The following is a 113568-nucleotide window of genomic DNA, read 5'->3' as shown; positions in this document are numbered from 1 at the left end:
GGCGGAAGGTCTTCGCGGCGAAGGTCGGGACCGGGCGCTGCGGCGCGATGCCCGCCGCCGCGCGCGACAGCCGGCCGAACACCGGCGTCTGGGTGGCGAGGTTGGGCGCCCACCACACCGGCGCCAGCAGGCGCGCCCAGCGATGGATCAGCCCCATGCTCCAGGCCGTCCGCGGGCGGGGGCGGTGCTGGTAATGGTGGTGCAGGAACTCCGCCTTGTAGGTCGCCATGTCGACATTGACCGGACAGTCGGCCTTGCAGCCCTTGCAGCCCAGGCACAGGTGCAGTGCGTCGTGGATCGCCTCGTCGCGCCAGCCGTCGCGGATGGGGTCGCCCTGCAGCATCTCCTGCAGCAGACGGGCCCGGCCACGGGTCGAATGCCGCTCTTCCCGCGTGGCGCGGAAGCTGGGGCACATGGTGCCGCCCTCGTGCCGCCGGCATTTGCCGACGCCGACGCAGCGCAGCAGGGCGTGGGTGAGCGAGCCGCCGTCCTCCGGATAGGTGAAGACGCCGTCGAGATGCGGCGGCTTGAAGCGCGGGCCGAGGCGAAGCTGTTGGTCCGCCGCATAGGGATGCACGACCTTGTGCGGGTTCATGCGGTTGTCCGGATCCCAGATCGCCTTGAACTCGGCGAAGGCCTGCACGAGGTCGTCGCCGAACATGATCGGCAGCAGTTCCGCCCGCGCCTGCCCGTCGCCATGCTCGCCGGACAGGGTGCCGCCATGGCGCACCACCAGATGGGCGGCGTCGTTCAGGAAGCGGCGGAAGGTGTCCACCTCCTGTTGGGTGTGCAGGCCGAAGCCGACGCGGCAATGGATCAGCCCGTCGCCGAAATGGCCGTAAAGCGCCGGCTTGTAGCCGTAATCGTCGTAGAGCTTCAGCAGGTCGCGCATGTAGGCGCCGAGATTTTCGGGCGCCACCGCGGAATCCTCCCAGCCCGGCCAGGTATCGTGCTTCTGCCCCGGCACCCAGGCGGTGGCGCCGAGGCCGGATTCACGCACCTTCCACAGCCGTTCCTGCTCGTGATCATCGGTGACGAGGCGCATGTCGTGGACATGCGGCCGGCCACGCAGATGGTCCTCCAGGCGGCGGGCCTTGGCGGCGGCCTCGTCCGGGCTGTCGCCGCCGAACTCGATGAACAGCCAGGACGGTCCGTCGGGCAGAAGCTTGAGGTCGTCCACATGCAGGTGCTTCTTGCGCATGAAATCGGTCAGGCGCTCGTCCACCCCTTCGATGGCGTCGGGGCCGAAGCCGCGGACGTCGCAGACCACGTCGGCGGCGTGGCAGACGCTTTCGAAGCCGACGACCAGAACCACCTTGGCGGGCGGATCGGGGATCAGGTTCAGCGTGGCGCGCAGGATCGTGACGCAGGTGCCCTCGCTGCCGACCAGGGCGCGGGCGAGGTTGAAGCGGCCGTCCTCATCGGGCAGCAGCGAGTCGAGGTTGAAGCCGGAGACGCGGCGCGGGATCTTCGGATAGATGCGGCGGATCTCGCCGGCATAGCAGTCGCGCAGGGCCTTCAGCTTGGCGTGGATTTCGCCCTTGCGGCCACCCTCGGCGATGATGCGGTCCAGCTCCTCCTCGGTTGTCCAGCCGACGGTCAGGCGCAGCCCGTCATAGGTGACGATGTCCATGCTCTCGACATTGTGGCTGGTCACCCCGGCGACGACGGAATGCGGCCCGGCGGAGTTGTTGCCGATCATGCCGCCGATGGAGTTGTGGTCGTGCGTCGACGGGTCGGGCCCGAAGCGCAGCCCATGCGGCCGGCAGCGCTTCTGCATCTCGTCCAGCACGATCCCGGGCTCGACGGTGGCGAGGCGGCGGTCGAGGTCGATGGCGAGGAAGCCGTTGCAGTATTTGGAACTGTCGATGATGACCGTGTAGTTGGTGGTCTGTCCGGCCAGCGCCGTCCCGCCTCCGCGATGGGTGATCGGGGCGCCGAAGTCGTGGCAGACCCGCACCGCCTCGGCCAGAGCCTCCACGTCGAAGGGCACGACGAGGCCGATGGGCACCTCCCGGTAATTGGAGGAGTCGGTGGCGTAGAGCGCGCGGTCGCCGTCGTCGAAACGGATTTCGCCGTTCACGCGGCTTTTCAGGGCGGCGACCAGCGCCGGCACGTCGATGCTGCTCATCTGCGGAACCTCTCGGCGTCGGCCCGTTTCAGCTCGATGCCCAGGCCGGGGCGGCTCCGGTCCGGCGTCAGCATGCCGGCCACCGGGGTGATCGCGCCGTCGAACAGCATGGTTTCGATGCGGGCATGGTCGTGGAAATACTCGATGTTCTTCAGCGGCCGGCAGGCGCAGCCGACCTGGGCGTGCAGCGTTGGGGCGGTATGCGCGGAGAGCGGCACGGTGAAGGACTCGGCCAGCGCGGCGGCGGCGAGGAAGCCGGTGACGCCGCAGCGGGTGGCGTCGGCCTGCAGCACATCCACCGCGCCGGCCTGCAGCATGCGGCGGAAGTAAATCGGGGTGTAGCCGTACTCGCCGGCGGCGATCATCATGCCGGGCGGAGCACGATCGCGCAGCAGGCGCAGGCCCTCCAGATCATCCGACGACACCGGTTCCTCGAACCAGCCGACCCGCTGTTCGGCAAAGCGCCCGGCCTGGGCCAGCGCCAGCTTGCGGTCATAGGCGCCGTTGGCGTCGACATAGAGGTCGGTGGCGGGACCGATGGCGCTGCGCACCAGCGCCACCCGCCGGACATCCAGCGCGGCGTCGCGGCCGACCTTCATCTTGACGGCGGGCAGACCGTCCTGCGCCCAGCCCGCAAGCTGTTCGACCAGCGTGTCGTCGGAATAGGAGGTGAAGCCGCCGCTGCCATAGGCCGGCGTGCCGTCGCGGGCGCGGCCAAGCAGGTCGGCGACCGGCCGGTCCAGCAGCTTGCCCTTGAGGTCCCACAGCGCCGCATCCACCGCGGCGATCGCCATGGCGGCGATGCCGGGCCGACCGAGATTGCGCACCGCATCGGTCATGGCGATCCAAGCGCGGTTGATGTCGACGGCGTCGAGACCCCGCAGCCGCCCGGCCAGCAGGCCGGCGACGAGCTGCGCCGCCGGGCGGTCGGCGTAGCCGTAGCCGATCCCCTGGCGGCCGCCCGCCTGTGCGGTGACCACGACCAGCGTGGTGTGGTCCCAGTCCAGGGTGCCGTCGGCCTCCGGCCGGTCGGTCGGGACCGTGAACGCCTCGACGCCGATTTCGTCTATGGGGGCCTGCGGGCGCATCGTCGACCTCGGGGTGGTGCCGGCGGATCGGGTGCCGGGCTGGCGGGTCAACTCACCGGATGCGATCGGGTTCCCAATCACCCGAACGCAAAGGGGGACCGCCCTGCCGGGAGCCTGCGCTCCCGACCCGACGGTCCCCCGATGCTTGGCAACTGTGACGACGTGGTCTGTTATTCGGCGGCGGTCTTGGCCTGGCCGACGACGCTCAGCGCCGCCGTACGGTCGCCGTCCGCCTCGACATAGGCGCGGCCGTAGTAGCTGTCGATCAGCAGTTGTTTGATCTCGGCAACCAGTGGATAGCGCGGGTTGGCGCCGGTGCACTGGTCATCGAACGCCGCCTCGGCAATCGCATCGACCCGCGCCAGGAACGCCGCCTCCGGCACCCCCGCCGCCTGGATCGAGGCCGGGATCTCCAGCGCCCGCTTCATCTCCTCGACCCAGCCGATCAGCTTCTCCACCCGCTCATGGTCGCGGCTGCCGCCGAGGTCCAGATGCCGGGCGATCTGCGCATAGCGCGCCACGCCCTTGGGACGGTCGTACTGGCTGAAGGCCGTCTGCTTGGTCGGGATGTCCGCCGCATTGTAGCGGATCACGTTGGCGATCAGCAGGGCGTTGGCGATGCCGTGCGGGATGTGGAACTCCGCACCCAGCTTGTGCGCCATCGAATGGCAGACGCCGAGGAAGGCGTTGGCAAAGGCGATGCCAGCCAGCGTCGCCGCGTTGTGGACCAGCTCCCGCGCCTTCGGGTCGTGTGCCCCGTTGCGGTAGGCCGAGGGCAGGTTCTCCTTCAGGAGCTTCAGCGCCTGGAGGGCCTGGCCGTCGGTATACTCGTTCGCCACCACCGAGACGTAGGCCTCCAGCGCGTGGGTCACCGCGTCGATGCCGCCCGCCGCCGTCAGGCCCTTGGGCATGTCCATGACGAGGTTGGCATCGACGATCGCAAGCGTCGGCGTCAGTTCATAGTCGGCGATCGGGTATTTGGTCCCAGTGCGCTCGTCGGTCACCACGGCGAAGGGCGTGACCTCGGACCCCGTGCCGGACGTGGTCGGCACCGCCACCAGCTGCGCCTTCACGCCCAGCTTGGGGAAGGTGTAGATGCGCTTGCGGATGTCCATGAAGCGCAGGGCGAGGTCCTCGAACGCCACCTCGGGCGCCTCGTACATCACCCAGATGATCTTGGCCGCATCCATCGGCGAGCCGCCGCCCAGCGCCAGGATCACATCGGGCTGGAACGCGTTGGCGAGCGCCACGCCCTTGCGCACCACCGCCAGCGTCGGGTCGGCGCTGACCTCGAAGAAGGTCTCGACCTCCAGCCCCAGCGACTTCAGCACGCGGACGCTGTCGTTGACATGGCCGTTCTCGAACAGGAAGCGGTCGGTGACGATCAGGCAACGCTTCTTGCCGCGCAGTTCCTCAAGGGCGAAGGGCAGGCAGCCGCGGCGGAAGTAGATCGACTTGGGCAGCTTGTGCCACAGCATGTTCTCCGCCCTCTTCGCCACCGTCTTCTTGTTGATCAGGTGCTGCGGCCCGACATTCTCCGAAATCGAGTTGCCGCCCCACGACCCGCAGCCCAGCGTCAGCGAGGGCGCGAGGCGGAAGTTGTAGAGGTCGCCGATGCCGCCATGGGACGACGGCGTGTTGATCAGGATGCGGGCGGTCTTCATCTTGTCGCCGAAATGGCGGATGCGCTCGGCCTGCTGGTCCTGGTCGGTGTAGAGGGCGGAGGTGTGGCCGATGCCGCCGAGTGCGACCAGCGCCGCGGCCTTGTCGCAGGCCTCGATGAAGTCCTTGGCGCGGTAGAGCGCCAGGGTGGGGGAGAGCTTCTCGTGGGCGAAGGGTTCGCTGTCGTCGATGTCTGTGACCTCGGCGATCAGCACCTTGGTGGCGTGCGGGACGGTCAGGCCGGCCATGGCGGCGATGGCGTGAGCCGGCTGGCCGACGATGTCGGCGTTGAGGTGGCCGTCGGTCAGCAGCACCTTGCGCACGGCGTCGGCCTCGCGGGCCGACAGGATGTAGCCGCCATGATGGGCGAAGCGGTCGCGCACGGCGTCATAGACGGCATCGACCACCACCGCCGACTGTTCGGACGCGCAGACCACGCCGTTGTCGAAGGTCTTGGACATCAGGATGGAGGCGACGGCGCGCTTGATGTCGGCGAACTCGTCGATGACGGCAGGCGTGTTGCCGGCGCCGACGCCGATGGCGGGCTTGCCCGACGAATAGGCGGCCTTGACCATGCCCGGCCCGCCGGTGGCGAGGATCAGGTTGATGTCCGGGTGGTGCATGACGGCGTTGGAGAGTTCAAGCGAGGGCTCGTCGATCCAGCCGATGATGTCGTCGGGCGCGCCGGCCTCGACCGCGGCGGCGAGCACCAGGCGGGCGGCTTCGCAGGTCGATTTGCGGGCGCGGGGATGGGGGGAGAGGACCAGGCCGTTGCGGGTCTTCAGCGCGATCAGCGCCTTGAAGATGGCGGTGGAGGTCGGGTTGGTGGTGGGGACGATGCCGCAGATCAGGCCGACGGGCTCGGCGATGGTGAGGATGCCGGCGTCGTTGTCTTCCGACAGGACGCCGCAGGTCTTGTCGTCCTTGTACTTGTTGTAGATGTATTCGGCGGCGAAGTGGTTCTTGATGACCTTGTCCTCCATCACGCCCATGCCGGTCTCCGCCACCGCCATCTTGGCGAGCGGGATGCGGGCGTTGGCGGCGGCCAAGGCGGCGCTGCGGAAGATCAGGTCGACCTTCTCCTGCGGGTAGTCGGCGAAGCGCGCCTGCGCCGCCTTCACCCGCGCGATCAGGGCGTTCAGGTCGGAAAGGGTCGTGATGGTCATGGTCATCATCCACTTGCTGTCCAGGCACTTGCTGTCCGGGGGCGCCGTTCGGGCGCGCCGCGGCGCTCCGGCCCCCTCCAGAGATCATCTGAAGCGTCCGGTGCGCGGCCAGGATTTTGAAAAGAAGCAGTTGGGGGTCAGAAGCAGCTGGCGAGGTCGGCCAGGGCGTCGCGGTCCAGCAGTTCCAGCTTGCCGCCGACGAGGATGCGGATCAGGCGGGTCGACTTCAGCTTGGTCAGGGTGCGCGACACGGTTTCGGTGGTCAGGCCCAGATGGTCGGCGATGTCGCTGCGGCCCATCGGCAGGTCGATGATGCGCTCATCTCCTCCGCCAAGGGCCTTGCGGTCGCTGAGGCGCAGCAGGAAGGTGGCGACCTTTTCGCAAGCCGTCTTGCGGCCGAGCAGAACCATCTGGTCCTGCGCCGCCATCAGCTCGGACGTGGTCGCCGACAGCAGCTTGCGGGCGAAGGCCGGCTGGGCATCCATCAGGGCGTCCAGCTCCAGCCGCGGGATGCGCTGGATGGTGGTCGTCGTCACGGTTTCGGCGGTGTAGAGATACTGGGCGGCGAAGGCCAGACCCATCATGTCGCCGGCCTGCAGGAAGCCGATGATCTGGCGCCGGCCGTCGGGCAGCATCTTGTAGAGGCGGACCATGCCGCTCATCACGCGGAACACCGAACCGGCGTCGTCGCCTTCGCTGAACAGCGTGGTTTCGCGCTCGTGGACCTTGGCATGGCCCAGGCCGGCGAGCGGGTCGGCGGGGTTGCGCTGGATGGCCTCCAGGGCGGAGGTCGGGGACATCGCCAGGGCGGAGACCAGGTAACCAGGAACGGCGCGGTTGGCGTGGGCGGCAATGGCGGCGTGCGTGGACATGGTGACCTCGGCCTTGACGGTGCGATGCGGTCCGGTTCGTTCCGGGGTGCATCCGATGACCAGAAGCTAGCCGTCCCCCGCGGTGCTGTTTAGTTCGGTGATGTACCTAAGGATGTTTGCGTACGTAAGTGTACCTACGTAGGGGACCGTACGGGGTCCAGGAAGGATCCCCTCTCCCCCCCGGGGAGAGGGTTAGGGTGAGGGGGGTGCGAGGCGAGGATTCTTGGGATAGCCACGCGGTGCATCCCCCTCACCCCGACCCTCTCCCCGGGGGGGAGAGGGAGATTCTCTCAGGCGGCGGCGGCCGACGGCATCAGGCCGTTCAGCATGTCGATCAGCTGGTCCTCGTCGAACGGCTTCTCCAGCACGGCGACGACGCCGGCCTCCTTGGCGCGGGCGAAGGTCGCGGGATCGCCGCGGCCGGACACCATGATGACCGGCATTCCGTGCAGGTCGCCGCGATGGCGCTCCAGGAACTCCAGCCCGCTCATCACCGGCATGTGCAGGTCGAGAACGACGCAGCCCTGCGGGTTTCCGTCATAGTGGTCGAGGAATTCCCGGCAGGAGGAGAAGTCCCGCACATCGAAGGAGAAGGCTTCCAGCAGGGCCTTCAGGGAGTCGCGGACCGGCTCATCGTCGTCGACGATGTGGACGATCCCGGCCCCGGGGCCCCTGCCCGGCCCGTTGTCCAAATGATCCATGACGGCCTCCGAACTTCCATGCAGATACAACAGCGCCGACGATGCGGCGCGTCATGGAAGATAAAATGTGGCAGGGGGTGCCGATATACGGACCATTGCGTATGCGGCGCGCTTTTGATGCAGATCAGGCTTGACGGAGATCACAGGCCGCCGGGAACCACGCCGGCGGAGATCGCCATGCGCACCAGGGTGGGCAGGCTGTCGGCCTGCATCTTCTCCATCACCCGCGCGCGGTGGATTTCCACGGTGCGCGGGCTGATCGACAGCTCGAAGGCGATGACCTTGTTCGACTTGCCGGCCACCAGCCAGCGCAGAACGTCATGTTCCCGCGGCGTCAGGGCGGACAGGCGGGCCAGCACCTCCGGCGATGCGGAGGCGGCGGGGGGCGGCGCCGGCTGTTCCGGGGCTGCGGCAGGCGGGGCTGCGGCCGGCACCCTGCTTTCCGCCGCACGGGCCAGGGCGGAGCGGACGGCGGCGAGCAGCGACTCCTCCTCGAAGGGCTTTTCGACGAAATCGACCGCCCCGGCCTTCATGGCGCGCACGGCGAGCGGCACGTCGCCATGGCCGGTCATCACCACCACCGGGATGGCGCGGCCGTCGCGGGCCAGCCGTTCCTGAACGTCGAGGCCGCTCATCTGCGGCATGCGGACGTCGACCAGCAGGCAGCCCGGCCGCGACGGGGCGTCGGACTCCAGGAAAGCCAGCGGGGTGGAGAAGCTTTCCGCCTGGAAGCCGGCGCATTCCAGAAGGATCTGGAGGGAATCGCGGATGGCGTCGTCGTCGTCGACGATGAAGACGGTGAGGTCGGCGGACATGTCGGACACGGCATCAGCTGGCATCGTCGGCATCCGACGTTGATAGGGGAACGGTGAACGCGAAGCTGGCGCCGGTCGCCGGCGGTTCGGCCGGCGGCTCCAGCCACAGGCGTCCGCCATGCGCCTCGATGATCGACCGGCAGATCGACAGGCCCAGCCCCATGCCGCTGCTCTTGGTGGTGACGAAGGGCTGGAACAGCTGGGCGCGCACCGTTTCCGGCACGCCGGGACCGGTGTCGAGGACGGCGACGCGGCGGAAGGCGGCATCGTCCGGATCGGGGCCGGTGCGGACGGTCAGCACGCGCTGGTCGATCTGTGCTCCGCCCATGGATTCGATGGCGTTGCGGACGAGGTTGAGGATCACCTGCTGGACCTGCACCTTGTCGATCAGCACCTGCGGGTCGGCGGCGTCGAAGTCGAAGCGCACATGCAGGCCCCGCTCCTTGGCGCCGACCAATGCCAGCGCGCTCGCCTCCTCCACCACCTTGTTGAGGGATTCGACGGAGCGGTGGGTCTGGCCCTTTTCGATGAAGCTGCGCAAATGGCGGATGATCTGGCCGGCGCGGGTGGCCTGGGCGCTGGCCTTGTCGACCATGTCCATCGCCTTGGTCACCGTTTCCGGACGCTCCATCAGCCGCTTGGCGGCCTTGGCATAGTTGATGACGGCGGTCAGCGGCTGGTTCAGCTCATGGGCCAGCGTCGAGGCCATCTGGCCCATGGCGCTGACCCGGCTGACATGCAGAAGCTCCGACTGCAGTTCCTGCAACCGCCGTTCGGTGGCCTGCCGTTCGGTCAGGTCGCGGACGAAGCCGGTGAAGCAGCGCCGTCCGGCAAGCAGCACCTCCCCCACCGCCAGCTCCATCGGGAAAACCGATCCGTCGCGGCGCTGGCCGGAGACGATGCGGCCGATGCCGATGATCCGCCGCTCCCCCGTCCGCTCGTAGCGCTCCAGGTAGCCGTCATGCTGCTCGCGGTAGGGCGAGGGCATCAGCATGTTGATGTTGCGGCCGATCACCTCCGCCGCCGTCCAGCCGAACAGCCGTTCGGCCGCCGGGCTGAAGGATTCGATCAGTCCCTTCTCGTCGATGACGATGATGGCCTCCGGCACCGTCTGGAGGATGGAGGTCAGCCGCGCCTCGCGCTCGCGCAGCGCCGTCTGCGCCTGTTTGGCGGCGGTCAGGTCGCGGATGATGCCGATATAGACGGGGACGCCGTCCTGCGCCGCCTCGCCGATCGACAGGTCCATGGGGAAGCAGGAGCCGTCCTTGCGCTGGCCGGTCACCTCGCGGCCGATGCCGATGATCCGCCGCTCTCCGGTGCGGTGGTAGCGTTCCAGATAGCCGTCATGCTCCTCCCGATAGGGGGAGGGCATCAGCATGTTGACGTTGCGGCCGACCACCTCCGCCGTGGTCCAGCCGAACAGGCGTTCGCAGGCCGGGTTGAAGGACGTGATCCGGCCGCGGGCGTCGATGATGACGACCCCGTCGGGCACGGTGTCCAGCATCGCCTGCAACTGCGACAGGGCACCCCGGTTGTCTTCCCGGTCACCGGGCCGGTTATCGAGCCCGTTATTGTTGCTGGCCACGTCTCACCCTCGACCTCTCATCCCTCTTCAGTCACAGAGTAGTTGAGTGCAACCGTTGGTCAAGACCGCCAATCAGGGGGCTGGCGATCAGGGGAGCCCGCCTGTGGCGGCGACCACGGCGCCGCTGCGCAGGGCGTCCTGCTCCAGGTCGTCGACGGCGAGGTTCTTCGCCTTGGCCTCCACCTCGAAATCGGCCCAGGTGAGGTGGTCGGCCACCAGCCGGTTGACGGCGTGGTTCCACATGCGCTGGGAATGGGCGCGCAGATCCTTGGTCGTCAGCCCGCGCGCCGCCAGCGCGGCATAGTCCGGCAGGCTGTCGGCCGGCCAGTCCGGCAGCAGATCCTCGCGCGACACGCTGATATGGGCGACCGGCCGCACCCCGCGCCAGGAGCCGATCACGGTGGCGATTCGCGGATCGTCGGGGCGCAGATACTCGCCCTGGCTGCGGACCCAATGATGGTGGAGGTCGAGCACGATGGGAACCGCGTCGGCCAGCGGCAGCAGATCGTCCAGGCCGAAGGACATCTCGTCGTTCTCGACGGTCAGCAGGTTGCGGGCATCCTCCGACAGCAGGGCAAGGCCGCGGCGGAAGCCGGCGGTCCCCTCCCCGCGCCCGCCGCCATGGATGTTGACGTGGGAGCCCCGCGGGTGCCAGCCGCCGGCCAGACCCATCATCCGCAGGATGTCGGCATGGTATTCCAGCTCCGCCACCGAATTGGCGAGGGTGGCGGGGTTGGCGCTGTTCAGCACGCAATACTGGTCCGGATGCAGCCCGATGCGGATGTCCGCCTCCATCGCCTTGCGGCCGGCATGCTCCAGCCCGCTCCGCACCAGCGCCTGGACGCCGGGCTGCTGGTAGAGCGGTCGCCCGACCTCATGGGTGTAGGCCGGCAGCAGGCCGCTGTTGACGCGCAGCAGGCGGCGGTAGGCCGGATGGCGGGCGACCTCGTCCAGCTGCAGGTGCAGGGCGTGGAGATTGCGGCGCAGCACCTCCGTCAGCTTTTCCTCAGCGCGGGCGGGGCTCAGCTTGCTCAGCGTCGCGATGGTGACGGTGCCGGGATTCATGCGCTTGGCAAGGGCGGCGTCGCCATCGGGCGGGACAAACTGGCAGCACCAGCCGAAACGGGCGGCGGACGGGGGCGGCAGGGAGGAGCTGTCGGACATCGGACGGCATCAGGAAGCGGACGGGCCGCTTAATATGGACCGCAGATACCGGGCTTCCACTGCGGCTTCCACCGCGAGGCCGGGCGCAGGCGGCATCACCCCATGCGGCGCAGCGCTCCCGTCGCCAATACCCTCGGATCCGGGGTGGCCGCCTCGCGCGGGGCGGCGTCGGCGAGCACTTGCAGCCGGTCGGCCAGGGCGCGTTCCGGGGCGCAGATCTCCTCGCACAGGGCGCGCATCTCGGCGATGGAAGGCCGCCATTTGCGGCTGCGGCGCCAGTTGCGGGCGGCGGCGTCGATCACCCAGGCCGGGTATTCGCCGAGATCGTCGGCCCAGTCGAGCGCCATCATCCGCTCCACCTCCGGAGACAGGCCCTTGGCCGGGAAATGGCTGAGCAGGGTCAGCACGCGGCCGAGCAGATGGTCGCTGTCGGCCGGGGCCAGCACGGTGGCGGACAGTTCCTCCAGCGTCTGGCGGGCGAGCGCCGCCTGGGCGGCGGTGACGCCGGCGGGGGGAGACCACTGCTCGATCATGCCGTCGAAGCCGTCCTCGCCGAAGCGCGGTCGGCGGTCGGTGCGGCCCCGGGCCAGAAGCTCCTGAAGCGGCGGCGGCAGCGCGGCGGTCAGCCGGATCCGGCGCTGCGGAGCGGGCAGAGCCGGGTCGAAGGCGGCGGCCGGCGCGGCGGGGCTGTGTGCGCGTGGCAGGGCGGTGATGGTGGCGCTGCCAGAGGGGGAGTTTCCAGCGCGGGCGCTTGCGGGTCTTGCGGTCATCGGCTTTCCCTTCATGACCAGGAGGGGGTGGAGCGCTGGCGCAGTTCGGCGGCGGCGGCGCTCCAGGCGGTGAGACGCTGTTCGGCGGCGGTGGCGGAGGGACGGCCCGGCGCTGTTATCGGCGAGCGGTCGCGGGACACCGGCGCCTTGCCGACGGCGGCGTCCTGCGACAGCCACGCCCTCCAGGCCGAGGAGATGTCGCGGTAGCGGTAGCCGTGGGCGCGGCAGCGCAGGATGAAGCCCTCGACATGGCGGCCCAGGTCGATGTCGGCATGGCGGGCCTTGGCCCAGGCGAGGTCGGCGGCGGTCGGCATCCAGTCCTCCGGAACCGGCTGGGGCCGTGCTTGCGTGTCCGTGTGCTCGCCCGAAGCGTGCGAGTCCGGAATCTGTTTGGAATGGACCTGTTCCTGACTCGCCGGCGGACAGGGGCTGTTTGTGGCCGAGTCATCCCTATCGTTCATACGGACAGGCCTGTCGGCGGCCGGAACAGGGCGGGCGGCGTCCGGCAATTCCGCATCCGCCGGGGTGAAGCGCAAGCGGTAGAGGCAGGACAGACGGGCGCCGTCACGGCCGCGGCGATGCTCGATGCCGACCAGCCCGAGGTCGCTCAATCCCTGGAGGATGCGGTTGATCGTGGGGCGCGACCGCTTCAGCTTGGCGGCGAGGGTCGATTGCGACGGCCAGCACAGGCCGTCCTCGTCGGCGAAGGTGGCCAGCGCCGCCAGAACGGCGAACCCATCGGCGTCGAGGCCGGGGTGGTCGAGCCACCATGCCGGAATCCGGCCCCATCTGCGATGGTCGAGGGGGTGGCCGTCCGTCGGGTGTGGTGTCGGGTGCGACATGGGAAACTCCGCAAAGCATTGGAACCGGCTGGCGTCCGGATGGAATGGTCCAGCTGGACGGCCGGTGAACTTGCCGGGAGGATTCCGCCGGTCGGCGTGGACGTCGAATCGCGGGCAAATGGGACCGAGTCCGGTGTGTCCCCTTCGCTCGCAGCTGTGTCCCAACAGCCCGCGCCTGTGTCGCCCTTGGTCGCGAAGCGGTCCCATTTGGCCGCGGCAGGCCTGCGAATCGGATTCGATCCCGTTTGCCCGCGTTTTGTGGGGGCGCGTTGTCCTGCTTGCTCGCGGTTGGGCGAGCGGATAATCGCGTGGGCTCGCGGGACGGCGAAGGGATTCGGTCCCATTTGCCCGCGTTTGCGCCGGTGGCCACAGCTTTTGCGGTCAGGCTTGTGTCCCGAATGCTCGCATTTTGGAGTCCGCTGCGGTTCGGGCTGTCCCATTTGCCCGCGTTTCGGCGTGGCGGCGGAGGAATGGGGCCGCCCGAGTCTGTGTCCCATATGCCCGCGCTTTGCCGTTCTGCTGCCGATTCCGGGGAATGGGTGTGGATCCGGGGCTACCGGGTGGCGGCGATCCGGGCAAAGTGCGGGCATTCGGGACACAGACGCGGGCAATTCCTACACAAGCGCGGCCAAACGGGACACAGGGCTTGGCGGTGATTCGGACCCGCCGGTTGCGTCCGTCCGACGCCAGCCCCTATCGTGGCGGTTGGCGAGGAGGGATGAGCCATGAGCAAGGCGAACGCGGTCCAGCTGACTCTGTTCGAGATGGAGGACCGCAGTCAGTCCCATATGATCGCGCTTTACGACACGGCGCCGCGATTCGTGTTCGTGTCGAAGGGCCGCGGGACCGAGCCGGAGCTGCCGGCCGCCAATGCGTTCGTCCAGTCGGTGCACAAGGAGTTCCCCTTCAAGGACGCCCTGTTCTCGCTGACCCTGCAGCCCGCCCGCATCTACCGCCCGGCCAAGCCCGGCCCCGGCGACGATCCGGCCGACAAGCGCATGGTCGAATACGAGGTGTTCCCGTCGGAGCGCGAGCAGATCGTCGAGCAGGTGGTCCGCCGCCTCGCCATGGACCGCTCGCGCCTGTCGCTGATGGGCGACAAGCAGGACCGGGTGCGCGTGCATTTCTCGCTGTACGAGATCCGGCGGGAACTGCGGGCGGTCAACCGCACCATGGACACGGCGGAGATCCGCGAGGCGCTGGAGATCCTGGCCCGTACCCGCATGATCATCAGCAAGGTGCCGGAGAACGGCCGCAAGTCGGCGCGGCCCGTCCTGGAATCCTCGGTCTTCCCCACCCTCTACATCCGTCCGCGCACCGGCGAGGGCGGCGAGGACGACGAGAACGACACCTATCTGGAGTTCAACGCGCTGGTCGCCTCGGCCATCCGCAACCTGGAATTCAAGCCGATCTCCTACCAGTGGATCATGCGGCTGAAGAGCCCGGTGGCGCGCTGGCTCTACAACCGGCTGTCCATCGAGTATGGCGACCTCGACCTGACGCGGATGCCCGACGGCGTGCCGCCGATGATCCTGTCGGCCGACGACATCATCAACAACAGCGGCATGAACGAGTGGAGCCGGCGGCGCGACACGCTGCGCACCGTGACATTGGCCGTGGATTCGCTGGTGGAGGAGGGAATCCTCGACCATGTCGAGAAGACGGTGTCGAAGGATGGCCGGCGCATCAACGACATCGAATACATCATGATGCCGAGCAAGAAGTTCCTGGATCAGGTGCGCCGCGGCAACGACGTGCAGGAGGCGAACGCCGCCACCTACCGCGCCCTGGCCGGCAGCGACGAGCGCCCGCGGGAGTTCCTGCCGATCACCCCCGGCCAGAGCGTCGAGATCCGCCGCCGCCGCGGCAGCCTGCTGGGCGCCCAGGGCGAAGGGTGATCTGTCAAAGCATTCCGGATTGAAGCCGTCCCGCCGGTTCGCGTCAGGACCGCTGAGGCGGATCTGCGCGATGTCGGCACCCCGTTCCGGCAATCGCCCGGCCCGGCCGGCATGGGTGCCGCCCGATCGGTTCCGGATTTGGATCTAAGGAAGTAATCCACCCTTTGCCGTAAAGCGGGAAATGCCCTCTACGGGATGGTTGTTTTTCCCCCGCTACATCTTAAAATAAAACGACCTTAAAGCGGTCGGTAAGATAATAAAGAATTCGAAACAACTGACGGCGTAAAACATCGCCGCATATCTTTCAAAAGTCCCGAAATTCGGTCCGGCTGCAAGGCTGGTCTTGAGGGATTTTGTCTGGGAGGATGCCGCCATGCGCGAGATGCGGTCCGGTTTTCTGCGCCCTTTCCTGCATCGTGCCGATTTGCGGCGCGGTTTTCAGCATGGTGACGCCAGACCGCGGAGTCCGGGCTCCTTACGCCCCTGTCTGGCCGTGCTGACGGTCCTGGCGCTGCCGGTGCAACTGGACGGCGTTTCCTGGCGGTCGGGCGTGCTGCTTGCCGGAATGGCGCAGGGGGAGGATGGCCGGGAGGAGGGCGGCGCGGACAGCACGCTGGATTCCTGGCTCGTCGTGCGCGAAAAGCCGCCGGCCATTGCCCAGCCAGCCACCGCCCCGCCGGCGGATGCCATCGCCACGCGCACGATGGTGATCCCGAAACGGGAAGAGGCCAAAGGAGCCGGGACCAAGGGCGACGGAGCGGAGACCGACTGGCGGCTGATGCCGTTCGTTGCCGCCCAGGCCTCCGCCAGCGGGACGGGGCAGCCGATCCTGCTGTCCATCGCCGTCACCGCCCCCTATGGCCAGCCGAACCCGCAGCATGAAGCGATCACCTATGTGCTGATCGACAATCTGCCGGCGAAGGCCCGTCTTTCGAATGGCGAGAGGGGCGCGGACGGCGCGTGGAAGGTGCAGTTGGAAGGGCTGCCCGACCTGACCTTGACCCTGCCGCCGGAAAGCTCCGATCCGGTGACACTGCGCATCACGGCGGTGACCGACCATGGCGGCGGCGTGGTCGCCAAACAGGCGGTGACCCTGGCGATCCCGGTCTCCCAAGCGGTCGCCGCCGCCGAATCGTCGGTGCCGGACACGCCGCCGGCGCATGGGGGCTCGTCCCCGACCATGGAGCAGGCCATGGCGGCGACCGGTCCGGATACGGGGCCGGTGGGATCGGGAAGCGCCGCGTCACCGTCGCCGCAGGAACCGCCGCCAAGCGAAGCCGTGGCGAGCAAGGCCACCCCTGATCCGGCACCCGTCGAATCGCCGGATCGGGAGATTGACGCCGTCCCCGAAGTGACCGTGCAGGCCGCTGTTCAGGAGGCTGTCGCCGCGCCGCCGGTGCCGGAACCGCCGGTCACCACCGCCGCCCTTCCGGCCGCGCCGGTGGTGACCGCCCCGCCCTCCCCCTCGCCGCAGCAGCGCGAGGTGGCGGTGCAGCGCCCGCCCAAGCTGCCGTCCGGCATTCCCGAAGCGGCGTTGATGAAGCGGGGCGACGACCTGTTCGCCCAGGGCGATCTGGCGGGGGCGCGGCTCTATTACGAGATGCTGGCCGCGACCGGCAATGCGAAGGCCGCCTTCGCGCTCGGCCGCACCCACGATCCGCTGGTCCATGAGCGGCTGCATGTCCGCGGGCTTCCGCCCGATCCGGAGCAGGCGGCCTCCTGGTACCGGCGGGCGGTCGCCGCCGGCAGCGGCGACGCCGAACAGCAATTGAAGAAACTGACCGACTGGCTCGCCGGCAAGTCCAGATAGCCGGGCGCAGGCGGAGCCATCGAGGGGGGAGCATCATGAAGGCATCGGTCGCCCATAGTCTTCTTTTTGGCCGTATTCTTCTTTTGGGCCGCATGCTTGCGTTGGGAGCATGCATCGCCGGAAGCGCGATGGCGGGCGCCGGCACGGCATTGGCCGCCGATGCGCGCGGCGTCAACGCCAACAGCGGTACCGTCGGCATCGTGTCTGGCGGCGTCGAGGGGACCTATGTGCGCATCGCCGCCGATCTGGCATCGGTGCTGGACGACGGCGACACGCTGCGCGTCCTGCCGATGCTGGGCAAGGGGTCGGTCCAGAACCTGAAGGACATCGTGCTGCTGAAGGGGATCGACGTCGGCATCGTGCAGTCGGACGTTCTCGCCTATGCCAAGCGCGAAAGGCTTCTGCCCAATCTCGACCGGCGGATCAAATACATCGCCAAGCTCTATAACGAGGAAATGCACATCCTCGCCGGCCCTGGGGTGACGCGGATCGAGGATCTGGCAGGCCGCAAGGTCAATGTCGACGTGCAGGGAAGCGGGACCAGCATGACGGCTTCGCTGGTCTTCGACATGCTGGGCATCAAGGTGGAACCGCAGGCGGACGACCAAGCCCTGGCCCTGGAAAAGCTGCGCCGGGGCGAGATCGCGGCGATGGCCTATGTCGCCGGCAAGCCGACCCGGCTGTTCCGCGACCTGAAAGGGAATGACGGGCTGCATTTCCTGTCGATCCCGATGAGCGCCGCCCTGCTCGACACCTATCTGCCGTCGCGGCTGACCAGCACCGACTATGAGGGGCTGGTCAAGCCCGGCGAAGAGGTGGACACGGTGGCGGTCGGCGCGGTGATGGCGGTCTATGGCTGGGACCGCGACGTGGACCGCCACCGCAAGGTCGCCCGCTTCGTCGACGCCTTCTTCAGCAAGTTCGACGAGTTCCTGAAGCCGCCGCGCCATCCGAAATGGAAGGAGGTCAATCTGGCAGCGGACGTGCCCGGCTGGACCCGCTTCGAGCCGGCCGAGCAATGGCTGCGTCAGGCGTCGGCAGCGAAGGAGCCGCAGACCGCCGCCGCGAGGAAGGAGGAGTTCCGCAGCTTCGTCGAACAGCGCGGGGTGCCGCCCCAGCAGGCGGAAAAGCTGTTCGAGCAGTTCCTGCTGTGGCAGGCGCGGTCGCCGCAATAGGGGGGAGCCGCGCCGGCGCCCGGGGGTCAGGCCGCCGCCCCCGGTCCGGGCACCGCGCCCGGCGGGCATTTGCCGAGGATGATCATCCCCAGCACCTCGTCCTTGGTCACATCCGACACGCGGGCAGTGCCGACCAGCTTGCCGTTCTTCATCACATGGATGCGGTCGGCCAGATCGAACACGTCGTGGATGTCGTGGGAGATCAGGAAGATGCCGATGCCCTCCTGCTTCAGCTGCTTCACCAGCTCGCCCACCTGCTGGGTTTCGGCGGGACCCAATGCCGCGGTCGGCTCGTCCATGATGAGGACGCGGGCGTCGAAATGGATGGCGCGGGCGATGGCGACCGACTGGCGCTGGCCGCCGGACAGCGCCTTGACCGGTTCCTTGAAGCGGCGGAAGTGCGGGTTCAGGCGGCCCATCACCTTGCGCGCCTCCGCCTCCATCGCGTGGTCGTCCAGCGTGCCCCAGGGGGTCAGCTTCTCGCGGCCGAGGAAGATGTTGGCGGCGGCGTCGACATTGTCGGCCAGCGCCAGCGTCTGGTAGATCGTCTCGATGCCGCAGCGCTTGGCGTCGCGCGGGCTGGAGATCTGGACCGGCTCGCCGTTCACCCGGATCTCGCCATGGTCGGCGGCATAGGCGCCGGACAGGATCTTGATGAGCGTCGATTTGCCGGCGCCGTTGTGGCCGAGCAGCCCGACCACCTCGCCGGGATAGAGGTCGATGCTGACGCCGTCCACCGCCTTGATGCCGCCGAAGGCGATGGAGACATCGCGCATCTCCACCAGCGGGCGTGTCGCGGCCTGGGGTTCCGCCATGGCAAGGCCGATCATTTCATCCCCCTGCGATAGAGCGTGTCGATATAGACCGCGGCGACCAGCACGACGCCGACGACGATGTTCTGCATCGGCGCGTCCACCCCCAGCAGCACCATGCCGGACTGCAGCGACTGCATCACCATGGCGCCGAGCATCGCCCCCAGGATGGTGCCGACGCCGCCGGCCATCGAGGTGCCGCCGATGATCGCCGCGGCGATGACATACAGCTCGTCCAGCGTGCCGTTGGCGTTGGTGGCGGCGTTCAGCCGGGCGGTGGCGATGCAGGCGGACAGGCCGCACAGCGCCCCCATCAGGCCGAACACCATCACCAGAACCCGTTTGGTGTTGATGCCCGACAGCTCCGCCGCCTCCGGATTGCCGCCGAGTGCGAAGACATAGCGGCCGAAGCGGGTGCGCCGCGACAGGAAGGTCACCGCCACGCCGACCGCCAGCGCGATCAGCACCGGGATGGCGAAGCCGTGGGCGACGACCGGCAGGGTGCCGTCGGTGGCGAGACCCTGCGCCTCCATCATCCGGCGCACCACCGGCATCGGCAGGGGATAGGCGTTGACCACCAGCACGGCGCCGGTGATCGCGGCGGCGACCAGCAGGATCACCACCCCCTCCGCCCACAGCGGCCGGACGGGGAAACCGAAGCCGGCCCGGCGACGCCGCGTCATCACGATGGCGGCGACCGACAGCAGGATGGCGGCGATGCCGACCGCCCAACTGGGACCGGCACCGATGGCGCCGTCGAAGCCGCCGCCCAGCCGCTTGAACAGCCCGTCCATCGGCGCCACCGTCTGGCCGGTCGTCACCCACCATGCGGCGCCGCGCCAGACCAGCAGCCCGCCCAGCGTGACGATGAAGGACGACACGCCGAGATAGGCGATGACGGCACCCTGCAGCGCCCCCACCGCCCCGCCGACGGCGATCGCCGCCAGCACCGCCACCACCCAGGTCAGCGGATTGTCGAAGCCCCAGATCTCCGGCAGGACGCGGGCCTGGAGCACGCCGACCACCATGCCGGTGAAGCCCAGGATCGAGCCCACCGACAGGTCGATGTTGCGGGTGACGATGACCAGCACCATGCCCGTCGCCATCACGGCGACGGACGCGGTCTGCACCGACAGGTTCCACAGGTTGCGCGGGGTCAGGAAGGCGCCGCCGGTCAGGATGTCGAAGCCGATCCAGACGACGGCGAGCGCCCCGATCATCCCGACCATGCGGGTGTCCAGCTCCAGCGCGCGCAGGGCGTCGCCGATGCCGGCCCGCCGTCCGGCCGGCGCCTCCGAGGAGGACGACGCCGGGGACAGGGAGGACGGCTCCGCCATCAGTTGCAGGCCTTGACGCTGCCGGGCTTCACGCCCTGGCAGACCACGTCCTTGGTCACCCAGCCGGCGTCGATCACCTGGCCGAGGTTGTCCTTGGTGATGGCGATCGGGGTGAGGAACAGCGAGGTCATCTTCTGCTTCTTCGGACCGCCGTCGAAGCTGGTGGCACCGGCGATGTCGGTCATCTTCTTGCCGCCGGCCAGTTCCATGGCGATTTCGGCGGCGCGGCGGCCGAGTTCGCGGGCGTCCTTCCACACCGAGACCGTCTGGGTGCCGAGCGCGATGCGGTTCAGCGCCGCCTTGTCGCCGTCCTGGCCCGACACCGGCACGGTCCCGGCCAAGCCCTGCGCCGCCAGCGCGGCGACGGCGCCACCCGCCGTGCCGTCGTTGGAAGCGACCACGGCATCGACCTTGTTGCCGGTCTTGGTCAGGATCTGCTCCATGTTCTGCTGGGCGATGGCGGGCAGCCATTTGTCGGTATAGGCCTCGCCGACATTCTTCACGTCGCCGCGGTCGATGGCGGATTTCAGCACCTCCATCTGGCCGGCGAACAGGAAGTCGGCGTTGGGATCGGTGGAGCTGCCCTTGATGAAGGCGTAGTTACCCTTGGGCTTCAGCGCGAAGACGCTGCGGGCCTGGAGGCGGCCGACCTCCTTGTTGTCGAAGGTGATGTAGAAGGCGGACGGGATCTCGATCAGGCGGTCATAGCCGACGACCGGGATGCCTTCGGCGGCGGCCTTCTCCACCGCCGGGCGGATGGCGTCGCTGTCCTGCGCCAGGATGATCAGCGCGTTGGCGCCGCGCGAGATCAGCGATTCGATGTCGGAGAGCTGCTTGGCCGGCGAGGATTGGGCGTCGGCCGACAGGTAGGTGCCGCCGGCCTTCTCGATGACGGCCTTGATCGCGGCCTCGTCGGTCTTCCAGCGCTCTTCCTGGAAGTTGGACCAGGAGACGCCGACGGTGGTGCCGGCGGCGAGCGCGGCGGTGGCGGTCATGGTGGTGGCCAGCGTCAGGAACAGGCCGGCCATGGTGGCGGTGAGGCGGTGCTTCATCGTGTTTCCTCCCTGTGTGGCCGTCCTGGGGCGGCGGCCTTGTTGATGGACGAGAAGTCTGCCAACTCCCCCTCTCCCCCCCGGGGAGAGGGTCGGGGTGAGGGGGATGCATTGGGTGAATTTGGTGGAGAACGGGGACTGCGCGATGCTTGAAAATCCTCGCAGCGCGACCCCCTCACCCTAACCCTCTCCCCGGGGGGGAGAGGGGATACTGTCGCGGGGGGTCAGACGTACCGGTTGACGATGTTCTCCAGATACTCCTGCCGGCCGGAGCGCGGCTGGGGGTTGAGGTTGCCGGACAGCGCCCGGTCGGCGAGCGTGGCGAGGTCGCGCTTGCCGGACAGGATCGCCTGCCCCTCGGCGCCGTCCCAGCCGGCGTAGCGCTCGGCCAGCGGCTTGGTCAGGGCGCCGTCCTCCAGCATTTGCGCGGCTTGCAGCAGGGCGCGGGCGCAGGTGTCGATGCCGCCGATGTGGCCGTGCAGCAGGTCCGCCGGGTCGAGCGACTGGCGGCGGATCTTGGCGTCGAAATTCAGGCCGCCGGTGGTGAAGCCGCCGCCCTTCAGGATGTCGTGCATCACCACCGTCAGCTCGCCGATGTCGTTGGCGAACTGGTCGGTGTCCCAGCCCAGCAGCGCGTCGCCGCGGTTCATGTCGAGCGAGCCGAAGATGCCGAGCGCCAGCGCCAAGGCCACCTCGTGCTGGAAGCTGTGGCCGGCGAGGATGGCGTGGTTCTGTTCGATGTTCACCCGCACGTCGGCCAGCAGGTCGTAGCGCTCCAGGAAGCCGTAGACGGTGGCGACGTCGAAGTCGTACTGGTGCTTGGTCGGCTCGCGCGGCTTCGGTTCGATCAGGATCGGGCCGTCGAAGCCGATCCTGTGCTTGTGCTCCACCACCATCGCCAGGAAGCGGCCCATCTGGTCCAGCTCGCGCTTCAGGTTGGTGTTCAGCAGCGTCTCATAGCCCTCGCGGCCGCCCCACATGACGTAGTTGGCGCCGCCCAGCGCGTGAGTGGCCTCCAGCGCCGCGCGCACCTGCCCGCAGGCGTAGAGGAAGACGTCCGGGTCCGGGTTGGTCGCGGCGCCGGCCATGTAGCGGCGGTGCGAGAACAGGTTGGCGGTGCCCCACAGCAGCCGGACCTTGGCGGTCTCCATCTTTGCCGCGAACAGCTCGGTGATGGCCTTCAGGTTGTCGGTGCTCTCGGCCAGCGTGGCGCCTTCGGGGGCGGCGTCGAGGTCGTGGAAGCAGAAGAAGGGGATGTCGAGCAGGCGGAACATCTCGAAGGCGACGTCGGCCTTGTCGCGCGCCGCCGCCATCGGGTCCTGGCCGGGGCGCATCCACGGGCGCTGGAAGGTCTCGCCGCCGAACGGGTCGCCGCCCGGCCAGCAGAAGCTGTGCCAGTAGCAGGCGGCCAGCCGCAGATGGTCCTCCATCCGCTTGCCCAGCACCACGCGGTCCTTGTCGTACCAGCGGTAGGACAGCGGGTCGCGGCTGTCCGGTCCGCGATAGGCCACCGGGGACAGGTCGCCGAAGAAAGAGGCGGTGCTCAAGACGCGAACTCCTTGGCAAGGGGGTAGAGCCGGCGCCAGCGCAGCCACGCCTGGCTGTACGCTTCGGCGCGGGCCGGATCGGGGGTGAAGGTCTCAAGACGGCGGGGCTTGCGGCAGACGGCGGCGGGGGCCTCTCCGGTCGCCGCCATGCGGCCGAGATGGGCGGCGCCGAGAGCCGCTCCGACCTCGCCGTCCTCGATGCGGTGGATGGTGACGCCGATCGCGTCGGCGCAGATGCGCGCCCACAGCCGCGAGCGGGAGCCGCCGCCGGCGAGGTCGAAGACCGTCGGGGCGCCGGCCCCGAGTGCCACGAGATTGTCGCGGGAGGCGAAGGCGACGCCTTCGAGAACCGCTTGGACCATGGCGTTGCGGTCGGTCTCCGCCGACAGGCCGGCGAACAGGCCGCGCACGGTGGCGTCGTTGTGGGGGGTGCGCTCGCCCGACAGATAAGGCAGGAAGGCGACCGGCGAAGGGCCGTCCACCGCATCGCCGAGCGGAGCCAGCAGCTCCGCCTCCGGCGCGCCGAGGGTGGAGGCGGCCCAGGCGAGCGAGGCGGCCGATGAGAGCATGACGCCCATCTGGTGCCAGACGCCGGGCAGCGCGTGGCAGAAGGCATGAACCGCCATCGCCGGGTTGGGCAGGAAGCGGTCGGTCGTCCGCCACACCACGCCGGATGTGCCGAGGCTGAGGAAGCCGTCGCCGGGCGTGATGGCGCCGAGGCCGACGGCGCTGGCGGCGCAGTCCCCTGCCCCGCCCGCCACCACCGGCGGCGTCGGCATGCCCCAGCGGCGGGCGAGGTCGGGCGACAGCCGGGCGACGGCGTCGGAGCCTTCGGCCAGATCCGGCATGTGGGCGCGGGTCATGCGGGTGGCGGCGAGCAGATCGTCCGACCAGTCGCGGCGGGCCACGTCGAGCCACAGCGTGCCGGAGGCGTCGGACATCTCCTCCACCATCGCGCCGGTGAAGCGCCAGCGCACATAAGCCTTGGGCAGCAGGACCTTGGCGAGGGCGGCGAAGATGTCCGGCTCTTCCTCCGCCACCCACAGCAGCTTGGGGGCGGTGAAGCCGGGCATGGCGATGTTGCCGCTGATGGCGCGGAGCGTCGGGAGGGTTTCCTCCAGAGTCGCGCACTGGCGGTGGGAGCGGCCGTCGTTCCACAGGATGGCCGGGCGCAGCACCCGGTTGTCGGCGCCGAGCAGGACGGCGCCGTGCATCTGGCCGGAGAAGCCGATGCCGGCGACGGCGGCGAGATCCGCCGGCTGGCGCTCGGCCAGCTCGTCCACCGCGGCGATGGCGGCGGCGACCCAGTCCTCCGGCTCCTGCTCCGACCACAGGGGATGCGGGCGGGAGACGGTGCAGGGGCGGGACGCGCTGCCGGCGACGGCCCCGTCGGCGTCGGTCAGCACCGCCTTGACGCTGGACGTGCCGATGTCGATCCCGAGAAACATGACTGTCGACCTTATCTATAGGTGCCCTTCAGGGCAGGTTGTCGCGCAGGATGACCTGGACCCGGATGTGCTCCTGCGCCGCGACGATCTCCTGGCCCGTAACCAGGGCGTGGAGCACCCGCGCCATCGAGCGCGCCTCGTGCCCCGGATCCTGGGCGACCAGGGCGGCGAAGGTGCCGTCCAACAGCATGCGGCGGGTGGCGGGGGTCAGCTCGTGCCCGACGCAGAGGATCTTGCGGGCAAGGCCGGCCTCGGCCAGCGCCTCGCCGATGCCGACCGAGCCTTCGCCGGTGTTGTAGATCGCCACCAGACCGGGCGTGTCGGCCAGCATGCGGCGGACCAGATCGCGGTTGCGCTCGGGATCGTCGCGCCCCTCCACCGGGATCAGGCGGGTGAGGTGGGGATATTCCTCCGCCAGCACCTGCCCGAAGCCGAAGCGGCGTTCGGCATGGTCGCGCAGGCTGCCCGAACCGGTGACGATGCCGACGGAGCCGCCGGGCTCGCCATCGCGCGGCGGGCCGAGGAAACGGCCGACCAGCGACCCGGCGGTGCGGCCGGCGGCGATGTTGTCGATGCCGACATAATGCTGGCGCCGTGACGACGGCGCATCCGACACCAGCGTCACCACCGCCATGCCGCCCTCGACCAGATCGTCGATGGCGGCACGGATGCGCGGATGGTCCAGCGCGACCAGCGCCACCCCGTCGAAGCGGCCCGGCAGGGTGGACAGCTCGGCCGCGAGGGTGTCGGCGTCGAACACGTCGGTCTCGACGATCTCCACCCCGATGCGGCGGGCGCGGAACCAGTCGGCCTGGGCGCGGATGTTGTCGGCGATGTCCATCATGAAGCGGTTGCCGCCGCCGGGCAGGACCACGGCGAAGCGCCAGGACCGCGCCCGCGCCAACTCCGCCGCGGCGGCCAGCGGGCGGAAGCCCAGACGCTGCACCGCCTCCTGCACCTTGGTCGCGGTCTTGGCGCTGACGCCGGGGCGGCCGTTGACCACCCGGTCGGCCGTGGCAAGGCTGACGCCGGCCGCAGCAGCCACGTCACGCAGGGTCAGGGGTGCGTCGTTGACTTGATTGTTCATGCCGCGAACATATGCCGGTGTTTTGAGGTACGCAACTCAAAAACAGAGGTGCCGCTGCCACCCTACCTTTTGGCCGATCCACGCGGGTATTGGGCCTGTTACCATGCAGAGCGTTAAGGTGCGTACGTCAGTATGCTGTAGGTGGTCGTCGTCATAGGGCTTAGGCGGCGCGAATCGCTGCCCCCGACCGGAGACTGCGCTACTCCCGATGGGGTTCGACACCTTCGATTGCACCCATGACCGGGGGACACGCGGGAATTTAGGCTTGCTCCTCCCTCGTGCCACAGCCAGCAGGGTGGAATGCCGCAGCTGAGAACCCATCAGCAACTGGTCAGCGCCATCGCCAACGCCATCGGCCAGCAGCAGACGGAGGTTCGCGACGTTCTGGCGGCGGTGACGCCCGGCGGGGGGAAATCGCTGCTGCCGGTCATCATGGCGGCGGCGCTGCACAAGGCCGGGCGGATCGATCGGGTCTGTTGGATCGTGCCGCGCGACAGCCTGCGCCAGCAGGCGGAGGAGGCCTTCGTCGATCCGCGCTGGCGCGAGCTGTTGGGACACACCATCGCCTTGCGGGCGGCGGAGAACGGGCGCGACCTCTGCCGCGGGTTGGAGGGCTACGTCACGACCTATCAGGCGGTGGCCGCCGCGCCGGACCTGCATCTGCAGGAGTTCCGCCGCCACCGCTACCTGCTGGCGGTGGACGAGCTGCACCATCTGCCGGCGGTGTTCGACACCGACCGCATGGCGGCGGTCGAGGAGGAAACGGCGTGGAGCCGCTCCATCCTGCCGCTGCTGGAAAACGCGTCGGCCCGGCTGCTGATGAGCGGGACGCTGGAGCGCGCCGACGGGCGGCCGATCCTGTGGCTGCCCTACCGCGCGCCGCAGGGGACGCGGAAGGTGCGGGAGATCGACTTCAAGGCGCCGGGCTGGGCGGTGGTCGGCTATTCGCGCCGGCAGGCGCTGGCGGAGAAGGCGATCCTGCCGGTCACCTTTGGGGCGATGGACGGCTCGGCCTCCTGGCTGGATGCGGAGCGGACCAACCGCTGGGTCGATTCCTTGTCCAAGGCGGGGGAGAACACGCGCGACGCCCTGTTCACCGCACTTCGCACTGGCTTCGCCCAGGCGATGCTGCGCGAAGCCTACCGCTCCTGCCGGGAACATCGGGCCAAACGGCGGGCGGAGCTGAAGCTGCCGAAGGGGCGCGACGATCCGGGGCTGGGCAAGCTGCTGGTGATCGCCCCGGACCAGGGGACGGCGCGCTTCTATCTGGAAACCCTGCAGGGCTGGATGCCGAAGGAGCAGGCCGGGCGCATGGCGCGGCTCGCCATTTCCGACTGCCGCGACGCGCAGGAGGTGGTGGCCGCCTTCCGCCTGCGGCCGGAGCCGGCGGTGCTGGTCTCGGTCGCCATGGCCTATGAGGGGCTGGACGCGCCGTCGATCACCCATGTCGCCTGTTTGACGCACATCCGCTCCCGCCCCTGGCTGGAGCAGGCGATCGCGCGGGCGACGCGGGTGGACCCGCATGGCGGACCTTATGACCGGCAGCGGGCGCTGATCTACCACCCGTCGGACGCGCTGTTCGAGCAGTTCCGCACCATGGTGGAGACCCAGCAGGGCACCCGCGCCATGGTGAAGACCCGCCGTCCGCAGCAGGAACTACCCTTCGAGCGCTCGGCGGAGCGGGAGCCGGAGATCATCCCGCTGGAGTCCAACGCCACGGCGCTGAGCTTCGCCGTGGTGGCGCCGGGGCCGGATTTCGGTGCGCAATCGCGCGATCCGGGGGAACTGCCGCTGACGCCGAGCGCGGCGGAACATCACCTGCGCCAGCGCATCGGCCAGCTGGTCGCCGCGCAGGTGATCGAGGACGAGGACAACAACCTCGTCGCCGAGGGGCCGACCGGCTACCACATCTACAACGCCGTGCTGAAGCGGCTGATGAAGAAGGCACGCTCGGAAATGACGCTGTCGGAGCTGGAGGCGACGGTCGGCTGGCTGGAGCGCAACCGGCTGTCGGACCACCGGCATTTGATCGTCGGCGATCCGCAGTACCAGTGGTCGACCCGGCGGCGGGGGTCGCATCGGGCTGGTCGGGCGGGCCTTGGGATGCACGCAGCTCGCGGCGCCGGCGGAGTCCCCTCTCCCCCCCGGGGAGAGGGTTAGGGTGAGGGGGGCGCGTGGCGAGGATTCTCAAGCATCGCGCATTCTACGGTCCCTGATGACTCCACCCTGTGCATCCCCCTCACCCCGACCCTCTCCCCGGGGGGGAGAGGGGGATATCGGGAGTGAGAGGGAGATTGGGCAGGGACACCGCCCCTCCAACAGGTCGCGGTCGCGGGTCAATGCGTCGGCCATGAAGTCGAGGAAGGCGCGGACGCGGCCCATGTGGCGCAGATCCTCGTGCGTCAGCAGCCAGAGCTTGGCGTCGGCCTCCGGCACCGGGTCGCCGATGCGGCGGAAAGCGGGGTCGCGGTCGACCACGCCGCAGGGCAGCAGGCCAAGGCCGATTCCCGCCCGCACCGCCTCCACCGCGCCCGCCACCGAGTTGACGCGGTAGCCGACGGAGGCCTCGGGTACCGTCCGTTTCATCCAGTGGGCGAGGTTGGTGTGGTCGAAGGACTCGTCCAGCCCGACCCAGGGGTGGCGGCCCGGATCGTCGGCGTGGTCCGTCCCGTCTAGATAAGCGGCGGCGCCATAGACGGCGAAGGCGAGGCCCGACACCGCACGGCCGACCAGATTCTCCGGCGGGCTGCTGGTGGCGCGGATCGCCACGTCGGCTTCGCGCCGGGTCAGGCTGAGCGAGGCCTCCGCCGCCACCAGATCGACGCGCAGCTCCGGATGCAGCCGGCGGAAGGCGGCGATGTGGCGCGGCAGGATGTAGAGAGTCAGGATGTCGACGGTGGTCACGCGCAGGCTGCCGCTGATCCGGGTGTCGCGGCCGGACAGCAACCGGTTGGCGGCGGCGAGATCCTCCTCCATCTTCTGCGCCACCCGGTGCATCTCGTCGCCGGCCGCGGTCAGGACATAGCCGCCGGGCATCTTGTCGAACAGCCGGGCGCCCATCGCCTGCTCCAATGCCGTCACCCGGCGCAGAACCGTGCTGTGGTTCACCCCCAGGACACGCGCCGCCGCCGACAAGGACCCATGCCGCGCCACAGCCAGCAGAAAGCGAAGATCATCCCAGTTGCTGCTACTCAGCATTTATTCCCGCTCATTCCTGCAGATGCTTTTTGCAAATCTCCTGAATTCGCGCTTACCAGAGCACAGGTTAGGGTCTCGACCAAGCGCAACCTGCGCCACCCTATCGAGACCCGGCTGTTCCCCCATGTCCGAGCTGCTTCAAGACCCCTTCGTTCAATCCAGCGTGCTGCCCCTGCTGGTCGGGCTGGTCCTGGTCGGCGTCCTGCATCTGCTGCGCCGTTCTCTGGCGGCTGCCGGCATCGCCGCCGGTTTCCTGGTCGTCTTCGCGCTGGTGATCGGCTTGCCGGCCCTGCCGCCGCCGTCCAGCATGGGCAAGCTGTTCTGGGCCTCGGCCGCCGGGCTGCTGCTGGGTGTTGGTGCCGATGCGGCGGGGCTGCGCAGGCGGATCGCTTCGGTGGTGCTGGCGGTCTGGCTGGCCGCTTCGCTGCTGTGGATCGCCCTGCCGGCGCTCGATTCCGTGGCGGCGGTCGTCAGTGTGCTGGTCCTGCTCGGCACCGCGGCGTGGGTCGCTTTTGCCCGCGGTTCGGAGCCCCCTGGTTCGGAGCCCCATGGCTCTGAGACGGTGGAGAGCCCGACGGCGTCGGCGGCCTCGCTGCTGGCGCTGGCGCTGGCCGTCGGCGGCACGGCGCTGATCGGCTCCTCGGCCTCAATCGCCCAGATGGCGCTGGCGCTGGCGGCGTCGGCCGGTGGGTTCCTGCTGTGGAACTGGCCGGTGGAGCGCCATGGCTGGGGCCTGTCGGGCCGCGTGGCGACCGGCATCGCCGTGCTGCTGGCTGGGGTGCTGGCCCTGTACACCCAGACCCAGGCCGCGGTGCTGCTGCTGGCCCTGCCCGCCCTGTTCGCTGGCCATATCCGCCGTTTCCTTCCCCGCGGCGACGGCCTGATCGGCCGCGCCGCTTCGTCGGCGGCCGTCACGGTGGTCGCGGTCCTTCCGGCGCTGGTCGCCATCGGTGCGGCCTATGCGCTGACCGGCGGCGAGGCGTCGCCTTACTGATCCTCCCTTTCCTCCATTCATCCTGTTTTTTCGGAGTTCCGTTCATGAAGAAGACCCTGTTCGCCGCCGCCCTGTTCGCCGCGACCGCCGTCGGTTCGGTTGTTCCCGCCTTCGCCGCCCCGGTCAGCTACAAGATCGACCCGGCGCATACGGCCGTCGTCTTCATCGTCAACCATGTCGGCTTTTCCAACGTCATCGGCCGCTTCGACACGGTTGGCGGCGACGTGACCTTCGACAAGGACGCCGTCGAGAAGAGCGTGGTCAACGTCACCATCGACACCACCAGCGTCGATACCAACCACGCCAAGCGTGACGAGCATCTGCGCTCCCCGGACTTCTTCAATGCGAAGGAGTTCCCGAAGATGACCTTCAAGAGCACGAAGATCGAGAAGACCGGCGACAAGACCGGCAAGCTGCATGGCGACCTGACCATGCTGGGCGTGACCAAGCCGATGGTGCTGGACGTCACCTTCAACAAGGACGGCGTCAGCCCGGCCAGCAAGCTGGAGACCGCCGGCTTCTCCGCCCGCGGCACGGTCAAGCGCACCGAGTTCGGCATGAAGTACGGCGCCCCGGCCATCGGCGACGACATCCAGCTGCTGATCGAGGTCGAAGCGGTCAAGAGCTGATCGTCAGCGGATTTCGGCTGTTGCATATGTCTCCCTCTCCCGTCCCGGGAGAGGGAAAGGGCCCGCCGCGAAGCGGCGGGAAGGGTGAGGGGTGCTCCAAGGAACCATGCGGTTCGGGATTCTCGCCTTACCCCTCACCCTCCCCACTTCGTGGGTCCCCTCCCTCTCCCGGGGCGGGAGAGGGCCATTATCGCTTGTTGTAGGATGAAGGGGCCGGTTCGCCGGCCCCTTCGCATATGGGCCACATCGACAGGAGAGACCGCGATGCCGCAGCTTGTGAACGGCGTTTGGGTGAAGGGCGACATCGCGGCCAGCGAGATCAAGGGCGGCGCCTTCCACCGCGAGCCGACCCGCTTCCGCAGCTGGATCACGCCGGACGGCGCGCCGAACGCTGACGGGCGCCCCACCCTGCCGGCGGTGGCCGGGCGCTATCACCTCTATGTTTCCTACCTGTGTCCCTGGGCCTCGCGCACGCTGATCTTCCGCGTGTTGAAAGGGCTGGAGGGGGTGATCGGCCTGTCCGCCGCCGAGCCGGTGCTGGGCGAGGATGGCTGGGTCTATGCCGAGGAGCAGGACGGCGGACCGCGCATCGACCGCTTCCGCCACCATTACAGCCTCTATACGGCGAGCGACCCGACCTACACCGGCAAGGTCTCGGTCCCGGTTCTGTGGGATCGGCAGGAGGGGCGGATCGTCAACAACGAGTCGGCGGACATCATCCGCATCCTGAACAGCGCCTTCGATCATCTGACCGGCAACCGGTTGGACCTCTATCCGGAGCCGCTGCGGCCGGAGATCGACCGCTGGAACGAGGCGGTCTATGCCAGCGTCAACAACGGCGTCTACCGCTGCGGCTTCGCCAAGTCGCAGGCCAGCTACGACGAGGCGTTCGACGGGCTGTTCGCCACGCTCGACCGGTTGGAGGAGCATCTGTCGGCCAGCCGCTATCTGGCCGGGGAGCATCTGACCGAGGCCGATTGGCGGCTGTTCGTGACTCTGGTGCGCTTCGACGCCGCCTATTTTGGTGCCTTCAAGTGCAACCTGCGGCGGATCGAGGATTACCCGAACCTGTCGGCCTACCTGCGCGAGTTGTACCAGTGGCCGGGCATCCGCGACACGGTGAAGATCGACCACATCAAGGCCGGCTATTACACCAATCCCGCCATCAACCCGACGCTGATCGTGCCGAAGGGGCCGGCGCTGGACTTCGACCGTCCGCATGACCGTGAGCGGCTGCCCGGCAAGGGGATCTGGCAGCGGGGGTGAGGGGTCATCGTCTTGCCCGTCTGGGACGGCTGAGCAGCACGCCCGCCGTTAGAAGCTGGGCCAGCGTCCAGGCGGTCGCCGCGGCGGTCAGCAGGGGCATCGACGGTATCCAGACCGCCGCCACGCGGAGAGCGGCGGCGCTGGCCATCAGCGCGACGGCGACGGTGGCGGCGGGGGGAAAACGATCCGGCTCCGCCTCCCGCTGCAGGGTGGTGCGGATGGTCATGGCGCTGGCGAGGATGCCGAGCGCGCCGATCCCCAGCAGGTGCCAGCCGGCGGCGGGCGGCAGTTCGAACAGCGCCGCGCCAGCCACCAGGAGCCAGCCGGCGCCGAGGCAGAGATAGCCCAGATGCAGGCTGGCGATCTCCGGCTGGCGCAGCAGGCGATGGGGCTTCCAGCGGGCGAGGCGGAGGAGCGCGCTCGTCCCCGCCAGTGCGGCGCCGGCGCCACCCAGCAGCGGCAGCAGGCCGGTGGCGTTCGACAGCAGGCAGAGGGCGGCGCCGGCGATGCCCATCGCCTCCAGCCTCGGTTGGACTCGCTGCGTCAGGGTGATCCCCTGGCGGCGCAGGGCGCCGGCGGTCGCGGCGGGGATGACGCGCCCGCCCATGGTCAGCAGCAGCGTGGCGATCAGCAGCAGGCCGACCGGCTGGCCGACGCCTTGGACGAGGCCCAGTTGCGACGCCCAGAACAGTGCTTCGGCAAGCAGGAAAGCTCCGATCAGCGGGCCGAACACCGCGTTGTGGCCGCTGCGGCTGGTGCGCAGGAACGGCAGGCCGGCGACAATGAACAGCAGAACGGGATAGGCGAAGGCGAGCGGCAGGGCCAGCGCCGCCGGCAGTCCGGCCAGCAGCGCCAGCCGTCCGGCGAGCCAGGACAGGAATGCCGCCGCCAGCATCGGGCGCGACAGCCGGGTCATCAGGAAGCCCCCGACCACCGCCAGCGCATAGCCCAGCGTCATCTCGTGGGCATGGATCGCCGGGGACCAGCCCAGCGGCAGCAGGCCGCCGATCTGCGCCAGCCACAGCGGAACGGCCAGCGCGGCGAAGAGGGACGCGGCCGGATACATCAGCCGGTGGGCGCTGGTGACGGGAGCGGGCATGGTGTGGGGGCTTTCGATGGTGCTGTCAGGCGGTGCTGTCAGGCAGTGGTGTAGCGCGTCATTCTGGCGGCGGCCGGGATTTCGCGCTTTGAGCCGCAACAAAGTCGTGCACGAATGGATACAGATCACGCACAGCGAGCCAGGACGACCGCCATGCCCCCGCCCCCCGATCCCGCCGTTCTGCGCAGCATGCCGCTGTTCGCCGGCCTCGACGCCGGTGCGCTGGCCGACGCGGTAGCGCTGGCGCGGCCCCGGCTACATCCCCGCGGCACCGCCGTCTTCACCCAGGGGGAGCCGGCGGCGGCCGGCCATGCGCTGATCGACGGGCGGGTGAAGATCGTGCAGACCGGCCCCGACGGGCAGCAGGTGGTGATGCGCTTCATCGGCCCCGGCGAGATGTTCGGGACGCTGGCGATCTTCACCGACGGGCTCTATCCGGCCGATGCGGTGGCGGTGGCCGATTGCGTCGAGCTGTCCTGGCCGGCGGCGACGATGACCGAGCTGATGGACCGCCATCCCGCCATCGCCCGCAACGCGCTGTCGATCATCGGCGGCCGGCTGCGTGAGTTGCAGAACCGCCTGCGCGAGGTGGCGACGGAGCGGGTGGAGCGCCGCATCGCCCATGCCCTGCTGCGGCTGGTGCGGCAGGCCGGGCGGCGGGTCGAGGCGGGGGTGGAGATCGACTTTCCGCTGTCGCGCCAGGATGTGGCGGAGATGACGGGGACGACGCTGCACACGGTCAGCCGCACCCTGTCGGCCTGGGAAAGCCAGGGCATCGTCGAGAGCGGCCGGCAGCAGGTGGTGATCCGCAAGCCCCACGCGCTGGTCGTCATCGCCGAGGATCTGCCGCCGGTGAAGCCTCCGGTGCCTGGGCGGGAGTGATCTCCGGCAGGGTTGCTGTGGCGCAAAGATCACTTGCGGTGTGGTGGCTATGGTGGCGGCCTGTCCCCCTGTGCCGGAGCATGCGGAAATGACGGTCGCCGATATGGCGCTTGCCGATATGAAGCTCGCCGATCTGACGATGGCCGAGCTGATGAGCGCGCGGCCGGCGGTGGTGCCGGTGCTGCTTCGCCATGGACTCGCCTGCCCCGGCTGCGCCATGGCGCCCTTCATGACGGTGCGCGAGGCGGCCGAGGCCTATGGGCTGGAGCTTGACGCTTTTCTGGCCGATCTTGCCGCCGCGGACGGGCGGCCCGGCCATTCGATCGAGGCCCATTCTACGGAGACCCGGTGATGCACACCGACAGCCTGACCGGACGCATCCTGCATGACGACCATCACCGCGTGATGGAGCTGCTGGACCGGCTGGAAGCCCTGTTCGGCCGCCATGGCGAGGACAGCCTGCCGGTGCTGACGGCGGAGGAACGCGACACCGTCGCCGCCCTGGCCGCGGAGCTGGACGGCCCGCTGGAGAACCATTTCGCGGCGGAGGAGGCGCTGTTCCCGGCGCTGGCCCTGGCGGGCGGGCATGAGTGGACGGCCGACCTGCTGGACGACCACGAGCACATGCGCCCGATCATCCGGCGGCTGGGCCGCTTCTGCGCGCTGGCTCTGCGGGAGGGGTTCGATTGGGACAGCTGGCCGGTCTTTCGCAGCTTCGGCGAGGAACTCGTCCGCGCCCTGGTCCTGCACATCCAGAAGGAGGAGACGACGCTGGTGCCGGCCACCGACGCCCTGCTGTCGGTCGAGGAGGACCGGGCTTTCGCCTCCGCATTGGCAGGGGCGATGGCCGGCTGAGCGCCCCACCCTCTCCGGCGTTTGTGCTGGAGCAAAGAAGGGGGCGGTGATCCGGAGTACAGGGGGGCATGGCGATCCTGCCGCTCCCCCACAGACCAGACGGACGACGATGCCGACCACCAACTCCCACGCCACCGCCCAGGCCGAACCGGTTCTCGATCTCCGCGCCATCCCGCCCTATCAGCGCCACCAGCTGATCTTCCAGTCGGTACAGGACCTGACGCCCGGCGACGGTTTCTCGCTGGTCAACGACCATGACCCGCGTCCGCTGCACCACCAGCTGCTGAGCCTGTTCGGCGCCGGCTTCGCCTGGGAGTATCTGCAGCAGGGTCCCGAGGTCTGGCAGGTCCGCATCTCCCGGCCCGAAGGCGCGGTGGCGACCAGCCTGCGCGTGTGCATCGACCGCAACGGCGATGTGGCGGTCACGGCGGCGGATGCCCGGCTGGGGCCGGACGGCAGCGGCGCCTCGGTCTGCGAGGTGACGGACATCCCGCCGGGCACGCTGGAGGCCGACGTGCTGTCGCTGCTGCAGGGCGTGATCCCGCCGGCCGGCGTGGTCAGCATCGCGTATGAGCGGCTGCTGGCCCGGCGCAACGGCTCCTGCTGCGGCGGCATGTGCGGCTGAGGACCCCGTTTGGCTGACGGTCAGGGTTGCGGCAACCATTCCTGTTCCGACCGGTTCTGTGTGGGGCGCTTCGCCGCGTCGCACACAGAGTGCCGAATCAGGAGACAGGTATGGACCGCAAGGACGACACCGTCACGCCGCAGGACCCCCGCAGCAAATACCCGCGCCCGCCCTTCAACGGCCAGTCGCAGCCCTGGCCGGGGCTGGCCCGCGACATGGATCCGCCGCCCGACCATGGCGAGACCAGCTACAAGGGCTCCGGCCGGTTGGCCGGGCGCAAGGCGCTGATCACCGGCGGCGATTCCGGCATGGGCCGGGCCGCCGCCATCGCCTATGCCCGCGAGGGCGCCGACGTCGCCATCAACTATTTCCCGACCGAAGAGCCGGACGCCCGTGAGGTCGTCGCGCTGATCGAGAAGGCCGGCCGCAAGGCGGTGGCGATTCCCGGCGACCTGCGCGACGAGGGCTTCTGCCAAAAGCTGGTGGCCGATGCGGTCGCGGGGCTTGGCGGGCTCGACATCGTCGTCTGCAACGCCGCGCGGCAGCAGGCGTTCCCGTCGATCCTCGACGTCAGCAGCGAGGAATTCGACGCGACGATGAAGACCAACATCTACGCCCCCTTCTGGATCATCAAGGCCGCCCTGCCCCACCTGAAGCCGGGGTCGGTCATCATCGGCACCACGTCGGAACAGGCCTATGACCCGACGCCGGATTTGTATGCCTATGCCCAGACCAAGGCGGCGACGATGAATTACGTGAAGTCGCTGGCCAAGCAGCTGGCCGACAAGGGCATCCGCGTCAACGGCGTGGCTCCCGGCCCGATCTGGACCCCCTTGCAGGTCAGCGGCGGCGCCAGCCAGGAGAAGCTGAAGCAGTTCGGCAGCCAGACCCCGTTCGGCCGTCCGGGCCAGCCGGCGGAGCTTGCCAGCATCTATGTCCAGCTTGCGGCGGAGGATGCCAGCTTCACCACCGGCCATGTCTATGGCGCGGCGGGCGGCAGCGGCCAGCCGTAAGTGGATCGGACGGGTCTGCCGGCGGCGGATTGATTGCTGCGGCGGAGCCTATCCCATGATGTCTTCGCCGGACCGCCGGCGGTTGGATGGGGCGGTCCTTGTTCCGGCGATGTCCGATGTCAGTTCGAAGCAGAGATCGCACCCGACCAGCAGACCCAGGCTCAGGATCGACGTGGCGGCGGTGATGCACAGGATGGTCATGGGATCGCTCCGTCCGGCGAGGTTCGGCGCCGTCCATCCGACCGGGGGTGGTTTGCGGCGTTGGAGCGATCCTGGGCGCATCCGTAGTCCGGCGCTGTGAGTGGGGCCACAGTCGGGTTCAGTCCGGATCATTCCTTGAGCAACCGACGCGGTCGCAGTAAAATTCCTCCCTCAATAAGGAATTTCCTTAAAAACGAGGGATTTTTACTGTGGATACCGCACCAGTTCTAAACGGTGTGCTTGAGACCGGCCTTTATGTGGATGACCTTGCGAACGCCCGCGCCTTCTATGAAGACGTCATGGGCCTGCAGGCGATGTTCATGGACAACCGGCTTGCCGCCTATCCGGTGGGGCCGAACAGCGTCTTGCTGTTGTTTCAGAAGGGGTCGACAGACCGGCCCCTCGAAACGCCCGGCGGGACGATTCCTCCCCATGGCGGGGGTGGAAAGATCCATTATGCCTTTGCCATTTCAGCCGATCAGCTGGAGGGCTGGCTGGCGAAACTCGCCGAACACGGCATTGCGGTCGAAAGCACCGTGTCCTGGCGCAAGGGCGCGCGCAGCATTTACTTCCGTGATCCGGACGGTCATCTCGTGGAACTCGTGACGCCGGGCCTGTGGGCCAATTACTGACAGTAGTGCGAATAGGAGTTGTTTGCGGTGGCGCAACGATGCCGCGGCCGCCCGTCGGCATGCTGGCTTCAACGCGGCCCAATCAAGGGCGGCCCCGGTTGGAGACAGCATCATGTCCAAAGTCACCGTCAGCACCGCGCTCTACCGCGATCATCATGCCAATGTCGGCCAGTTGGTCGGGCGCATCGAAGCGCTGCTCGCCTCGCGCACCGTGGAGGCGGATCCGGCGGCGCTGATCGCCGCGGTGCGGGAGCTGTTCGGCACCTTCGCCGTCCATCTGTCGCTGGAGGACAGCGCGCTCTATCCCCGGCTGCTGGCCCATCCGGATGCCGCGCTGCGCAGCACGGCGGCGCGGTTCCAGACCGAAATGGGCGATCTGCGGGGGCGGTTCGACCAGTACCGCACGCGCTGGCCCGGCCCGGTCGCCGTCGCCAAGGACCCGGCCGCCTTCATCCGCGAGACGCGGGAGGTGGTCGCCGCGCTGAAACACCGCATCGGCCGCGAGGACCGCGAGCTGTACGACCTGATCGACCGCGCCGGGCTGGCGAGTGCGGCCTGACGGCGGAACCTTTCAAGCTTGAACTTGACCGAGGTCAATGACGTCAGGCGGTTACCGGCTTTCATGGGCGGCGGAATGACCGATGAGGAGGGAAGCCGCCCATGCGCGATCCCGATGTCGCACCGAATGTTTTCGCCTCCGATGCCCCTGCCTTCCACGAGCGCGCCCGCCGGTTCGAGACCGGGTTGAGCCGGGCCGGGCTGGGGCTGGTGCCCAAGCTGGGGCGGCGGGCCAGCGATGCGCTGCTCGCCCGGCTGCTGCGGCTGCTGGCCGAGCGGCATCCGCGTGCCTTCGAGGCGCTGCGCGAGATGCCGGACGCCCGCGTGCTGATCGAGCCGGTGGACGCGCCGGTCGCCCTGCTGATGCGTGTCGGGCATGATCTGTCGCTGCATGCCCTGCCCCGTGGGGTTGACGGTGTGGACGAGACGGGGGCCGACGCGGTGGTCCGGGGGCCTTATGCCCGGCTGCTCGACCTGCTGGAGGGGCGGATCGACGGCGATGCGCTGTTCTTCCGGCGCGAGCTGAGCATTTCCGGCGACACCGCGCTGATCCTGGCATTGCGCAACACGCTGGATGGCGAGGAGGAGATGGATCTGGTGGCCGACGCCGCCTCCATCGCCGGGCCGCTGGCCCGCGCCCTGCCGGTGCTGCGGCGCAATGCCGGGCCGGTGCTGGACCGGATCGAGGCGGCGCACCGGCTGCTGCCGCCGCCGTTGCGGCGGGGGATCGAGCGGGTGGAGGCGCGCATCACCGGGGTGCTGCCGGGCACGAGGGCCTAAGGAATCATGGACAATTTCGAGCTGATCTGCCCGGCGGGGACGCCGGCCGCGCTGCGCGCCGCCGTCGATGCCGGGGCCGATGCCGTCTATCTCGGCTTCCGGGACGAAACCAACGCCCGCAATTTTCCGGGGCTGAACTTCACCCGGCAGGATGTCGCCGACGCGGTGGATTACGCCCATGCGCGCCGCGTCGAGGTCTATGTCGCCATCAACACCTATCCGCAGGCGGGCAATCTCGGCCCCTGGCAGAAGGCGGTGGACGATGCGGCGCGGTTGAAGGTGGATGCCGTCATCCTGGCCGATCCGGGGCTGCTGGCCTATGCCGCCAAGCGGCATCCCGACCTGCGGCTGCACCTGTCGGTCCAGGCGTCGGCCGCCAATGTCGAGGCGATCCGGCTGTACCGCGATGCCTTCGGCGTGCGGCGCGTCGTGCTGCCGCGCGTGCTGACGGTGCCGGAAATCGCCAAGCTGAACGCCGAGATCGACATCGAGACCGAGGTGTTCGTCTTCGGCGGGCTCTGCCCGATGGCGGAGGGGCGCTGTTCGCTGTCCTCCTACGCCACCGGCCTGTCGCCCAACAAGCAGGGCGTCTGTTCGCCGGCCAACCATGTCCGCTACGAGCAGCGGGGCGGCGCGCTGGCCTCCACGCTGGGCGGCTTCACCATCAACGTGTTCGGCGAGGGCGAGCAGGCCGGCTATCCGACGCTGTGCAAGGGCCGCTTCGTCGCTGGTGACGGCGCCGGGGAGGGGCCGGCCTATCTGTTCGAGGAGCCGACCAGCCTGAACGCGATGGACCTGCTGCCGGAACTGAAGGCGGCCGGCGTGCGGGCGCTGAAGATCGAGGGACGGCAGCGCGGCAAGGCCTATATCGCCGCGGTGGTGCGTGCCTATCGCGAGGCGCTGGAGAGTTTCGCCGCCGGGCGGCCGGTGTCGCACATCGATCTGCAGGCGATGGTCGAGGGCGGGACCCAGACCACCGGTGCCTATACCCGCGGATGGCGGTGAGGAGTTTTACGGAATGACTGCGTCACTCACTTTGGGGCCGGTGCTGTTCAACTGGCCGGTCGACCGCTGGCGCGACTTCTACGCCCGCATCGCCGACGAGGCGCCGGTGGACACGGTGATCGTCGGCGAGATCGTCTGCTTCAAGCGGGCGCCCTTCTTCGCCGAGGCGATGGGGGACGTGATCGAACGGCTGAGCGCCGCCGGCAAGACGGTGTGGCTCGCCAGCCCGATCCTGGTCGGCAGCGAGCGCGAACGGGCGGCGATGCGCGATCTGGTGGAGTCCGATGCCGGGCTGCCCGACGGCGGCCTGATCGAGGCGAACGACATGGGGGCGCTGGCCCTGCTGGCCGGGCGGCCCCATGCGGTCGGGCCGACGATCAACGTCTACAACGAGGCGACACTGGGCTGGATGGCCGAGCGCGGCGCGGTGGCGGTGTCGCTGCCGGCGGAACTGCCGGCGGCCACCGTCGCGGTGCTGGCCAAGGCCGGCCGGGAACTGGGGGTGGAGACCGAGGTGCAGGTCTGGGGACGGGCGCCGCTCGCCATCTCGGCCCGCTGCTATCACGCGCGCGCCCACGGGCTGCACAAGGACGGCTGCCAGTTCGTCTGCGGCAACGACCCGGACGGCATGCCGGTGACGACGATGGACGGCCAGCCCTTCCTGACCGTCAACGGGACGCAGACGATGTCGCACGGCTGTTTGTGCCTGGCGGCGGAGATGAATGAGTTGGTGGAGATGGGGGTTTCGCGCTTCCGCCTGTCGCCGCAGGCGATGGACATGGTGCGCGTCGCCGAGGCGTTCCGGGCGGTGCTGGATGGGCAGCGCGACGGGGCGGAGGTCGCCGCCGAACTGGGCGGGCTGATCGACGCGCCGCTGGTGAACGGGTTCTACCACGACACCGCGGGGGCGCTGCGGGTGGCGTGAGGGGGGTAGATCCTGCGAAGTTATACCCCCACCCTAACCCTCCCCCGCTGGGCGGGGGAGGGGATCAAGTGCTTGTTCGGAAAAGTAACAGCAGTCCCTCCCCCGCCCAGCGGGGGAGGTTAGGTGGGGGCATCGTCAGCCTACCACTCCCCAATCACATGCCATCACGCGATCGGCTTGCGATCCTCGTCCTCGTCCTTCAGGCCGGCCTTGAAGCTCTTGATGCCCTTGGCGAAGTCGCCCATCACGGACGGCAGCTTGCCGGCGCCGAACAGCAGGAGGACGACCAGCAGCACGATGGCCCAGTGGAACAGGCTGAAGCTTCCCATGACGATGATCCGATCTCTTTAAGCCGGCAGCCGCAGGATGCGGCCGTCGGGATGGGTGAAGCGGGCGGTGACGCCGGGATAGGCGGCCAGGATGGCCGGAACCCGATCCGCCGGCACCACCGACAGCGCGGTCGACAGCGCGTCGGCCGTCGTGGCGTCCGGTGCCTGCACGGTAACCGCCAGCCACTGGGCGGCGCAAGTGCCGCTCGCCGGGTCGAACAGGTGGGTGAAACGGCCCGCCGTGTCGAAACGGGTGCCGTAGCCGCCCGAGGTCGCCATCGCGCCGTCGGTCAGTTCGACCATGGCGGTGGTGCGGTCCGGGTTGCCGGGATCGGCCAGACCGACGGTCCAGGGACGGCCGGAGGGGTGATGCCCCAGCGCGCGCAGCTCGCCCATGTCGACCAGCACATGCTCCAGACCTTCCGCCTTCAGCCGTTCGGTGACGCGGTCGGTGATGTAGCCCTGGGCGATGCCGTTCAAGGTCACCGCCATGCCGCCGGCGGCGAAGGCGATGCGGTCGGGCTCCACCCGCAGGGCGCGGACATCGACCAGCGCGCGGGCGGCGCGGACGGCGCCCTCCGGCGGGCCGGCGGGGTCGGCGTCCGGGCGCTCGAAATGGCCGGCATAGAGCTGCCACAGCGGCTGCACCGTGGGATCGAAGGCGCCGCCGGTGTTGCGGGCGGCGGCGGCGGCCTCGGAGAGAAGCCGCACGAGGTCGGCGGGGGGCGAGTCCAGCACGCCGTCGCGGTTGAGGCGGCGCAACGCGGAGTCGGCGCGGTAGAGGCTGAAGACACGCTCCAGACGGGCGACTTCCTCCAGGCTCAGCGCGATCAGGCGGTCGGCTTCGGCCGGGTCGGGATGGGCGATGCTCAGGCTGGCGTCGGCGCCGAGCGCCACGCCGCGCCAGACGCGGACGGGAACTCCTTCAGCGCGCAGCAGGCGGTGCGGCAACAGCGAGAGGCCGGCGGCGACGGCGCCGATGGCGAGGAAGCGGCGTCTGGCCAGGGGACGGGTGAAGACGGTCTGCATCAATGCTCTCCCTCGGCCATGGTGGCGGCGGGCGGGGCGAGGATCTGGTCCTCGGGCACGTCGGCGAAGCGCAGGACCTTGCCGCCGTTGGCCTGGGCGAAGCGCTCGGCCGCCGATTTGTCGGAGAAGGGATAGGGTTCGGCGTCGCCCATGCCACCGCGGAGCTTGCTGCCGAGGACGTACCAGGCTTGGCGCGCTTCGACCCAGGCGGTCATGTCGGGGGCGGCGGGATCGGTCGCCTTGGCCACGTCGGTGACATAGATCGCGCTGATCTCCTTCGGCTCCTCCGGCAGCATGGTGAAGGCGAAGGTGTCGCGGACGGAGGACAGCCAGATCGGCCGCGCTTCTCCCTTCACCAGGATCTGGCCCTTGGGACCGGGATGGTCGGCGAGGTTCATGCCGCAGTAATGGCCGACGGCGTCGGCGGTCAGGGTGACCGGCGGCGGCGGAGCGATCTCCGCCTTCTCCTGCTTGCAGGCGGCGAGCGGCAGCAGCAGGGCGGTGGCGAGGAGGGCGGCCCGGAGGATCGAGAGGGTACGCATCAGATCTGCTTCCTCGAAAAGAGGGCGGCGGCCAGCGCCAGCGGGGCGGCGATCCAGCCGGCCATCACCGCCAGCAGAAGCGGGACCGACAGCTGGACATGGGCGGCGAGGCCGGCAGTGCCGGCGAAGGCGCTGACGCCCTTGAAGCCGGTGAGGTTGAACAGGCGGTAGGCGTCGGCCGGGTTGGCGAGCAGCAGCCAGTTCAGCGCCTCCACCCCCAGGCCGCTGCCGCTGGCGAGGATGCCCAGCAGCGCCATGTCGTAGAGCAGGACGAAGCCGAGCCACACCGCCACGGCGATGCCGGCCGCCGTGCCGCGGTCGCGGACGATGGTGGAGGCGAGATAGCCGAGCGCGGTGAAGGCGGCGCCCAGCATGACGCTGGACCCGATCATCGAGGCGAAGGCGCGCCAGCTTTCCGGACCGATGGCGGTGTTGCCCATGGCGAGCGCCACGCCGGCGGCGCCGTAGCCGACCACGGTCGCCAGCGCGATCACCGCGGCATGGCCGAGAAACTTGCCGAGCAGCAGCTGCCAGCGCGCCACCGGGTAGGACAGCAGCAGGGTCATGGTGCCGCGGTCGATCTCCCCCACCACGGCGTCGAAGGACAGCAGCAGCGCGATCAGCGGCAGGAGGAAGATGGTCAGGCTCGACAGGCTGACGATGGTGACCTCGACCGGGCCGACGCCGACCGTGCCGGTGGGGACGGATCCGAGGAAGCTCAGCGTCAGGGCCAGTGCGGCCATCAGCAGGGTGGTGGCGACGACCCAGCGGTTGCGGGTGGCCTCGCGCAGTTCCTTGCCGGCGATGATGAGCAGCGTGTTCATTCGGCGGCCTCCCGGCGCAGGAAATGGGCGTACATCTCGTCGAGGCTGGGCTGGACGATCTCGATGTCCTCCACAGCAGGGCCTTCGCAGGCGATGCGGCGGACCAGACCGACCTTGTCGTCGTTGGCGCAGGCCAGTTCGACCACGCCGCCGGCCAGACGGGTCAGGGCGGCGCCCTCCCCCACCCTGGCCGCCAGCGCGTCGATGTCGTCGGTCGGCAGGGTCAGGCGGATGCGGACCGGAAGCTGGGCGAGGCTGCGCAGGGTGGCGAGCGAGCCGTCGGCGACCTTGCGGCCGCGGTTCATCACCACGACGCGGTCGGCCTGCCCTTCCAGTTCGGTCAGGGCGTGGCTGCACAGCAGGATGGTGGTGCCCTGGTCGCGCAGCTCCGCCACGATGGCGTAGAAGCTCTGGCGCAGCGCCGGGTCGAGGCCGGTGGTCGGTTCGTCGAGGAACAGCAGCTTCGGGCCGCCGAGCAGGGACTGGGCCAGTGCCAGGCGCTGGCGCATGCCCTTGGAATAGGTCGAGACGCGGCGCTTGATCGCGGCGGGCTCCAGCCCGACCTTTTCGAACAGCGCGTCGTTGTCGCGGCGCGGGGCGCCCTTCAGCCGGGCGTAGAAGTCCAGCGTCTCCCGCCCGGTCATGTTGGGGTGGAAGGCGACGTTTTCCGGCAGGAAGCCGATCTGGCGGCGGATGTGAGAGCAGGAGGCGCTGGCCGGGTCACCGCCCAGCACGCGGATGCGGCCCTCCGTCGGGGTGGTCAGGCCGAGCATCAGCTTGATGAGGGAGCTTTTGCCGGCGCCGTTGTGGCCGACCATCGCCACGCATTCGCCGGGCGCCAGCGTCAGGTCCACGCCGCGCACCGCCTCGGTCTCGCCATAGCGCTTGGTGACGCCCTGCACCTCTGCGGTGAAGTCGGTCATGGCTGTTTCCTTTCGGCGGTTTGTAGCGAGGTGGGCATGGGGGGTGGCGCCATCAGCGGCGCGCTGTCGATCACGCCGCCGGGATGCAGGGCCGGGAACTGCTTCTGCGCCCAGCGGATCACCTGGACGCCGGGGCTGTTCATCAGCAGCTTGGCCGCCGGATACTCCCACATCACCCGGTCGACCACGTCGTTGGGGCGATAGGGCTCGTCGGAGATTCCGTCGCCGTTCAGGTCGAAGGCGGCATTGTCGGACCAGTAGTTGCCGCGCCCATTCTCCGACCAGTCGAGGTAACGGGTGCCGACATACTTGACCTGGGTGCGATTGCCGATGAAGGCGTTGCCGGTCAGGCTGTTGCGCTCCGACCCGGCGGTGAAATGGACGCCGATCTCGCAGCCCTCAAACCGGTTGCCGGTGAAGCGGTTCTTGTTGGCGTTGTAGATGAAGACGCACTTCCAGGTGCCGCTGCGCAACCGGTCGCTCATCGCCTCGCTGTCGCGGGGGATGTCGTTGTCGGGCAGCGCCTCGCCGCTGTCGGAGACCGCCCCGGCGAAGCTGCCTTCGATCACGTTGCCTTCGATGCGCGAGCCGTTGGCGCTGTTCAGCATCAGCCCATGTTCGCGGTCGGCCTTGGAGCGGTTGTTGCGGATCAGCAGGTTGTTGGAGAACATCACCGCATAGCCGACATTGTTCCCGATGGAGACGTTGTCGGTCAGCTCGGAATCGTTCGTGTACATGTAATGGATGGCGAACCGGACACGCTCGAACCGGTTGCCGGAGAAGACGTTCTTGCGGGACGAGGTGGTGAACAGCCCGTCGCGCCCTTCGCGCACGCTGTTGTCGAGCACACGGGTGCCCGGCGCGTTCCACAGTTGGATGCCGTTGCCGCGTTCCGACACGCGCAGGTCGGTGCGGCCGACGATATCGTTGCGGCGGACCAGGCTGTCGGCGGCGCCCCAGATATAGACGCCGATCAGGTTGTCGCGCAGCCGGTTGTGTTCGACCACGGCGCCGCGCGCCTCCTTGCCGAGGAAGATGCCGGAATTCTGGTCGATCAGGCTGAGGCCGGAATTGCGGATCTCGAGGTTCCGCACGGTGACGTCGGGAGCGAGCACGGTGAGCGTGCTGTCCTTGCCGTTGCCGTCGATGACGGCGCCCGGTTCGCCGGTCAAGGTGACCGGGGTGCGGACCGTCAGCGGCCCGGGATGAACGCCGGTGGCCAGCACCAGCGTATCCCCCGGAGCCGCCGAGGCCAGCGCCGCCTGCAAACTGCCCGGTGCCACCGTGACCGTGGCGGCGGCCAGCGGTTCCGTCACCAGGGCAAGTGTGACACCGAGCAGGATGGAGAGGCGGTGACGCATGGGGTGCTCTCGGAACTGTGACGAGTGCCCCGCCCGCCCCCGCCCCTGGAGGGGTGGAGGCGGGTGGAGCGTCGCGGGTCAGGTGGAGGACGGCTCGACGATCATGCGGCCGGCCATTTCCATGTGCAGAGCATGGCAGAACCACTGGCAATAGTACCAGTGCACGCCCGGACGATCGGCGGTGAAGGTGACCGAGGCGGTCGCCTGCGGGCCGACTTCCATGCAGACGCCGTAGTTGGTGATGCTGAAGCCGTGGGTCAGGTCGTCGATGTCATCCATGTTGGTCACATAGACGGTCACCTCGTCACCCTGCTTGACCGTGAACTCCTCCAGCCCGAAGGCCGGGGCACGCTGCCACATGTAGACGCGGACCTTCTTGCCGTCGCGGATGACCTTGGTGTCATCCTCCAGCACCACGCCGTCCTTCTTGGCCTGCTGGCGCGCCTCTTCCCACATCGGGTCGTTGCGGTCATAGACCGAGCGCGGGTTCACCTTGGAGCGGTGGACGATCAGCGTGTCATGCGGCTCGGCGAAGGTGGGGCCGTCATGCACCAGCTTCATCTCGTCGCCGGAGATGTCGATCAGCTGGTCGTTCTCCGGCTTCAGCGGGCCGACGTTGAGGAAGCGGTCCTTGGAGAACTTGTTCAGCGACACCAGCCACTTGCCGTCGGCCTCCTTGGTCTCGCCCATGGAGGTGTGGTTGTGGCCGGGCTGATACTGGACGTCCAGCTTCTGGACGATCGGGTCGACCTTCTCGCCCTTGTAGGCACGCCGCGCCTTGTCGATGTTCCACTTCACCAGCTGGCTGTCGAGGAACAGGGTGGTGTAGGCGTTGCCGCGGCCGTCATAGGCGGTGTGGAGAGGCCCGAGGCCCAGCTGCGGCTCGGCGACGACGACGTCGCGCGGCTTGATCTTGTCGTTGAACAGGTCATCCAGCAGGCGCACGTCGAACACGGTGACGGTCGGCGACAGCTTGCCGTTCACGGTGACGTGGATGCCGTCCGGAGCGGCGTTGATGCCGTGCGGGTTGGCGGGCACCGGGATGTAGCGGGTGAAGGCGCTGCCGTGGCGGCCGTCGACCACCGGCACGCCGTTCACCAACGGGATCTTGCCGGACTTCACCGCCTCGTCGATGCGCTTCAGGTTGAAGACGACGACCCAATCCTGCTCGGCGCTGGTCATCTCCGCCGCGGTGACGCCCTCTTCGGAGTCGTAGCAGGTGGAGAAGGCGTATTTGCCCTGATAGTCGGCGTCGGTGTTGTCGAGGTTGCCGTCGACCCAGACCTGCCACGCGATCTTCATCGTGTCGCCGTCGATGGCGGTGAAGTGCGACTTGTAGGCCTTCGTGTTGGTCAGGTCGCGGCCATCATTCGGGGTCGGCACGCGCTGTTCGCCGTTGGCGAAGACATAGCCGGTGCGCGGGTAGCGCTGCGGACGCAGACCGTGGATCGCGGCGGCGTTCGGGATCTCGATGATGGTGTCGGTCTTCATGATGTCGCAGCGGATGCGCGCGACACGGGTGTTGGCCTTGTCGTTGATGAAGATGTAACGGCCGTCATAGGTGCCGTCGGTGAAGGACATGTGCGGGTGGTGGGCGTCGCCGTTCAGATAGATGCCGCCGCGCGTCTCCAGGAACTTCTTGGTTTCCGGGAGCATGTGCTCGGTCAGGATCTTCCGGCTTTCGTTGGTCATGCCCCAGCCGGTGGCGGAGCAGCGGTTGAACACCGGAATGCGCATCAGTTCGCGCATCGACGGCAGGCCGAGGATGCGGACTTCGCCCGAATGCCCGCCGGAATGGAAGGCGTAATATTCGTCGAGATCGCCCGGCTTCACCTCGGCGTTGAGGTGGCCGGCCTGGGCGTTGGCCGCCAGGGCTTCGGTGGCACCGAACAGGGCGCTGCCCGCGATGCCGCCGGCGGTCGCACCGCCGACCGCGCCGGTCAGCCCGGCAAGCGCCGCGGCCTTCGCCGTTCCGCCCAGTAGAGCACGGCGGTTGACGCCTGCCGTGTTGTTGGTCTCACTCGACATAGTCTGCTCCTTCGCTGACCCCGCTTTTGGGGTTGTCATGAGACCCGTTGCGACCGGGTCCCGTTATGGGGATGAGGGGATGGCGGTCAGGACTGGTGCGGCCGGATCGTCAGCCGGCCGGTGGCCGGATCGGCGGTGGGCACCGTGCTGCGGGAGGTGGCGCCGGCGGGGGCGGGCTGGGCCGCAGCCGCGGCCGCGGCTTCCTTTTCCGCCGCCAGCCGGGCCTCGGCGGCCTGCCACTTCTCGCGCTTCTGCCGCTTCTGGATCATGACCGGACATTTGTGGTCGTGGTGGTAGAGCATCTGGCAGTGCAGGCACTGGATGCATTCGTTGGGGTTGATCGAGCCGTCGGGGTGGATGGCCTGGACCGGGCATTCGTTGCCGCAACGCTGGCAGGGGCTGCCGCATTCCTTGTAGCGGCGCAGCCAGTCGAACATCCGCAGCCGGCCGGGGATCGCCAGCGCCGCGCCCAGCGGGCAGAGATAGCGGCAGAAGAAGCGTTCGATGAACAGGCCGGCCGCCAGCAGCGCCACGGCGAAGGCGACGAACCACCAGTCGCGGACGAAATGCAGGATGATGGCGGTCTTGAACGGCTCGATCTCCGCCGCCTTCTCCGCCGTGCCCAGCGATTGCAGCGACAGGGCGAACAGCATCAGGAAGATGATGTATTTGATCGGCCACAGGCGCTGGTGCAGGCCGAAGGGCACGGTGATCTGGCGGATGCCGATCTTCTTCGCCGCCTTCGACAGCAGTTCCTGCAGCGAGCCGAACGGGCAGAGCCAGCCGCAGAAGGCGCCCCGGCCCCAGAACAGCAGCGACGCCGCCACCGAGAACCACAGGATGAACACCAGCGGGTCCATCATGAAATAGTCCCAGCGGAAATCGGTGCGCAGCGCGTTGGCGAAGGTCAGGACGTTGACAACCGACAGCTGGGCCGTGGCGTACCAGCCGAGCCAGACCAGGGTGAAGACCAGATAGGCCGTCCGCACCCGCTCATACAGCGCCGGACGCTTGGTCAGCTGGTCCTGGAAGAAGAAGATGCCGGTCAGCAGAAGGATGGCGACGGACAGGATGGCGACATCGACCTTCCGGTTCTGCCAGATGCGCTGCCACAGCGGCGTTTCGGCGGCTTCCTCCGCCTCCGCCGCACCGGCGGCCTGGATGGCGGCGCTGTGGCTGGCGGATTGGGCGGACGCCGGTGCGGCGGCCGATGCCGGGGCCGGGGCCGGAGCGGCCGGCTTTTCGGTCTTCAGGAACTTGTCGGGCGGCTGGTAGCCGAGGTCGAAGGTGACGAACACCTTGTCGAGCGCCGCGATGGCGCGCTGGACCAGCAGCTGCAGGCGCCAGGAGTCGGCCGGGTTGAACTCCGCATTCTCCGGCAGGACGAACAGGCCGATTTCCGGGAAATCGGGGGCGCCGGCGGCGGCGACGCTGCCCAGGCGCTTGTGCATCTTGTCGCGGAAGCGGACGGAGCCCTCATGCTGCACCAGTTCGATGCGGTCGAAGATGCCGCCGCGGACATAGCCCGAGCCTTTGAAGGAATAGCGCCCCTGCCCCGCAACCAGGATCGCCTGCTGGCCCGGCTTCAGCTGCTTGGTCAGGGTCTCGTACTCCGCATCGCCCAGCAGCGAGCGGCCGATGGTGGGAATGGTCACCAGCGCGGCATAGAGGTCGATGAAGGTCTCGTCGGGGCTGCCGGCCTCGGCGCGGGCGATGGCCTCCGCCTTGCCGGTCTTCTCGAAGGCGGCATTCACCTCCCCCACCGTCAGGGTCAGCCGGCGCACCGATCCGTCGCCGATCAGGGTCGCCCAGTCCTCGACCCCGGTCTTCGACAGGTCGATGGTCTTGGTCACGACCGGTTCCGCGTCCGTCCCGCCCTGCCCCAGCGACTGCATCACCTTCTTGCCGGAGCGGATGATGGAATCGCCGATGACCATCACGGTCACCGTCGCACCCGACACGATGTCGACCGGCGGGCTGGCGGCGCTCTGGCTGGCGAGCTGCAGCACGTTCTTGCCGACATAGCCGTTGATGAAGCCGTTGATGCGGGCCGGCGGGATGCCGATCAGCACGATGGGCTCGTGATGGTCCATCAGCCGGGCGCCGGTCACCGTGCCGTCCGCCGCCAGCCCGACCACCACGTCGATCGGCCGGCCCGAATAGCCGGTGGTGTTGACATAGTCCGACGTCAGATAGGCGTGGCCCACCACGGCGTCGCCCTTGTAGACGGGGACGGTGGGGGCATTCGGGGTGGGCTTGCCGAAGCGGTCGGCACCGGGGACGAGATCGGAAGGCTGCAGCTTCGCCAGATAAGGCAGCAGCCGGCCGCTCTCGGCCGCCTCGGCCGCGGCAATGCCGGTCAGCAGCAAAAGGACGGCGACAAGTGCCGATCCCACCCAACGTTGCAAACGCGTGAACCTCACGACGGCCATCCTCCGGCTTTCGCCAATTGGCTTCGGTGTTTCCGGCGGATCAAATACCCAGCCAGAGCGTAAGGACTTGACCAAGGTCAAGAGTTCGGCGGATCGCCGTACGAATTGCGCCAGATCAACAGCCCTCGACTGGGGTTGTGATTTGGTGAGGGAAATACCCTCTCTGGCTGTGTGGCTTCCTTTCTCCCCAGAAGTGAAGGGGGGATGGGGAATTACTCGCCTGATGGCATACTCCCTAGGGGCAGTGGGCTGCTGCGAGACGTTTCCAGCAATTTGCGGTTGGAACGGTCAGCCCGAGATAAAGCGGAAGGCCGCATCCCATGAGCGCAGCCCGGCAAGGCAGCCCAGCCCGCAATGTCGATGCCTCCACCTCTGCCGACCCGCGCCCGCCGGTTGACCAGGGCACCCGCCGGCGCGAGATCGCGATGTTCCTGCTGCTGGCGGTGTTCATCTGGCCGGTGCTGTCGATCGCCGTGGTCGGCGGCTATGGCTTCATCGTCTGGATGTCGCAGATGATCCTGGGTCCGCCCGGTCCGCCGCCGGTCTGACGGAGGGACCGTCCTATGGCCGATGATGGCTTAGATGGTCGATCCATAGACCGGGGAAGGCGGGGCCTCCTGCGCGGTCGGCCGGCGGCAGGGCCGGCGCCGATCCATCCCCCCTGGTCCCGTCCCGATTATTTTACCGCACTCTGCACCCGCTGCGGCGCCTGTGCCGCGGCCTGTCCCGAGGCGATCCTGCGGCCCGGCGACGGCGGCTATCCCGAGGTCGATTTCACGCGCGGGGAATGCAGCTTCTGCGGCGCCTGCGCCGATGCCTGCGCCGAGCCGATCTTCGACCGGACGGTGCCGCCCTGGGCGTTGCGGGCGAGCGTCGCGCCATCCTGCCTTGCGGTGCAGAGAGTGGTGTGCCGGAGTTGCCAGGACGCCTGCCCGGAAGGGGCGATCCGTTTCCAGCCGGCGGCCGGCGGGGCCGCCCATGCCTGCATCGACGACGCGGCCTGCACCGGTTGTGGCGCCTGCGTCGCCGCCTGCCCGTCCGGCGCCGTCACCCTCACCCACCAGACCGCCCCTCACAAGACCGGGAGCCCAAGCCATGCCGTTCGATGACATCACGGGATTGGGGACGAGCGCCGAACGGCATCTCGCCTCGCTGCTGCTGCATGTGCGGCCGGACCGGCAGGCGATGGTGCGCGCCGCCATCGCCACCCTGCCCGGCACCGAACTCCACATCGAACAGGCCGGCAAGATGGTGGTCACCGTCGAGGGACCGCATGAGGGCTGGATCGCCGACCGCATGACCGCGCTGCACCTGCTGGACGGCGTGTTCTCCGCCGTCATGGTCTTTCACCACATCGACCGGGGGCACATCGACCGCGCGGAGGTGGAGGCCGCCGAGGGGAGCTAGCCCTGCCCTGCCCTGCCAGCCGGATCCGAACACCAGAAGAAGAAGGGGGATGCCCATGTTGGACCGTCGCGACTTCATCAAGGCCCAGGCGGTGGCCGCCGCTGCCGCCGCCGGGGGCATCAGCCTGCCGGCCGCCGCACAAAGCTCGCTGGTGGCGGGCGAGGACACGGCGCTGAAATGGTCGAAGGCGCCCTGCCGGTTCTGCGGCACCGGATGCGGCGTGATGGTCGCGACCAAGGACAACCGCGTCGTCGCCACCCACGGCGACATGCAGGCGGAGGTGAACCGCGGCCTGAACTGCGTGAAGGGTTATTTCCTGTCGAAGATCATGTATGGCGAGGACCGGCTGACCCAGCCGCTGCTGCGCATGCGCGACGGGCAATATCATAAGGAGGGCGAGTTCCAGCCGGTGTCGTGGGACCGCGCCTTCGACGAGATGGCCCGCCAGTGGAAGCGGGTGCTGAAGGAGAAGGGGCCGGAGGCGGTCGGCATGTTCGGCTCCGGCCAGTGGACGATCTGGGAGGGCTATGCCGCGACGAAGCTGATGCGCGCCGGCTTCCGCACCAACAACCTAGACCCGAACGCCCGCCACTGCATGGCGTCGGCCGCCGTCGCCTTCATCCGCACCTTCGGCATGGACGAGCCGATGGGCTGCTACGACGATTTCGAGAATGCCGACGCCTTCGTCCTCTGGGGCTCCAACATGGCGGAGATGCACCCCATCCTGTGGACCCGCGTCACCGACCGCCGGCTGGCGCACCAGCATGTCAAAGTGGCGGTGCTGTCCACCTTCGAGCATCGGAGCTTCGAGCTGGCCGACATCCCGATGATCTTCACGCCGGGGACCGATCTGGCGATCCTGAACTTCATCGCCAACCACATCATCCAGACCAACCGGGTGAACAGGGAGTTCGTCGAGAAGCATTGCAACTTCCGGCTCGGCCAGAAGGACATCGGCTATGGGCTGCGGCCGGAGAATGTGCTGGAGGTGCGGGCGGCCAACGCCAAGGACCCGACCGATTCCAAGCCCATCGATTTCGACGCCTTCGCCAAGTTCGTCAGCACCTACACGGCGGATTACACGGCTGAGCTGACGGGAGTGCCGAAGGAGCGGCTGCTGGCCCTGGCGGAGCTGTATGCCGATCCGAAGACCAAGGTCATGTCGCTGTGGACCATGGGGTTCAACCAGCATGTCCGCGGCGTCTGGGCCAATCACATGGTCTACAACATCCATCTGCTGACCGGGAAAATCTCCCAGCCGGGGAACGGTCCCTTCTCGCTGACCGGCCAGCCGTCGGCCTGCGGCACCGCGCGCGAGGTCGGGACCTTCGCCCACCGGCTGCCTGCCGACATGCAGGTCACCAACCCGACCCACCGTGCCCATGCGGAGGAGGCGTGGAAGCTGCCGAAGGACCTGCTGCCGGGCAAGATCGGCTATCACGCCGTGCTGATGGACCGGATGCTGAAGGACGGCAAGCTGAACGCCTACTGGATCATGGTGAACAACAACCTGCAGGCGGCACCGAACAGCGCCAACGAGACCTATCCCGGTTACCGCAACCCGGACAATTTCATCGTGGTGTCGGACGCCTACCCCACCGTCACCGCGTCCGCCGCCGACCTGATCCTGCCGGCGGCGATGTGGGTAGAGAAGGAAGGCGCCTACGGCAACGCCGAACGCCGCACCCATTTCTGGCACCAGCTGGTCACCGCGCCGGGAGAGGCGCGGTCGGACCTGTGGCAGTTGATGGAGTTCTCCAAGCGCTTCACCACGGATGAGGTGTGGCCGGCGGCGGTGCTGGACACCAATCCGTCATACCACGGCAAGACGCTGTTCGACGTGCTGTACCGCAACGGCACCGTCGACCGCTTCCCGCTGTCGGACGTCGATCCGGACTATGCCAACGACGAAGCCAAGCATTTCGGCTTCTACGTCCAGAAGGGGCTGTTCGAGGAGTATGCCGATTTCGGGCGCGGGCACGGCCATGATCTGGCGCCCTTCGACACCTATCATCAGGTGCGCGGCCTGCGCTGGCCGGTGGTGGACGGCAAGGAGACGCGCTGGCGCTACCGCGAGGGCTACGACCCCTTCGTCAAGGCGGGCGAGGACGTGCGGTTCTACGGCAACCCGGACGGCAAGGCCAACGTCTTCGCCTTCCCCTACGAGCCGCCGGCGGAGGCACCCGACCATGACTTCGACCTGTGGCTGGTGACGGGGCGCGTGCTGGAGCATTGGCACAGCGGGTCGATGACCATGCGGGTGCCGGAGCTGTACAAGGCGATGCCGATGGCGCTGGTCTTCATGCATCCCGACGATGCCAAGGCGCGGGGCTTGCGCCGCGGATCGGAGGTGAAGGTGGTCTCCCGCCGCGGCGAGATGCTGACGCGGGTGGAGACGCGCGGGCGCAACAAGCCGCCGCGCGGCGTGGTGTTCGTGCCGTGGTTCGACTCCGCCCGGCTCATCAACAAATGCACGCTGGACGCCACCGACCCGATCAGCAAGCAGACCGACTTCAAGAAGTGCGCCGTCAAGATCGTCGCTGCCTGAGGGAGGAGTTGAGCCATGCGACCCCATCACCTTGCCGCGCTGGCGGCCCTGCCCTTCCTCGTGCCGGCGGTTCTGTCGGCGCAAAGTACGCCCGCGCTGCGCCTGGACTCGCCGTTCCGGCCGCCGGTCAATTTCGTCGAGCAGAACCCTGCCCCGCCGATCCCGCCGGACGTCACCGACGACCGCCGCGTCGCCCGCAATTACCCGGAGCAGCCGCCGGTGATCCCGCACAATGTCCGTGATTACCAGATCACGCTGAACAACAACCAGTGCCTGACCTGCCACAGCCGCCGCTTCACCGAGGCGGTGCAGGCGCCGATGGTCAGCATCACCCATTACGTCGACCGTGAGGGCCAGACGCTGGGCGCCGTGTCGCCGCGGCGGTATTTCTGCATGCAGTGCCATGTGCCGCAGACCACGGCCCAGCCCATCGTCCCGAATACCTTCAAGGATCTCGACAGTCTGGTCAGCCGGCCGTCGGACCGGGGGGATCACCGATGAAACCGCGGGTTCCGGTGTCGCTGAAAAAGGCGTGGCAGACCTTCTCCCGTCCCAGCCGGACCTTCAGCCTGGGCTTCCTGACGCTGGGCGGCTTCATCGCCGGCGTGATGTTCTGGGGCGGCTTCAACACCGCGCTGGAGGCCACCAACAAGGAAGCCTTCTGCATCGGCTGTCACGAGATGCAGGCGAACCCTTATGAGGAGATGAAGCAGACCATCCACTTCACCAACAGGTCGGGCGTGCGGGCGACCTGCCCCGACTGCCATGTGCCGCATCAGTGGACCGACAAGATCGCCCGCAAGATGCAGGCGTCGAAGGAGGTCTGGGGCAAGATCTTCGGCACCATCGACACGCGCGACAAGTTTCTGGCGAAGCGCCGCGAACTGGCCGAGCATGAGTGGGCGCGGCTGAAGGCGAACAACTCGCTGGAATGCCGCAACTGCCACAGCGCCGATTCGATGGACATCACCAAGCAGGGGGCGCGGGCGGCACGCATCCATGAACAGTACCTGTTCACCGGGGAGCGCACCTGCATCGACTGCCACAAGGGCATCGCCCACCGCCTGCCCGACATGCAGGGCGTGCCGCCGGGTTGGAGCGAGGCGTCCGACAACCCGCAGAAGCCGATCGGGCATTGGCTGGCGAATGCGGGCGGGGAGGGGAGGTAGCTATCTCTCCCGCCCCGTGACGTCACTGGTCGGAATCCGACCACCCTTCGCGCGGTGGTCGGATTCCGACCAGTCTTACTTTCCGGCTCCGGCCAGGATGGCGTCGATGGCGGTGCGCATGTCGGCCAGCGCCTGCCGGTCGGTGTCGGACAGCGGCTGCGGCTTGGCCTGAAGTTCCTGCAGCACGTCGCGGGCCTGGAAGACCGGCTTGGAGACGCGCTTGGGCAGGGCGCTGGACGCGATGCCGGACGGGACGCTGACCGGTTCGCGCCTGGGCTGGGCGGCGGCCGGGGAGGGCGGGGAACCGGCCTCGGCGCGCTTCAGCTTCTCCCAGGCGCGGAGCTGCTCGTCTTGGTCGTCGATGGCGGCCAGCGCCTCCAGCTTCGCCTTGGTCGGGCGGAGCAGGGGATAGTCCTCGCGGATCGCCGGGGCCAGACGCTGGAAGGACAGCATCATGGTGACGTATGTCTTCTTGCGGCCCAACGCCTCGGCAAGCTGGCGGTGGGAATAGCCGTGCCGTTCGGCCAGCCGGGCCAGTGCGTCGGATTCCTCCAGCGGGTTCAGGTCACTGCGCTGGAGGTTTTCGACGATGGCGATCTCCTCGTCGTCGTCGCCGGTGAACAGGATGCCGAAGATGGTCTCCCGTCCCAAGAGCCGCATCGCCCGCAGCCGCCGCTCGCCATAGACCAGCTGCCAGCTGTCGTCGGCGGTCTGGCGAACGCCGATCGGTTGTTGCAACCCGTGACGCTCGATGGAGGCGGACAGCCCGCGCAGCTCGTCCTCGTCGAACTCGCGGCGCGGCTGGTTCGGGTTGGGGGCGATGCGGTCGACCGGCACCTCGACCAGATGCGGCGCGTGGCGGCTGAGGCCGAACAGCGCGTCCTTCATCCTTGCGGCTGCGGTGGCGCTCTGCGCCGGCTTGGTTGCCTTGCCGAGAAGACTACGCGACACGGTCGACCTCCTTGATGCGGGCGGTGCGTTCCTCGACCAGGGCGGAGGCGACGTCGCGATAGACAGCGGCGCCGGCCACGTCCGGCATCGCTTCCACCGCCGCGCGGCCGACCGAGGTCGCCTGGGCATAGACCGACGCCTTCGGCACCGGATCGAACACCCGCAGATGCGGGCCGTACTGTTCCTGGATCTGCTCCAGAACCTCGCGGTCGTTGCGTTCCCGCTGCTTGAAGATGGTCGGCACGATGCCGAGCACGCCGAGCGCGGTGTTCATCCGCCGGCGGATCTTCGCGACGTTTTCCAGCAGGAAGGCCATGCCGAGCAGGCTGAACTTCTCGGTCTGGCAGGGGATGATCGCGGTGTGGGCGGCGACCATGGCGTTCTTGGTCAGCTCGCCGATGTTGGGCGGCGTGTCGATGACGATGAAGTCGAAGCTGCGCTTCGCCGCGGCGATCTTCTCCTTCATGATGAAGTCGCCGCCGGCTTCCTTGCCCAGTTCCACCTCCGTCTCGGCAAGCCGGATGGAGGAGGGGGCGACGCGCAGGCCGCTTTCCGGCACGGTGACCAGGATGTCGTCCAGTTCCAGGTCGCCATGCATGACGTAGTAGAGGGTCTTGCCCTCCGTCTCCATCGTGTAGGAATCGATGCCGAGGTGCTGGGTGGCGTTGGCCTGCGGATCGCAGTCGATCAGCATGGTCGAATAGCCCTTCAGCGCCAGGGCCGAGGCGATGTTCACCGCCGACACCGTCTTGGCGCAGCCGCCCTTCTGGTTCGCCACGACGACGACCAGGGCAGGGCCGCCCAGCCTTTCCGGCTCCGGCCCGGCGATCTCGCGCGTCATCAGCGCATCGACGGCCGCCGGGATGCGCTCCGCGTCGTTTTCCCAGCGGCTGATCTTCTGCTTGTCATAGCGGCGCTGCAGCCGCCCGTTCAGCCAGACGGCGAATTCGGACTGCGACAGTCCTTTCGCTTCCCGTTGGGTCCGCAACTCCTCGCCCTTCACCGTCCCCTCCCCAGCATGAACAGGGCGGGAGGGTAGGGGTAGATGCTACAATGGTCAAGGAGGCCGTTGGGAGAGCGTGGCGGCAGACCTTCCAGAAGACGTGGTCCGGCCGGCACGGAGCGCCTCCACGGGGCTTATCCCGTCGAACTCGCCGTCCGCGATCTGCAGCCATGCCCTGAGCATCCAGGGTTTTCCACCGGCAGGGTCGCCCACGCAGAATTGTTTGACCAAGATCAAGACTCTCGGACCCGGTTTCTCCGATGCTTCCGACGTCGGGACCCACACGGCTCCCGGTCTCGATTTCGAACAGGGAGACCCTTCATGGCGAAGCTTCTGGACGGCAAGGTCGCCGTCGTCACCGGCGGCAGCAGCGGCATCGGCGCATCCATTGTCGAGCGCTATCTGGCCGAGGGTGCCAAGGTCGCCGTCTTCGCCCGCAGCGCCGGGGCGCTTCAGGACCTCGCCGCACGGAACCCCGATCAGGTGCTGGCCGTGCCCGGCGACGTCACCGTGCGCGCCGACCTCGAGCGACTGGTCGCGGCGACGGTCGAGCGCTTCGGCGGGGTGGACGTGGTGGTGCCGAACGCCGGGGTCGCCAAGGTGGTCTCCTTCGCCGACAGCGACGAACAGGCCATCCAAGAGCAGTTCTCGGTCAATTTCGTCGGGGCGCTGCAGACTGCGCGGCTGTTCCTGCCGCACATGCGCCGGGGCGGCTCGATCGTCTTCGTCACCACATTCCTGGTGCAGGTCGGCTTCCCCGGTCTGGCGATCTACAGCGCCAGCAAGGCGGCGCTGACCTCGGCGACCAAGACACTGGCGGCCGAACTGGCACCGCAGGGCATCCGGGTGAATGCTGTCGCCCCCGGCCCGATCGCCACGCCGATCTGGAGCAAGGTCGGCCTGCCCGAGGACGTGCTGGGCCAGGTCGCCGCCACCGTCACGGCCCGGTTGTTCCCCGGCGCGTTCGGCGCCCCGGAGAGCATCGCCGACGCGGCGCTGTTCCTCGCCTCCGATCAGGCAAAGAACATCTACGGCCAGGAGCTGGTGGTCGACGGCGGCTATACGGTGGGATGAGCAACTGTCTTGTTCATGTGTTGGTGGGAATGGCTGCCAGTGCGTCACGGACCCGAGCGTTGAGAATTGTCAGCATTTTGTGGATGACAGCGACGACGGCGACCTTTCCCGGCTTTCCGGCGGCTCTGAGGCGCTCGGAGAAGGCTTTGAGGGTTGGATCATATCGCATGGCGGTTAGTGCGGCCATGTAGAGTGCGTTGCGCAGTCCAAGGCGCCCACCGCGGATCATGCGCTTGGCGTCGCTCTTGCCGCTTTGGCGGGTGTAAGGGCACACCCCAACCAATGCGGCGATCTTTCGCCGGTCGAGCCTGCCCAGTTCAGGCAACTCGGCCAGCAGGGTGGCGACCGTGACCGGGCCGACTCCCTTGATCGAGTGGATCGGCTTGGTCACGGCGGTCCAGGCCGGATTGGCCTGGATCTGCTTGGCGATCTCGTCGCTGATCCGCTCGATCAGCGTTTCGAGCCGGGTCAGCAGGCCGCGCGTGGCACGGCGCAGGGAGGTGCTGGTCAAGCCACGCAGTTGATTGTCCAGCGCGGTCTTCTGCTCGATCAGCTGGCGGCGCCAGCGCACAGTCTCAGCCAGCCGCTCGGTGGCTTGGTCGAAGACCGCCGGGGTGGTGGTGAAGGTCTGGGCGAAGCGGGCGATGACGCGGGCGTCGATGGCGTCGGTCTTGGCGAACTGACCGGCGGCCTCGGCGAAGCGGCGCACGCGTACCGGATCGAGGATGGAGACGGTATAGCCCGCCTCGGCGAACTTGCGGGCGCAGCCCTTCTCGAAGCCACCGCTGGCCTCCAGGGCGATGGTGATCTGGGCCGGCTCGCCGTGGCGTTCCAGCCACGCCATCAGTTGTTTCCAGCCCTGCTCGGTGTTGTCCACGCGCCAGGAAGCGTTGCCGGGCAGGAGATGGACATCGAGAGCGTCTTTGCTTACATCAATGCCGACAAATATGAGAAGAAGTGCCATTCTTCGGATCCCTTCCTTGCCTGTTCGGCGGTCGTGCCAGGCAACTGTTCGGGCGTGGAAGACGGCGGAGCGGTCCCAAGCTCATCCGCGGCCGGCCAGGGCCAAGGGTTTAGCGGGTGCCGCTCCACCCTGGGGGGGTGGGGCATGCCCCACCCCCCCAGGGCTTCTTCTCTAGCAAAATTCAAAGACACAAGGGTTCCTCGGCCCGCAGCGCCACGCCGGCGGTGCTGACGCCCTTTCGGAGCGAAATGCGGTAGACCGAAACTGGCGCGCACCCCGTCTCGGCGGCGATCGCGGCTTCGGTCTAGCCGCGGTCGTCCCCACGGGGCACCAGCCCGCCGGAGCGCGCGCCGAATGGCCTGCTCCGAGCGCCCCGTCCGGGCCCCGCCTCTCCGTCCCGACCGGTCAGACTTAACAGCGCCGCGCGGTGCCGGACAAGGCCGGCGCCCCGATCGCGACATTCACCGGCCGACGCCGTGCACCAGCATGCGGCGCAGATAGCCATCCCCAGCTTTGGAGATGCCGCCCAGGGACTCCTTGCCACCGCTGGAATTTTGCCGCGGCACCAATCCGAGCCAAGCCGCCAAGTGGCGCGCTGAGGTGAAAGTCTTCGTATCACCGATGGTGGCCACCAGCGTCGTCGCAACGATCGGGCCGATGATCGTGGGCTGCAAGGGAAGGATCTCCGTTTCCAGAGGGTCGATCCCGTCAGCCGGTGTCACTCACCAGAAACGGAGGGCGTCCATCGCATCATAGCCTTTCAGAACAATCGGCCATCCACCGCAATCGCAAATAAATAATTTTGCTGAATATTTTAAATAATCATAAGAACTTTTGTGGCGCTATGAAATATCTTTAAACCATTGATTAAGTTATAATGTGTCAATTTTCTTCAGATGCTCCAGGCCGTGACTCACAGGATGATACGAGTGATGCAGTTCAGTAATGTGAAAATTTTTGCCAAGATCCTCGTCCTGGTGGTTCTGATGTCAGCAGTTACTGCTGTGATCAGCGTGATGGGCGTACGAGCGCTTACGACACTCGATCAGGACGCCGGTGAGATCGAGCAGGCTGGCCGTGAGGCGCTTACTGGCGCGCGAGCCAACCGCAACGTGATTGGTCTCAATCGCGCAGAATACTACATTGCCGCCGATCCCTCTCGCGCCGGGTTAAGTGAGGCGGAGAAGGAGGTCGCCGCTCAGCGGCGCGAACTCGAACAGCGGCTCACCGTTCTGAAGAAGACCGCCGACACGCGCCAAGCGGAGTTGCTCAGCGTCGTCGATGGGGCCTATGCCTCCTATCTGAAGGAACTGGATGATACAATCGTCCAGGCCCGCAATGTCGGGGACCAGATCAGTATGGATGCAGTGCGCAAGACTGTCCTCGACTCTGTCGTGACGTCGCGAACTGCCGCCAACCAACTTCAGGCCGCCATTAACGCTTACAACAAATACACCGACGACAAGACAAGTGCTGTTTCGCAAAACGCCAGCATCAATGCCCGATCTGTCCACAACATGCTGATTGCAGTGGCGGTGCTGGGCATTCTCAGCGGTATCGTCGTCGGTTTGCTAATCGCCCGATACGGCATCAGCCGTCCGATCAGCGCGTCGGTCACCAGTCTGCGCGGCCTCGCCGACGGCAACCTGAACGTCGATATCTATGGCGTTGGGCGCAAGGATGAGATCGGCGATATCGCTGGTACGATGCAGGTCTTCAAGGAGAACCTCCAACGTGCCCGCACCATGGAAGAGGAAGCCAAGCAGGCCGAGCAGCGCGCAATGGCAGAGAAGAAGCGCGCCATGAACGAGCTGGCCGACAGCTTTGAAGCCAGCGTGCAGGGCGTGGTCAGCACCGTATCGTCCTCGGCCACCCAGCTTCAAGGAAATGCCCAGAGCATGTCCTCAATTGCTGAGGAAACGACACGTCAAGCCTCTTCTGTGGCCGCGGCAACCGAACAGGCGTCCAGTAATGTCCAAACCGTCGCGTCGGCGGCCGAGGAGTTGTCCAGTTCGATCGCTGAAATCGCTCGGCAGGTAGAATCTGCCGCACAGATCAGCCGCACTGCGGTGGATGAAGCGCAACGCACCAACGCCACCGTCGAGAGCCTCGCCCAGGCTGCCGAGAAGATCGGTAGCGTGGTGTTGCTCATCCAGCAAATTGCCAGCCAGACCAACCTTCTGGCGCTGAATGCTACGATCGAGGCGGCTCGTGCTGGTGAAGCGGGCAAGGGCTTCGCCGTCGTGGCGTCCGAGGTGAAGAGTCTCGCCAACCAGACCGGGCGTGCCACCGAGGAGATCGCCAGCCAAATACAAGCGATCCAAAAGGAGACGCAGGGTGCTGTCAGCGCAATCCGGGGTATTGCCGACACGGTTCTGCAGGTGAACCAGATCGCCGCGACCATCGCCTCGGCGGTGGAGGAGCAGACCGCCGCCACCGGCGAGATATCACGCAATGTCCAGCAGGCCGCGCAAGGTACCTCTGAGGTTTCCCGCAGTATTGTTGGTGTCAACGAAGCCTCCAATCAAGCCGGTCAATCGGCCTCGGAAGTCTTGCGAGCCGCCAACAACCTGGGACTTCAGGCGCAGACCCTGCAGTCATCCGTAGATGAGTTTGTCAAACGCATCAGAACCGCATGAAGTTTGTCAAAGGGTTAGATACGGTGATCGACCGCCTTCAGGCGGTCGATGCTCTGTAATGTAGGCGAGGCATAAGCTTCCGCGCTGCCGAAGAGTCCGGTTATACTCAGCCCACAGTCACGCCGAGGCGGTGATTCTTCTCTCGTGCTTTACGAAAAATTCAAGAAGGTCTTCTTTACTGAACTGCTTTGCCGCGGCGCTTACGTATAGGATATAGTAGATCTGCCTTTTTTCCATCGATACACGCCCCCTTTCTTACTCATTCACCATCTTCTAGACACTTGGCGACACCGACCCGCAGGGCGTTGAGAGCCTCGTCGAAAGCGAAGTCTTCAATGAGCCGTGCGACGGCGTCGGCATGGTGGCCGAGCACCGAACGCAATTCACCCTCATGTGCGTGAAAGAGGGTACTCGCCGCCATATCATCAGCCGCAAGCAGTGCCTCAAGGTCCTTGATGACCGCACGCATGCGTGATGGGTCGACCGACGACACCATGGCTTTCTGCCCGGACGCCGCCGGCAGGGCCAGCGCGATCGCGGCTTTCAGCGTCTCTACGCTCTGCCCGACGGCTCGAGCGCGCGCCATGAGCCCGTTCAGGGCTTCCGGGCCGGCACCGGGTTTGGGCAAGGCAGCAATGGCCGCTTCCAGCGACGCCGCCTCATCGCGCAGGCGGAGCGCACCAAGGGTTGCGGCGACACCCTTCAGAGTGTGTGCCGCCCGCCGGGCTCCGATGAAATCGCCGATGACGAGAGAGGCAGCAGCCGCATCCGTCTGGTGGTCCTGGACGAAGCGGGACAACAGACGCAGGTAAAGGTCCAGCCGTCCGTTTGCCGCCTTCAGTCCCAACCCGACATCAAGTCCCGGCACCGCTTCCAACTTCCTGCGCACGGCATCCGATACATCTTTGTCAGAAGAATCGACCGTCCGACCCGACGATGGTGAGCTGCCTTTCCCCGTCGTGACAGGCCTTTGCGGCAACCAACGGAGCAGTGCCGCGTACAGCGCCTCGGGATCGACCGGCTTGGCGATGTGGTCGTCCATGCCCGCGTTCAGGCAGGCCTGCCGGTCCTCGTCAAAGGCATTCGCCGTTATCGCCAGGATCGGCGTCCGAGCGTGCAGCGGAAAGCCACGGATGGCGCGGGTCGCGGTCAGACCATCCATTTCCGGCATCTGCATGTCCATCAGGATGAGGTCGTAGGCTGCAGCCTGCGCCATGTCCACGGCATGCCGCCCGTCCCGGGCGACGTCGACCTCAAGGCCAACCTCGTTGAGCAATTCGAGTGCGACCTCCTGGTTGACCGGGTTATCCTCGGCCAGAAGCACACGGCTGCCCGGTCGCTGGCGCAAACGCGCTTCAGCTTCGCCGGGCGCCAGCTCATGGACGGGGACCCTCGCTCCCGACAGCAGTTCCTCAAGCGCGTCGGTCAAGCGCGAGGGGGAAAGCGGCTTGATGAGCACGCTCGCATAGCCGGTGCGGACCAGTTCGTCCCTGGACACGCCGTCGCCATACGCGCTGACCAGCAGGCATGAGGGCGGCCGTGCCAGCGGCATGGCCATGAGGCGGCGGCCGACCTCCAGCCCGTCCATCCCCGGCATCTGCCAGTCCACCAGCATAAGGTCGAACGGCCTGCCGGCTGCCTCCGCGGCGGCCACACAAGCAAGCGCGTCCTGGCCGCTCGACACCGCCGTGACCAGGATGCCGATTTGGTCAAGCATGTCGGAGAGCGACTCCCGCGCTTCCTGCAGATCGTCGACCACCAGCACCTGCCGCCCCTTCAGGTCGACCGCGGGCGTCCGCTCCGGCGGGACGCTCCTCACAATGCCCAGAGGCAATTCGATCCAGAAGGTACTGCCCACGCCCAAGCTGCTCTCGACGCCGATGCGCCCGCCCATCAGCTCTGTGAGGTGGCGGCTGATCGCCAGTCCCAGACCCGTTCCACCGTACCGCCGCGTGGTCGAGGTGTCGGCCTGCTGAAAGGGCTGGAACAGGCGATCCTTCTGCTCGGGGGTCAACCCGATGCCGGTGTCGGTGACCTCGAAGCGGACGACAACGCCTTGTGCGGTGGTCGCGACGGCCCGGCCACGCAGACTGACACTGCCGGCATCCGTGAACTTGACGGCATTGCTCATGAAGTTGAGCAGGATCTGCCCAAGGCGCAGTTCGTCCCCGCGCAACATGTGGGGGACATCCCGCAGATCGAGGACGATTTCCAGACCCTTCGCCGCCGCCTTGTCGCGAATCAGCGCGCAGACCCGCTCGACAACCCGCTCGACGTCGAGGTCGGCCAGTTCGAGTTCCAGCTTTCCGGCGTCGATCTTCGAGAGATCAAGAATGTCGTTGATGAGAGAGAGAAGGTGGTGTGCGGCATCGGATATGGTGTCGAGCTTCTTGGCCTGATCCGGGTCGGCGCTTTTGCGGCGCAAGAGATGAGTGGTGCCGACGATGGCGTTCATCGGCGTCCGGATCTCGTGGCTCATGTTGGCGAGGAAATCCGACTTCGCGCGGGCCGCATCTTCGGCCAGCGCACGGGCGCGGGCCATTTCCTCGATGGCTTTGCGTTCCGCCGTGATGTCGTCGATGACCCACACCGATCCCCGTTCGTGATCGTTGGGATCGACCGCCCTGGCGTTCATCCGTGCCCAGAACAGACTGCCGTCGCGACGCGACAGCTGCTGCTCCCGCCGGTGGGCTTCACCGCGCCAGATCTGGTCATAGCACTCGTTGCCCAGGTTCCAGGCATCCTCGTCCGCGTACCAGATGCGCGTCGGCTTGCCGATCATTTCGCCCGGCGGCCAGCCGAACATCTCATGCAGCCTCATGTTGCCCTGCTGCAGGATGCGGTCCTTGATCAGCACGATGCCCGAGGTGGCGGACTCGAAGATGGCCTGCTGTTCCGCCGCTGAAATGCGCAAGGCCTCGGCGGCTTCACGTTCGGCCGTGATGTCCTCGAGGATGGCGACCAGCCCCCGGTCGAGGTCGGCCGGATCGATCGCGCGGGCATAGATGCGCGCCCAGAACCGGCTGCCGTCGTGCCGCACATATCGTTGCGCACGCACATGGGTCTGGCCAAGCCGGAGTTGCGTATAGATGTCGTCGCCCGCCGCCATCCAGGCCGCTTCGTCTTCGTACCATTGGCGGGTGGACGTCCCGATCATGGCGCCGGCCGGGCAGGCGAAGAGTTCTTCCATGCGGTGGTTGCAGTGGTGGACGTAACGGTCGCGGATCAGGGCGATACCGACACTCGCGGCGTCGAAGATGGCTTCCTGCTGCTGGTTGGCGGCAAGAAGCTCGGCCGTTCGTTCGGCAACCAGCTGCTCCAGCTGATGGCGATGCCGCTCGAGTTCCTCGGCCATCCGCTTCTTCTCGGTGATGTCCTCCTTGATGGCGAGATAATGGCTCACACTTCCGTCGGGCTGCCGCACCGGAGCGATATGGGCCAGTTCGATGTACTCGCTGCCGTCCTTGCGCCGGTTGACCAGTTCGCCGTGCCAGATGTTGCCGGTGGTCAGCGCGTCCCACATCGCGCGGTAGGCGGCCGGGTCGGTCCGGCCCGACTGCAGAACGCGCGGATTCCGACCGATCACCTCGTCGCGGTCGTAGCCGGTGTTGCGGCAGAATGCGTCGTTCACATACTCGATACAGGCGTTGAGGTCGGTGATGACGATGCTTTCGGGGCTCTGGTTCACCGCCAGGAACAGCTTGCGGAGCAGATCCTCCTGCCGGCGGCGTTCGGTGACGATCTCCTTGACGGCCACGTAATGCGTGATCACGCCGGTGTCGTCACGCAACGGCACGATGGAGGCCGCTTCGATCTCCTGGCGGCCGTCGCGCGTAAGGTTGATGAACTCGCCGCTCCAGGCCTCGCCACGGGTCAGCGCACTCCACATCGCCTCGTATGTCGCGCTCGGCGTCTTCCCGGACTTGAGGAAACGCGGATTGCGGCCGAGGGCGTGCTCGCGGCTGTAGCCGGTGGCGCGGGTGAAGGCGTCGTTCACGTACGTGATGTTTCCCGAGAGGTCGGTGATCACCACCAGGTTGGGGCTCTGCTCCACGACCAGGGAGAGTTTGCGGATTTCGTCGCGCGCCACTTTGGCCTGGGAGATGTCCTCCCACAGCGCCAGCAGATACTCACGATCACCCTGCCGGAAGGCCGAAACGTTGACGCGGACGTCGAAAACCGAGCCGTCCTTCCGTCGATGACGGCTCTCGAGCTGAAATCCGCCGTCCCTCAGGGCTCTTTGGGCATTGCGCTGCAACTGGTCGCGCGGAATCTCATCCTGGATGGCGGGGAGGTCGAGCGCCAGAAGTTCCTCCTCGCTGTAACCGAGTTGGCGGCAGGCTGCGGCATTGACCTTGAGGAACCTGAGGGAAACCGGATCGATCACCTCGACGGCTAGCGGCGAGAATTCGACGACGGCGTTGATCAGCGCCTGCTGGTCCTGCTTTTTGGTTTCGTCCCGCTTTCTGCGCACCGCCATCTGCAGGCGCAGGGCAACGGCCTCGATCAGGGCGGCTTCCTCGTCCAGGAACGGAGCGCCGGCCCCGGCGGGCAATGGGGCGTGGTAGATTACGGCGACGGTACCGGCCACGCCGTCTCCGTCGACGAACGTGGCAGCCAGCCGCTGTCCGTCCATCTCCTCACCGAACAGCACGGTCCCATACGCGATCTGCCCGGCGGCATGCTCCGGATAGCGCATGGCGGCAGGCAGCAACGCCGCAACCATTTCAAGGATCGTCGGCACGTCCAGATCGGTGCGTTCGGTGATGCGGGCGACTTCGTACAGGCAGGAAAGCTCCTTCATCCGCTCGCCCAGGTCGGCTTCGGCCTTCTGGCGCAGCATCAGGGAATCCCGGAAGCTGAGCACCGCCCGGCCCATGTCGCGCAGCACGCTCCGGCTATCGGAGGCGATGGACCGCACGCGGTCGAACCCGGCGGGATGGATGTTGCCGTCGGCCAGATCGAGCAGAGCATGGCTGATCAAGCGGACCCGGAGGAACGTCCAGCGGGCGAGAAGCACCCACATCACCACGAGCCCCAGGTTCAGGCCGACCCCCGCGATCATCAGGCGGGAGGTTCGGTCATGCAGCATCCTGGTCTGGCGCGCTTCGCGTTCGCCGGAGGAGCGGACGATTCCCTCGACGATGGCATGGGCATGGTGCGACAGGTTGGCGAAAATGGTGGCCGCGCTATAGGCGAAGTCGCGCGCACGGGGAGGGTCGATGGCAGCCAGATCGGTTGCCGTGACGATGTGGTTGCGGTAGTCGTCGAACCACCTGATCGCCATATCCGTGTGTTCGGAAACCCGCTCCAGTGCCCTCAGCTGGTCCGCCATGGTGGTCAGCGTCTCGATGAATCCGGCATGGATGCGATAGACCTCGCCTTCATCCAGGCGCCCGCCGGCGGCGTCGTCCAGCGTTGTCGCCACCTGCGCCTGCACCTCATCCAGGGCGGCATTGAAGCGGCTGGCCGCCTCGATGGCCTGGACATCGCGTTCGGACTCCAGATTGACGGCCCGCTGGCTCTCGCTCAGGCTCCAGAAGGACAGCAGGTTGATCGCCACCGACAGCGCCACGATCACCAGGACCGGGAGCAGCAGCAGGCGGAAATACGGGGTGGACGAGGTCCGGCGCGTCGGCATGCCCTCTCCTACTGCGCGAGTTCGAGCCATCGGGAAGCCGGTATGCCGGCACCGTGATCCATGGCGTCATTCCCCTTCGGACGGAAGGATCGTGTTCATTCGCGACTCACTGCGTTTCCACCCTGAGGCTTGACCGTCATGTCCGTCTCGGGATCGGCGAAGCGCCGGGCGATATCGGCGAAGCGCTCGCGGCAGGCCAGGAAGGCGTCGACCACATCGGGATCGAAATGCGTGCCGCTCCCCTGGGCGATGATCCGGGTCGTTTCCTCCAGGCCCATGGCCGGCTTGTAGATGCGCCGGCACATCAGCGCATCGAAGACGTCGGCCAGCGCCATCAGGCGGGCCGACACCGGGATGGCGTCGCCCGCCAGCCCGGAGGGATAACCGCTGCCATCCCATTTCTCGTGGTGGCGGAGGGCGATCTCCTGGGCGACCCGCATGAAGGCGAAGGCGCCCGAAGCCTGTGCCACCGCAGCGGCATCGGCGCTGGCCAAGGTGCCCCTCATCGCCTTTTCGATGGCGTCGGCCCCGATTCTGGGGTGCTCCTTCATGATCGCAAATTCTGCCTGATCGTAGCGGCCGGGCTTGCGCAGGATGGCGTCCGGTATGCCCACCTTGCCGATGTCGTGCAGGGGAGCGGCCTTCACGATCATGTCCAGAAGCGGGCCGGCAAGCGCATCCCGGAATCGCACGTGCCCGGCAAGATGCCGCGCCAGGACCTCGACATAGCTCCGCGTGCGGACGATATGGAGCCCGGTCTCGTTGTCGCGCGCCTCGCCCAGGCAGGCAAGGGCACGGATGCCAAGATCCTGGATCAGCAGGTTTTCGCTCATCCGCCGCGCCACTTCGGCTTCCAGCCAGTCGTTCTGGCGGGTCAGCCGGTCGCGGGCGTGCTTCAGTTCAAGATGCGTGCGCACACGCGCCAGCACGATGGCGGGGGTAATCGGCTTGGTGATGTAGTCGACCGCCCCCAGGGACAGGCCCAGTTCCTCGTCCTCGGTCGCGCCCATTGCGGTGACGAAGATCACCGGCATGCCGCAGGTGGCGGGATCGGCCCGCAGGCGGCGCAGCACCTCGTGACCGTCCAGCACGGGCATCATCACGTCCAGCAGGATCAGGTCGGGGCGCGGTTCGCTGTGCGCGGCACGAAGGGCCCGTTCCCCGGAGTTGACGGCGCGGACACGGTAATGCGGCTGCAGCACTTCGCCCAGGATCAGCAGATTCTGCGGCGTGTCGTCCACGATCAGGATCGTTGAGGGCGGAGCGGATCCGTCCACCGCGGGATGATCGGTGTTCATGGGCTGCTCCATCCGACCGGCCGCCGCATCGTCATGGCTCCCCTCCCGTCGTCGGCAGGCAAAGGTAGGTGGTCACCGCACGCTCTCGGGAGCTTCCTACTCTCGTCAAGCATTCCACCAACCAATGAATGAAGCGTAACCGTGACCATAGGCATGTTCCATCATGCCGACGTTGGTGCGAAACTCTGCAAGGCGCTCTGCCCGGTGGATTTTTCAATGCGATCTGGTCGGCGGCAACACCGGCGGCGCCATCACGAACAGCTACGCACAACCAGTGACGAACCCCGGCTGGAGGCGTCCTTGGCTCGGGTGACCGCCAGCTCGGGGGACCGCCCTCAAGTCGACGGCGGCACGTCGTCGTTGCCTTCCGTGCGGTCGCGATACAGCGCCGCGCGGGCCAGCAGCATCAGGGTGATGGGCGTCGTGACGACCATCAACACCGTGATCAGCACCTCATGCAGCACGGGGCGTGACTGCAGAACCGAGAAGAACAGCATGGACGCGATCAGCACGAAGCCGATGCCCAGCGTCGACCCCAGCGTCGGGGCGTGGATCCGTTCGTAGAAGCTGCCGAACCGCAGCAGCCCGAACGAACCGATCAACGCCAGGGCGGCGCCGAGCAGGAGGAGCAGGGCGGTCAGCAGCGCTGCCCATGACGGGAGTTCGGCCAAGTGCGTCATTCGATCACCTCTCCACGCATGAGGAACTTGGCGATCGCCGCCGTCGAGACGAACCCGAGCAGGGCGATGATGAGCGCCGCCTCGAAATACAATGTGCTTGTCGTGCGGATGCCGAAGATCAGCAGCAGCATCGTCGCATTGACGTAAAGGGCGTCGAGCCCGACCACCCTGTCCTGCGCCCGCGGGCCCCGGAAGATGCGGACCACCGCGCAGCCCATGGCGAGGACCAGCAGGATCTGCGCTATGAGGATGGACCAGATCAGAATGGTCGTGATCATTCGAACACCTCGATCAGGCGTTTTTCGTACCGTTCCTTGATGGTTTCGATCCACACGCGCTCGTCGACGAGGTCGAGGATGTGAAGGAGCACGGTGTTCCCCGCGGAATCGTACTCCACCCAGATCGTGCCCGGCGTGGCCGTGATGATGCAGGCGAGCGCCGCCAGGCCATAGGGCGCGCGAAGGTCGAGCGGGATGCGCACGAAGCCCGAGGTCCGGTTCCTGGTGCCGGGCCGCAGGATGATCCGGGCGACCGCGTTGTTCGACCGGACGATGTCGCCCAGGACCACCAGCGTGAGCGTCAGCGCCGCCAGCGGCCGCCGGAAGCGCCCCTCCGGCGGCTCGAGCGGCATCAGCATCCGGACCGCGGCAATCGACAGGACGCCGCCCAGGATGACCGCGCCGGGCGACACACTCTCGTTCAGGATCAGCCACACGGCCAGCAGCGTTGCGGTCAGCAGGGGAAAGGGCAGCCACCGCGTCATCGGACGTCTCCTTCCTGTGGCCCAGACGGCCAGGGCGTCGGCAGGACGCCGCCGACATAGCCGTGCGGCGCGTGCATCGACCGGGCCGTGGCCTCCATGTAGCGCATCACGGGTCCGGCCTGGACGGAGAGCGCCACGCACATCGCCAGGAGCAGCATGACCGGCGCGAGTTCGACGACGCGCACGCGCGGGACGGTGACCGCCGGCGACGCCCAGAAGACGTCGATGCCGGTGCGGGTCATGGCCACAACCGTCGCCAGCCCGGACAGCACGAACGCGGCCAGCAGCACCCAGGTCGTCGCGGACACGCCGGCGCCGCCCGGAGACAGCAGGGGACCCAGCATGGCGAACTTGGCCAGGAATCCGGACAGCGGCGGCAGCCCCGCCAGGAGAATGGCGCAGGCAACGAAGCTGGAACCGAGGATCGCCATCGTCGCCGGTATGGGAACGCCGACCTGGTCATCCTCGTCCGCCTCCTCGTCCTCGCCGAATGCCTCGCGCGTAACGGCCAGCACGTCGGCGCCCAGCTCCCGGCCGCGTTCGACCAGCTCGATCAGCAGGAGGAAGCCGGCGATCCCCAGGACCGAACCGGTCAGGTAGAACAGCGCGCCCCCGGTCACCGCGACCTGCCCCGTCCCCACCGCCGCCAGCAGCGTGCCGGAGGAGACCAGCACGCTGGCCCCGGCGAGCCGCGCCATGTTCTGCGTCGCCAAGACCGCCACGGAGCCGAAGGTGATGGTCAGCAGCCCCCCGGCCAGCAGCCAGACACCGCCGAAACCCGCCGAGGCCCCGCCGCCCTCGCCGAACATCAGCAGCCACAGCCGCAGAACGGCGTAGATGCCGACCTTGCTGAGGATCGAGATGATGGCCGCCGACGCGGCGTTGACCGTGGCGTAGGTGTTCGGCAGCCAGAAGCCCAGCGGCCACATCCCCGCCTTGATCAGGAAGGCGATGCCCAGGATCGCCGCGCCCGCCTCCAGCAGCGCCCGGTCCTCGTTGGCGACGACCGCGATGCGGCTTGCGAGGTCGGCCATGCTGAGGGTGCCGGCCACGCCGTAGATCATGCTCACCCCGATCAGGAAGAGCAGGGAGGCCGCGAGGTTGATGACGAGATAATGCAGCCCGGCCCGGACACGGGCCAGGCCGGAGCCATGCAGCGCCAGGCCGTACGACGCGGCCAGCATGATCTCGAAGAAGACGAACAGGTTGAAGAGGTCGCCGGTGAGGAAGGCGCCGTTGAGCCCCATCAGCTGGAACTGGAACAGCGAATGGAAATGCGCCCCCGCGTTCTGCCAGCGCGCCAGCGAGAACATCAGCGCGGCGACCCCGAGGATGGCGGTCAGCACCAGCATCAATGCGGCGAGACGGTCCAGCACCAGCACGATGCCGAAGAGCGCCGGCCAGTCGCCCAGCCGGTACACGCGCACGGCGGCCTCCCCGCCGCCCGCGGGCATGCCGTCGGCCAGCAGAAGCAGAAGGATCGCCAGGACGAGCAGAGCCAGGGCCGACGCGAGGCCGATGGCGGCCTTAAGCGTCCGCCGCCGCTCGTCGATCAGCATCATCAGCGCCCCCGCCAGAAGCGGGATGATGATCGGGGCGATCGTCAGATGGTCCATCCAGCCGCTCATCGGTCCTTCTCCCGGCCATCCACGTGGTCGGTCCCTGTCAGGCCGCGCGCGGCCAGCAGCAGGACGAGGAACAGCGCCGTGGTGGCGAAGCTGATGACGATGGCGGTGAGCACCAGCGCCTGGGGCACAGGGTCGGCGTAGGTGGCGAGGTGGCCCATGGTTCCCCGTTCCAGCACGGGGACCGCCCCCGTGCGCAGCCCGCCGGTCGAGAAGATGAACAGGTTGACGGCGTAGGAGAGCAGCGAGAGGCCGATGATCACCTGGAAGGTCCGCGGCCGCAGCAGCAGCCACACGCCCGACCCCGTCAGCACGCCGATCCCAAGGGCGAGGATGAGTTCCATCAATCGTCTCCCATCGCTGTCGCGGCAGGTCCTGCCACGGGGGCGGCCGAGGGGGCGGCCAAGGGGGCTGCAAGCTCGTCGGCGGGGCGCGGCGCCGCGGCGCGGTGTCCGCGAACCGACTGGCGGGCGAGCGCGATCAGGGTCAGCATCGTGGCGCCGACGACCAGGGCGAAGACGCCGATGTCGAAGATCAGGGCGCTCGCCACCGGAACCGTGCCGACGAGGGGCAGTTCCGCGTAGCTGAAATAGGTCGTCAGGAAAGGACGTCCGAACGCCCAGGCGGCCAGGCCAGTGCCCGTCGCCAGCAGGAGGCCGAGACCCATCCAGCGCAGCGGAAGCACCCGCAGGCGCGCCTCGACCCACTGGGTCCCACCCAGCATGTACTGCAGGATCAGGGCGATGGACGCGGTCAGGCCAGCCGCGAAGCCCCCGCCGGGCAGATCGTGGCCGCGCAGCAGGAGGTACACCGCGACCAGACCGATGACCGGGAACAGCAGCCGGGCGATGATGGACGGGATCAGCAGCCAGTCGGCAACGGTGTCGCCCTCCCGCCGTCCCGGCCGGGCGATGTCGTGGGCGCTCTGGTCGCGCTGCTGTTCCGGAACATCGACGCTGTCGGGGGCCGGGCGGAAGCGCCGCAGCAGCGCATAGGCGGTGAGCGCCACCACGCCCAGGACGGTGATCTCGCCCAGCGTGTCGAAGCCGCGGAAATCCACGAGGATGACGTTGACCACGTTGGTGCCGCCCCCTTCCGTGTAGGAGCGCTCCAGGAAATGCTCCGCCAGGATCTCAGGCGGGAACCGGGTCATGACGCCGAACGCCAGAGCCGCCATGCCGAGACCGGCGGCGACGGCGATGGCGAGATCGCGCAGGCGGCGCGTCGCGGTGATGACCTCCGGCGGACGCGCGCCGGGCACGTCCAGGCGCTTGGGCAGCCAGCGCAGCCCGAGCAGGAGCAGGATGGTGGTGACGACTTCGACCAGCAGCTGGGTCAGTGCGAGGTCGGGCGCCGAGAACCAGACGAAGGTGACGCAGGTGACCAGTCCCGTGCCGCCGAGCAGGATCAGGGCGACGAGCCGGTGGTACTTGGCCTGCCACGCCGCGCCGACGGCGCAGGCCGCTCCGATCGCCCAGATCAGCGCCAGCACGGGATCGATGCCGGAGGGGATGAGGTTGCCGGGGCCGAGCCCGCGCAGCCAGACGGTCCAGCCCGCGGCCAGAACCGCCACGCACACCACCAGCCGCAGCTGGGGTTGCAGGCGCCGGGTGCCGAGCAGCCCCTCGAGTGTCCGCGCCAGACGCCAGGACAGGAAGACCATGGTGCGTTCGAACATGCGCTGGCCCTGCAGGCCGCCGATCAGCGGCGCCCCTTCCACGCCCTTTTTGAGATGCCGCTGGAGCAGGAGGTAGAGCGAGACGCCGGCGACCAGGGCGATCAGGCTCATCAGCAGGGGAAGGGTGAAGCCGTGCCAGACCGCGAGGCTGTAATCCGGCGTGGCGGCGCCCAAGGCCGCATGCGCCGCCATATCCAGATACGGCCCCACGGTGGCCGCCGGGAGAAGGCCGATGATGATGCAGGCCAGCACCAGGATCTCCACCGGGAACCGCATCCAGGTCGGCGGCTCGTGCGGCGTGAGCGGAAGGTCCACCGGGTCGGGGCCGAAGAAGGCGCCGTGGATGAAGCGCAGCGAGTAGGCCACGCTGAAGGCGCTCGCCACCGTGGCGGCGGCCGGAAGGACATCGAGGAGAAACGGCAGCGGCCCCTCGGCCGACAGCGCCTCGGCGAAGAACATCTCCTTGGACAGGAAGCCGTTGAGCAGCGGCACGCCGGCCATGGCCGCCGCCGCGACCAGGGCCAGCCGCGCGGTGAACGGCATGAAGCGGTTCAGGCCCGACAGGCGCCGGATGTCGCGCGTGCCGGTCTCGTGGTCGATGATGCCCGCGGCCATGAACAGCGACGCCTTGAACGTCGCGTGGTTGATGATGTGGAAGATCGCCGCCACCATGGCGAGCTTGCTGTTGAGGCCGAGCAGAAGCGTGATCAGTCCGAGATGGCTGATGGTCGAGTAGGCCAGCAGGCCCTTCAGGTCGTGCTGGAAGATGGCGATGTAGGCACCGAGGATCAGGGTGGTGACTCCGGCCGTGCCCACGATCCAGAACCAGGCGTCGGTCCCCGCCATCACCGGCCAGAGACGCGCCATCAGGAAGACCCCCGCCTTCACCAGCGTCGCCGAATGCAGGTAGGCGGAGACCGGCGTGGGCGCCGCCATGGCGTGCGGCAGCCAGAAGTGGAAGGGGAACTGCGCGCTCTTGGTCAGGGCGCCCAGGAGGATGAGGACCAGCGCCGGAAGATAGAGCGGATGGGCACGGATCCGGTCGCCCGAGGCCAGCACGGCGTCGAGGTCGTAGCTGCCCACGATGTGGCCGAGCACCAGCACGCCGGCGAACAGGCAGAGCCCGCCGGTGGCGGTGATGGTCAGCGCCATGCGGGCGCCGTCGCGCGCGGCCGCCAGATGATGCCAGTAGCCGATCAGCAGGAAGGAGAAGAGGCTGGTCAGTTCCCAGAAGAAGGCGAGCTGGATCAGGTTGCCGGAGATGACCACGCCGGTCATCGAGCCCATGAAGGCAAGGAGGAAGGCGAAGAAGCGCGGGACCGGGTCGTCCTCGGCCATGTAATACCGCGCGTAGACGATCACCAGCGCGCCGACGCCGGACACCATACCCGCGAACAGCCAGGCGAAGCCGTCCATTCTCAGGACGAGGTTGAGCCCGAGGGACGGCATCCACGCGATCTCGTGGCGGAGCACGCCGCCCGCCGCCACCGTCGGATAGCCGGCCCACACCAGCGCGACCCCGGCCGCGGCGATCCCACCGGCCAGCCACGCCGCAGCGTTGCGGGCGTGCGTCGGCAGCAGCCCGGCGGCAATTGCGCCGAGGAAGGGAAGACCGACGAGGGTCAGGAGCAGGAGGGCGTCGGGCATGCGTTCTTACACTTGATCGTCGTTGCGGTGGGGGTGGTCGACGACGGCGGTCATTCCCCGGGCGGCGTATCGTCCTGAGCCGGTTCGGGAGGAACTGCCTGGAGCACCAGCTGGACCACGTCCTCGGCCGTCTCCGCGGCACGCAGCCGGCGCAGCGTCTGCGGTTCGCGCAGGGCGCGACAGATTTCCGACATGGTGGGCAGCAGGCCCTTGCGGGCCGCAGCGGGCCAAAGCACCAGGAAGACGAGATCCACGGGCTCCTCGTCGCGGGCGTCGAAGTTGACGGCGCGGCGGAGCCGGGCGAACAGGACCAGCGGCGCCCGGGCATCCTGGATCTCGGCATGGGGAAGCGCGACCCCCCGGCCGAGCCCGGTGGAGCCGATCTTCTCGCGCGCCTGAAGCGCGCTGAGGACCTCCGGCTTGGGAAGTCCAAGCCGCTGCCCGGCTTCCTCCGCCAGAAGGTCGAGCAGGGCCGCCTTGTTGGGCGGCTCGGCGTCGAGAATGACGTTGGGTGCCGGTAGCAACTCCGGGATGCTCATCGCCGTCTCCATCATGGCGGACTGTCCGCGGTTTCCATTGGCTGGCCTCCGCCGTCAGTCCCTTCACGGACATCCGACATCTGCTGGACGACCAGAACATCGCACGGCACATCGTCCATGATCGTCTTGGCGACACTGCCGGCGATCAGTTCAACAATGGCGTTGCGCCTGTGCATGCCGAGGACCACCAGATCAACGTTTAGATCGCGGACGTAATTCCGCAAGAGCAGCTCCGGCGATCCACTCTCGACCATGACGCGCTCCGGCCACCGGGCGGCCGGCCGCCGGGCGAGTGCGCCCGTCCCGGACTCTGGCCTGAGCGGCACGACGTTGTGCCCGGCCGGCTCATTCTCCATGCGCCATTCCGGCGGCCATGGTTCACGGTCTACGTCCATCGGTCATCTCCGGTGTTTCTGCCCGCGGTGGAAGCGGGTGGCATCGCGGCTCCCGCAGCGCCGGGACTCAACGCTGACGGTCCCCGACCGAATCGCCCGCCAGCAGGGCGTCGCAGGGCAGGTCGGCGAGCACGTCCTGGGTGACGCTGCCCAGGAAGGCGCGCATCAGACCGTCGCGCCGGGCCGATCCCATCACCACCAGATCGTAGTGCCCGTACCGTGCAGCCCGGACGATCTCCGGAACCGGGTGACCGATCCGCACCTCGCGGGTGACGGCGGGACCGTCGGGAGCCATTCCCCTCAGCATCTCCCCGAACTCGCCGGCGAACTCATGGGTGATATCGCCGGCCGTGGCCCGCCCCGTCGGGGAGCGGGAGGCGAGCGGGAGGTCCGCAACATGCAGCAGGTGGAGGTTGCCGTCGCTCAACAGCCGACGCGCGGTCTCCACCGCAGCGCGCGACCGTTCGGAGAAGTCGACGGGAACCAGGGCACGGGCATAGGGGCCGTGCGGCTTGTCGCGCACGATCAGCACGGGGGTTTCGTCGGCGATGGCAATCCTTTCGACGGTGGGCGGCAGGAACACGTCTGCCAAGCCGTCATGCGCGTGGACGCCCACCACGACCAGATCGGGCCACCACAACCCGGCATAACCGGCGACCTGCGGTTCCACCGCAGCCCCCCGTACGGCGACCGCCCGCATCGTGAGGCCGGCGGCGCCCGGGACCGCGAGCAGATGGCGATGCAGTTCCGCCTCGATATGGTGGAGCGGCAAATGGGCGTACGGACCGTCCCCGTCATGGACGACGTGCAGGGCGGTCAGCTCGGCACCGGACTGGCGGGCGAGTTGCGCCGCGCGCTCCATCGCCCGATCCGATTTCGGTTCGAGGTCGGTGGCCAGCAGAATTCGTCGCAGGTTCTTCATGGCTGTACTCCCCGCCCCAAACGGGCGTGCTGCATTCGGGCATTCATGTTCAGGACATGATCGGGAATGGCCGCCGGCCCTGTCTATGCCGGCTAATACGGATTGCATCGCGCCCGGCCGTTCCTATCGTTACAGGCGGGATCACCACATCGATCGGGCGGGAGGACATGCCGAAGGATCTCCGGGGCCGCTGGGTCTTCGTGCCGGCCTATCTGGCCGCTCACCTGGCCTTGGACTGGATCAGCTTCATCCACGAGGTCGCGCCGCTCAACATCACCCCATGGAACCCCCCTGCCGGGCTGATGATGGGAATGCTGATCGTCGTCGGCTTCCGCGCCGTGCCGCTGGCGTGGCTGGGATTGATGGTGGCCGACCTGATGGTGCGCGACCTGCCCGTCGCCCTGTGGGTGACGGCGGTGGCGAACGGCATCCTCGCCGCCGGTTACGGCGGGGCGGCCTGGGTGCTGCGCCGGCGGCTCGGTCTCGACCCCCGCCTCGCCAAATTGCGCGACATCGTGCTGCTGCTCGTCGGCGCGGCGATGACGCCGCTGGCGGTGGGGGCGGGTTACATCGCTCTCCACACACTGATCGGCCTGTTCCCCTGGTCGGGTTTCGCCGGGGCCCTGTTGCGCTACTGGGTCGGGGAGGTCATCGGAATCGCGGTGCTGACACCCGTCGTGCTGGTCGCCCTGCGCGGCACGGTGCCCCGGGCGTCCTGGAGGGGTGCGGCCGAGATGGCGGCGTACGGCCTGCTCATCGGCGTCACGCTGTGGCTGGATTTCGGCCCGCTCGCCTCGGCCCAGTACGAGCACTTCTACCTGTTGTTCCTGCCGGCGGTGGCGGTGGCCGTAAGGCACGGGCTGGCGGGGGCGGCGCTTGCCTCGGCCGTCACCCAGGGCGGGCTGATCGTCGCGATCCAGGTGACCGGGGTGGAGACGGCGCGGACCACCCATTTCCAGCTTCTCATGCTGACCCTGGCGGTCACCGCGCTGCTGCTGGGCGCCGTGGTCAGCGAGCGCCGCCGGGTCGAAGCGGTGATCCGCGAGCGCCAATCGGACCTCGACCGCGCGTCGCGCCTGACCGAAGCCGGCGAGATGGCGGCGGCCCTGGCGCACGAACTGAACCAGCCGCTGTCGGCCGCCATGAGCTACGCCCGTGCCGCCCGCAAGATCGCCAAGCTCGAACAGGCCTCGCCCCGCCTGAATGAGATCCTCGACAAGACCGTGGTGCAGGCCGAACGGGCCGACAGGGTGATCCGCAGCCTGCGCGATTTCGTGCGCAAGGGGCGCAGCGACCCTGCGCCGCTGTCGGTCGGTGCGCTGATCGCCGATTGCCTGGCGTTGGCGGCCCCCGTCGCCGGGCAGCATTCCGTGTCCATCCAGGCCGAGGTGGCGCCCGGCCTGCCGGCCGTCAGCGGCGACGCGGTGCAGCTGCAGCAGGTGATCCTCAACCTCGTGCGCAACGCGGCCGAGGCGATGGACTCCCCCGATCCCCGCCTGCGGCGCATCGTTGTCTTCGCTCACCCCGCAACCGAGGCGGGCTTCGTCACGGTCGGCGTGCGCGACAGCGGGCCGGGGCTGTCGGATGTCGTGGAGCGGAACCTGTTCGCCCCGTTCGTCACCACCAAAGCCACGGGCATGGGGCTGGGCCTGTCCATCGCCCACAGCATCGTCGAGGGGCACGGCGGCACCCTGACCAGCGAGCGCCTGCCCCACGGGGAGACGGTGTTCCGCTTCACCCTGCCCATCCACGGATCCGGGACCGACTTCGATGACGCCTGATGTTCCCGTCATCTTCATCGTCGATGACGACGAGGCCGTCCGCGACGCGCTGGCGGTGCATTTGGAACTGGCCGGGCTGACCGTCCGCCTCTGTGCGTCGGCCGCCGAGTTCCTGGCCGCCGCCGATCCCGACCAGCCGGGCTGCGCGGTGATCGACATCCGGATGCCGGGCATGGACGGTCTGACGCTGCAGCAGGAGATGATCCGGCGCGGCCTTAGCCTGCCGGTGATCGTCATCACCGGACATGGCGACGTTCCCGCCGCCGTCCGTGCCTTCCGGGCCGGCGCCGTGGACTTCCTGCAGAAGCCGTTCGACGAGGACCTGCTCATCGAGCGGGTGCGCGAAGCCTGCGAACGCGACCGGATCGAACGGCAGGCGGGCCTCGAGGCGGCGGAGATCCGTCACCGGATGACCCTGCTCACCCCGCGCGAGCGCGAGGTGGTGGAACTGGTGGCCCAAGGCCTTCCCAACAAGATCATCGCCCGCCGGCTGGACATTGGGATCCGCACGGTGGAGACCCACCGCGCCCGCGTCCTGGAGAAGATGGGCATGCGCAACGCCTCCGAACTTGCCCGCGCGCTGACGCGGCTGGAGCAGGGAAGCGCCTGATCCTCTGTCGCAAGCGCCGGACAAAACCGCTCCGGGTCAGCCGGCGAGGTGGGGGTGCAGGGCGTGCAGGATCTTCTCCGGGGTGATCGGCTGCGCGGTCAGGCGGACGGCGAAGGGCCGCAGGGCGTCGTTGATTGCGTTCATCACCGCCGCCGGCGCCCCGGCGGTCCCGGCCTCGCCGGCGCCCTTGGCGCCCAGTTCGGACGAGCGCGTCGGCGTCTCGACGTGGGCCACCTCGATGTCGGGCATCTCGCCGGCCATCGGCACCAGATAGTCGGCCATGCTGCCGTTGCGCATCACGCCGTTCTCGTCATACAGGCATTCCTCGAACAGCACGCCGCCCAGCCCCTGCACGACGGCGCCGCGGATCTGCTCGTCGACCAGCAGGGGGTTGAGCACCCGGCCGCAATCCTCGACCACCCAGTGCTTCAGCAGCGTCACCACGCCGGTCTCCACATCCACCTCGACATGGGAAACCTGGATGCCGTTGGTGAAGATGAAGGGATAGTCGCGCTGGGCGTAATGGCGGGTGACCACCAGTTCCGGCTGGAAGCCGGCGGGCAGCAGATCCGGGCGGAAATGGGCGAGGCTGCCCAGCTCGGCCAGATCCATCAGGGCGACGCCCTCGGCGGTGTCGATCACCGAGCCGCCGGCGATGCGCAGCCGCTCCACCGGCAGGCCCAGATGGACGGCGGCGAACTCCAGCAGGTTGGCGCGCAGCTGCCGGCTGGCCTGGAGCACCGCCTCGCCGCCGATCCCGGCGCCGCGCGACGCCCAGGTGCCGCCGCCATAGGGGGTGGCGGCGGTGTCGCCGGTCAGCACCCGGACCCGGTCCATCGGCACCCCGACCTCGTCGGCGACGATCTGGGCGAAGATGGTCTCGGTGCCCTGGCCCTGCTCGCCGACACCGCTGGCGCAATGGACGATGCCGGTCGGATCGAGCCGCACGGTGGCGCCGTCCTGCGAGGCGATGCGCGCGCCGCCGGTGCCGTAGAAGGCGGCGCCGGGGTTGGTCAGCTCGATCAGCACGGCGATGCCGATGCCGCGATGGATGCCCTTGGCGCGCAGCTCGGCCTGTTCGCGGCGGAGCGCGGGGAAATCCACCATCTCCTCCAGACGGGCCAGACAGCGCTGGTGGGACAGGCTCTCCAGCAGGATGCCCGACGCCCCCTTGCGGGGGAAGCTGTCGTCGGCCATCAGGTTGCGCCGGCGCAGCTCCAGCGGGTCCATTCCCAGCGTCGCGGCGGCCAGATCGACGATGCCCTCGGTCACGGCGCAGGCGATGGGGTGGCCGACGCCGCGATACTGGCTGGTCTGCACCTTGTTCTGGAATACCACGTCCAGCGTGGCGCGGTAGTGCGGATGGTCATAGGGGCCGCCGCACAGGTTGATGACCTGGTTGCCCTCCACCGCGCTGGTGCGCGGGTACATCGAATAGGGGCCGATGCCGGTCAGGTCGGCGATGTCGAAGGCGAGGAAACGGCCGTCGCGGGTTAGCGCCAGCCGGGCCTTGACCCGATGCTCGCGGGCGTGGATGTCGGTGACGAAGGATTCCAGCCGGTCGGCGACGAACTTGACCGGCCGCCCCAGCAGCACCGACAGGGCGACGGTGGCGAAATCGTCGGCGTAGGCGTGGACCTTGATGCCGAACGACCCGCCGACATCCTTGCAGAGCACCCGCACGTCGGCCTCGGGAATCCCCATCAGCCGGGCGTAGAGGTCGCCCATCATGTGGGGCGCCTGATGCGAATGGTGGACGGTCAGCCGCCGTTCGGCCGGGTTGTAGTCGGCCAGGACCGAGCGCGGCTCCAGCGTGACACCGGTGTGGCGCCCGAAATCATAGGTCTCCTCCACCACGACATCCGCCGCGGCGAAGGCGTCGTCCACCCCGCCGCTGTCGACCTCGCGGTGGAAGCACAGGTTGTCGCCCAGCTCGGGGTGGATCACCGGGGTGCCGGGGTCGAGCGCGGTGTCCATGCGGGTCACCGCCGGCAGCACCTCCCACGTGACCTCGACCGCCTGCATGGCGTCCTCGGCCTGGGCGCGAGTCTGCGCCACCACCGCCACCACCGCCTCGCCCTGCCAGCAGGCGCGGTCGACGGCCATGGCGTGCTGCGGCGGCGAGCGCATGCCGGCCAGATGGGACAGCGCGCCGACGAAGGGCGCGCAGATCTCCGCCAGTTGGCGGCCGTCGACGATGGCGACCACCCCCGGCATGTCGAGCGCCGCGGCGGCGTCGATCCGCAGGATGCGGGCGTGGGCGTGCGGGCTGCGCAGATAGGCCACATGGACCATCCGCGGCAGCTCGACGTCGTCGACATAGGTGCCGCGGCCTTCGACCAGCCGGCGGGCATTGGGGCGCGGCACGGCTCGGCCGACGATTTTTTCGACGGTGACGGCGCGGGGGGTGATGTTGTTCATGGCTGTGTCCCCCTTGCGCCGGCCCGGCGGCGCTCGCCCACGGCTTCGATGGCGTCGACGACGGCGTGGTAGCCGGTGCAGCGGCAGTAGTTGCCGGAAATATGCTCGCGGATGCGGGCGCGGTCGGCCTCGGGCTCGGCTTGCAGCAGGGCGTCGGCGGTCAGCAGCAGCCCCGCCGTGCAGAAGCCGCATTGCAGGGCGTTGCGCTCCAGGAAGGCGTCCTGGAGGTCGCGGATCGCGCCGCTTTCGGACTTGCCCTCGATGGTCTCCACCATGGCGCCGTCGGCCTGGACCGCCAGCGTCAGGCAGGAGCGCACGATCTCGTCGTCGACCACCACGGTGCAGGCGCCGCACACCCCGTGCTCGCAACCGAGATGGGTGCCCTTCAGCCCCAGCTCCTCGCGCAGGAAGTCGCCGAGATGCAGGCGCGGTTCGATCCAGCGCTCGTACACCATGCCGTTGACGGTGATGTTGACCAGGATCCTGTCGGTCACGATTGTGCGTCCTCCGCCATGAGAGACTGGATGCCGCGGCGCAGCAGCACGCCGGCGAGGTGGAGCTTGGTCGTGGCGGCGGCGTAGAGATCGCCGGCCGGGGCCAGCTCGCCGCCCAGTTCGGCCACCGCCCGGTCCAGCGCCGCAGGCTCGGCCCGGCCGCCGGCCAGCGCCGCTTCCGCCGCCCGCGCCCGCACCGGTGTGCCGCCGACGCCGAAATAGACGATGCGCGGATCGTCCAGCCGTCCGTCCGTCACGTCGCCGGCCAGCGCCAGCCCGACCGTGGCGTAGTCGCCGTGGCGGCGGGCCAGCTCGGTGAAAGAGAAGCGGCGCTGCGGGCCGGGCAGGGGGAATTGCACGGCGGTGATGAGTTCGTCCGGGCGCAGCGCCGTCTGGTACAGGCCGAGGAAGAAGTCGGCCGCCGCCACCGTCCGGCTGCGGGTGCCGTCGCTCAAGGTAAGCGCGCCGTCGGCCGCCACGGTGCAGGCCGGCCATTCCGCCGCCGGATCGGCGAAGGCGATGGACCCGCCGAAGGTGCCGCGGTTGCGGATGGCGGCGTGGGCGATGTGGGGGGCCGCCAGCGACAGCAGCGGCAGATGCCGGGCGACCAGGGCGGAACGCTCGACATCGACATGGCGGGCGAGCGCCCCGATGCGCAGATGCCCGTCGGCCACCGCGATGCCCTGCATTTCGGCGATGCCGCGGATGTCGATCAGCAGCGACGGTTCGGACAGCCGCATCCCGAGGGTGGCCAGCAAGGTCTGCCCCCCCGCGATCAGCCGGGCCTCGTCGCCGTGCTCGCGCAGCAGGGCGGCGGCGGCGGCGACGCTGTCGACGCGCCGGTATGCGAAGGGGGGCGCCTTCATGGCCGTTGGTCTCCTGTTCAGCCCAGGGTGGGCATCACGAGGGTGGGGGCGGTGGCGTTGCCGACCCGCCAGCGCGCGGTCACCGCCTTGGTCCGGGTGTAGAACTTGATGCCCTCGGTGCCGTGGACGTGCAGGTCACCGAACAGCGAGTTCTTCCAGCCGCCGAACGAGAAGAAGGCCATCGGCACCGGGATCGGCACGTTGATGCCGACCATGCCGACCTCGACGGTGTCCTCGAACAGCTGGGCGGCGGCGCCGGAGCCGGTGAAGATCGCCGTGCCGTTGGCGAAGGCGTTGCCGTTGATCAGCGCGATCGCCGCCTCCAGCGTCTCCACCCGCACCACCGACAGCACCGGGCCGAAGATCTCGTCGCGGTAGATGCTCATCGACGGGTCGACCTTGTCGAACAGCGTCGGCCCGACGAAGAAGCCCCGCTCGCCGCCGGAGACCTCGACGGTGCGGCCGTCCACCACCAGGGCGGCGCCCTCGCGCTCGCCGGCGTCGACGTAGCCGCTCACCTTGTCGCGGTGCGCGCCGGTGATCAGCGGTCCCATGTCGATTCCAGGCTCGATGCCGGGGCCGGTCTTCAGCGCGCGGGCGCGGGTGGCCAGCCGCTCGACCAGGGCGTCGGCGACGTCGCCCACCGCCACCGCCACCGAGATCGCCATGCAGCGTTCGCCGGCCGAGCCGAAGGCGGCGCCGATCAGCGCCTCGGTGGTGAAGTCCAGGTCGGCGTCGGGCATGACGACGGCATGGTTCTTGGCGCCGCCCAGCGCCTGCACGCGCTTGCCGTTGCGGGCGCAGGTCTCGTAGATGCTGCGCGCGATCGGGGTGGAGCCGACGAAGGACACGGCCGCCACGTCGGGGTGCTCCAGCAGGGCGTCGACCGCCGTCTTGTCGCCATGGACCACGTTCAGCACGCCGTCGGGCAGGCCGGCCTGGGCGAACAGCCGCGCCAGCATCACGCTGCAGGTCGGCACCTTTTCGGACGGCTTCAGCACGAAGGTGTTGCCGCAGGCGATGGCCATGGGGAACATCCACATGGGCACCATGACCGGGAAGTTGAACGGCGTGATGCCGACGCAGACGCCGACCGGCTGGCGCAGGGAATAGGCGTTGATGCCGGTGCCGACGCCGGCGTGCTCGCCCTTCAGCAGGTGGGGGATGCCGCAGGCGAACTCCGCCACCTCGATGCCGCGGCGGACCGAGCCCAGCGCGTCGTCCAGCGTCTTGCCATGCTCCTGCGAGGCGACTGCGGCCAGCTCGCGCTCGTTCTCGCGCAGCAGCGTCAGATAGGTCTGCAGGATGCGCGACCGGCGCAGCGGCGTCGTTGCGCGCCAGCCCGGCAGGGCCCGCTTGGCCGCGGCGACGGCGGCATCGACGTCGGCGGCGTCGGCGAAGCCGACGGTGCGCACGACCTCGCCGGTGGCCGGGTTGAAGACGTCGCCCCGGCGGTCGCCGGTGCCGCGATGTTCGCTGCCACCGATCCAGTGGGGCACGGCGTCATGGATGGTCATCGTCGTTCCTTTTCGCGTCGAGCGATCGGTAAGGGCCCGATGTGGGCGTGTCAGATGTGGATGAGGTAGCCGATGACGCCGCCCAGCACCGCGCCGGTGGCCAGCCAGAAGAAGCGCTGGAACTCGCCGCCCCAGCCGCCGGTATGGACCGGCGCGGCGGCGGGCGCCGCCGGCCGCCGCGGCGCATCGGCCCGGAGGCCGGGCTGGGGCAGGGGTTGGTTCTGGGACTGGCTCTGGATGTCGGCGGGTGCGGCGGGCGTGCCGTCGGCGGCAGCATCGGCCGGACCGGTGAGGCGGTCGTTGAAGGCGCGGAAGAAATCGTCGGCCATCTTGCGGGCCGAGGCGTCGATCAGCCGGCCGCCGATCTGGCTCAGCTTGCCGCCGATGGCGGCCTCCGCGGTGTAGCGCAGCAGGGTGCCGTCCGGCGCCTCCTCCAGCGTCACCCGTGACTGACCGCGCGCCATGCCGACCGACCCGGCGCCGCCCTCGAACCGGAGGGTGCAGCCCGCCGGCGCGTCGATGTCGCACATCTCCACCTGTCCGGAGAAGCGGGCGCGAAGCGGGCCGACCTTGGTCAGCACCCTGGCCTCGAACGCGGTGTCGCTGTGGCGGATGACATCCTCGCACCCTGGAATGCAGTGCTTCAGGACCTGCGGGTCGTTCAGCGATTCCCACACGCGCAGGCGCGGCGCGGCAATCCTCTGTTCGCCGGTGAGTTCCACTGGCTTCCTCCGATCTTATGGGGCGGGTGCCCTTGCTTGCCGGGCAGTATTTACCATGTGGTCAATACGGGTCAAGCTATTTTCCGCTTGGTCAATAATCAATCGCGCGTGTGGTCGCGACTGCGGCCCGGCAGGCCGCGCCGCCGGCGCTGGAACGGTCAGGACGGAAGGACGGGGAGGGCGGTCAGCCGGCCGGCTTGCCGGCTTCGCGCGGGAAGATCTCGCGGGCGGCAAGCACGAAGGCCCGCACCCGGTCGGTGACGACCTGGGGCAGGTTCTCCGGGAATTTGTGCCCGTAGATCCAATGGCGCACGCCGATGTAGAAGATGCCGCCGTGCAGGCCCCAGATCAGCTCGTTCTCTGCCTCGGTCGGCTCGCGGTCGTCGTCGAGCCCGAGTTCGATGCGGGTTTCGCCGATGATCGGCCGCAGCAGCCGTTCGCCGACCAGGGTCAGGTAGTTGTCGTTGATGTAGCCGTCGGCCAGGGCGGAATGGATCAGGATGCGCACCCACTCCTTGGTCAGGATGGTGCGGGCGTAGTCGATGTAGACCCGCGTCACCCGCTCCTCGAACGGTTCGCTGCGGTCCTTGACCCGATGCTCCCATTCCGGCTTCCAGCGCCCGAGATAGACCTCGGCGTAGACCCGCTCGATCAGCGCCTTCTTGCTGGGGAAGTAGTGGAACACCAAAGGATGGCTGACGCCGATCGTCGTCGCCAGTTCCCGCATCTGTCCGGCCAATCCATGTTCGGAAAAGAACTGGATGGCGCCCTCGATGATCTGGCGCTCCCGCTCCTCGGTCGACAGGCGCTGGCGCCGGCGCGGTGCGGCGGTGCGGGGGGCGTCGGCGGGAGTCTTGGAGGAGGGCGGCGAGGAGGGCGACACGAGGGCCCGGCGTGGCTGTGAGCGGATGGTCCTGCTTAGGCGATGACGCCGGTGGCGTCAAACCCTACCTTGCGGCCGCCGCCGTGGGGCGGCCCGAACAGTCAGGCCCCAACATTCCATTCGTTGGTCCACACATCTTTATTGACAGGCCGCCGGGGCCATCCTAACAATTTACCAATTGGTCAAAAGCGGATCATCAATTCTCCGCTTCCAGTGCATGAACGTCAACCCACCGGCTGGTGGGAATCCCGCTGATGGGCACCCCCGGTCGTGGGCGCGCCGCATCGCGGGTCGGGTGAACGTTGCTCAAAAAAACCAAAGCCGCATCAGACACGGGAGGTCCGCACATGCATGCAAGCGCGAGTGGCAGCCAGCACCGCTGGAAAGTCCTGATCATGACGTTCCTGGCCTATCTCTATGATAGCCTGGACTTGCAGATCCTGGCGATCTGCATGCCCGTCATCATTGCGTCCCTGAACATCTCCTTGACCGACGCCGGCCTTCTCGCCTCGGCCACCATGGTCGGCACGGCGCTGGGCGGCGTGCTGTTCGGCTGGATCGCCGAGAATTTCGGCCGCAAGAACGCGGCGGTAATCTCGCTGATCGAATTCGGCGTGTTCACCCTGGCGGTCTACTGGTGCACCTCCTGGGAACAGCTGATGGTCCTGCGCTTCCTCCAGGGCATCGGCATGGGCGGGCTGTGGGGACCGATCGTCGCACTGATCGCCGACCATTGGGCGCCCAAATACCGGGCGCGCGCCGCCGGCTTCATGCTCAGCACCTTCGCGCTGGGCGGCATCCTGGCCTCGGTCATGGGCCGCTTCCTGCTGACCGAGGTCGGCTGGCGCATGCTCTTCGCCCTGACCGGCACCGCCATCGTGGTCGGCCTGCTGTTCTGGGTGGTGGTGCCGGCCGATGAGAAGCCCATGGTCCGCCAGGACAAGCCCCGCATCAACCTGGGCCAGCTCTTCCAACCCGGCGTCGCCAGCCTGACCATCGGCGCCACCATCGCCGCCGCGTGCCAGATGGGTGGCTTCTGGGGCGTCAGCGCGTGGATCCCGACCTATCTGGTGACGGTGCGCGGCCTCAGCATCGAATACATGAGCGTGTTCAGCATCGTCATCTTCACCGGCGCGTTCCTCGGCTATTTCCTGTTCGCCGCCCTGGCCGACCGGATCGGCCGGCGCAAGGCGCTGATGCTGGCCTTCCTCGCCGACTCGATCATCGTGCCGCTCTACGTGCTCATCCCCGACGGCATCCTGCTGTTCTGGATCAGCCCGATCATGGGGCTCAGCTTCGGCGGCGTGTTCGGCCTGTTCGGCTCCTACTTCGCGGAACTGTTTCCCGTGCACATCCGCGCCATGGGCAGCGGCTTCGCCTTCAACATCGGGCGCGGCATCGGCGCGGTGGTCACCCCGGTGACCATCGGGGCCATGGCCAAGACCTACGGCCTGGGCTTCGGCATCGGTGCCTGCTCCGTCATCTTCTTCATGGGCGTGGTCATCCTGTTCTTCATGCCGGAAACGCTGGTCGCCAAGACTGCGCAATCGGCCAGTGCCGGCAACGGAGCCCTGGACAACGGAACCCGGACCAGCGCTGCCGAGGCGTGAGTCCCCCCTGCGTGACACCGGCCTTCGGGCCGGCGTCGACGGAACCCCTTTTGAGGCGGAAACATCACATGCCCAAGACCTACTGGGTCGCCCAGGTCCAGGTTCACGACCCCGATCGATACGCGCTCTACGCCAAGGGCGCGGGAGACGCCTTCGCCAAGCACGGCGGCCGGGCGCTGGCCCGTGGCGGCCGGCTGCACTGGCTGGAAGGCGTCGAGCGGCCCCGCGGCGTCATCATTGAGTTCGATTCGATGGAGGCTGCGCAGGCTTGCTATCAGTCGCCTGAATACCAGGACGCGCGGCGCCACCGCGAGGGTGCAGCCGACTTCCATCTGGTGCTCGTCGAAGGCCTGGAGCCATCACCCTCCGAACAGGCCGGGTGACACCCTGCGTGAACCCATGTCCAGCGAACCGGTTCCGGCGGACGTCGGGAATTTGTTTGTAGCCGGCGTGGCCGAGCAGGGTTCAGCGGCAGGCTGCCGGTCCCGCCATCGGCCGTCCACGACACCGATGGCGAATTCCGAAACGGCAATCCGAAGGGCTTCGGCGTTGGACTTCCTTATTGCCCGCCGGCGGCTTCCTTCAGCCACGCCACGATCTCTTCCCGGCGCGGCAGCCGGCCGGACATCTTGACCTGCTCCTCGACAACGAGGCCCGGCGTGGTGATGACCGAGTAGTCGATGAAACGGGTCGGGTCGGTGAGGTGCTCGATCTCGACGGGGATGCCGGCCTCCTGCGCCGCCTCCCGTGTCAGTTCCTCCAGGCGTTTGCAGCGGGCGCAACCCGGCCCAAGGACTTTGACGTGCATGGCTCGATCCTCCTTCCCGGTAAATGATTGGCGATAGAAGCGGTTTGCTCGGTCAGGCGGCTTTCGCCATCGGACCGCTCCGGCGATGGATGGCGTAGAGCGCTGCGGCAAGGGCCACCAGGAAAAGGACAAGCCATCCACTGAGCAGCCACAAACTGGTTCCGTCCTTCCACGCTCCGAAGGTCAGGCCCGCCGCCGTGCTGAACAGCGCGACCAGCCCCACATAGGCCCACGCCTTCGTGCGACCGATGATGGTGGCGGTGATCAGGATGCTCTGCAGGCTCAGCTCGGGATCCGCCATCAGGTAGGCGAGCAGCGGCCCCGGGTGCATGCCGAGCGACAAGAACATCTGCGCGACCGGCACCTCGACCAGGGTCGGGAAATACATGAACACGCCGAAGACGACGCCCACCAGATTGGCGAGCACGCTGTTGGCACCGGCCATCGTTTCCACCCACTCCGGCCGGATGAAGACGCGAAGTACGCCCACCGCGAAGACGCCGACAATCAGCAGCGGGAAGATCTGCCGGACAAAGCGCCAGCTTTCCCACAGCCATTGCTGCACCTCGAACCGATCGATGGAGCGATGCGCGATCCAGGCGATCGCTGCCATTGTCGCCAGGACACCGGCCAGCTTGCCGGTCATGTGCAGCGTGACGCCATTGGCGTGCGGCTGCATGCCCATCGCCGCGACCGCCAGGGTCAGCATGACCAGCGCCAATGCCGCCCAAGTCCAGCGGTTGAAGCCCTCGTCCACCCGTCCCAGGCCGCGCGGCGCCACGGCCGCAATGATACCGAGCAGCAGGACAAGGATCGCCCCCTGCGCGCCAATTCCCTCCTCGCCTTTCGCGGGGTCGAAGGGCACCAGCCGGTGCAGCGTCGCGTCGAACGCGTCCATGCCATGGATCGGCAGTGTGACGCTGGCGTAGCTGTCGAGCAGGAAGCCGACCTTCAGTGTCCCGGCGATGAGCAGCGCCACCAACAGCATCATCAGCAGGAGGGAGGCGGGTTGCAGGCGATCGCTCCCGGCGAAGCTGCTGTCGGCCTCGCCGGCGTGGGCGCGGTCGTCCTCGCTGAAGATCAGCGCCATGATCATCCCGATGCCCACGCCGAAGGCCAGAGACAGCACGAGGCGCGCCACCGCGAACTCGGCGCCCAGCGCCGCGCCCGTGTAGGTCAGCGCCAGGATGTTGGCGGCGGGCGCGAAGAACAGGAAGGTGACGGCCGGTCCCAGCCCGGCCCCCTTCTTGTAGATGCCGGCGAACAACGGGACGATGGTGCACGAACAGACGGCCAGCAGGCTTCCCGCCGCGGCCGCCGCCGGATAGGCGACGGCTTTTGGCGCGCCGCGCCCCAGATAGCGCGTGATCGCCGATTTGGGTATCAGTGCGGCCAAACCGCCTGCGATGAAGAATGCCGGGACGAGGCACAACAGCACATGAGCGGCCAGATAAGCGGCCAAGCTGCCAAGTCCACTCTGAACAATCTGAACAGGAAGGGCGGATGTCTCCATGGTACCTTCCTTCCGTGTAGCAAGGTCCGGAAACCAGTATGCCGTGGTGGAGCGGTAACCGCCCTGATGCACGTCAATCACGGGGGGCAACCAGGATGGTTATTTCGGATGACGGGTCCGAGTCGTGGCAAATCCTGCCGGCGAATTCCGAAACGGCAATCAAAAGGGCTTCGGCAAGCAAGGCATCCCGCTCCGGACGATTTCGCAGGAAGCCGTGACTGGTGGCTGGGAGGTCACCGCATGGCGAAAAGTTCCTGGTGGAAGCGCAGGTCCACCGGCATGCCCTGGGTCGCGAAGTCGTGCCGCAGCGCCTCCCCGAAGCCTGCTGGGCCGCAGAACCAGAGGCTGGCGTCACGCCATTCCGGCACCGCCGCGCGGATGCGTTCCCCGTCCAGGCGGCCGTCGCGGGCATCGACCAGGACATGCAGGCGTACGCCCGCCGCTGCCGCGTCGGCGGTGAGCTTGGCGATCCATCGAAAGCAACGGTGCGTGGCGGGCGGCAACAGCTTTGGACGTCTCAAATGCGATTCTGCACCGCGTGTGTTACGGCGATGGACCCCGATGTGCTCGGATGCACCACCAAGCGAACGGATCCCCTGTGCGGCCGACCAGCTGCTGCAACAACGTCATTCGCCATGCTACTCTGAGCGGTGTGACGGAGCATTGTCCTCGTTTCACATCTGTGCCACGGGCGGTTCCACCGACAAAAGATTGGATCTCAATGAGCACGCAGCCATGGGAAGGCCGTGACCGGCTGGTCGCGATCGACATCGAGACGACCGGACGGCGCCTGCCGAGCCTCCAGGACATCCGTAAGGCGCCCAAGGGCCTGCGTCAGCCCGGCATCATCATCGAGATCGGGTGTCTTGAGCTCGTCCGTGAGGGCGAGTCCTGGCGGAAAGCGCGCAGCTGGGAGGCCCGGGTCAACCCCGACGCCCCTCTCCATCCCGACGCCATCAAGGTGCACGGCATCAAGCCCGCCGACCTGAAGGCGGCGCCCCGCTTTCCTGAGGTGGCCGACGCGCTTCTCGCCTTTCTGGGCGAGGATCCGCTGGTAGCGCATGCCTATGAGAACGAGATGGACTTCCTGAACTACGAGTTCGCGCGCTGCGGACGCGCCGCATGGGGTGCCGACACGTTCCCGGCGGACCGGTTCATCTGCACCAAGGAGATGTCGCACGCGGCCTTCCCCGGCGCTTCCGGCTCGCTCGATGCGCTGTGTGATCGGCTGTGGCTCGACCGGAGTGATCGCTTCGCCCACCATGGCGCGCTGCTCGACGCGGACCTGACGGCTGACGCCTTCGTCAAAATGGCGTTGGGAGATACCGGCCCGCGTGGCGCCGTGTATGAGTGAGGCACAGCGCAGGGCACTCGGGTGCAAGGCATTCGGATGCAGGGCATTCGGATATTGTGCCGTGCGCCCCCTGAGCAGCGGAAAGGGCTGAAGTCGCAGCTCTGTTACCTGGCTTGGAAGCGGGACCCCTTCAAAACCGATACTGTCCGTCACTGCGTGGGGTCCCGGCCTGCGCGCTCGAGCTTTGCCCGCCCGGGCGGGCGAGGCCGCCTTCGGTTGCAAGGTCCTGAACAGCATGACCAACGTCGGAATGCATCAAGCCACCAGCCCGGCCTTTTTGCACCGATGTCAGGCGAGCATGGATCGATCAGGCAGCAGCCGTTAACACTGGCCGCCGGTTTGCGAACAAGGTACGATAGTCCGACTACCCGACACTGCCCGATCCGCCGACTGGGCCGATGCCGAGGCTTGGTGCCAAAAGGACGCATCCTTGACCGAACACAACCCAATGATCTTCGAGAAAGTCGAGGTTCAGCCGGCTTATCAGCTGGTGGCTTCGAACATCGAAAAATGCATCATGCAGGGCGTTTACAAAGTTGGGCAGCAGTTGCCCTCCGAATTGGATCTCGCCAGACAGCTTGGGGTCAACCGCTCCACCGTGCGCGAAGCGATTCGCGTGCTGGAGCAGAACGGGCTGGTGTTCCGTAAGAGCGCCCGCCGTCTGGTCATCAGTCTGCCGCGGGAACAGGATCTGGCCTCCCGCGTCAGCCAGGCCATGATCCTGCACGAGATCACCTTTCTGGAATTGTGGGAAACCATGCTGCCGCTCGAAGTCCGCGCGGCCGAACTGGCGGCCACGCGCGCAACCGAGGAGGAGATCGAACGGCTCGAGGCCAATCTTCGGGAGACCGCCGACTGTCTGGAGCATGAACAGAAACTCGTCGCCCTCGACATCGAATTTCATCTCCTCGTCGCCAAGGCGTCCCGCAATCGGGCGCTGCTGTTGGCGCGGGAGCCGATCGGCTTGCTGTTTTACCCCGCCTTCTATCAGGTGATGTCGCGGCTGAATGCCAAGGACCGCCTGCTCTCGGCCCATCGGGAGGTGGTGGACGGAATCCGCAACCGCGATGCCAAGCACGCGGCGCAGTGGATGGAAAAGCACATCAGGGATTTCCGGCGGGGCTACGAGCTGGCCGATCTCGACATGAACAAGCCGGTCGACAACAGCCGCTATTTCGAGTGACCGGGGGCGCTTTCAAACGCGACGGCGGCTGCGGACCACCTGTTCCATCGACGTTGCGTGAAGACCCTCCTTCACGGGGTCATAGGCGGTCATGTTCACGGTGCGGACCAGCGGTCGCCAGCCGCCGGAACCGTCCGGTTCGAGGTCGATGATGTTGAGGCAGGCGTAATCCTGCTCCAGCGTCGCCAACGCGGCCGGGCCGCAGCCGAGGGCGTCGCACAGGATGGCGCGGTTCACACCGTCATGCGCGACCAGCAGCAAGGACCGCCAGTCCGGCGCGGCGACCAGCCGGTGGAAGGCCGCCGACACCCGCTTGGCGAAGACGGCGAAGACGTCTCCGCCAAGAAACCGCCCTTCCTCCTCACCGCAAGCCGCGTAGGCGTGGGCGAGCCGCTCCTCGATGGCGTCCGCCGGCAGATCCCGCAGCCGACCGCCACGGATCTCGCGGAAACCCTTGTGTCTTTGAATTTTGCTAGAGAAGAAGCCCTGGGGGGGTGGGGCATGCCCCACCCCCCCAGGGTGGAGCGGCACCCGCTAAACCCTTGGCCCTGGCCGGCCGCGGATGAGCTTGGGACCGCTCCGCCGTCTTCCACGCCCGAACAGTTGCCTGGCACGACCGCCGAACAGGCAAGGAAGGGATCCGAAGAATGGCACTTCTTCTCATATTTGTCGGCATTGATGTAAGCAAAGACGCTCTCGATGTCCATCTCCTGCCCGGCAACGCTTCCTGGCGCGTGGACAACACCGAGCAGGGCTGGAAACAACTGATGGCGTGGCTGGAACGCCACGGCGAGCCGGCCCAGATCACCATCGCCCTGGAGGCCAGCGGTGGCTTCGAGAAGGGCTGCGCCCGCAAGTTCGCCGAGGCGGGCTATACCGTCTCCATCCTCGATCCGGTACGCGTGCGCCGCTTCGCCGAGGCCGCCGGTCAGTTCGCCAAGACCGACGCCATCGACGCCCGCGTCATCGCCCGCTTCGCCCAGACCTTCACCACCACCCCGGCGGTCTTCGACCAAGCCACCGAGCGGCTGGCTGAGACTGTGCGCTGGCGCCGCCAGCTGATCGAGCAGAAGACCGCGCTGGACAATCAACTGCGTGGCTTGACCAGCACCTCCCTGCGCCGTGCCACGCGCGGCCTGCTGACCCGGCTCGAAACGCTGATCGAGCGGATCAGCGACGAGATCGCCAAGCAGATCCAGGCCAATCCGGCCTGGACCGCCGTGACCAAGCCGATCCACTCGATCAAGGGAGTCGGCCCGGTCACGGTCGCCACCCTGCTGGCCGAGTTGCCTGAACTGGGCAGGCTCGACCGGCGAAAGATCGCCGCATTGGTTGGGGTGTGCCCTTACACCCGCCAAAGCGGCAAGAGCGACGCCAAGCGCATGATCCGCGGTGGGCGCCTTGGACTGCGCAACGCACTCTACATGGCCGCACTAACCGCCATGCGATATGATCCAACCCTCAAAGCCTTCTCCGAGCGCCTCAGAGCCGCCGGAAAGCCGGGAAAGGTCGCCGTCGTCGCTGTCATCCACAAAATGCTGACAATTCTCAACGCTCGGGTCCGTGACGCACTGGCAGCCATTCCCACCAACACATGAACAAGACAGTTGCTCATCCTCCTCCAGCGGCAGCCCACGTCCGGCGATGAGGAGCCCGGCAGTCTCCCGCGTGCGGGGCAAGCCGGAGCACACCGCCCGGTCGATGGGAACCGCGGCGAGATGGTGGGCGAGCGCCTCCACCTGCTTCAGCCCGGCCGGCGTCAGCGGGACGTCGCGCGGGTTGTGCGGCTGCCCCGACCGGTCGAAATACGCCACCTCCCCATGCCGCACCAGATGGACCCGTCGCCGGACAGTCCCTTGCCCCATCATCGTGGCCGCCTTATTTCGGCTGCATGCGCAACGCGGCGTCGAGCCGGATGACCGACCCGTTCACCATCGGATTTTCGACAATCGACAGGACCATCCGGGCGTACTCCTCCGGCTTGCCGAAGCGGTGGGGGAAGGGGATGTTGGCGACGATGGCGTCCTGGACCTCCTGCGGCATGGCGGTGACCATCGGCGTTCCGAACAGGCCGGGCGCGATCGCGGCCACCCGCACCCCGTAACGGGCCAGTTCGCGGGCGGCCGGGAGGGTCAGGGAGGCGACGCCCCCTTTCGACGCCGCGTAGGCGGCCTGTCCGATCTGCCCCTCATAGGCGGCGATCGACGCTGTGTTGACGATCACGCCGCGTTCGCCGTCCTCCAGCGGTTCGAGCGTCGTCATGACCGCAGCAGCGAGCCGCATCAGGTTGAAGGTGCCGATCAGGTTGACCGACACGACCCGGGCGAACTCGTCGAGCGGCTGCGGCCCGTCGCGGCCGACGATGCGGCCGGCCGGAGCGATGCCGGCGCAGTTGACCAGGATGCGCGCCGGTCCGTGCGCCCCGGCCGCCATAGCCACTGCGCGCTCGGCCGAGGCGGCGTCGGTGACGTCGCACGGGATGGCGAGGCCGCCGGTCTCCTCGGCGATCGACGTCAGACGTTCGGCGGACAGGTCGAGCAGCGCGACCTTGGATCCGGCGGCGGCAAAGGCCCGCGCGGTGGCGGCGCCCAGGCCCGAGGCGGCACCTGTGACGATGACGGGATGGGTGGACGGATTCATGGCTGATGTCCTTGAAGAAGAAAAGCAGCAGGGGGTCAGAAACCGACGAAGCGCGCGAAGCCGTCCACCGGCTCGCGGTCGGTGTCGAAGCGGTTCTCGGGAGCGGCGGGGTCGGCGTGGCCGAGCGCCATACCGCTGACCAGGATCTCCCCGTCCGGAATGCCGAGGTGGCGGCGGACGATGCGGTGATAATTGCAGAAGGCTTGCTGCGGGCAGGTGTCCAGGCCGATCCCGCGGGCGACGATCATGACGTTCTGCATGAACATGCCGAGGTCGAGCCAGCTCCCCCGTTCCATGGCACGCTCCAGCGTGAAGAACAGCCCGACCGGGGCGCCGAAGAAGTCGTAGTTGCGGCCGTGCTGGCGCGCCATGCGCTCCCGGTCGCCCTTGGCGATTCCAAGGGCACCGTACAGGCCCCAGCCGACCTTGCGGCGACGCCCCAGGTAAGGTTCGCGCCATGTCGCCGGGTAATAGGAATATTCCGGGTCGGGCGGAATCCCGGCGTCATGCAGGACCATAAGTTCCGTCGTCAAGGCCGCTCGTGCGGCCCCGGCAATGGCATGGACCTTCCAGGGCTGGATGTTGGAACCGCTCGGCGCGCGGGCGGCGGCTTCGAGGATGTGCTCGACCAGGGCGCGTGGAACCGGCCGGTCCAGAAAGGCGCGGACGCTCCGCCGGCCGCGCACCGCTTCGGTCGCCGACAGGCTGGAAACCTGCACGGCCGTCATGGGACGGCGCCATGGGCCGCAAACTCCCGCGCTTTCAATTCCCGGCGCAGGATCTTACCGCTGGCGTTCTTCGGCAGCTCGTCGACGAACTCGATGCGGCGCGGGTATTTGTAAGGGGCAGTCAGGCCTTTGACGAAATCCTGGAGTTCCTTGACCAGCTCGGGCGAGCCGGACAGGCCGGCGCGCAGCACGACAAAGGCTTTGACCACCTCGCCGCGCTCCTCGTCCGGACTGGGCACGGCGGCAACCTCCTGCACGGCCGGATGCTCGATCAGGGCGTTCTCGACCTCCAGCGGGCCGATCCGGTAGCCGGCCGAGTTGATCAAATCGTCGTTGCGGCCGAGATAGTGAAAATAGCCGTCGGCATCCAACGTCGCCCGATCGCCGGTGAGGAACCAGGTGCAGTCCGGCCCTTCCAGCCGGCTGTCGGCGGTGCGCTCCGGATCCTTCCAGTAGCCCAGCATCACCTGCGGATTGGGCAGCCGGACCGCGAGCAGGCCGGGCGTGTCGGGCGGCAGCCGGCGGCCCTCCTCATCGATCACCGCGATGTCGGTGCCGGGAGAGGCACGGCCCATCGAGCCCGGACGCGGCTCGTCCGCCGCCATGGTCAGCACCGTCATCAACGTCTCGGTCTGGCCGTAGGCCTCGCGCAGCGGCACGCCGGTCAGCGCGGTCCAGCGCTTGACCACCGCCGGGTTCACCGACTCGCCGGCGGAGATCGCCTGGCGCAGCGCCGAGAGGTCGAAGCCCGAAACATCCTCCTGCACCAGACGGCGGAACTCGGTGGCGGCGGCGCAGAAGACGTTCACCCGGTGGCGCGCCATCCGTTCGAAGCGGGCGCGCGGGTCGAAGGGACCGTCGTGGAAGACCACCGCCGCCCCCCGGCTCCAGGGGCCGAACAGGATGCTGGTGCCGGCCTTGCTCCAGCCGGTGTCGGCGGTGCACCACATCACGTCGCCGCGCTGGAGCCCGTGCCAGTGCTCGGCCGAGACCCGCCAGGCGTAGAGCGCGCGGGCCGCGTGGGTGACGCCCTTGGGATGTCCGGTCGAGCCGGAGGTGTAGAAGAGGATCGCCGGATCCTCGGCCCGAACCACCGCCGGGGTGAAGTCGTCCGAGGCCTCCGCCATCGCCGCCGCCCAGCCGGTCCAGCCGGCCGGCGGGTCGCCCACGGCGACGCGCAGGGCCGGCATATCGGCGATGGCGGCGAATTTCGGCGCCGAGGCCGCGGTCGTCACCACGGCCCGGGCCCCGGAATGGGCGAGACGGTAGGCCACGTCCCGCTCGGTCAACATCTCGATGCAGGGGATCGGCACGGCGCCCAGCTTCAGGCAACCGACCAGAGCGATCTGCCATTGCGGAATGCGTGGCAGCATGACCAGCACCCGGTCGCCCTTGACGATGCCGCGCGCCGCCAGCGCGTTGGCGAAGCGGTTGGTCAGGCGCGCCATGTCGGCGTAGCTGTAGCGCTCCTCCCGGCCGCCGGCGTCCGACCAGAGCAGGGCGGTCAGTGCCGGGTCGGCGGCGTGGCGGTCGACGACATCGGCCCCGAAGTTGAAGGTTTCCGGGACGTCCCAGGCGAAGGGCTCGCCGGGTGAGGCGGTGGTGATGTCGGCGGTGGCGGGCATGCTGTGTCTCCCCCTTGTGCGTTCCTGTGGGTTTGTTGGTTCCGATCCGCGGTCACAGGACCTTGTCCAAGCGCAGCCGTGCGATGTCCTCGCCGTCATAGCCGAGCGTGGCCAGGACTTCATCGGTGTGCTCGCCCAGCAGCGGCGGCGGTGTGCGCAACCGGCCCGGCGTGCCGGAGAATTTGATTGGGAAGCCGAGCTGCGGGATGCGCCCTTCGACCGGGTGGTCCATGTGCAGAAGCATGTTCCGGTGCTTTAGTTGGGGGTGCTCGAACGCCTCGCTCATGCTGTTGACCGGAACGACCGGCAGGTCGGCGGGGCCGAGCAGCTCCATCCACTCGGAGCAGGTCCGACTGGCCATATGGTCGGCGACGCGCGCCATCTGGGCGGCGGCCTCGGCCCCCTCGGGCCATTGCCGGTCCTTCAGATCCTCCAGCCCGGCCAGATCGCAGAAGCGGTGCCAAAAGTTCTCCTCGATGCAGCCGAGCGTGATGCAGCGGCCGTCGGCGCAGCGAAAAACGTTGTAGCAGGGCGCCTGCCCCAGGAAGCGGCGCTCGCCCCCCCGGGGCTCGATGCCGGCGAAGAAGCGGTCGGCGGCATGGTAGGCCAGCCAAGCCACCACCCCATCGGTCATCGAAACGTCGACGAACTGCCCGCGACCGGTGTGCTGCCGGCCGAGCACCGCCGCCAGGATGCCGAAGGCCGCCATCAGCGAGCCACCACCCTGGTCGGCGATCGACAGGCCCGGCACGATGGGATCCTCTCCGGCCTTGCCGAACAGCGGCAGGGCGCCGGCGATCGCCATGTAGTTGAGGTCGTGGCCGGGCGCCTTGGCGAGGGGACCGTCCTGCCCGAAGCCGGAGATCGCGCAATAGACCAGGCGCGGGTTCTCGCGGGCCAGTGTCTCGTAGCCGACGCCCAGCCGGTCCATCACGCCGGGGCGGAAGCCCTCGACCAGCACGTCCGCCTTGGCGGCGAGGCGCTTGAGGATCGCCTTGCCCTCCTCGGTCTTCAGGTTCAGCGTGACGCTCTTCTTGTTGCGGTTCAGCAGCAGGAAGGAGCCGGATTCCGCGACGTTCAGCGGTTCGAAAGCGCGGTTGTAATCGCCGCGTCCGGGCTCCTCGATCTTGACGACCGTGGCCCCGAGATCGGCGAGGAGCTGGGTGCAGAAGGCGCCCGGCAGCAGGCGGGTCAGGTCGAGCACGACCAGCCCGGCCAGCGCATCGGCGAAGGGGGTGTTGGGGGAGGTCGTCATTGCGCGGTCCACCCGCCATCGACCAGAATGCTGTGCCCGGTGACGTAGGCCGAGGCGGCCGACGCCAGGAACACGGCGGCGCCGATCAGCTCGTCCGGTCCGCAGAAGCGGCCCATCGGGGTTTGGCCGAGCAGGCGGCGGGAGAGTTGCTCGTGCTCGCGCATGCCGGCGGTCAGGTCGGTCTCGACGAAGCCGGGGGCGATGCTGTTGACGCGGACGCCGGAGGCCGCCCAGTCGACCGCCAGCGATTTCGTCATCAGCTCCACCCCGCCCTTGGCGGCGCAGTAGGGCAGCGTCTTGCGCAGGCCGACATGGCCGCCGACAGAGCTGATGTTGATGATGCTGCCCGCCTTGCGCTCCACCATCGCGGCGCCGAAATGGCGGCAGCAGTGGAAGACGCCGCCCAGATTGATGTCGATGATCGGCTGCCAGTCCTCGCTGGTCAGCGTTTCCGCCGCCTTGTAGATCGGGTTGATGCCGGCGTTGTTGACCAGGACGTCGGTTCGGCCGTGGCGTTCCAGAACGGCGGCGTGCAGGGCCGCCACCTCCTCCTCGCGCGAGACGTCGGCGGCCTGCCACCAGACCTTGGCGCCTTGCGCCGTCATCGCCTCGGCGGTGGCGGCGAGGACGGCGCTGTTGCGGCCGCTCAGCACCACCTCGGCTCCGAAGCCGGCCAGCCCTTCGGCGATCGAGCGGCCGATGCCGCGCCCGCCGCCGGTGACCACGGCCACCGTCCCGGTCAGGTCGAACAGGCCGGCCATGCGCTGTTGCAGGGTGGGGGCGCTCATCGGGCCTCCTCCCGCGCCAGCTTGCGCGCAATGCTCCAGCGGTGGACCTCGGACGGGCCGTCGTAGATGCGGAAGGGCCGCACCTCGCGGAAGATGCGCTCGACCACAGTGTCGCGGGTGGTGCCGAGTCCGCCGAGGACCTGGAGGCTGCGGTCGACCACGCGCCAGATGGCTTCGGAGCAGATCACTTTGGCGACGCTCGATTCATGGCGCCCCTTGCCGCCCTGGTCGAGCACCCAGGCGGCGTGCGCCACGACCAGCCCGCAAGTATGGAGATCCAGCTCGTTGTCGGCGAGCTGGAAGCCGATCCCCTCATGGTCGATCAGCGCCTTGCCGAAGGCGCGGCGTTCGCGGGCGTAGGCGGTGGCGACGTCGTGGGCGCGGTGCGCGGCCCCCAGCCAGCGCATGCAGTGGGTCAGCCGGGCCGGGGCCAGCCGGACCTGGGCATAGCGGAACCCCTCGCCCTCGCGGCCCAGCACGTCCTCCTCCGGGACGAACAAATCCTGGAAGGACACCACGCAGTGCCCGCCGGGGAAGCTCTGGTCCAGCGTGTCGAGCGTGCGCTCGATCACGATGCCGGGCCGGTCCATGTCGGCGAGGAACATGGTGGCGCGTGGCTCGCCGTCGGGGGAGGCCTCGTCGCGCGCCATGATGATGCAGACACCGGCCCCCTCGGCGCCGCTGATCAGCCATTTGGTGCCGTTGATCACGTAGCCGCCGGTGGTCCGGCGGTAGCTGGTAAGCAGCAGGGACGGGTCGGAGCCGGCCCCCGGATGCGGCTCGGTCATCGCGAAGCAGGAGCGGATCTCGCCGGACGCCATGGGAGCGAGCCAGCGGCGCTTCTGCCGCTCGTCCGCCACCTGCTCCAGCAGGTGCTGGTTGCCCTCGTCTGGGGCGGCGATGTTGAGCGCCAGCGGCCCGAGCAGCCCGTAACCGGCCGCCTCGAACACCACCGCCTTGCCGCGGTGGTCGAGCCCCAGCCCGCCCCACTCCCTGGGCATGTGCGGGGCGAGCAGCCCGGCGTCGCGGGCCAGCGCGTTCAGCTCGCGGCGGAAATCGTCGGTCGGCCCGTGTGGACCCTGGCGCGGGTCGTTCTCCAGCGGGATGAGGACGTCGCGCACGAAGGACCGGGTGCGGTCCCTCAGCGCGATCAGGTCGGGCGGCAGCGAGAAATCCATCGGGGTTCCTGTCCCTGGCAATGAGCGTCGAGGGGAGGGGGCGCTTCAGAAGCCGCGCCCCTGGGCGATGTCGTGGGTAAAATCGAAGAGGCCGCGCGCGATGGCACCGAAGCCGGCGTAGCGCGGGTCGCTGGTGGTGCCGCTGCGGTAGCGGTCGTGGAGCTGCTGGAAGACCACCGCCAGCTTGAACAGGGCGAGCACGCGGTGGAACCGGAACTCCGACAGGTCGCGGCCGGTGCGGGCGGCGTAGCGTTCTGCCGCCTCCCGGCGGCTCGGGAAGCCGAAACCGGCCGTCGGCATCTGCGCCAGATCGTGCATCACCGGCGGGTCGCCGGCCTCCGTCCAGTAGCTGAGCAGGGTGGCGAGATCGAACAGCGGATCGCCGCGCGTGCCCTGGTCCCAGTCGAGGATGGCGACCGGCTCCAGCCGCTCCGGGTCGAGGATCAGGTTGTCCAGCTTGAAGTCGTTGTGCAGCAGGGTCGCCGGACCGGGTCGGACGCGGGTCAGCTGGTCCGCCAGCCACTCCGTCAGCTCGACGGCCGGCGCCGGGGGGCCGTCCGGCCCGGCGGAGAGGTGGGCGCGCTTGCTCCAGCCGGCGACCGCACGGTCGAGGAAGCCGTCCGGCCGCCCGAAGTCACCGAGCCCGACGGCGGCCGGATCGACGGCGTGGATGTCGGCCAGGCAGTCGACCAGCAGCGGTCCCAGCCGCGCCCCCGCATCCGGGTGCTGTTCGAGCAGCGGCGGTGCGGAACCGGCCAGCGTCACGCCCGGCCGGTGCTCCAGCAGGATGAAGGGATGGCCGGCGACCCCGGCATCCTCGCACAGATGCAGGCTTTTCGGCGCCAACGGCAGGGTGCGCCACAGCCGGCTGAGGATGCGGTGCTCCCGTGCCATGTCGTTGGCGCCCGGCGGCAGCGGTCCCGGCGGCGGCGAGCGCAGGACGGCCGGTGTCCCATTGACCGACACCAGGAAATTCAGATTGGCGAGTCCGCCGGTGAACTGGCGGGGTGGGGTTTCGCGGTCGAGCCGCAGCCCGTGCGCCGCGAGATGACCGGCGATCGCCGCCCAGTCCAGCCGGGCGGTGTCCTTGGGAGCGCGGAACATCGAATTCTCAAGCGGCATGGTCGGTCCGGGAAAGGGGCTGGGAAAGGGTGGCGGAATGGCGGGTGGGTCGCCGCACCGGCCAATTTATAGTCCGACTATCGGATCGTATGTGCAAAATCGGACGTCCGTCAATAGGCTCCGACATGGCGCCCGAACCGGAAAATTGCGATATCGCCATCCGCGGCGCAAAGAACGCTGCGGTTGAAAGCGGCGATCGGTGCTTGAAAGGTGATTGACAGCGCCGGTGCGGCGAATCAATAGTTCGATTGTCAGACTATAAATGCGGAACGACGGCGCCCCTGCGGTTGCTGAATGGTCCTTCCGCTCTGGCGCGGCTCCGGAGCCCCGTGGTCCCTGCCACGCCCCTCTCCCCGATACGAAGGTCAGACCATGCTGGGACACATCATCGGTTGGGCACATACCCGCTTCGGCAAGCTGGACGACGAAACCCTTGAATCGCTGGTGGTGCGCGTCGCCGCCGAGGCGATCGCCGACGCCGGGCTGGCACCCGCCGACATCGACGAGATCATCGTCGGCCATTTCAACCAAGGCCTCGACCCGCAGGGCTTTCCCGCCTCGCTCGCCTTGCAGGCGGCCGACGCCCTGCGCTTCAAGCCGGCAACCCGCGTCGAGAACGCCTGCGCCACCGGGTCCGCCGCGATCCGTCAGGCGGCGATGGCCATCGGTGCCGGGCGGGCGCGTTCGGTGCTGGTCGTCGGGGTGGAGAAGATGACCGCGGCGCCGGCCGCGCAGGTGCAGGCGTCACTGGCGTCGGCCAGCTATCTGGCGGAGGAGGACGGCAGCGATCTGTCCTTCGCCGGGATCTTCGGCCGCATCGCCCAGCTCTATTTCCAGCGTTACGGCGACCGGTCGGACGCGCTGGCGCTGATCGCCGCCAAGAACCACCGGAACGGTGCCGCCAACCCGCTCGCCCACATGCGCAAGGATCTCGGCGTCGAGTTCTGCCGGACGGTGTCCGACCGCAATCCGCTGGTCGCCGGGCCGCTGCGCCGGACCGACTGTTCGATGGTGTCCGACGGGGCGGCGGCGCTGGTGCTGGTCCATGGCGACGTCGCGATGGGGGCCGCCAAGTCGGTTGGGCTGCGGGCGCAGGCGCAGGTCAACGATTTCCTGCCGATGGGCCGGCGTGACATGACCCGCTTCGAGGGCTGTTCGGTTGCCTGGCGCAAGGCACTGGAGCAGGCCGGGCTGACGCTCGACGATCTCGATTTCGTTGAGACGCATGACTGCTTCACCATCGCCGAGCTGATCGAATACGAGGCGATGGGGCTGACGCCGCCGGGCGAGGGACACCGCGCCCTGCTGGAGGGCTGGACCGAGGTCGGCGGGCGGCTGCCCGTCAACCCGTCGGGCGGACTCAAGGCCAAGGGACACCCGATCGGCGCGACCGGCGTGTCGATGCATGTGATGACCGCCATGCAACTTATGGGCACGGCCAGCGGTGTCCAGATTCCGGGGGCGACCAAGGGCGGCATCTTCAACATGGGCGGTGCCGCGGTCGCCAACTACGTCAGCGTGCTTGAGCGCGTGCGCTGAGACGGCAAAGCCGGTCGAACGGCTGAAGACGACTTTGAAAAACAACATTCTGGGAGGACACGAAATGCGCATTGCGTTCATCGCCGCCTTGGCGGCCGGCATTGCTGCGGGCGGGCCGGCGGCGGCACAGATCTCCGACGGCACCGTCAAGATCGGCGTGCTGAACGACCGCTCGGGGCTCTACGCCGATCTCGGCGGCGAGGGCTCGGTCGTCGCCGCGAAAATGGCGGTGGAGGAGTTCGGCGGCAAGGTCGCCGGCAAGCCGGTCGTCCTCGTCAGCGCCGACCACCAGAACAAGCCCGACGTCGGGTCGGCCATCGCCCGGGAATGGATCGACCGCGACGGGGTGGACGCCATTGTCGACGTGCCGCACTCCGCCACCGCGCTCGGCGTGCTGAGCGTGACCCGCGAGAAGAACCGGATGCTGATGCTGTCGGGTCCGGCCTCGACCGATTTCACCGGCAAGTCCTGCGCGCCGACGACGATCCACTGGACCTATGACAGCTACGCCATGGCCAACAGCACCGTGCGCGGGCTGGTCAAGCAGGGCGCCGACACCTGGTTCTTCCTGACCGGCGACAACGCCGGCAGCCATTCGCAGGAGCGCGACGGCATCGCCTTCGTCGAGAAGGCCGGCGGCAAGGTTCTGGGAACCGTGCGCCATCCGCTGAACACCCTCGATTTCTCGTCCTATCTGCTTCAGGCGCAGGCGTCCAGGAGCAAGATCATCGGGCTGGCGAACGCCGGCGGCGACACGGTGAACGCGATCAAGCAGGCCGCCGAGTTCGGCATCGTCCAGAGCGGGCAGAGGCTGGTCGGGTTGCTGATCTTCATCACCGACGTCCATTCGATCGGCCTGAAGGACGCGCAGGGGCTGGTGTTCACCGAGTCCTTCTATTGGGACCAGGACGAGAAGACCCGCGCCTGGTCGCGCAAGTTCATGGAGCGGTTCGGCGGCCGTGCGCCGACGGCGGCGCAGGCCGGCGTCTACGGTGCGGTGCTGCATTATCTGAAAGCGGTCGAGAAGGCCGGGACCGACGACTCCCTGACCGTGTCGAAGACGATGAAGGAGATCCCGGTCAACGACATGTTCAGCGACAATTTCAAGATTCGGGCCGATGGGCGCGTCGTCCGTGACATGTACCTGTTCCAGGTCAAGAGCCCGGCGGAATCCAAAGGCGCCTGGGACTATTACAAGATCCTGGGCCGTGTGCCTGGCGACGAGGCTTACCGCCCGATGTCGGAAGGTGGCTGCCCGCTGGTCGGGCAGTAACCGGGCGGTAACGCCGGCCGGCGCGAGGGGACCAGCAAACGGGGGAACGGCGATGCAGGTAGGAGTCTATGAGTTCCTGGCGCAGGATCGGGTCATCTACGGCCGGCCGGCGGCCGAGGCCGTTGCGGCCACCGTTGCGACGCTGGGCAAGCGGCGCCCGCTGATCGTGGCGAGCCGGACGCTGAGCCGTTCCACCGATGTCGTCGCCGCCATCCGTGCGGCGCTGGGCGACGCCTGCGCCGGGGTCTTCGACGGCTGCGTCGAGCATGTGCCGCGCGCCTCCGTCCTCGCTTTGGCCGGGGAGGTGCGGCGGCTCCAACCGGACCTGATCGTCACCGTCGGCGGCGGAACGCCGATAGACACGGTGAAGGTGGCGCTGGTGGCGCTGGCCGAGGGGATCACCGATGCGGCCGGCTTCGACACCGTCCGCATCCGGGTCGCTGAGGACGGAAGCCGCATCGTCCCGGTGGTGAAGGACCCGCCGCTGCGCCAGATCATCGTGCCGACCACCCTGTCGGGGGCCGAATTCTCCAACCTGGGCGGCGCCACCGACCCGGAGCGCCGGGTCAAGGATCTCTACACCGGGCGGCACATCGGTGGGCAGGTGGTCATCCTCGATCCCGCCGTGACGGTCCACACGCCGGAGCGGCTGTGGCTGTCCACCGGCATCCGCGCCGTCGACCATGCGGTGGAAACGGTCTGCTCGCGCCGGCCGCAGGCCTTCACCGACGCGACGTGCTTGCACGGGCTGACCATGCTGGCGCGCGCGCTGCGGGCCAACCGGGAGCGGCCGGACGATCTCGACGCCCGGCTGGAGAGCCAGCTCGGTGTCTGGCTGGCCACGACCGGGCTCGGCCGGGTGGAGTGGGGGGCCAGCCACGGCATCGGCCACCAGCTTGGCGCTGTCGCCGGCGTGCCGCACGGCCATTGCTCCTGCGTGATGTTGCCCAGCGTGCTGCGCTGGAACCATGCTGTGAACGCTGACCGCCAAGCGCTGGTGGCCCGCGCGCTGGGATGGGGGGACGGCGACGCCGCAGCGGCGGTCGCCGATCTGGTGCACGATCTCGGCCAGCCGGGCAGCCTGCGGTCGGTCGGGGTGACGCGCGACCATTTCGCAGCCATCGCGGCGGGGGCCATGCAAAACATGATGGTGCGCAGCAACCCGCGTCCGATCACCGGGGAGGATGATGTCCGGGAGATCCTCGAATTGGCATGGTGAACGCCGCAAATGTGAAACAGGGCGTGTTCGGGGCTCATCGACGCGGGGGCTCTCAACAAAAATGTTCGCACAACAAAAAGTTGAACTCAATGGCGCGAGTGGAGGAAATGCGGTGTCAGACATCATCCTGGAAGCGCGCACCCTGACGAAGGAGTTCAAGGGGTTCGTGGCGGTTCGGGGTGTGAACCTTCAGGTTCGCCGCGGCACCATCCACGCGCTGATCGGCCCGAACGGCGCCGGCAAGAGCACGGTGTTCAACCTGCTGACCAAGTTCCTCACCCCCACGCGCGGCCAGATCCTCTACAAGGGCCGCGACATCACCCGCACCAAGCCGGCCGACATCGCGCTGATGGGGCTGGTCCGCTCCTTCCAGATCTCGGCCGTCTTCCCGCACCTCAGCGTGCTGGAGAATGTCCGCGTCGCCTTGCAGAGGCCGCTCGGCACCAGTTTCCATTTCTGGAAGTCGGAGTCGTCGCTCTACGACCTGCATGACCGGGCGCTGGAGCTGATCGAGGCGGTGAACCTCACCCCCTGGGCCGGCCACACCGCCGCCGAGCTGCCCTATGGCCGCAAGCGCGCCCTGGAGATCGCCACCACGCTCGCGCTCGACCCGGAGGTGATGCTGCTCGACGAGCCGCTGGCCGGCATGGGCCATGAGGACATCGAGGGCACGGCGGCTCTCATCAAGCGGGTCGCCGCCGACCGCACCGTGCTGATGGTGGAGCACAATTTGTCGGTCGTCGCCCACCTGTCGGACACCATCACCGTTCTGCGCCGCGGCGAGATCCTGGCGGAGGGACCCTACGAGGTCGTCTCCAAGAACCCGCAGGTGATGGAAGCTTATATGGGGACCGGACATGCCTGACGGGATGCACACCAAGACCGCCCACACCGGAACGGCGATGCTGGAGATCGCCGACCTGCACGGCTACTACGGCGAAAGCCATGTGCTGCACGGCGTCAGCCTGGAGGTGCGCCAGGGCGAGGTGGTGACGCTGCTGGGCCGCAACGGCGCCGGCAAGACCTCGACCATGCGCGCCATCATGGGGATCATGGGCAAGCGCACCGGCTCGATCCGCTTCCAGGGCACCGAGCTGATCGGCATGGCCCAGCACAGGATTCCGCGCCTTGGCATCGGCTATGTGCCGGAGGAGCGCGGCATCTTCTCAAGCCTCAGCGTGGACGAGAACCTGACGCTGCCGCCGGTGGTGAAGGACGGCGGGATGACGGTGCCGCAGATCCACGACCTGTTCCCCAACCTGAAGGGCCGCGGCTCGACGCAGGGCACGCGGCTGTCGGGCGGCGAGCAGCAGATGCTGGCGATCGCCCGCATCCTGCGCACCGGCGCCACCCTGATCCTGCTGGACGAGCCGACCGAGGGTCTGGCCCCGGTCATCATCGAGCAGATCGGCGTCGCGGTGCGGGCGCTCAAGGCCCGCGGCTTCACCATCGTGCTGGTGGAGCAGAACTTCCGCTTCGCCGCCACCATCGCCGACCGCCATTACGTGATGGAGGAGGGGCATGTGGTGGACATGATCCCCAACGACCAGCTCGACGCCAACATGGACAAGCTCCACACCTATCTCGGCGTGTGAGCGGGAGAGAGACGCCCGATGTCCCAACTGCTCGGCATTCCGCCGCAAGCCCTGTTCGGCCAGCTTCTGCTCGGCCTGATCAACGGCTCCTTCTATGCGCTGCTCAGCCTGGGGCTGGCGGTGATCTTCGGCATGCTCAACGTCGTCAACATGGCGCATGGTGCCTTGTACATGGTCGGCGCCTTCGTGGCGTGGCTGCTGCTGACCTATGCCGGCATCGGCTATTGGGGGGCGCTGGTGCTGGCGCCGCTGGTGGTCGGCGCCGTCGGGCTGGTGCTGGAGCGCACCATGCTGCGCCGGCTCTACAAGGTCGACCATCTCTATGGCCTGCTGCTGACCTTCGGTCTGGCGCTGATCTTCGAGGGCGCCTTCCGCCACCAGTATGGCGTGTCGGGCCAGCCCTATCCCATTCCCGACCTGCTGAAGGGCGGCACCAACCTGGGCTTCATGTATCTGCCGACCTACCGCGGCTGGGTGGTGGCGGCGTCGCTTCTGGTGTGCCTTGGCACCTGGTTCGCCATCGAGCGGACCAAGTTGGGCGCCTATCTGCGGGCGGCGACCGAGAACCCGACGCTGGTGCAGGCCTTCGGCATCAACGTGCCGGTGATGGTGTCGCTGACCTACGGCTTCGGCGTGGCGCTGGCCGGTCTGGCCGGGGTGCTGGCGGCGCCGATCTATCAGGTGTCGCCGCTGATGGGGTCGAACCTGATCATCGTGGTGTTCGCAGTGGTGGTGATCGGCGGCATGGGGTCGATCCTCGGCGCCATCGTCACCGGCCTCGGGCTGGGGCTGCTGGAAGGGCTGACCAAGGTCTTCTATCCCGAAGCGTCCAACATCGTGGTGTTCGTCATTATGGCCGTGGTGCTGATGGTGAAGCCGGCCGGCCTGTTCGGACGGGAGAGATAAGCCATGACCATGCAAACCCGCGACACACTGCACGAAGGCCTTGTCATGTCCGGCGGCTCGCCGAAGATCCTGCTGACCGGAGCCGGGCTGCTGCTGGCGGTCCTGGCGCCCTATGCCCTGTATCCCGTCTTTCTGATGAAGGTGCTGTGCTTCGCGCTGTTCGCCTGCGCCTTCAACCTGTTGATCGGCTTCGCCGGTTTGCTCAGCTTCGGCCATGCCGCCTTCTTCGGCGGGGCGGCCTACATCGCCGCGCATGTGGTGAAGGAATGGGGCTGGGCGCCTGAGGCAGGCCTGCTCGCCGCCACCGCGGTCGCCGGGCTGATGGGGCTGGTCTTCGGGTTGATCGCCATCCGCCGGCAGGGCATCTATTTCGCCATGATCACGCTGGCGCTGTCGCAGATGGTGTTCTTCCTGGCGCTGCAGCTGCCCTTCACCCATGGCGAGGACGGCATCCAGGGCGTGCCGCGCGGCCTGTTGTTCGGGCTGTTCGACCTCAGCCAGCCGCTGACCATGTACTACGCCGTGCTGGCGATCTTCGTCGCCGGCTTCGCCCTGATCTGGCGCACGGTGCATTCGCCCTTCGGCCAGGTGCTGAAGGCGATCCGCGAGAACGAGCCGCGCGCGGTGTCGCTCGGCTACCGCACCGACCGCTACAAGCTGGTGGCCTTCGTGCTGTCGGCCTCGCTGGCCGGGCTGGCCGGCGGGACCAAGGCGCTGGTGTTCCAGCTCGCCAGCCTGACCGACGTGACGTGGCAGATGTCGGGCGAGGTGGTGCTGATGACGCTGTTGGGCGGCATGGGCATGCTGTTCGGGCCGGTGGTCGGTGCCGGGCTGGTGGTGACGCTGGAAAGCTACCTCGCCTCCACCAGCCTGCCGGTGCCGGTGGTGATCGGCTGCATCTTCGTCGTCTGCGTCCTGCTCTTCCGCCGCGGAATCGTCGGCGAACTGATGGCACGGGTACGGAAATGACCCGCTCGGCCGTGGCAACGCCCGGTCCCGGAGGCGCGATCACCCGGCGGCGGTGCTCCCGGCGGTGGCGCCGAGCATGTGCCGGATCTGTGCATAGCGACCCAGCGCTCCCATCACCTCCATCTGGGCGTCGGGTCTGAAGCGGGCGGCGGTCATGGCGTCGAGGATCATCTGCTTTTCGGCGGGGCCGAAGCCGGACAACCGCTTCAGCACGCTGCGCAGCAGCGGCGACAGCGGGATCGGTTGCGGTGCCTGCGCGGGACGGTTTGCTCCGCCGTAAGCGTCCAGGAATTTTGCGATCCGGCGGCCGTAGGCGGCCGGGCTGTAGATGTCGGCGCACAGCCGCGCCAGCCCGTCGAGCAGGTCGCGCCGGCTCATCCGCGCCGGGTGGATGTTGGTGGTGAAGGGGTTGGCCGCACTCTGCGCGTCGTCGCCGGCCAGCCGCCCCTCGGCGGCGAGACGATCGTGGAGTGGGGTGCCCGGCGGCGCCACCAGCGCGCCCACCGACAGCACCGGCACCGGGCAATCCTCGATGAAGCCGGCCAGCCGGTCGAAGATGTCGGGCCCGTCGGCGTCGAAGCCGACGATGATGCCGCCGGACACCGCGATGCCGTGCGACAGGATGGTGGCCAGCGCGTCAGAGGTCGACTGGTAGAGGTTCTGCAGCTTGCCGGACTGGCGCAGGCTGTCCTCGTTGATCGTCTCGATGCCGATGAAGACGTTGTCCAGCCCAGCCGCCTTGCAGGCCGCCATCAGATCGGCGTCGCGGGCGAGGTCGATCGACACCTGGGTCATGAAGCGCATCGGCGCATCGGCATGCGCCTCGTTCCACCGCCGCAATGCCGTCAGCATGTCGTGCGCACGGCTGCGGTAGACGGTGAAGTTGTCGTCGGCCAGGAAGACGCTGCGGTAGCCGTGGCGGTGCAGGACGTCCAGCTCGGCGATCACCTGATCGGGATCCTTGTGGCGCTGCTTGCGGCCGAGATATTGGATCACGTCGCAGAAATCGCACTGGAAGGGACAGCCGCGGGAGGTCTGGATCGCCCCCATGTTGGCGCTCTTGTTGGGATAGAGGTCCCAGCGCGGCAGCGGAGAGCGCCGAAGGTCCGGCCGCGTCCCTTCGTAGCGGTCGCGCGGCCGGCCGGCGGCCAGATCGGCGAACAGATCCGCCGCGATGTCCTCGATCTCGCCGGTGACCAGCACGTCGGCGTGGGGGCGCACATCCTCCGGGCTGAGCGAGGCGTAGGAGCCGCCGATCACCACCCGCCGCCCCATCGCGCGGTAGCGGTCGGCCAGCTGCAGCATGCGGTTGCGCTGGGACGACTTGCCGGTGATCGCGACGATGTCGGCGTCCTCGGTGGCGGGGCGGTCCGGCAGCGGCGTGATCGCCTCGTCGGTCAGGCGGATGTCCCAGTCCGGCGGCACGAAGGCGGCCAGGGTCGTGGTCGACAGGTCTGCCACCGAGCTGCGCCCGCCAAGTCCCCAGGCCGCGAAGAAATCGGCCGTGTGGTAGCTGGGGAAATCCGCCGCCGGGTTGATGATGTGAATGCGCACCAGCGCCCGCTCCTGTCCGGCCTGAACCTGCTTCGTCCGTTGGATAAGGAGCTGAACAATCACCGGCAGGCAAGGCTTTGCTGTGCTGCCCGATTTGTCCGGAGCCCGCGGATGCACCGTATTGGGGCCGACGGCGGGGCCGCGTGGAGCATGTTGACTCCCGCGCATCGGCAGGCTTATTCAAATCCGTAAGGAATTCGGCATGGATTGTTATCGATGGCCGCAACAGGGGCGGTGTCGATCCCAAGAAACGATCCGATGCGGAAAAGGCTGCGGGATTTGAGTGAAGACCATGGGCATTCTGGCAAATCGCAATATGCCCCGGTATGATTTGAGTCGATGCAGTCATGCCGACAGCGGTGATTTGGAAGGATAAGCACGCATGCCGATGCAGGTGGTGAACGGCGCGACGCTTCAATGCAGCTTCGGGATGGCCCCGTCGACTTTCGTGGTGCTTCCCGTCCATGGCGTCATGGACGGCAACCAGCCGGCGGCGAACATCACGGACCACAAGCCGATGGTCAACATCACGCCGTTCGGTATGTGCACCAGCCTTGCCAACCCTACGGTGGCTTCGGCGACGGCGGCGGCGATGGGCGTGCTGACGCCGATGCCCTGCATTCCCGCCACCCTGACGCCCTGGGTGCCGGGCGCGCCGACGGTGATGCTGGACCATATGCCGGCGCTGGACAATGTGTCGAAGTGCATGTGCAACTGGGGCGGCGTGGTGTCGGTGATCAATCCGGGGCAGACGACGACCGTCATTCCTTGAAACGGACGGCCGTGATGCGGATGGCCTGAGACGGACGGTGTCGGTCTTCGCCGCACCGGTACAGCCGCGTCACCATCCGCGCCACAGCCTGGGAACCGGCTTCGCAAGCTCGGATTTTGGGCATCCTGAACGGATCAGTGGCGTCGATGGTCGGATTCCGACCGTGAACCAAGACATATGTGAAGAGCAGGGGTGTGACGGCAATTGCGGTGATGCATTGCCGCTGCGCTCTGTCGCATCACCTATGCTCGCCGGTGTCCTCGCAGGAGGTTGGCAACCGGCTGAGCAAACATGGGCATCTGAGTGTGTATCTCTGAACATATTCAATTTTACGTGCTCATTGATATCCAACAATACCCATCGCATGTATTTATGTTTTCACTAATCCATTTTTGTGATATGGAAGATGATGAAAATGGAGCAGGCACGCTGAAGCAGCAGCCGGACATATCCGGCCGTAAAGCAATGTATATCCGTGTAAATTTTGCGTGATGGGGGCGGGTAAGCCGATCCATAGGCGCCCGCATGTCTTCAAAAATCAGATTTCATCCAGTGTTATCATGACGAAGCGGGGGAAGCGCGATGGCATATTTGACTGGGCCGCGGCTGAATTTCACCGGCAAGTTCATCGCCGACGTTTCGACCGTCAACAACTTTCCGTCCAACTATGACGGGACGAACTATACGGCGGCCGATTATGCGAACTGGGACATCGGCTATTGGAATCCCTACGGCACCGGTGTCTGGCGTCTGACCGACTGCGCGGTGACCGGTGCCGTGAGCGGCGACGGCACCCGCTATCCGCCGCTGCCCGACTTCACCATGGGCCTGATCACCGGCAGCATCGGCGTCGCCCGCGCGGACTAGCCGCGCTTCTTCACGCTGGGCCGCAAGCTGCAGCCGAGCCAGAAGCAGAGCCAGTCGGCCCCGACCCTGTTCTATTACGCCACCGCGGTGGTGGACGAGGCGCGCAAGGCGCTGGCCATCGACCTCGGCAACTCCATCCCGTTCAAGGAATGGCGCGGCGACATCGTCGGCGAGACGCTGCAGGTCGGCTATCTCGATGCGGTGCAGGGCTTCCAGCCGCTGGGCGAGGTGACCCCCGACAACGGCTGGTACCGGCGCACCGCCGGCATCGCCGACATCGCACTGGTCGATGCGCAGCTGTCGGCCGTTGCGACAAGCCCGCTGGCCGTGCGCAAGGCTGGCGCCGACACGCTGCTGGGGCAGGAGCCGGCCGACGAAGGCCCTGCGCGCCGACGAGTTCGTCTTCCGCATGGCTCCCGGCGACAGCGCCGAGACCACGGTGTGGGCGACCGTCTTCGGCAAGCCGCTGGCCGATGCCGAGGTCGCGCTGGCCTTCGACAACAGCTCGCTCGGCGGCGAGGGCGACCCGCCGGTCGGCGTTCCCGCCGGCGCGCTGGGCTTCCCGCCGTCGATCCGGACCGATGCCGCCGGTAAGGCCGCCGTCACATTCTCCGCCGCTGATCCGGGTCAGCCGCGCGCGGTGGACGACATCGACGGGCAGGTCTATGGCGTGCGGCCGACGCTGAGCGACGTCGGCGCGGACACCTACAGCAACCCCTGGGACTTCATCAGTTTCCTGGTGTGGAGCGGCTACGAGATCCCCGAGGAGCCGAGCTGGGAAGCCGACATCAAGCCGATCCTGGCGCAATACGCCGCGCTCTATCCGGTGATGCTGCCGGTGCTGAACATGGGCGACTATGACAGCGTGCGCAAACACCTGTATTCGCTGCAAACCGCCCTGTCGCTTCCGGAAGAGAACCCGAACTACATGCCGGCGGTGCGCGACCTGTCGCCGAACAAGAAGGCCGCGATCCTGAAATGGGCCGCCAATCCGGTGCGCGGCACCGCGGCGGCGAAGCCATCTTCTGCCGGGCCGGTCGCCGAGCCGCCGGCCGCACCCGCGACGGAGTCGATGATGTGGGCCGCCGTCCAGGCGCCGCCGGCCGAGGACACCGCGCCGCACCCTGCCACATATTTGAAGAAATAACGGGCCGAGCCCCCGCCCCAACCATCCGATTGGTGGAGAGAACCCACATGACGACCCAAACCATGGCGGCGACCCGCTCGGTCCCGACCGCCGGCGCCAAGGCCACCGACCTGCCCAAGCGAGGCCCCTCGCTCGTCGTCCAGGCCAAGACGCCGCGGACGCTGGACGAGGTGCGCGCCAACCTCCAGCTCGCGGTGGAGCTGGAGCACGCGACGCTGCCGGCCTATCTCCAGGCCGCCTATTCGCTGGACGATGCGAAGAACGGCGTGATCGCCGGGATGATCATCGACATCGCCATGCAGGAGATGGAGCATTTCTGCCAGGCCGCCAACATCCTGGTGGCCATCGGCGGCCGTCCGGCCATCGACAATCCGGCCTTCGTGCCCTCCTATCCCGGTGGCCTGCCGAAGCACATCGGCACCCAGCCCGGCCAGCCGGAGTTCATCGTGCATCTGCGCGGCTTCTCGCTGGATCAGGTCGAAAACTGCTTCATGGTGATCGAGGAACCGGCCGACTCCATCGACATCCTGGAGTCGGCGCCCAGACTGGCGGCATCCGACATCAAGGACAATTACCGGACCATTGGCGAATTCT

Annotated in this window: 102 protein-coding genes and 2 pseudogenes (2 of these 104 only partly in view); 43 read left to right on the top strand and 61 right to left on the bottom strand. The window is 68.0% G+C overall.

The features are described 5' to 3' along the window. The 10 genes from ACCD06_RS29590 to ACCD06_RS29545 all read right to left on the bottom strand — a co-directional run. Positions 1-2131, bottom strand: the 5' portion of a protein-coding gene (locus ACCD06_RS29590; protein ID WP_413345565.1) for an FAD-binding and (Fe-S)-binding domain-containing protein. 767 nt of this gene lie to the left of the window's left edge; 2131 of the gene's 2898 nt are visible here — the first part of the coding sequence; the start codon lies at positions 2129-2131; its stop codon lies off the left edge, out of view. Further along, complete coding sequence (locus ACCD06_RS29585; protein ID WP_413345563.1) at positions 2128-3219, bottom strand: enolase C-terminal domain-like protein; 1092 nt, start codon at positions 3217-3219, stop codon at positions 2128-2130. Before ACCD06_RS29585 ends, ACCD06_RS29590 begins: the two co-directional genes overlap by 4 nt. 170 nt (positions 3220-3389) lie before the next feature. Next, positions 3390-6053, bottom strand: a complete 2664-nt coding sequence (gene adhE / locus ACCD06_RS29580) for a bifunctional acetaldehyde-CoA/alcohol dehydrogenase (RefSeq protein WP_413346211.1) — start codon at positions 6051-6053, stop codon at positions 3390-3392. 131 nt (positions 6054-6184) lie between these two features. Continuing rightward, positions 6185-6919 (bottom strand): helix-turn-helix domain-containing protein, encoded by a 735-nt coding sequence (locus ACCD06_RS29575; protein ID WP_413345561.1) that lies wholly within the window; start codon positions 6917-6919, stop codon positions 6185-6187. A 290-nt stretch (positions 6920-7209) separates the two neighbouring features. Next, complete coding sequence (locus ACCD06_RS29570; protein WP_109075101.1) at positions 7210-7620, bottom strand: response regulator transcription factor; 411 nt, start codon at positions 7618-7620, stop codon at positions 7210-7212. 140 nt (positions 7621-7760) lie between these two features. Then, on the bottom strand, positions 7761-8459 hold the full coding sequence (locus ACCD06_RS29565) for a response regulator transcription factor (protein ID WP_413345559.1): 699 nt from the start codon (positions 8457-8459) through the stop codon (positions 7761-7763). Then, on the bottom strand, positions 8449-10020 hold the full coding sequence (locus tag ACCD06_RS29560; RefSeq protein ID WP_413345557.1) for a PAS domain S-box protein: 1572 nt from the start codon (positions 10018-10020) through the stop codon (positions 8449-8451). Before ACCD06_RS29560 ends, ACCD06_RS29565 begins: the two co-directional genes overlap by 11 nt. An 87-nt stretch (positions 10021-10107) precedes the next feature. Then, complete coding sequence (locus ACCD06_RS29555; protein WP_413345555.1) at positions 10108-11184, bottom strand: UV damage endonuclease UvsE; 1077 nt, start codon at positions 11182-11184, stop codon at positions 10108-10110. 95 nt (positions 11185-11279) lie between these two features. Next, positions 11280-11954, bottom strand: a complete 675-nt coding sequence (locus tag ACCD06_RS29550; protein WP_413345553.1) for a hypothetical protein — start codon at positions 11952-11954, stop codon at positions 11280-11282. An 11-nt stretch (positions 11955-11965) separates the two neighbouring features. Next, positions 11966-12796: a helix-turn-helix domain-containing protein gene (locus tag ACCD06_RS29545; protein WP_413345551.1), complete on the bottom strand. Its 831-nt coding sequence runs from the start codon at positions 12794-12796 to the stop codon at positions 11966-11968. 725 nt (positions 12797-13521) lie between these two features. Here ACCD06_RS29545 and ACCD06_RS29540 point away from each other — a divergent pair. The 3 genes from ACCD06_RS29540 (at position 13522) to ACCD06_RS29530 (ending at position 17679) form a co-directional block, all read left to right on the top strand. Further along, entirely contained in the window at positions 13522-14694 is a 1173-nt protein-coding gene (locus ACCD06_RS29540; RefSeq protein ID WP_109075096.1) for a plasmid replication protein, read from the top strand. A gap of 493 nt (positions 14695-15187) precedes the next feature. After that, complete coding sequence (locus ACCD06_RS29535; protein WP_413345549.1) at positions 15188-16504, top strand: hypothetical protein; 1317 nt, start codon at positions 15188-15190, stop codon at positions 16502-16504. Positions 16505-16539: 35 nt separating this feature from the next. Beyond that, on the top strand, positions 16540-17679 hold the full coding sequence (locus ACCD06_RS29530) for a TAXI family TRAP transporter solute-binding subunit (RefSeq protein WP_413345547.1): 1140 nt from the start codon (positions 16540-16542) through the stop codon (positions 17677-17679). Positions 17680-17705: 26 nt separating this feature from the next. On the opposite strand, the gene ACCD06_RS29525 is transcribed toward ACCD06_RS29530, so the two are convergent. The 6 genes from ACCD06_RS29525 to ACCD06_RS29500 form a co-directional block, all read right to left on the bottom strand. Further along, a complete protein-coding gene (locus tag ACCD06_RS29525; RefSeq protein ID WP_413345545.1) occupies positions 17706-18509 on the bottom strand; it encodes an ATP-binding cassette domain-containing protein in 804 nt (267 codons plus the stop codon). Then, positions 18506-19828, bottom strand: a complete 1323-nt coding sequence (locus ACCD06_RS29520) for a sugar ABC transporter permease (RefSeq protein ID WP_109075092.1) — start codon at positions 19826-19828, stop codon at positions 18506-18508. The genes ACCD06_RS29525 and ACCD06_RS29520 overlap by 4 nt, the downstream gene beginning before the upstream one ends. After that, a complete protein-coding gene (xylF, locus tag ACCD06_RS29515; RefSeq protein ID WP_413345542.1) occupies positions 19828-20880 on the bottom strand; it encodes a D-xylose ABC transporter substrate-binding protein in 1053 nt (350 codons plus the stop codon). Before xylF ends, ACCD06_RS29520 begins: the two co-directional genes overlap by 1 nt. Positions 20881-21104: 224 nt before the next feature. Next, entirely contained in the window at positions 21105-22427 is a 1323-nt protein-coding gene (xylA, locus tag ACCD06_RS29510) for a xylose isomerase (RefSeq protein ID WP_413345540.1), read from the bottom strand. Next, positions 22424-23875 (bottom strand): xylulokinase, encoded by a 1452-nt coding sequence (gene xylB / locus ACCD06_RS29505; protein ID WP_413345538.1) that lies wholly within the window; start codon positions 23873-23875, stop codon positions 22424-22426. The genes xylA and xylB overlap by 4 nt, the downstream gene beginning before the upstream one ends. A 28-nt stretch (positions 23876-23903) precedes the next feature. Further along, a complete protein-coding gene (locus tag ACCD06_RS29500; RefSeq protein WP_413345536.1) occupies positions 23904-24962 on the bottom strand; it encodes a LacI family DNA-binding transcriptional regulator in 1059 nt (352 codons plus the stop codon). 300 nt (positions 24963-25262) lie between these two features. Here ACCD06_RS29500 and ACCD06_RS29495 point away from each other — a divergent pair, with 300 nt between their 5' ends. Then, positions 25263-27122, top strand: a complete 1860-nt coding sequence (locus ACCD06_RS29495; protein ID WP_413345534.1) for a DEAD/DEAH box helicase — start codon at positions 25263-25265, stop codon at positions 27120-27122. Positions 27123-27149: 27 nt separating this feature from the next. Here the strand turns inward: ACCD06_RS29495 and ACCD06_RS29490 are convergent, their stop codons facing one another. After that, complete coding sequence (locus ACCD06_RS29490; RefSeq protein ID WP_413345532.1) at positions 27150-28160, bottom strand: LysR family transcriptional regulator; 1011 nt, start codon at positions 28158-28160, stop codon at positions 27150-27152. Between the two features lie 124 nt (positions 28161-28284). Here ACCD06_RS29490 and ACCD06_RS29485 point away from each other — a divergent pair, with 124 nt between their 5' ends. The 3 genes from ACCD06_RS29485 (at position 28285) to ACCD06_RS29475 (ending at position 31049) form a co-directional block, all read left to right on the top strand. Further along, positions 28285-29154, top strand: a complete 870-nt coding sequence (locus ACCD06_RS29485) for a hypothetical protein (protein WP_413345530.1) — start codon at positions 28285-28287, stop codon at positions 29152-29154. A 44-nt stretch (positions 29155-29198) separates the two neighbouring features. Further along, positions 29199-29783, top strand: a complete 585-nt coding sequence (locus ACCD06_RS29480) for a YceI family protein (RefSeq protein WP_413345528.1) — start codon at positions 29199-29201, stop codon at positions 29781-29783. Positions 29784-30047: 264 nt separating this feature from the next. After that, positions 30048-31049 (top strand): glutathione S-transferase family protein, encoded by a 1002-nt coding sequence (locus tag ACCD06_RS29475; RefSeq protein ID WP_413345526.1) that lies wholly within the window; start codon positions 30048-30050, stop codon positions 31047-31049. Between the two features lie 4 nt (positions 31050-31053). On the opposite strand, the gene ACCD06_RS29470 is transcribed toward ACCD06_RS29475, so the two are convergent. Continuing rightward, positions 31054-32148, bottom strand: coding sequence for an NnrS family protein (locus tag ACCD06_RS29470; RefSeq protein ID WP_413345524.1), 1095 nt, complete (start codon positions 32146-32148; stop codon positions 31054-31056). 153 nt (positions 32149-32301) lie between these two features. On the opposite strand from ACCD06_RS29470, the gene ACCD06_RS29465 reads away from it, so the two are divergent. The 5 genes from ACCD06_RS29465 (at position 32302) to ACCD06_RS29445 (ending at position 35523) form a co-directional block, all read left to right on the top strand. After that, positions 32302-33030: a Crp/Fnr family transcriptional regulator gene (locus ACCD06_RS29465; protein WP_413345522.1), complete on the top strand. Its 729-nt coding sequence runs from the start codon at positions 32302-32304 to the stop codon at positions 33028-33030. 88 nt (positions 33031-33118) lie between these two features. Beyond that, on the top strand, positions 33119-33382 hold the full coding sequence (locus tag ACCD06_RS29460; RefSeq protein WP_136701625.1) for a DUF1858 domain-containing protein: 264 nt from the start codon (positions 33119-33121) through the stop codon (positions 33380-33382). Beyond that, positions 33382-33885: a hemerythrin domain-containing protein gene (locus ACCD06_RS29455; protein WP_413345519.1), complete on the top strand. Its 504-nt coding sequence runs from the start codon at positions 33382-33384 to the stop codon at positions 33883-33885. Before ACCD06_RS29460 ends, ACCD06_RS29455 begins: the two co-directional genes overlap by 1 nt. Positions 33886-33994: 109 nt before the next feature. Further along, entirely contained in the window at positions 33995-34510 is a 516-nt protein-coding gene (locus ACCD06_RS29450; RefSeq protein ID WP_085082844.1) for a DUF2249 domain-containing protein, read from the top strand. Positions 34511-34620: 110 nt separating this feature from the next. After that, the gene (locus ACCD06_RS29445; protein WP_413345517.1) at positions 34621-35523 is read left to right on the top strand and encodes an SDR family oxidoreductase; all 903 of its coding nucleotides are present in this window, start codon (positions 34621-34623) and stop codon (positions 35521-35523) included. 48 nt (positions 35524-35571) lie between these two features. Here the strand turns inward: ACCD06_RS29445 and ACCD06_RS29440 are convergent, their stop codons facing one another. Continuing rightward, positions 35572-35724, bottom strand: coding sequence for a hypothetical protein (locus tag ACCD06_RS29440; protein WP_413345515.1), 153 nt, complete (start codon positions 35722-35724; stop codon positions 35572-35574). A 209-nt stretch (positions 35725-35933) separates the two neighbouring features. Here ACCD06_RS29440 and ACCD06_RS29435 point away from each other — a divergent pair, with 209 nt between their 5' ends. The 5 genes from ACCD06_RS29435 (at position 35934) to ubiV (ending at position 39624) form a co-directional block, all read left to right on the top strand. Next, positions 35934-36356, top strand: coding sequence for a VOC family protein (locus ACCD06_RS29435; protein WP_413345513.1), 423 nt, complete (start codon positions 35934-35936; stop codon positions 36354-36356). A gap of 112 nt (positions 36357-36468) precedes the next feature. Further along, positions 36469-36915, top strand: coding sequence for a hemerythrin domain-containing protein (locus tag ACCD06_RS29430; protein ID WP_085082840.1), 447 nt, complete (start codon positions 36469-36471; stop codon positions 36913-36915). 101 nt (positions 36916-37016) lie between these two features. After that, a complete protein-coding gene (gene ubiT, locus ACCD06_RS29425) occupies positions 37017-37694 on the top strand; it encodes a ubiquinone anaerobic biosynthesis accessory factor UbiT (RefSeq protein ID WP_413345511.1) in 678 nt (225 codons plus the stop codon). Positions 37695-37700: 6 nt separating this feature from the next. Beyond that, on the top strand, positions 37701-38699 hold the full coding sequence (gene ubiU, locus ACCD06_RS29420) for a ubiquinone anaerobic biosynthesis protein UbiU (RefSeq protein WP_085082836.1): 999 nt from the start codon (positions 37701-37703) through the stop codon (positions 38697-38699). A gap of 13 nt (positions 38700-38712) precedes the next feature. Beyond that, positions 38713-39624: a ubiquinone anaerobic biosynthesis protein UbiV gene (gene ubiV / locus ACCD06_RS29415; RefSeq protein WP_413345509.1), complete on the top strand. Its 912-nt coding sequence runs from the start codon at positions 38713-38715 to the stop codon at positions 39622-39624. A 164-nt stretch (positions 39625-39788) separates the two neighbouring features. Here the strand turns inward: ubiV and ACCD06_RS29410 are convergent, their stop codons facing one another. The 8 genes from ACCD06_RS29410 to ACCD06_RS29375 form a co-directional block, all read right to left on the bottom strand. Next, positions 39789-39953 (bottom strand): twin-arginine translocase TatA/TatE family subunit, encoded by a 165-nt coding sequence (locus ACCD06_RS29410; protein ID WP_085082832.1) that lies wholly within the window; start codon positions 39951-39953, stop codon positions 39789-39791. 18 nt (positions 39954-39971) lie between these two features. Beyond that, positions 39972-40982 carry an FAD:protein FMN transferase gene (locus ACCD06_RS29405; RefSeq protein ID WP_413345507.1) on the bottom strand — a complete coding sequence of 337 codons (1011 nt, stop codon included), beginning with the start codon at positions 40980-40982 and terminating at the stop codon, positions 39972-39974. Continuing rightward, the gene (locus ACCD06_RS29400) at positions 40982-41524 is read right to left on the bottom strand and encodes a nitrous oxide reductase accessory protein NosL (protein WP_413345505.1); all 543 of its coding nucleotides are present in this window, start codon (positions 41522-41524) and stop codon (positions 40982-40984) included. Before ACCD06_RS29400 ends, ACCD06_RS29405 begins: the two co-directional genes overlap by 1 nt. Then, on the bottom strand, positions 41524-42348 hold the full coding sequence (locus tag ACCD06_RS29395; RefSeq protein WP_413345503.1) for an ABC transporter permease: 825 nt from the start codon (positions 42346-42348) through the stop codon (positions 41524-41526). Before ACCD06_RS29395 ends, ACCD06_RS29400 begins: the two co-directional genes overlap by 1 nt. Then, positions 42345-43271, bottom strand: a complete 927-nt coding sequence (locus tag ACCD06_RS29390) for an ABC transporter ATP-binding protein (RefSeq protein ID WP_413345501.1) — start codon at positions 43269-43271, stop codon at positions 42345-42347. Before ACCD06_RS29390 ends, ACCD06_RS29395 begins: the two co-directional genes overlap by 4 nt. Beyond that, positions 43268-44632, bottom strand: coding sequence for a nitrous oxide reductase family maturation protein NosD (locus ACCD06_RS29385; RefSeq protein ID WP_413345499.1), 1365 nt, complete (start codon positions 44630-44632; stop codon positions 43268-43270). The genes ACCD06_RS29390 and ACCD06_RS29385 overlap by 4 nt, the downstream gene beginning before the upstream one ends. Positions 44633-44710: 78 nt before the next feature. Further along, positions 44711-46660 carry a TAT-dependent nitrous-oxide reductase gene (nosZ, locus tag ACCD06_RS29380; RefSeq protein WP_413345497.1) on the bottom strand — a complete coding sequence of 650 codons (1950 nt, stop codon included), beginning with the start codon at positions 46658-46660 and terminating at the stop codon, positions 44711-44713. 86 nt (positions 46661-46746) lie between these two features. Next, positions 46747-49092, bottom strand: a complete 2346-nt coding sequence (locus ACCD06_RS29375; protein WP_413345495.1) for a 4Fe-4S binding protein — start codon at positions 49090-49092, stop codon at positions 46747-46749. Positions 49093-49412: 320 nt separating this feature from the next. On the opposite strand from ACCD06_RS29375, the gene napE reads away from it, so the two are divergent. From napE to ACCD06_RS29345, 6 genes are read left to right on the top strand one after another with little or no spacing between them, the layout of a single operon-like run. After that, the gene (gene napE / locus ACCD06_RS29370; RefSeq protein WP_085082816.1) at positions 49413-49640 is read left to right on the top strand and encodes a periplasmic nitrate reductase, NapE protein; all 228 of its coding nucleotides are present in this window, start codon (positions 49413-49415) and stop codon (positions 49638-49640) included. A gap of 15 nt (positions 49641-49655) precedes the next feature. After that, on the top strand, positions 49656-50201 hold the full coding sequence (gene napF / locus ACCD06_RS29365) for a ferredoxin-type protein NapF (RefSeq protein ID WP_413345492.1): 546 nt from the start codon (positions 49656-49658) through the stop codon (positions 50199-50201). Further along, complete coding sequence (locus tag ACCD06_RS29360; protein WP_136701636.1) at positions 50188-50499, top strand: chaperone NapD; 312 nt, start codon at positions 50188-50190, stop codon at positions 50497-50499. Before napF ends, ACCD06_RS29360 begins: the two co-directional genes overlap by 14 nt. Positions 50500-50554: 55 nt before the next feature. Beyond that, the gene (gene napA / locus ACCD06_RS29355; RefSeq protein WP_413346209.1) at positions 50555-53047 is read left to right on the top strand and encodes a periplasmic nitrate reductase subunit alpha; all 2493 of its coding nucleotides are present in this window, start codon (positions 50555-50557) and stop codon (positions 53045-53047) included. 15 nt (positions 53048-53062) lie between these two features. Then, positions 53063-53548 (top strand): nitrate reductase cytochrome c-type subunit, encoded by a 486-nt coding sequence (locus ACCD06_RS29350; protein ID WP_136701637.1) that lies wholly within the window; start codon positions 53063-53065, stop codon positions 53546-53548. After that, complete coding sequence (locus ACCD06_RS29345) at positions 53545-54216, top strand: cytochrome c3 family protein (RefSeq protein WP_085082805.1); 672 nt, start codon at positions 53545-53547, stop codon at positions 54214-54216. Before ACCD06_RS29350 ends, ACCD06_RS29345 begins: the two co-directional genes overlap by 4 nt. 75 nt (positions 54217-54291) lie before the next feature. On the opposite strand, the gene ACCD06_RS29340 is transcribed toward ACCD06_RS29345, so the two are convergent. Both ACCD06_RS29340 and ACCD06_RS29335 read right to left on the bottom strand, forming a co-directional pair. Further along, entirely contained in the window at positions 54292-55167 is an 876-nt protein-coding gene (locus ACCD06_RS29340) for a ParB/RepB/Spo0J family partition protein (RefSeq protein ID WP_413345489.1), read from the bottom strand. Further along, positions 55157-56170 (bottom strand): AAA family ATPase, encoded by a 1014-nt coding sequence (locus ACCD06_RS29335; protein ID WP_085082800.1) that lies wholly within the window; start codon positions 56168-56170, stop codon positions 55157-55159. The genes ACCD06_RS29340 and ACCD06_RS29335 overlap by 11 nt, the downstream gene beginning before the upstream one ends. 321 nt (positions 56171-56491) lie before the next feature. On the opposite strand from ACCD06_RS29335, the gene ACCD06_RS29330 reads away from it, so the two are divergent. Beyond that, on the top strand, positions 56492-57244 hold the full coding sequence (locus tag ACCD06_RS29330) for an SDR family NAD(P)-dependent oxidoreductase (RefSeq protein WP_136701640.1): 753 nt from the start codon (positions 56492-56494) through the stop codon (positions 57242-57244). Between the two features lie 13 nt (positions 57245-57257). Here ACCD06_RS29330 and ACCD06_RS29325 read toward each other — a convergent pair whose 3' ends face one another. Beyond that, positions 57258-58193 (bottom strand): IS110 family transposase, encoded by a 936-nt coding sequence (locus ACCD06_RS29325; RefSeq protein WP_085083272.1) that lies wholly within the window; start codon positions 58191-58193, stop codon positions 57258-57260. Between the two features lie 488 nt (positions 58194-58681). Then, a pseudogene (locus ACCD06_RS29320) lies at positions 58682-58867 on the bottom strand (transposase); the annotation flags it as partial. A 273-nt stretch (positions 58868-59140) separates the two neighbouring features. On the opposite strand from ACCD06_RS29320, the gene ACCD06_RS29315 reads away from it, so the two are divergent. Further along, complete coding sequence (locus ACCD06_RS29315) at positions 59141-60847, top strand: methyl-accepting chemotaxis protein (RefSeq protein ID WP_413345487.1); 1707 nt, start codon at positions 59141-59143, stop codon at positions 60845-60847. 259 nt (positions 60848-61106) lie between these two features. On the opposite strand, the gene ACCD06_RS29310 is transcribed toward ACCD06_RS29315, so the two are convergent. The 11 genes from ACCD06_RS29310 to ACCD06_RS29260 form a co-directional block, all read right to left on the bottom strand. After that, positions 61107-66488 (bottom strand): PAS domain S-box protein, encoded by a 5382-nt coding sequence (locus tag ACCD06_RS29310; RefSeq protein ID WP_413345485.1) that lies wholly within the window; start codon positions 66486-66488, stop codon positions 61107-61109. Between the two features lie 95 nt (positions 66489-66583). Next, complete coding sequence (locus ACCD06_RS29305) at positions 66584-67786, bottom strand: two-component system response regulator (protein ID WP_413345483.1); 1203 nt, start codon at positions 67784-67786, stop codon at positions 66584-66586. Positions 67787-68121: 335 nt separating this feature from the next. Further along, complete coding sequence (gene mnhG, locus ACCD06_RS29300) at positions 68122-68466, bottom strand: monovalent cation/H(+) antiporter subunit G (protein WP_085082769.1); 345 nt, start codon at positions 68464-68466, stop codon at positions 68122-68124. Then, positions 68463-68744 carry a K+/H+ antiporter subunit F gene (locus ACCD06_RS29295; RefSeq protein ID WP_085082767.1) on the bottom strand — a complete coding sequence of 94 codons (282 nt, stop codon included), beginning with the start codon at positions 68742-68744 and terminating at the stop codon, positions 68463-68465. Before ACCD06_RS29295 ends, mnhG begins: the two co-directional genes overlap by 4 nt. Beyond that, complete coding sequence (locus ACCD06_RS29290) at positions 68741-69229, bottom strand: Na+/H+ antiporter subunit E (protein WP_413345481.1); 489 nt, start codon at positions 69227-69229, stop codon at positions 68741-68743. Before ACCD06_RS29290 ends, ACCD06_RS29295 begins: the two co-directional genes overlap by 4 nt. After that, a complete protein-coding gene (locus tag ACCD06_RS29285) occupies positions 69226-70857 on the bottom strand; it encodes a monovalent cation/H+ antiporter subunit D (RefSeq protein ID WP_413345479.1) in 1632 nt (543 codons plus the stop codon). Before ACCD06_RS29285 ends, ACCD06_RS29290 begins: the two co-directional genes overlap by 4 nt. Next, positions 70854-71198 carry a Na+/H+ antiporter subunit C gene (locus ACCD06_RS29280; protein WP_085082761.1) on the bottom strand — a complete coding sequence of 115 codons (345 nt, stop codon included), beginning with the start codon at positions 71196-71198 and terminating at the stop codon, positions 70854-70856. The genes ACCD06_RS29285 and ACCD06_RS29280 overlap by 4 nt, the downstream gene beginning before the upstream one ends. Then, entirely contained in the window at positions 71198-74179 is a 2982-nt protein-coding gene (locus tag ACCD06_RS29275; protein ID WP_136701646.1) for a monovalent cation/H+ antiporter subunit A, read from the bottom strand. The genes ACCD06_RS29280 and ACCD06_RS29275 overlap by 1 nt, the downstream gene beginning before the upstream one ends. 50 nt (positions 74180-74229) lie before the next feature. Then, positions 74230-74733, bottom strand: coding sequence for a PTS sugar transporter subunit IIA (locus ACCD06_RS29270; protein WP_413345476.1), 504 nt, complete (start codon positions 74731-74733; stop codon positions 74230-74232). Beyond that, complete coding sequence (locus ACCD06_RS29265) at positions 74730-75113, bottom strand: universal stress protein (protein WP_413345474.1); 384 nt, start codon at positions 75111-75113, stop codon at positions 74730-74732. Before ACCD06_RS29265 ends, ACCD06_RS29270 begins: the two co-directional genes overlap by 4 nt. A gap of 67 nt (positions 75114-75180) precedes the next feature. Then, entirely contained in the window at positions 75181-76035 is an 855-nt protein-coding gene (locus ACCD06_RS29260; RefSeq protein WP_413345471.1) for a universal stress protein, read from the bottom strand. A gap of 167 nt (positions 76036-76202) precedes the next feature. Here ACCD06_RS29260 and ACCD06_RS29255 point away from each other — a divergent pair, with 167 nt between their 5' ends. Both ACCD06_RS29255 and ACCD06_RS29250 read left to right on the top strand, forming a co-directional pair. Then, complete coding sequence (locus ACCD06_RS29255; protein WP_136701648.1) at positions 76203-77816, top strand: MASE1 domain-containing protein; 1614 nt, start codon at positions 76203-76205, stop codon at positions 77814-77816. Beyond that, complete coding sequence (locus tag ACCD06_RS29250) at positions 77806-78426, top strand: response regulator transcription factor (protein WP_413345469.1); 621 nt, start codon at positions 77806-77808, stop codon at positions 78424-78426. Before ACCD06_RS29255 ends, ACCD06_RS29250 begins: the two co-directional genes overlap by 11 nt. Before the next feature lie 36 nt (positions 78427-78462). Here the strand turns inward: ACCD06_RS29250 and ACCD06_RS29245 are convergent, their stop codons facing one another. From ACCD06_RS29245 to ACCD06_RS29220, 6 genes are all read right to left on the bottom strand, one after another. Beyond that, a complete protein-coding gene (locus ACCD06_RS29245) occupies positions 78463-80847 on the bottom strand; it encodes a xanthine dehydrogenase family protein molybdopterin-binding subunit (protein WP_413345467.1) in 2385 nt (794 codons plus the stop codon). After that, positions 80844-81341: a (2Fe-2S)-binding protein gene (locus ACCD06_RS29240; RefSeq protein ID WP_413345465.1), complete on the bottom strand. Its 498-nt coding sequence runs from the start codon at positions 81339-81341 to the stop codon at positions 80844-80846. The genes ACCD06_RS29245 and ACCD06_RS29240 overlap by 4 nt, the downstream gene beginning before the upstream one ends. Then, the gene (locus tag ACCD06_RS29235; RefSeq protein WP_413345463.1) at positions 81338-82207 is read right to left on the bottom strand and encodes an FAD binding domain-containing protein; all 870 of its coding nucleotides are present in this window, start codon (positions 82205-82207) and stop codon (positions 81338-81340) included. The genes ACCD06_RS29240 and ACCD06_RS29235 overlap by 4 nt, the downstream gene beginning before the upstream one ends. A gap of 17 nt (positions 82208-82224) precedes the next feature. Continuing rightward, a complete protein-coding gene (locus ACCD06_RS29230) occupies positions 82225-83724 on the bottom strand; it encodes a CoA-acylating methylmalonate-semialdehyde dehydrogenase (protein WP_413345461.1) in 1500 nt (499 codons plus the stop codon). A gap of 50 nt (positions 83725-83774) precedes the next feature. Next, positions 83775-84446 (bottom strand): CoxG family protein, encoded by a 672-nt coding sequence (locus tag ACCD06_RS29225; RefSeq protein ID WP_413345459.1) that lies wholly within the window; start codon positions 84444-84446, stop codon positions 83775-83777. A 184-nt stretch (positions 84447-84630) separates the two neighbouring features. Beyond that, on the bottom strand, positions 84631-85329 hold the full coding sequence (locus ACCD06_RS29220) for a TetR/AcrR family transcriptional regulator (RefSeq protein ID WP_158282010.1): 699 nt from the start codon (positions 85327-85329) through the stop codon (positions 84631-84633). Positions 85330-85724: 395 nt separating this feature from the next. Between ACCD06_RS29220 and ACCD06_RS29215 the strand changes: the two genes are divergently transcribed. Together ACCD06_RS29215 and ACCD06_RS29210 are read left to right on the top strand one after the other, a co-directional pair. Next, the gene (locus ACCD06_RS29215; RefSeq protein ID WP_413345457.1) at positions 85725-86939 is read left to right on the top strand and encodes an MFS transporter; all 1215 of its coding nucleotides are present in this window, start codon (positions 85725-85727) and stop codon (positions 86937-86939) included. A gap of 68 nt (positions 86940-87007) precedes the next feature. Next, on the top strand, positions 87008-87322 hold the full coding sequence (locus ACCD06_RS29210) for a DUF1330 domain-containing protein (protein ID WP_085082738.1): 315 nt from the start codon (positions 87008-87010) through the stop codon (positions 87320-87322). Between the two features lie 176 nt (positions 87323-87498). Here the strand turns inward: ACCD06_RS29210 and ACCD06_RS29205 are convergent, their stop codons facing one another. The 3 genes from ACCD06_RS29205 to ACCD06_RS29195 form a co-directional block, all read right to left on the bottom strand. Further along, complete coding sequence (locus ACCD06_RS29205) at positions 87499-87747, bottom strand: thioredoxin family protein (protein WP_109075859.1); 249 nt, start codon at positions 87745-87747, stop codon at positions 87499-87501. A gap of 52 nt (positions 87748-87799) precedes the next feature. Then, on the bottom strand, positions 87800-89260 hold the full coding sequence (locus ACCD06_RS29200) for a permease (protein WP_413345454.1): 1461 nt from the start codon (positions 89258-89260) through the stop codon (positions 87800-87802). Between the two features lie 233 nt (positions 89261-89493). Next, positions 89494-89763, bottom strand: coding sequence for a hypothetical protein (locus ACCD06_RS29195; RefSeq protein ID WP_413345452.1), 270 nt, complete (start codon positions 89761-89763; stop codon positions 89494-89496). A 218-nt stretch (positions 89764-89981) separates the two neighbouring features. Here ACCD06_RS29195 and ACCD06_RS29190 point away from each other — a divergent pair, with 218 nt between their 5' ends. Both ACCD06_RS29190 and ACCD06_RS29185 read left to right on the top strand, forming a co-directional pair. Then, entirely contained in the window at positions 89982-90614 is a 633-nt protein-coding gene (locus tag ACCD06_RS29190; protein ID WP_136701658.1) for an exonuclease domain-containing protein, read from the top strand. A 430-nt stretch (positions 90615-91044) separates the two neighbouring features. Then, positions 91045-91797 (top strand): FadR/GntR family transcriptional regulator, encoded by a 753-nt coding sequence (locus ACCD06_RS29185; RefSeq protein WP_244560498.1) that lies wholly within the window; start codon positions 91045-91047, stop codon positions 91795-91797. Between the two features lie 12 nt (positions 91798-91809). Here the strand turns inward: ACCD06_RS29185 and ACCD06_RS29180 are convergent, their stop codons facing one another. Next, on the bottom strand, positions 91810-92328 hold the full coding sequence (locus ACCD06_RS29180) for a histidine phosphatase family protein (RefSeq protein ID WP_413345449.1): 519 nt from the start codon (positions 92326-92328) through the stop codon (positions 91810-91812). A gap of 131 nt (positions 92329-92459) precedes the next feature. On the opposite strand from ACCD06_RS29180, the gene ACCD06_RS29175 reads away from it, so the two are divergent. Continuing rightward, on the top strand, positions 92460-93395 hold the full coding sequence (locus tag ACCD06_RS29175) for an IS110 family transposase (protein WP_085083272.1): 936 nt from the start codon (positions 92460-92462) through the stop codon (positions 93393-93395). An 18-nt stretch (positions 93396-93413) separates the two neighbouring features. Here the strand turns inward: ACCD06_RS29175 and ACCD06_RS29170 are convergent. The 8 genes and pseudogenes from ACCD06_RS29170 to ACCD06_RS29135 form a co-directional block, all read right to left on the bottom strand. Further along, positions 93414-93662: pseudogene (locus ACCD06_RS29170) on the bottom strand (histidine phosphatase family protein); the annotation flags it as partial. Between the two features lie 13 nt (positions 93663-93675). Next, a complete protein-coding gene (locus ACCD06_RS29165) occupies positions 93676-94437 on the bottom strand; it encodes an SDR family NAD(P)-dependent oxidoreductase (RefSeq protein ID WP_413345447.1) in 762 nt (253 codons plus the stop codon). 35 nt (positions 94438-94472) lie between these two features. Continuing rightward, the gene (locus ACCD06_RS29160) at positions 94473-95165 is read right to left on the bottom strand and encodes a nitroreductase (protein ID WP_413345445.1); all 693 of its coding nucleotides are present in this window, start codon (positions 95163-95165) and stop codon (positions 94473-94475) included. Beyond that, positions 95162-96790 (bottom strand): acyl-CoA synthetase, encoded by a 1629-nt coding sequence (locus tag ACCD06_RS29155; RefSeq protein ID WP_413345443.1) that lies wholly within the window; start codon positions 96788-96790, stop codon positions 95162-95164. The genes ACCD06_RS29160 and ACCD06_RS29155 overlap by 4 nt, the downstream gene beginning before the upstream one ends. Positions 96791-96842: 52 nt before the next feature. Beyond that, positions 96843-98045 carry a CaiB/BaiF CoA transferase family protein gene (locus ACCD06_RS29150; protein WP_413345441.1) on the bottom strand — a complete coding sequence of 401 codons (1203 nt, stop codon included), beginning with the start codon at positions 98043-98045 and terminating at the stop codon, positions 96843-96845. Beyond that, complete coding sequence (locus tag ACCD06_RS29145) at positions 98042-98833, bottom strand: SDR family NAD(P)-dependent oxidoreductase (protein ID WP_413345439.1); 792 nt, start codon at positions 98831-98833, stop codon at positions 98042-98044. The genes ACCD06_RS29150 and ACCD06_RS29145 overlap by 4 nt, the downstream gene beginning before the upstream one ends. Then, positions 98830-100011 carry an acyl-CoA dehydrogenase family protein gene (locus ACCD06_RS29140; RefSeq protein ID WP_413345437.1) on the bottom strand — a complete coding sequence of 394 codons (1182 nt, stop codon included), beginning with the start codon at positions 100009-100011 and terminating at the stop codon, positions 98830-98832. Before ACCD06_RS29140 ends, ACCD06_RS29145 begins: the two co-directional genes overlap by 4 nt. 45 nt (positions 100012-100056) lie before the next feature. Next, the gene (locus ACCD06_RS29135; RefSeq protein ID WP_413345435.1) at positions 100057-101133 is read right to left on the bottom strand and encodes a phosphotransferase family protein; all 1077 of its coding nucleotides are present in this window, start codon (positions 101131-101133) and stop codon (positions 100057-100059) included. A 372-nt stretch (positions 101134-101505) separates the two neighbouring features. On the opposite strand from ACCD06_RS29135, the gene ACCD06_RS29130 reads away from it, so the two are divergent. The 7 genes from ACCD06_RS29130 (at position 101506) to ACCD06_RS29100 (ending at position 108634) form a co-directional block, all read left to right on the top strand. Beyond that, positions 101506-102672 (top strand): acetyl-CoA acetyltransferase, encoded by a 1167-nt coding sequence (locus tag ACCD06_RS29130; protein ID WP_413345433.1) that lies wholly within the window; start codon positions 101506-101508, stop codon positions 102670-102672. 64 nt (positions 102673-102736) lie between these two features. Beyond that, positions 102737-103945, top strand: a complete 1209-nt coding sequence (locus ACCD06_RS29125; protein WP_136701666.1) for an ABC transporter substrate-binding protein — start codon at positions 102737-102739, stop codon at positions 103943-103945. A 52-nt stretch (positions 103946-103997) separates the two neighbouring features. Continuing rightward, the gene (locus ACCD06_RS29120; RefSeq protein WP_413345431.1) at positions 103998-105164 is read left to right on the top strand and encodes an iron-containing alcohol dehydrogenase; all 1167 of its coding nucleotides are present in this window, start codon (positions 103998-104000) and stop codon (positions 105162-105164) included. A 61-nt stretch (positions 105165-105225) separates the two neighbouring features. Continuing rightward, positions 105226-106029 carry an ABC transporter ATP-binding protein gene (locus ACCD06_RS29115; protein WP_413345429.1) on the top strand — a complete coding sequence of 268 codons (804 nt, stop codon included), beginning with the start codon at positions 105226-105228 and terminating at the stop codon, positions 106027-106029. Further along, complete coding sequence (locus ACCD06_RS29110; RefSeq protein ID WP_136701669.1) at positions 106022-106759, top strand: ABC transporter ATP-binding protein; 738 nt, start codon at positions 106022-106024, stop codon at positions 106757-106759. Before ACCD06_RS29115 ends, ACCD06_RS29110 begins: the two co-directional genes overlap by 8 nt. An 18-nt stretch (positions 106760-106777) precedes the next feature. Then, positions 106778-107665, top strand: coding sequence for a branched-chain amino acid ABC transporter permease (locus ACCD06_RS29105; protein WP_413345427.1), 888 nt, complete (start codon positions 106778-106780; stop codon positions 107663-107665). Between the two features lie 45 nt (positions 107666-107710). Beyond that, the gene (locus ACCD06_RS29100) at positions 107711-108634 is read left to right on the top strand and encodes a branched-chain amino acid ABC transporter permease (RefSeq protein WP_413346207.1); all 924 of its coding nucleotides are present in this window, start codon (positions 107711-107713) and stop codon (positions 108632-108634) included. A 39-nt stretch (positions 108635-108673) separates the two neighbouring features. Here ACCD06_RS29100 and ACCD06_RS29095 read toward each other — a convergent pair whose 3' ends face one another. Next, entirely contained in the window at positions 108674-110188 is a 1515-nt protein-coding gene (locus ACCD06_RS29095; RefSeq protein ID WP_413345425.1) for a radical SAM protein, read from the bottom strand. A gap of 382 nt (positions 110189-110570) precedes the next feature. On the opposite strand from ACCD06_RS29095, the gene ACCD06_RS29090 reads away from it, so the two are divergent. The 4 genes from ACCD06_RS29090 to ACCD06_RS29075 all read left to right on the top strand — a co-directional run. Continuing rightward, on the top strand, positions 110571-110960 hold the full coding sequence (locus ACCD06_RS29090; RefSeq protein WP_413345423.1) for a DUF4280 domain-containing protein: 390 nt from the start codon (positions 110571-110573) through the stop codon (positions 110958-110960). Between the two features lie 582 nt (positions 110961-111542). After that, on the top strand, positions 111543-111827 hold the full coding sequence (locus ACCD06_RS29085) for a hypothetical protein (protein WP_413345421.1): 285 nt from the start codon (positions 111543-111545) through the stop codon (positions 111825-111827). Between the two features lie 307 nt (positions 111828-112134). Beyond that, entirely contained in the window at positions 112135-112974 is an 840-nt protein-coding gene (locus ACCD06_RS29080; protein ID WP_413345419.1) for a hypothetical protein, read from the top strand. Positions 112975-113021: 47 nt separating this feature from the next. After that, positions 113022-113568 carry the 5' end (the start) of a ferritin-like domain-containing protein gene (locus tag ACCD06_RS29075; RefSeq protein WP_413345417.1) on the top strand. The gene runs 575 nt beyond the window's last position, so 547 of the gene's 1122 nt are visible here — the first part of the coding sequence; the start codon lies at positions 113022-113024; its stop codon lies beyond the right edge, outside the window.

Origin of the sequence: Azospirillum sp. CT11-132 (genome assembly GCF_047302835.1) — a bacterium.
Classification (GTDB): Bacteria; Pseudomonadota; Alphaproteobacteria; order Azospirillales; family Azospirillaceae; genus Azospirillum.
This window is presented reverse-complemented; position numbering and strand designations above follow the sequence as displayed.

Excerpts from the sequence above, each read along its gene's own strand:
- ACCD06_RS29585 (WP_413345563.1), bottom strand. The coding sequence starts at position 3,219 with ATGCGCCCGCAGGCCCCCATAGACGAAATCGGCGTCGAGGCGTTCACG.
- adhE (WP_413346211.1), bottom strand. The coding sequence starts at position 6,053 with ATGACCATGACCATCACGACCCTTTCCGACCTGAACGCCCTGATCGCG.
- ACCD06_RS29575 (WP_413345561.1), bottom strand. The coding sequence starts at position 6,919 with ATGTCCACGCACGCCGCCATTGCCGCCCACGCCAACCGCGCCGTTCCT.
- ACCD06_RS29570 (WP_109075101.1), bottom strand. The coding sequence starts at position 7,620 with ATGGATCATTTGGACAACGGGCCGGGCAGGGGCCCCGGGGCCGGGATC.
- ACCD06_RS29565 (WP_413345559.1), bottom strand. The coding sequence starts at position 8,459 with ATGCCAGCTGATGCCGTGTCCGACATGTCCGCCGACCTCACCGTCTTC.
- ACCD06_RS29555 (WP_413345555.1), bottom strand. The coding sequence starts at position 11,184 with ATGTCCGACAGCTCCTCCCTGCCGCCCCCGTCCGCCGCCCGTTTCGGC.
- ACCD06_RS29550 (WP_413345553.1), bottom strand. The coding sequence starts at position 11,954 with ATGACCGCAAGACCCGCAAGCGCCCGCGCTGGAAACTCCCCCTCTGGC.
- ACCD06_RS29545 (WP_413345551.1), bottom strand. The coding sequence starts at position 12,796 with ATGTCGCACCCGACACCACACCCGACGGACGGCCACCCCCTCGACCAT.
- ACCD06_RS29540 (WP_109075096.1), top strand. The coding sequence starts at position 13,522 with ATGAGCAAGGCGAACGCGGTCCAGCTGACTCTGTTCGAGATGGAGGAC.
- ACCD06_RS29530 (WP_413345547.1), top strand. The coding sequence starts at position 16,540 with ATGAAGGCATCGGTCGCCCATAGTCTTCTTTTTGGCCGTATTCTTCTT.
- ACCD06_RS29525 (WP_413345545.1), bottom strand. The coding sequence starts at position 18,509 with ATGATCGGCCTTGCCATGGCGGAACCCCAGGCCGCGACACGCCCGCTG.
- ACCD06_RS29520 (WP_109075092.1), bottom strand. The coding sequence starts at position 19,828 with ATGGCGGAGCCGTCCTCCCTGTCCCCGGCGTCGTCCTCCTCGGAGGCG.
- xylF (WP_413345542.1), bottom strand. The coding sequence starts at position 20,880 with ATGAAGCACCGCCTCACCGCCACCATGGCCGGCCTGTTCCTGACGCTG.
- xylB (WP_413345538.1), bottom strand. The coding sequence starts at position 23,875 with ATGTTTCTCGGGATCGACATCGGCACGTCCAGCGTCAAGGCGGTGCTG.
- ACCD06_RS29500 (WP_413345536.1), bottom strand. The coding sequence starts at position 24,962 with ATGAACAATCAAGTCAACGACGCACCCCTGACCCTGCGTGACGTGGCT.
- ACCD06_RS29495 (WP_413345534.1), top strand. The coding sequence starts at position 25,263 with ATGCCGCAGCTGAGAACCCATCAGCAACTGGTCAGCGCCATCGCCAAC.
- ACCD06_RS29490 (WP_413345532.1), bottom strand. The coding sequence starts at position 28,160 with ATGCTGAGTAGCAGCAACTGGGATGATCTTCGCTTTCTGCTGGCTGTG.
- ACCD06_RS29485 (WP_413345530.1), top strand. The coding sequence starts at position 28,285 with ATGTCCGAGCTGCTTCAAGACCCCTTCGTTCAATCCAGCGTGCTGCCC.
- ACCD06_RS29480 (WP_413345528.1), top strand. The coding sequence starts at position 29,199 with ATGAAGAAGACCCTGTTCGCCGCCGCCCTGTTCGCCGCGACCGCCGTC.
- ACCD06_RS29475 (WP_413345526.1), top strand. The coding sequence starts at position 30,048 with ATGCCGCAGCTTGTGAACGGCGTTTGGGTGAAGGGCGACATCGCGGCC.
- ACCD06_RS29470 (WP_413345524.1), bottom strand. The coding sequence starts at position 32,148 with ATGCCCGCTCCCGTCACCAGCGCCCACCGGCTGATGTATCCGGCCGCG.
- ACCD06_RS29465 (WP_413345522.1), top strand. The coding sequence starts at position 32,302 with ATGCCCCCGCCCCCCGATCCCGCCGTTCTGCGCAGCATGCCGCTGTTC.
- ACCD06_RS29460 (WP_136701625.1), top strand. The coding sequence starts at position 33,119 with ATGACGGTCGCCGATATGGCGCTTGCCGATATGAAGCTCGCCGATCTG.
- ACCD06_RS29455 (WP_413345519.1), top strand. The coding sequence starts at position 33,382 with ATGCACACCGACAGCCTGACCGGACGCATCCTGCATGACGACCATCAC.
- ACCD06_RS29450 (WP_085082844.1), top strand. The coding sequence starts at position 33,995 with ATGCCGACCACCAACTCCCACGCCACCGCCCAGGCCGAACCGGTTCTC.
- ACCD06_RS29445 (WP_413345517.1), top strand. The coding sequence starts at position 34,621 with ATGGACCGCAAGGACGACACCGTCACGCCGCAGGACCCCCGCAGCAAA.
- ACCD06_RS29440 (WP_413345515.1), bottom strand. The coding sequence starts at position 35,724 with ATGACCATCCTGTGCATCACCGCCGCCACGTCGATCCTGAGCCTGGGT.
- ACCD06_RS29430 (WP_085082840.1), top strand. The coding sequence starts at position 36,469 with ATGTCCAAAGTCACCGTCAGCACCGCGCTCTACCGCGATCATCATGCC.
- ubiT (WP_413345511.1), top strand. The coding sequence starts at position 37,017 with ATGCGCGATCCCGATGTCGCACCGAATGTTTTCGCCTCCGATGCCCCT.
- ubiU (WP_085082836.1), top strand. The coding sequence starts at position 37,701 with ATGGACAATTTCGAGCTGATCTGCCCGGCGGGGACGCCGGCCGCGCTG.
- ubiV (WP_413345509.1), top strand. The coding sequence starts at position 38,713 with ATGACTGCGTCACTCACTTTGGGGCCGGTGCTGTTCAACTGGCCGGTC.
- ACCD06_RS29410 (WP_085082832.1), bottom strand. The coding sequence starts at position 39,953 with ATGGGAAGCTTCAGCCTGTTCCACTGGGCCATCGTGCTGCTGGTCGTC.
- ACCD06_RS29405 (WP_413345507.1), bottom strand. The coding sequence starts at position 40,982 with ATGCAGACCGTCTTCACCCGTCCCCTGGCCAGACGCCGCTTCCTCGCC.
- ACCD06_RS29400 (WP_413345505.1), bottom strand. The coding sequence starts at position 41,524 with ATGCGTACCCTCTCGATCCTCCGGGCCGCCCTCCTCGCCACCGCCCTG.
- ACCD06_RS29395 (WP_413345503.1), bottom strand. The coding sequence starts at position 42,348 with ATGAACACGCTGCTCATCATCGCCGGCAAGGAACTGCGCGAGGCCACC.
- ACCD06_RS29390 (WP_413345501.1), bottom strand. The coding sequence starts at position 43,271 with ATGACCGACTTCACCGCAGAGGTGCAGGGCGTCACCAAGCGCTATGGC.
- ACCD06_RS29385 (WP_413345499.1), bottom strand. The coding sequence starts at position 44,632 with ATGCGTCACCGCCTCTCCATCCTGCTCGGTGTCACACTTGCCCTGGTG.
- nosZ (WP_413345497.1), bottom strand. The coding sequence starts at position 46,660 with ATGTCGAGTGAGACCAACAACACGGCAGGCGTCAACCGCCGTGCTCTA.
- ACCD06_RS29375 (WP_413345495.1), bottom strand. The coding sequence starts at position 49,092 with ATGGCCGTCGTGAGGTTCACGCGTTTGCAACGTTGGGTGGGATCGGCA.
- napE (WP_085082816.1), top strand. The coding sequence starts at position 49,413 with ATGAGCGCAGCCCGGCAAGGCAGCCCAGCCCGCAATGTCGATGCCTCC.
- napF (WP_413345492.1), top strand. The coding sequence starts at position 49,656 with ATGGCCGATGATGGCTTAGATGGTCGATCCATAGACCGGGGAAGGCGG.
- ACCD06_RS29360 (WP_136701636.1), top strand. The coding sequence starts at position 50,188 with ATGCCGTTCGATGACATCACGGGATTGGGGACGAGCGCCGAACGGCAT.
- napA (WP_413346209.1), top strand. The coding sequence starts at position 50,555 with ATGTTGGACCGTCGCGACTTCATCAAGGCCCAGGCGGTGGCCGCCGCT.
- ACCD06_RS29350 (WP_136701637.1), top strand. The coding sequence starts at position 53,063 with ATGCGACCCCATCACCTTGCCGCGCTGGCGGCCCTGCCCTTCCTCGTG.
- ACCD06_RS29345 (WP_085082805.1), top strand. The coding sequence starts at position 53,545 with ATGAAACCGCGGGTTCCGGTGTCGCTGAAAAAGGCGTGGCAGACCTTC.
- ACCD06_RS29330 (WP_136701640.1), top strand. The coding sequence starts at position 56,492 with ATGGCGAAGCTTCTGGACGGCAAGGTCGCCGTCGTCACCGGCGGCAGC.
- ACCD06_RS29315 (WP_413345487.1), top strand. The coding sequence starts at position 59,141 with ATGCAGTTCAGTAATGTGAAAATTTTTGCCAAGATCCTCGTCCTGGTG.
- ACCD06_RS29310 (WP_413345485.1), bottom strand. The coding sequence starts at position 66,488 with ATGCCGACGCGCCGGACCTCGTCCACCCCGTATTTCCGCCTGCTGCTG.
- ACCD06_RS29305 (WP_413345483.1), bottom strand. The coding sequence starts at position 67,786 with ATGAACACCGATCATCCCGCGGTGGACGGATCCGCTCCGCCCTCAACG.
- mnhG (WP_085082769.1), bottom strand. The coding sequence starts at position 68,466 with ATGACGCACTTGGCCGAACTCCCGTCATGGGCAGCGCTGCTGACCGCC.
- ACCD06_RS29295 (WP_085082767.1), bottom strand. The coding sequence starts at position 68,744 with ATGATCACGACCATTCTGATCTGGTCCATCCTCATAGCGCAGATCCTG.
- ACCD06_RS29290 (WP_413345481.1), bottom strand. The coding sequence starts at position 69,229 with ATGACGCGGTGGCTGCCCTTTCCCCTGCTGACCGCAACGCTGCTGGCC.
- ACCD06_RS29285 (WP_413345479.1), bottom strand. The coding sequence starts at position 70,857 with ATGAGCGGCTGGATGGACCATCTGACGATCGCCCCGATCATCATCCCG.
- ACCD06_RS29280 (WP_085082761.1), bottom strand. The coding sequence starts at position 71,198 with ATGGAACTCATCCTCGCCCTTGGGATCGGCGTGCTGACGGGGTCGGGC.
- ACCD06_RS29275 (WP_136701646.1), bottom strand. The coding sequence starts at position 74,179 with ATGCCCGACGCCCTCCTGCTCCTGACCCTCGTCGGTCTTCCCTTCCTC.
- ACCD06_RS29270 (WP_413345476.1), bottom strand. The coding sequence starts at position 74,733 with ATGATGGAGACGGCGATGAGCATCCCGGAGTTGCTACCGGCACCCAAC.
- ACCD06_RS29265 (WP_413345474.1), bottom strand. The coding sequence starts at position 75,113 with ATGGACGTAGACCGTGAACCATGGCCGCCGGAATGGCGCATGGAGAAT.
- ACCD06_RS29260 (WP_413345471.1), bottom strand. The coding sequence starts at position 76,035 with ATGAAGAACCTGCGACGAATTCTGCTGGCCACCGACCTCGAACCGAAA.
- ACCD06_RS29255 (WP_136701648.1), top strand. The coding sequence starts at position 76,203 with ATGCCGAAGGATCTCCGGGGCCGCTGGGTCTTCGTGCCGGCCTATCTG.
- ACCD06_RS29250 (WP_413345469.1), top strand. The coding sequence starts at position 77,806 with ATGACGCCTGATGTTCCCGTCATCTTCATCGTCGATGACGACGAGGCC.
- ACCD06_RS29245 (WP_413345467.1), bottom strand. The coding sequence starts at position 80,847 with ATGAACAACATCACCCCCCGCGCCGTCACCGTCGAAAAAATCGTCGGC.
- ACCD06_RS29235 (WP_413345463.1), bottom strand. The coding sequence starts at position 82,207 with ATGAAGGCGCCCCCCTTCGCATACCGGCGCGTCGACAGCGTCGCCGCC.
- ACCD06_RS29230 (WP_413345461.1), bottom strand. The coding sequence starts at position 83,724 with ATGACCATCCATGACGCCGTGCCCCACTGGATCGGTGGCAGCGAACAT.
- ACCD06_RS29215 (WP_413345457.1), top strand. The coding sequence starts at position 85,725 with ATGACGTTCCTGGCCTATCTCTATGATAGCCTGGACTTGCAGATCCTG.
- ACCD06_RS29210 (WP_085082738.1), top strand. The coding sequence starts at position 87,008 with ATGCCCAAGACCTACTGGGTCGCCCAGGTCCAGGTTCACGACCCCGAT.
- ACCD06_RS29205 (WP_109075859.1), bottom strand. The coding sequence starts at position 87,747 with ATGCACGTCAAAGTCCTTGGGCCGGGTTGCGCCCGCTGCAAACGCCTG.
- ACCD06_RS29200 (WP_413345454.1), bottom strand. The coding sequence starts at position 89,260 with ATGGAGACATCCGCCCTTCCTGTTCAGATTGTTCAGAGTGGACTTGGC.
- ACCD06_RS29190 (WP_136701658.1), top strand. The coding sequence starts at position 89,982 with ATGAGCACGCAGCCATGGGAAGGCCGTGACCGGCTGGTCGCGATCGAC.
- ACCD06_RS29165 (WP_413345447.1), bottom strand. The coding sequence starts at position 94,437 with ATGAATCCGTCCACCCATCCCGTCATCGTCACAGGTGCCGCCTCGGGC.
- ACCD06_RS29160 (WP_413345445.1), bottom strand. The coding sequence starts at position 95,165 with ATGACGGCCGTGCAGGTTTCCAGCCTGTCGGCGACCGAAGCGGTGCGC.
- ACCD06_RS29155 (WP_413345443.1), bottom strand. The coding sequence starts at position 96,790 with ATGCCCGCCACCGCCGACATCACCACCGCCTCACCCGGCGAGCCCTTC.
- ACCD06_RS29150 (WP_413345441.1), bottom strand. The coding sequence starts at position 98,045 with ATGACGACCTCCCCCAACACCCCCTTCGCCGATGCGCTGGCCGGGCTG.
- ACCD06_RS29145 (WP_413345439.1), bottom strand. The coding sequence starts at position 98,833 with ATGAGCGCCCCCACCCTGCAACAGCGCATGGCCGGCCTGTTCGACCTG.
- ACCD06_RS29140 (WP_413345437.1), bottom strand. The coding sequence starts at position 100,011 with ATGGATTTCTCGCTGCCGCCCGACCTGATCGCGCTGAGGGACCGCACC.
- ACCD06_RS29135 (WP_413345435.1), bottom strand. The coding sequence starts at position 101,133 with ATGCCGCTTGAGAATTCGATGTTCCGCGCTCCCAAGGACACCGCCCGG.
- ACCD06_RS29130 (WP_413345433.1), top strand. The coding sequence starts at position 101,506 with ATGCTGGGACACATCATCGGTTGGGCACATACCCGCTTCGGCAAGCTG.
- ACCD06_RS29125 (WP_136701666.1), top strand. The coding sequence starts at position 102,737 with ATGCGCATTGCGTTCATCGCCGCCTTGGCGGCCGGCATTGCTGCGGGC.
- ACCD06_RS29120 (WP_413345431.1), top strand. The coding sequence starts at position 103,998 with ATGCAGGTAGGAGTCTATGAGTTCCTGGCGCAGGATCGGGTCATCTAC.
- ACCD06_RS29115 (WP_413345429.1), top strand. The coding sequence starts at position 105,226 with ATGTTCGCACAACAAAAAGTTGAACTCAATGGCGCGAGTGGAGGAAAT.
- ACCD06_RS29110 (WP_136701669.1), top strand. The coding sequence starts at position 106,022 with ATGCCTGACGGGATGCACACCAAGACCGCCCACACCGGAACGGCGATG.
- ACCD06_RS29105 (WP_413345427.1), top strand. The coding sequence starts at position 106,778 with ATGTCCCAACTGCTCGGCATTCCGCCGCAAGCCCTGTTCGGCCAGCTT.
- ACCD06_RS29100 (WP_413346207.1), top strand. The coding sequence starts at position 107,711 with ATGTCCGGCGGCTCGCCGAAGATCCTGCTGACCGGAGCCGGGCTGCTG.
- ACCD06_RS29090 (WP_413345423.1), top strand. The coding sequence starts at position 110,571 with ATGCCGATGCAGGTGGTGAACGGCGCGACGCTTCAATGCAGCTTCGGG.
- ACCD06_RS29085 (WP_413345421.1), top strand. The coding sequence starts at position 111,543 with ATGGCATATTTGACTGGGCCGCGGCTGAATTTCACCGGCAAGTTCATC.